We start from the raw sequence: 115,343 nt of genomic DNA, 5'->3' as shown, positions 1-115,343 counted from the left end.
GAGCGCGTCTTCGACGCGGTGGCCGATCACGAAAGCTTCCTTCGCTCCGAGGACGGCACCCGCACGACGCTCATCCGGCCGGGGCTCACCGAGCGCAACGGCCTCGGCGCCCTCCGCGAGGTGCGCGTCGGGAAGCGGATCCGCTACGTCGAGGAGATCACGGCCTTCGAGCGCCCCGCCTCGTTCGACTACCACATCCTCGAGAGCAGCCAGCCGCTCCGGCACCACGGCTCGCGTCTCCGCTTCACCTCGCGCGGCGACGGCACCGAGGTCGACTGGACATCGCGCTTCGAGGTCCCGCTGCCGCTCGTCGGCGACCTCCTCGGCTCGCTCGCCAGGCGCTTGTTCACCGCGGCGTTCACCGAGCTGCTCCTCGCCGAAAAGGCGCGCCTCGAGGCCTCGCAGCCCAAGCCCGCCGCATGACGCGCCCGCGGCCCCTCCGGCAAGCCGGGGAGCTCCAGACCTAGAGGCCCGCCGCCTTGCACGCCTCGGCGTACTGGGCCGTGCAGATCTGCTCCTGGGTCCAGAACGCGTCCGCGATCACCCAGTCCTTCAGGTTCTCCTTGGTGACCGCCAGCGGGACCAGCAGCACCGACGGGACGTCCTTCGTCCCGTTGCTGACCGTCTTGCCGCCCGTGATGTCCGTGGGCACGGGCTTGCCCGTGGCGAGGTGGTACGCGATCACCGCCGCGGCCTCCGCCTGCGGCTTGATGGCCTTGTACACCGTCATGTACTGCTCGCCGAGGAGGATCCGCTGGACGGCGGCGAGCTCGGCGTCCTGGCCCGTCACGGGCGGCAGGGGCTTGATGCCGGCCGCCTTCATCGCGGCGATCGCCCCGCCGGCGGTCCCGTCGTTGGCCGCGTACACGCCGTCCACCTGGTTGTTCAGCGCGGTGAGGGCCTGGGTCATCTGGTCCTGCGCCTTGTCGGGGCTCCAGTCCGGCGTGTCGTACTCCTTGACCACCCGGACCTTGCCGTCGAGCGCGCCGTGCGCCCCCTTCTTGAAGGTCAGCCCGTTGTCGTCGGTCGCCGCGCCGTTGATCATCACCACGCGGGCCGTCGGCTTGTTGTCGAGCGCCTTCAGCAGCGACTCGCCCTGGAGCCTGCCCACCGCCTCGTTGTCGAACGACACATAGTAATCGATCGCGTCCGTGCCCGGGACGAGGCGGTCGTAGGCGATGACAGGCACCTTCTGGGCCTTGGCCTTGTTCGCGATGACGGCCGCCGACGCGCTGTCGACCGCGTCGAGGACGAGCACGCTCGCGCTGTTCGTCAGCGCCGCTTCGGCCTGCGCCTGCTGCTGCGAGGCGTCCTGGTTCGCGTTGCTCGCGAGGATCTGGCAGTCAGGACAGAGGGCCTTCACCTTGGCCTCGAAGAACGGGCGGTCCTTCGACTCGTAGCGCGCCGTCTTCGACTCCGGCAGGAGCAGCGCAATCTTGGCCCCGCCCGCCTTACCCCCCTTGTCGCCCGCCGCCGCGCCCGTGGCCCCCGCCGCCGCGCCCGTGGCCCCCTCGGCGGCCCCCCCTTGCTGCCGAGAGCACGCGCTCAACGCGAGCGCACTCAGGGCCCACGCTGCCAGTCGACCGCTGAACGCTTTAGCCTTCATGAACTTTTCCCATGCACGTAAACTGCGGCAGCGCCGACGTATACCCTCACTGGAGAGTGCCGTCCATGGCCGCTGGCCCCCGGGGAGGGGCCGCGCTCGGCGAGGCCGATCCGGGTCTCGCCGAGCGCGTCGAGCGGGCGCCTCTGAGCGGGAAGTCTCCGAGCGGCCGCGCTACCGTGCGACGGCCCTCCGGGAGCGAGCTCCTCGGGGCAAGAAAGCGTGGATGACCCAATGCGAGAACCGAACTATCGACCTCACCATCTCCGGACCGTATCGCGCCTCGTCGAGCGGCTGAGCGCGGACCCGTGCTCCGTGGCCGTCATCGTCGGGGGTTCCCAGGCGAAGGGGCTGGCGAAGGAGACGTCCGACATCGATTTCTTCTGGGTGGTCACCGAGGAGGAGCAGAGGCGGCGTCACGCGACCGGCGAGCTCGTCTACGTCGCCTCGGACGAGGGCCTCGTGGACTATCCGGGCGGGTACGTCGACGGCAAGATCGTCAGCCTCGACCTGCTCCAGAAGACCCGCGAGCGCGGCAGCGAGCCGGCGCGCTCGGCGTTCCTGGGCGCGACGGTCGCCTGGTCGCGGCTCCCGGAGATCGACGGCCTGGTGCGCGCGATCTCGGCCTATCCCGAGCACGAGCGCGCGCACAAGATGCTTGGCTTCATCGCCCAGCTGGAGGCGATGCGGTATTACCTCGAGTCGGCGGAGCAGCACGACAACCGCTATCTCCTGACCTGGGCCGCGGCGCGCGCGGTGCTCTTCGGCTACCGGCTGATCCTGGCGCACAACCGCATCCTGTATCCATACCACAAGTGGGTGAGGGCCTTCGTGGCGGACGCGCCCGACAAGCCGGCGGATCTCCTGCGCCTCGCCGACGAGCTCATCGGCGCGCCGGGCAAGCGCACGGGCGAGGCGTTCTGCGGCGCGGTGCTCTCGTTTCGTGACTGGGAGAGACCCGCCCAGTGGCAGACGCGGTTCATGGCAGACTCCGAGCTCAACTGGCTCCATGCGCCGCCTCCGCTGGAGGACGCGTGAGGCAGCCCCGCGGGCCGGGCCACAGGCGGCGAGGACGCGAGGGCTCCCCCGGCATCGGCCCGTGTTGTTCGCCTACCTGTGCGCATATCTGTGCACAGGAAGACTCCGAAAACTCCAAAAAACGCCAAAAACGCCAAAGCTGGCTACGACATCAGCAGAAATGTACCGGGGTAGCCCTGTCCCTGCGCCCAAACTCCTTGCTGGAGACCAGGGGATCTGGTTAAACTCCCGAGCTCAACTTCCTTCCGTTCGACCTTCGGACATGGTTGGGCGCTCGCAGGGGTACTCAAGATGCGACCGACGGCAAGGTGTGCGTCGCTGCTCGGCCCGAAGGCGTCCGATGCAGCTTGTAGCCGAGGTTTTCCGATGAAGATGTCAACGAGGGCAGGAGCGCCGCTCCTGCCGGGCAGTTGCAGCCATCGAGTCGGAGAATCGCGCTCCTGGTTGAGGGACTCGAGGGCTCTCTCCGCCGCCTCCCTCCTGATGCTCGCGGCGTGCGCCGAAGGCTCCAGCCTGGGCGGCGACGGCGGAGGGGGCGGGGGCAGCCCGACCTCGACCTCGATCGGCGTGACCAGCTCGAGCAGCGTGGGCTCCTCGGTGTCGACCTCGGGCAGCACGACCAGCTCCGCGACGAGCGGCACGTCCGGCTCCGGCGGCGGTGTCGCGAGCACGACGGTGAGCAGCTCGGCAGGCGGGGACGGCGGAGCCGGCGGCATCGGCGGGGCCGGCGGCGAGGGCGGCGAGGGCGGCGCCGACGTGACGGCCACCACGGCGAGCAGCTCGGTCAGCACCACCGCGAGCAGCACCACCAGCGCCACCACGAGCAGCTCGGTCAGCACCACCGCGAGCAGCACCACCAGCGCCACGACGGGCGTCGGCGGCGGCAGCGCCACGAGCTCCACCACCGCGAGCTCCACCACCGGCGGGGCGACCACACCGGCGCTCGAGCTGCAGTACGCGGCGAGGGAGACCGGCGCCGAGGCCCAGCAGCTGTCGTTCAAGGTCCGGATCAGGAACACGGGCGCTGAGCGCATCGCGCTCAGCGATCTGACGATTCGCTACTGGTTCACGGCCGACGTCGAGATGGTGGATCTCAAAAGCGAATGCGACTTCTCCGAGGTCACCGGCGGGTGCGCCAACGTCACGAGGGCGTTCCGCGCGGCGTCGGGCACGGACGCGGATCACTACCTGGAGCTCGGCTTCAGCGCCGCCGCAGGCAACATCGATGCGGGCGCCACGTCCGGAGAGTCGCAGATCCGCATCTACAACAGAGAGGTCTACGACCGCATGACGCAGACCGACGACTACTCCTTCGAGGCGACGACGGCCTGGACACCCTCGATGCAGATCACCGTCTACCACGACGGCGAGCTCGCCTGGGGCGTAGAGCCCTAGTCAGCACGACACCTCCTCCCCGACGGCCGGCCCGGGCGAAACACCGCGCGAGCGCGCTCCACGCCCGGCGCGCCGGACACGGATCTCCTGGCAGATCCCTCGCCGCCGGACCACGACGGCCGTATTTCCAGACCATGTCCGCCTCGGGGACACCCCTGCACGCCCGTCGTTGCGCTGTGGCAGCCTGACACGCCGCGCGAGCACGCCACACCCAGCAACGCGCTCTCGCCTCTCCGGCGTTGCCGCGATGTAACCAAATTTCCAGGCAATTACGTCCTGCCGTGGGCCCCGAGGGTTTCTGCTCCGTCTGGAGACGGACAGCGCTGGCGGCATCATCCTTGAATAAGCAGCGTCCGGACTCTCAAATCTATGGACGCTACCGCGCTCGCCCCCCATCCGCCCCCGTCATCCCACATCCGGCCGTCGCAGGCCCCGAGCTCGCAAGATCCGCCGCGGAGCGGGCCGCGGCTCGGCCTCGGCCGGTTCGAGACGCTGAAGCGGCGCGCCGCAGGCACGCCGGGCCTCGTCAGCTTCGCGGGCGGGCTGCCGGCGCCGGGGGAGTTCCCGCGCACCAAGCTCGCGGCGTCGTTCGTCCGCGCGCTCCAGACCCCCAGCTGCCCGGCGCTCCAGTACGGCTGGCCCGAGGGCGACGAGGACCTCCGCTCCTGGATCGCCGGGCAGCTGCGGCGGCGCGGCGCCAGCGTCGCCGCCGACGACGTCATCGTGACGAGCGGCGCGCAGCAGGCCGTGTCGCTCGCCGCGCAGATGCTCCGCGGGCCGGGCGCCAGGATCGGCGTCGACCCCGAGAGCTACCCCGGGGCGCTCGAGCTGTTCCAGGCGCTCGGCGCGACGGTCGTCGACGACGGGCGCCACGTCGACGCCCACTACCTCATGCCCGCCGTCTCGAACCCGCGCGGCCGCAGGATGTCGCCCCGCGAGCGGGCCAAGGTCCTGTCGACCCTCCGGCCCGTCATCGAGGACGACGCCTACGCGGATCTCTGCTTCGACGGCCCCGCCCCGCGGCCGCTCCTGGCCGAGGCGCCCGATCGCGTGTTCCACGTCGGGACGTTCTCGAAGACGCTGTGCCCGGGGCTCCGCGTCGGCTGGCTCGTGCCCCCGCGCGCGCTCCGTGCCGACGTGCTCAAGCTCAAGCAAGCCGCCGATCTGCAGGCGGCCAGCTTGCCGCAGGCGATCCTGGAAGACTACCTCCGCAACGAGGACTTCGATCAGCGGCTCGTGCGCCTGCGCGAGTTCTACGCCCGCCGCGCCGCCCGCATGGAGCAAGCGCTCCGCCGGTACCTGCCCGGCTGGAGGTTCGAGCCGCCGGCGGGCGGCTTCGCGATCTGGGTCGAGCCCGACGCCGAGCCGAACGAGGCCTTCTTCCTGGCCGCCGCCATCGAGCACGGCGTCGCCTTCGATCCGGGGTCGCTGTTCCGCGCGAACGGCGCCGTGACCCCGTTCGCCCTCCGGCTGTGCTTCTCGTCCGTCGAGCGCGACGAGGACCTCGACGAGGGGATCCGCCGCCTCGCGCGGTGCTGGGCCGAGGTCGCGTAGCGCCGCACGCGCCCGCGATCGCGGCCAGCGCCGCGCATCGCCCTCGTCCTCCCCTTCCCGGGCTTTTCCGGCGTCTCCCCCGCGGCGGGCGATTTCCCGCCTCGCGGCGCGGCGCGTCCGGCGTCGACAGACCGATCTTCGGCCCCAGAGATCGCGTCGAGGACATGATCACCTGGACCCGCCGCGCGACGCTCCGCGGGCGCCTCGAGCGCCTCGCCCTCCTGGCCCTCACGCTGGCGGCCGTGCTCGCGTCCGCGCCCCCCGCGCGCGCACGCGAGATGTTCTTCGATTACGGAGATCACTCGAGCGCCGAGGAGGCGCTCGAGTTCTCCGGGCTCCACCTTTCCCGCATCGTCTATTCGGAGCTCGGATGTCCGAGCCGCCCGGTATGGCTGACGCTCGACGCCACGCAGGGAGAGACGCTGCGCGTGCAGCTCGGCGTGCCGGAGATGGACGCGCTCCGCCGCGAGCGCCCCTCCCTCGCGCTGCTCGGCCCCGGCCTGCCCCGGGCCGCGGCGCTGCCCTTCGAGGCGCCCGCGGGGCTCGGCGCGCGGCTCTTCTCGACCGGGAGCGCCCGCGCGCCGGAGGTGGTCCGCGAGCCCGTCACCGGCGCCCGCTCCTGGCTCCTGCTCGAGCTGCGGACGGAGGTGCCGGAGACCGGGAGCTACCACCTGGTCGCGTGGAGCCCGGAGGCGCGCCGCGTGCGGCTCTGGATCGCGCTCGGCGACGCGCCGAGCGAGGAGCTCAGCAACGTGGACGACCCCGAGGAGCGCGCGGTGGCGTTCCACCAGCCCTGGACGGCGCCCGATCTCGGGGCGACCTGCGCGCCCGGGCGCCCCGCGCGGCCCGGGGACGGCGCCTCGGCGGCGGCCTGCGCGCACGCGGCCGGCCCTGCGCGCGGCGCCCTGCCCGGCCTCGCGGCGGCGCTCGCCGTGGCCGCGGCGCGGCGCGCGCGCCGCCGCGACCGCGCGGGGCGCCGCGGCGGGCCGGAGCCGTGACCGGCGCCGCGGCCGGCGTCGCCGCGGGGCCGCTCACTGCTCCAGCGCGCCGCCCGGCTTGTGCGGGACGGGCGGACGACGCTCGAGCAGCTCCCGCGCCGCGGCGCGGACGACCGCGGGCACGTCCGCCGCCGCCGCGAGCTGCAGGAGCTCGGGCCGCAGGAGGAGGCGCACCATGGGCACCGCGATCTCCGGCGGCGCGCCCGGGTTCTGCACGATCGCCATGCGCACCCGCGCGCGCTGGGGCCACTCGGGGTGCCGCGCGATCTCCGTCATGACCTCCGGGCTCGCCGGGCGCCGCGCCGCGAGCCGGACGACGTCGTCCTCGGTCAGGCGCGGGTTCGCGAGCAGGTTGCGGATGACGAGCGGGTGCGGATCCCGCAGCAGGGCGTCGAAGGCGGCGCGCGTCGGCCGCCGCGCGAGCGCGCGCCGCTCGCCGAGCGTGAGCGCGCGGCCCGCGCCCGAGGTGGCCACCTGGCGCTCGTCGGGCGCCGGCGAGGCCGGCTGCGCCTCGCGCCGCCCCGCCTTGCGGCGCAAGAGCCGCGAGAGCGACAGGAGGGCGAGGGAGGCGGCGAGCTCCCGGAGCTGCGCGACGCGCTCGGAGAGCGCCGGATCCGCGAGGACCGGCACGACGGCGCCGAGCACGTCGCGCGCGGCGGGGTCGGCCTGCTCGGCGTCGCGGCACAGGTCGTCGAGCGCGCGGGCGACGGCGGCGGGCTCGGCGCGCAGCATCTCGCTCCGCAGGAACGCGACCCGCAGCCGGAGCTCTTTCACGGAAGAGACGGCCCGCCTCCATCGCTCCGCCAGCGGATCCACGCGCTCATGTTACTCCCCGCCGGCCCGGTGTGCAGCGCGTGCCCAGCATCTCGCGATGCGCGATGCGCGATGCGCACCACGCGAGGCGCGGTTATCCTGCGCCGCGCCCGAGGGGGCGGCGGAGGCCGTGCCCCGCTCGTTCACTGGGGCCGGCGAGGCCGCGCCCCGCCTTGAAAGGGAGGAGTCGCATGTCCGAGAAGGTTTCGTTCCCCGTGAAGGATGGGTCCTCGGCGACCGGCGAGATCGTCTGGCCGAAGCAGGGCGGCAAGGCGCCCGCCGTCGTGCTGATCCAGGAGTGGTGGGGCCTGAACGACCACGTCCGCTCGCTGCTCGATCGGCTCGCCGCCGCCGGGTTCGTCGCCCTCGCGCCCGACCTCTACCACGGCAAGGTCACCAAGGACGCCGCCGAGGCCAACCGGCTCATGACCGAGCTCGACAAGCCGCGCGCCCTCGAGGAGATCGCCGGCGCGGTCCGCTTCCTGTCGGCGCACGAGCGCTCGAACGGCAAGGTCGGCGTCATCGGGTTCTGCATGGGCGGCGCGCTCAGCTTCGCCGCCGCGGCGACGATCCCGGAGCTCGCGGCCGTGGTGCCCTTCTACGGCGTCCCGAGCCCCGCGCCCGACTACACGCGCGTCAAGGCGCCGATCCTCGCCCACTTCGCCGCGCGCGACGGGTGGGCGACGCCCGCCGCCGCCGAGGCGATCCGGAGAGAGCTCACCGCCCGCGGCCAGTCCATGGAGCTCCACGTCTACGACGCCGACCACGCGTTCGCGAACGACACGCGCCCCGAGGTCTACAACGCCGATGCGGCCAAGATCGCGTGGGAGCGGAGCATCGAGTTCCTGAAGCAGCACCTCGGCTGAGCGCTGCGCCCCGGCGCCGCCCCGGAGACGGCTCGCCGCGCTCCGCGCCCCGCGCTGGTCAGACACGGACCGCCGAGCCGCCGCGTTGCGACCGGGTCGGCCTTCTTTGCCGTCGCGCAACGAACCCTGATATAGACGCCTACATGGCCCTCCCCCCGGTGCTCCCGGGTTCGACCCACCAAGCGGAGTCGCCGATCGACCGAGCGCTGTCGCTCGCGCTCGCAGGAGAGCGCGACGCCGCGCTCCGTTGGGCCGCGGCGCTGGTCCGGCACGACCCGACCATGCCGTCCGCGCTCTGCCTCTGCGGCCGCCTCCTCGGCGAGCTGAACCGGCACGAGGCCGCGCGCGAGGCGTGCGCCACCGCGGTCGTCCGCGCGATCGATCTGGAGAACCTGCCGCTCGCCGTGGCCGCCGCGCGCGAGAGCGAGCGCTTCGGCGGCGATCCCGGCCCGGGCCTCGACCTCATCGCCGAGGCCTTTTGCCGGGACTCGCCGCGGCTCGGCGAGGGCGCGCCGCCGCCGCCGCCGCTGCCGACCGCCGAGGCGTTCCAGCCGCTCGCGTCCGTGCTCACCGGCGCGCTCCTGCTCAACAAGGCGACGGAGATCATCCACGACGCCACCCGCAGGCTCGCCGCCCAGACCGACCACCCCGGGATCGCGCCCCAGCCGGTCTTCTCGTCCGTCGGGCGCGACGCGCTCCGCGCCCTGTGCGCCGCGTTCACGCCCATCTGGGTGGCGGCGGGGACGACCGTCATCGAGCAGGGCGCCGCGCGCAGCGAGGCCTACTTCGTCGCGCGCGGCGAGCTCGAGGCCCGGCGCCGGCGCGGCAGCGAGGAGATCGTCCTCGCGCGGCTCACGAACGGCGCCATGTTCGGCGAGATGGCGCTGCTCTCGCGGGCGCCGCGCACCGGCAGCGTCGTCGCCACGCGGCCGTCCATCGTGCTCGAGGTGAAGCGCGACGCGATCGACGAGATCGCCCAGCGCGAGCCCGAGGTCGGCCTGGAGCTCGCCGCCTACTGCCGCGACCGCATGGTGGAGAACCTCGTCCGGATGAGCGACGTGCTCCGCGTCGTCCCCGACGCCGACCGGCCCGCGTTCGTGAAGCGGTTCCGCACCCGCACGTTCGAGAAGAACGAGCGGCTCCTCGTGCAGGACGAGCGGCCCCCCGGCCTGTTCCTCATCGCCTCCGGCGAGGTCGCCGTGGTCCGGCGCGACACCGCCGACGACGCCCACCTCGAGCCGCTCGTGCTCACCACGCTCGGCCCGGGCGACGTCGCGGGCGAGATCGCGATGGTCCTCCGCCGCGCGGCGAACGCCGACGTGATCGCCGTCCACCCCACCGTGGCGCTGTACCTGCCGGCCACCGAGTTCATGGGTCTGGTCGAGGATCACCCGGCCGTGCTGGCGCAACTCTACAAGCTCGCCGTCCAGCGCGACGAGGAGACCACGAGCATCATGGCCGAGGAGGTCTCCGTGGCCGAGGACTTCGTGCTGATCTAGGGCGCCGAACCGCTCGAGAGACGAAGAAATGCGCCATGGTTGGGCAGAGTTTTTGTTGTTGTTCCCTCTCTGCCTCTGTGGTTCAAACTCTCTGTTGCGCGGCGTTTCAACCTGTTCGGTGGTCTAGCAGCGTCCTGCGAGCCCGAGGTACGGGCGTCGATTGACGCTCCGCGCCATGGCCCGTAGACTTCCGGTCTATCCGTTGTTCTTGTTGATCAGCACTGAACAATTACCAGCGTAGGGTAGGCCACGCGCGCACGACAGGTCCTGCGACAATGACGACGAAGGCGTTCGGGCTGGAGGGACAGGTGCTGGTCGGCCGGTATCGGCTGATCCGCCCGCTCAGCTCGGGCAGCATGGGCACCGTCTGGCGCGCGGACGATCTCACGCTGGGCTCGCCGGTCGCGATCAAGATGCTCGGCCCGCTGTACGCGAAGGACGAGACGGTGCGCGCGCGCTTCTACCAGGAGGCGCAGGCGGCGGCGGCGCTCCGCAGCCCGCACGTCGTGCAGATCCTCGATCACGGCGTCGACAACGACGTCCCGTTCATCGCGATGGAGCTGCTCGAGGGCGAGGACCTCGCGCACCGGCTCCAGCGCGTCGGCCCGCTCTCGCCGGCCGAGACGGCGCGCATCTTCGCCGACGTCGCGCGCGCGGTCCGCAAGGCCCACGACGCCGGCATCGTCCACCGCGACCTCAAGCCCGACAACATCTTCCTCGCCCGCGACGACGACCGCGAGGTGGCCAAGGTCCTCGATTTCGGCGTCGCGAAGACGCGCCTGTACGGCAGCGAGGGCCTGGGGACGCAGGCCGGCGTGCTCATCGGGACGCTGCCGTACATGAGCCCTGAGCAGGCGCAGGGCGCGAACGTCGATTACCGATCGGACCTGTGGGCGCTCGGCGTCATCGCCTTCGAGTGCGTGTGCGGCCGGGCGGCGATCACGGCCGAGGCGCCCGGCGCGATGATCCTCGAGATATGCAGTGACCCGCTCCCCGTCCCCTCGAAGGTGGCGCGCGTGCCCGTGCCGCCGGCGTTCGACGACTGGTTCCTGCACGCGTGCAGCCGCGATCCGAGCGCGCGGTTCCCCTCGGCGACGGCGATGGTCGAGGCGCTGCGCGAGGCGCTCCTGCCGGGCGGCGAGGCGCAGGAGGCCGGGAGGGCGTCGCTGATCTCCGCCCCCGCCCCGGCCCCCGCCGCCGCGGGCGCCGCGCCGAGCTCCGTCCCGCCGGCGGACGCGGCGCCGGCATCCGCCGCGCCGGCATCTCCCGCGCCGGCGTCTGCCGCCCCAGCGTCCGCCGCACCGGCATCTGCCGCCCCGGCGTCCGCCGCGCCGGCGTCCGCCCCGCCGGTCTCCGTCTCGCCGGGCGGCGGCGCGGCCTCGCCGCCGGTCGTCGACGAGGGCGCGGAGGTCGACTGGCCGCCTCGCCGCGTCGCGCCCGTCACCGCCCTCGTGCTCGCCCTCGCGGCTGCGGTCCTCGGCGTGGCGCTCTTCGTGGGCTGGCGTGCGCTGGGCAGCGACCCGACCGCGCGCCAGCAGCCGTCCGGCGCGGCGTCGTCGAAGGCGCCCGCGCTCGAGGCGCAGGCGGCCGCTCCTCCGGCGAACGCGCCGCCGGCGGAGGCAGCTCCGGCCAGCGGAGCGCCCGAGATCGCGCCCTCCCGCGAGGCGACTGCGGCGGCCGCCGCGGCGCCCTCGGCCCCTGCCGCCGCGGCCGCCGCGGCGCCCTCGGCCGCTGCCGACGGCGCCGCCCCCGCGCGGGCCTCCCGAGCGCCCGCCGCGGCCGCATCGTGGGCCGCGTCGGCGCCCGATCGGCCGAGCAAGCCCGCCCCGTCCGCGCAGCGGACCAGGGCCGCGGCAGTGCCCTCGGCCTCCAGCGCGGCGCGGCCCTCGGCCTCCAGCACGGCGCGCCCCTCGGCCTCCAGCCCGCCGCGGACCAAGGCCGACCGCCTCGGCTTCTGAGGAGACGCATGCACCCGCGCTTGAGGGCCCTCGGCACTGCCACCGTCGCGTTCGCGCTCGCGCTCGCCGCCGCGCCCCCCGCGCGCGCGGCCGACGTCGACCCGGCCACCGTCAACGCTGCCCGGGCGCTCGCGGAGGAGGGCCTCGAGCTCTACGACCGGGGCGAGTACGCGGCGGCGCTCGACAAGCTCGGGCGCGCGGAACAGCTGATCCAGGCCCCCACGATCGGCCTGTACGCGGCGCGGTGCCTCGAGCAGCTCGGTCGCCTCATCGAGGCCTCCGAGCGCTACCTGCAGGTGAGCCGCACGGCGCTCGAGGCCTCGGCGAGCGACGTCTTCAAGGCGGCCGTCGCCGACGCCGAGAGGGCATATCGCGATCTCAAACCGCGCATCCCCAAGCTGGCAGTCGGGGTGCGCGGCGCCCCGGAGCGCGAGGTGCAGATCGCCGTCGACGGCAAGCCGATGCCGCCCGCGCTCGTGGGGGTGAGCCGGCCTGTCGATCCCGGCAAGCACCTCGTCGAGGGCGCGTGGGCGGGCCGGGTCGTCCGGCAGGAGGTCACGCTGGCGGAGCGCCAGGAGGCGTCGATCGCGCTCGCGTTCCCCGAGGTCCGCCGGCCCCCCGCCCCCGCGCCCGCCGGCCCCGCGTCGCAGGGCGTCGCGCAGCGCGTGCTCGGCTGGTCTGCGCTGGGCACGGGCGCGGCGGCGCTCGTCGTCGGCGGCGTCACGCTCGGCGTGACCCTCGCCCTGCGCGGCGATCTCATCGACCTCGGGTGCACCGAGAAGGTCGAGTGCCCGGACACGCCGAAGACGCGCGACAAGCTGGGCTCGTACAACAGCACGCGCCTCGTCCCCGCGCCGGCGTTCATCGTGGGCGGGGCGCTCGCCGCTGGCGGCGCGGCGCTGCTCCTCACGCTGCCGGCCGCGGCGAAGCCCAGGGACGCGGCGGTGCGTCCGTGGATATCGCCGTGGGGCGCTGGGATCACAGGGGTGTTCTGATGAGACGCAGCGGCTACTTGGTGCTCTTCGGCGCGCTCGGCGTGGCCGGCGCGCTCGGCGGATGCTTCGACAAGGGCGTGATCGCGATGAACGGCGGCGGCGCGGCCGGCGCCGGCGGGGCGGGCGGCCTGGGCGGCCTGGGCGGCCTGGGCGGCGACGGCGGCGCGGGCGGCGGCGTCGGCGGGGCGACGACGAGCGCCTCCACGGGCGACGAGCCCTGTGTGTCCTGTTATGACGGCCCCCCCCTCACCTTGAATGTCGGCGAGTGCAAGGACGGCTGTCTGCGCGACGGGGTGTGCGTCGATCAGGTGGTCCCCACGGCCGAGGGGTGCGCGACGGAGGCCATGGACGAGAGCTGCGACGGTGAGCCGACGTGCACCGGAAAGCTCGAGTGGAGCCGCAAGATCGGGGAGAACGGCGCGCAGTACGGCCATGACATCGCCTTCGACAGGGAGGGAAACCTCCTGGTCGCGGGGCGGTTCACGGGGGATGTGGGCTTCGCCACCGACCAGGGCTCGACCGACGCCTTCGTCGTCAAGCTCGACCCGACCGGGGCCAGGCTCTGGGGGAAGGCGTTCGGGGGGAACGGCTCGGATGCCTGCACCCGCCTGGCGCACACGAAGGACGGCGGCGTGATTGTGGCCGGGACCCACGACAACACCCTCCGTATCGACGGGACGCCGCTCGACAACGACTCCGGCACGGACGACGTGTTCGTGGCGAAGCTCGATGCGAACGGCGGCCTCGACTGGATGAATAGCATCAGCGGTTCCGCGGACGACACGGTCCAGGGGCTCGCCGTGGACGCCGAGGGCAACATCTTCGTCGCTGGCAGTTTTGTCGATCGGGCGACGGTGTTCGGCGCGAAGAACCTGGTCAGCTCCGGCGGAGAGGACATCTTCGTCGCCAAGATCGACGCGGGGGGGAACCACGTCTGGAGCGTCAACTTCGGCAATCGGAGCGAACAGGTCGTCCTCGACGCCGCGGCCACGCCCGACGGCGGCGTGGTCCTGGTCGGCAGCCTCGCGGGGGACATGAGCTTCGGGGACAAGCCCGTCAGCCCCCGCGGCTACGACGCCTTCCTGGTCAAGCTCGACAGGGACGGGGTGCCGCGCTTCGCCAAGAGCTTCGGCGATGACATGGCGCAGGCGTTCGTGTCGGTCGCGGTGGACGCCCAGGGAGGCATCGTCGTCGCGGGGGATACCCACGGAACGATGAACATCGATGGATCCACATCGCAGTATCGCGGAGGGGCCGACGCGGTGGTCGCTGCCTTCGACGCCGAGGGCAAGCCTCGCTGGAGCCGTCAATTCGGGAATCAGGAGGATCAGAAGGCGCTCGGGGTGGCGGTGGACCAGGCGGGCAACGTCATCGTGGTCGGAGAATTCGCGCGCTCGATCGATCTCGACTCTCGGCACCTCGAGTCCCGCGGCGACAGGGACGCTTTCCTGGCGAAGTTCACACCGGACGGCACGACGGTCTGGGCCATCTCGTTCGGCGATTCGATGACGCAGAGCGCAGCGGACGTCGCGGTCGGCGCGCTCGGCGTCATCGCGCTGACGGGCCATTTCGAAGGCAGCATCGATCTCGGGGGAGCCCCGCTGGCGAGCGTCGGGGGCTCCGACGCGTTCGTCGCCAAGCTGCAGCCCTGACGTCCGCCCCGCGGCGACGCGCGCTCCGCCCCCGCTGGCGCCCTTCCTGCATTCCTGCGCATCGAGGTCTGCTCGCCGCCGCATGCTCGTGCAGCCAAGCTCGAATCGCGGGAACCGTACGGGAACGCCCATGAAGTGATGGCGTGGCCCTGAGCATGCGCCGACCGGCATTCCAGTGAAGATGCGCCGGTACACATCCATTGACATCTCTCGGTCGTTGACCACACTTGCGCGAGGCCTCCTCGCGCTGCATTGAGCAAAGGCGGATCTCCGTACCCGCAAGCAGCACGAGCGTCCGACGCGCGGGGCAGGACGTCCGGTGGACCAGGGGGACACATGGAGGTCCGGTGAGAGCTCCATGTACCAGAACAACTGATCCACCGGATCGAGCGCGACCCGCCTCTGGATCCTCTCGAGATCTCCTGCGTCGCTCGCATTCGAGCGCTTTCCGGGGGGGCGCGCGGCGCGGTGGCGAGCTCCTCGCACCGGGCACCACATTTGCCTGCCGAGGAACCGCTCACGGAGGAGGAGGTCTCGCGCGATGATCAACACTCAAGAGAGGCCGGGGTCGCTGCCCTATACCCCCGTCACACCAGGGGCGCTGCCCTATACCCCCGCCACGCATGCTCAGGGGACGAGGACGGGCGTCCACGCGGCGGTCCAGGTCAGCCCCAGCATCGCGCCGGTGGGGGCCAGCCCCAGCATCGCGCCGGTGGCGGCCAGCGTGCCGCCCATGTCGTCCTCCTCGGGGGACCTGGACCGCGAGCTCGAGGCGCTCGCCCAGGGCGTGCGGCAGAAGCGGCGGAGCCGGCTCGCGGTCGGCATGGGCCTGATCATCGCGGCCGCGGCTGCGGTCGCGGTCACCACCTTCGCCGGCAAGGTGAAGGAGGCCGAGGCGGCCCAGGCCGAGGCGGTCGCCGCGCGCATCGCCGAGCAGGACAGGATCGCGCAGCTCAACCTGGAGCTCGAGGCGCGCAACAAGAAGATCTCCGAGCTGACCCTCGCGCTCGACACGGCCAAGAGCGACGCCGAGAAGGCGCAGAAGGCGTTCGCCGCGTACAAGGCCGCGGAGGAAGCGAAGGCTGCGGCCGAGGCCGAGGAAGACGAGGCCGACGCGAAGACGTCGAAGCTCTCGCCCAAGGCGGCCGCGGTCAAGGGCGGCCGGTCGGCGCCGGCCAAGGCCGCGCGAAGCGCCCGCGCGGGGGTGGCGAAGAAGGGCAAGTGCGTGTGCAAGCAGGGCGACCCGCTCTGCGGCTGCCTGTGAGCGGCAGCGCGCCGCCTGTCCCGTGAGCGGCAGCGCGCCGCCTGTCCCGTGAGCGGCAGCGCGCCGCCTGTTCCGTGAGCAAAAGCTCGCGGCCCCTCCCCCTCCAGACCCGCTGACAGGATGACGACACCGGCGGAGGCCGCGCGGCGCGGGCCGCGCGGCGGAACCGGGGTCATGGCGGCCGCCGAGGCGCGCTGCGCCGGAGAGCGCAGCGCCTCGGCCGAGGCTCGCTCACGGCACGTTCGCCGCGCCGGGCGTGATCGTCTCGGAGAACGCCCAGTCGGCGGCGGCCTGGTTCGTGTCCGTCCCGTCGGGCAGGCGGCAGAGCGAGCCCGGAGCATCGTTGACGTCCGCCACGGAGGCGGGCAGCGGCGCGCCCTCGACGAGGCTCACGCTGGCCTCCCCGATCGTGACCGCGGTGATGCTCCCCTCGTAGGAGAGGGCGTCGATCAAGGCGCCCGTCGTCGTGTTCACCAAGGCGATCCCGTCCGGCGCTCCGTTCTGCACCCGGTTGCTCTGCTCGTCGCCCGAGAACGCGATCTTCAGCGCGCCCTCCGGCACCACCCCCGGTTGGGTGTCGCTGCCGACCACCGCCGTGCTGCCAACCACGAGGTACTGGCCCACCGCGAGCGTCCCGGCAGGGCTCAGATCGAACGTCTCGTACACGGAGCCAGGCGCTCTCGCGCCGTTGATCAACACGATCGCGTGACCCGCGAGGTCCACCGGCGCGCCGGTGCCGTTGTAGATCTCGATGAACTCGGCACCATCGGTGTCCTCCTGATCGTAATCCACCTCGTTGATCACGAGCGCTCCCGCCACCGTCACCACCTCGACGGTCGCGGTGAGCGAGCTCTCCCCGAGCGTCGCCGTCACCGTGACGCCGGCGCTCGAGCCGCCGTCTACGTAGTCGAACGTGGCGCTCTGCTGCCCGGCCGGGATCGTGACCGACGCCGGCAGGGTGCCGGCGTCCGGCGAATCGAGCGCGAGCGCCACGACCGCGCCGTCCGGCGGCGCCGGGATGTCGAGCGCCACGGTGAACGACACCGTGCCGCCCGGCGCCGCCGTGGCCGACGACGGGTCGAGCGCCGCCAGCGCCGGCGCCTCGGCCGGGTCGAGGACGCGCACCGTCGCGGTGAGGCTCACGACGTCGAGGGCCGCGGTGAGCGTCACCGCCTCCGACGCGGCGACGGCGTCGAGCAGCACGGGGGCGCTCGTCGCGCCGGCGGGCACGGTCACGCCGCCGCCCACCACCGCGAGCGCCTCGTTATCCGAGGTCACGGCCACGAACATGTCGGCCGGCGCCGGCCTGGAGAGCGTCACCTCGAGCGGCGCCGGCACGGTCTGCGCCCCGGTCTGCCCCGCATAGACGAACGACGCCGCCGGCCCGAACGCCGCGAGCCGCGGCGGGCCCGGCACGAGGTCCTCCGCGCTGCGCGGCTCGATCTTCGAGTTGTCGTTCCGGAAATCGAGGATGCCGCGGATGCTCGCGAAGCGGTCGCCGACCACCGGGAACGGGTCGGCCAGGTACAGGAGGTCGTTCACGCGCAGATCGCCCGTGACGAAGAACTCTTTGTACATGGCCTCGAGCCCGGTCACCCGGACGTCCGCCACCTCGACGAGCACCCCCTCGAGCTCGGCGGCGCGCGGCCCGTTGGTGGCGATGTCGGCCGGCGCGACCAGCGCCGGCGCCGGCGCCGCCTCGCCGAGCGACGCGATCACCTCGACCACGGCGGATCCGAGCTGGATCTGGCCGTAGAAGTTCGTGACCGCCGCGCTCGCGATCCGCACGCGATCGCCCGCGACAACGGCGTTCTCCGGGCTGTAGACGTAGACGCCGGAGTACGCGGGCCCCGCATACTCCGGGTCCCCGGGCTTGACCTGCACGAAGAACCCGCTCGCGTGCTTCGCCGTCACGAGCACGTTCTCCAGGGCCACCACCATCCCCTCGGCAACGGTGCCGTCCTTGATGTCGTAGATCGACACAGGGCAGCCCTGCACTCCCCGGTTCGCGTCCGCCGGGCAGAGGTCGCACGGATCGCCCTTGCCGTCGCCATCCATGTCGGCCTGGTCGGGGTTCTCGAGGCTCGGGCAGTTGTCCGCGCCGCTCTCGACGCCGTCGCCGTCGCTGTCGTGCGGGTTCGGCGCCGAGCAGAGGGTGCTGCCCGCGTCGACCGGGCACGCGTCGCAGGCGTCGCCCTCGCCGTCGCCGTCGGCGTCGGCCTGCGCCCCGTCGTCGAGCGGCCGGATGGGGTTGAAGACGCTCGGGCAGTTGTCCGCGCCGTTCTCGATGCCGTCGCCGTCGAGGTCCTCGTCCGTCGGCTGCCCGGTGTAGACGGTCGAGCCGTTCACCGAGGCGTTCACGGGCGCGGTCGCCGCACGCGACGGGGTGCAGAGCGGCTCGCGCTCGGGCTCGTCGCAGAAGAAGGGCGGGTAGATCTCGCCCACCTCCCGCTCGAGCTGCTCCAGCCCCATCCCGATCTCGTCCTGCAGACAGACCTGCTTCGCGACGCCGCACACGTCGAGCTCGTCGCAGACCTCCGCGCCCCGGACCGCGGCCACCACGGCCGCGTCGCCGTAAAGGACCTTCCCGCCGCGCATCACGAGCACGACGTCCTCGGGATCGGCGGCGACGATCGCGCGGTGATCGGCGCGCTCCGCGCCGTTGAAGACGGCGATGTCCGCGACCTTCCCGAGCGACAGCGCGCCGATGACCTCGTCGGTGGCCGTGACCGAGGCGGCGCTCCCGGTCACCATCCTCCACAGCTCCTCGTCGGTGAAGAAGCCGTCGTAATACACCTCGTTGAGCGCCGCCGCGCACCGGAGCTCGCGCAGGAGGTTCATCGATCCGGTCGCGATCCAGTCCGTGCCGAGGGCGATCTGCACCCCGAGGCGGGCCGCGGCGGTGACCACGGCCGTGTCGCCGTAAAGGGTGATGTTGGAGCGCGGAGACCAGATGAGCGCCGTCCCGTTCTCCGCCATGGCCGCGTAGTCGGGCGCGGTGAGGCCGATCCCGTGGATGTACGCGCTCTGCGGCTTCAGCACGTCGTTCGGCGCCGTCTGCAGGCAGACGAACTCGTTGCGCGCCGACGCCTCGATCCCCTCGGCCACGTGCGGGCAATAGGCGGCCTCTCCCTCGATGTCCTCCCCTCTCACCATGTCGTTCGAGTAGCCGCAGCCGCTCACGAGCTCGCGGCCGCTCGAGTCGCGGAGCGGGAAGGTGTCGAAGAGGACCGAATCCTGCGCCAGGCCTTCCTGATCGCCCCGGTCCAGGTTCCGGAGGAGCCCGGTCGCGCTCCCCGAGCCGACGATCGACGTCGCGCCGCCCATCAGGAAGCGGAGCTCGCCCCACCGGATCTGCGCCTGCGTGGCCGAGCCCGGCGTGTCGATCCTCGTGTGGTCGTCACGGCCGGTGCGCCAGTCGTGCCGGTGCTCGTAGCGCTCCTCCGTCGGGGTATACGGGCTGTTCTGCGTGAACGTGAGGTGATCGTGCGTGTTGATCAGCGAAGGGGAGATGACGCCCCTCGGGCACGTGATCACCGTCGCGCCCGCCGCCTCGCAATCGCAGCCGACGCACGCGATCGTGCCCCGCTCGTCCACGAGCACCCGGCCGCCGCGGTACACCGCGCCCGGGGCGAGCACGACGCCCTGGATCAGCGTGGCGCCCGCGCCGGGGACCACCTCGCACGTCCCGTGCGCGACCGGCGGGAGCTCCCCGCAGGCGATCTCCAGGAGCTTCGACTTCGTGCAGTCGACCTCGCAGCCGTCGGCGGCCGCGACGTTCCCGTCGTCGCACTGCTCGCCCGGATCGACGACGCCGTCCCCGCAGCGCGGCGGCACCTCGATCTCGCACTCCGCCGAGCAGCCGTCGCCGCCGTCCGCGTTGCCGTCGTCGCACGCCTCGCCCGCGTCGAGCGCGCCGTCGCCGCAGCGGGGCCGCGGCGCCTCCTCGGGATGGCACGTCGGCGAACAGCCGTCGCCCTCCGCCGTGTTGCCGTCGTCGCACACCTCCCCCGCGTCGACCACGCCGTCGCCGCACACGCCGGCGGGGGTGTCGCCTCCGTCGTCGTCCCCGCAGCCGTTCCAGAACACGAGGCCCACGAGCACGGCCATCAGCCGCGCGAAGCGCATCGATCGGTGAGGCATGGCGCCAGTGTAGGCGATGCCCGCGCTCACCCGTATTGACTTCAGATGACGCGGCGGGAACGCGCCGCGATCGCCAATCCCGCGAGCAACGCGAGCCAGCCCACATCCGGCAGCGCGCCGCGGCCCTGGGGCGCGCCGGCGGCATAGCTGCAGGAGCTCTCGCGCCGCTTTCCGTCGATCGGCCGCCCTCCCTGGCCGCTCGTGCCGGGCAACGGGACGCCGCTCACGCCGCCGCTGCTCGAGCCGCTTCCGTCCCCGCCGCTCCCGGTCCCCCCGCCTTGCTCGGGCTCGCAGCCCGCGGCCTCGTCGCGGAGCGCGGCGAACGCGACCTTGGCGGCGCCGGCCTCGTCGACCAGGCCGTAGAGCCGCTCGGCGCCCGGCGCGTCCTGGAAGCTGGCCCAGACCACGCCGGCGACGTCCTCCCGCTGCGAGAGCAGCTCGAGCGAGGTGGTCAGGTTCGCCGCCTGGAGCTCCTCGCCCACGAGCGCCGACGACCACGCCATCCCGGTCACGAAGAACGGGCTCTCGTCCCCCGCCTGCTCGGCGAGCTCGCGCACCTCGTCGAGGGTGCCGCCGAACGCCACCCGGTCGACCTCGCTGAACTGGCTCACGAACAGCTGATGGCCGAGGTACGACCACGGGGTCCGCTCGCCGTAGCGCAGCGCGAGCTCCTCCAGCACGGGCTGCTCGTAGAGCTCGCGCAGGTAGTCGACCCCCGAGAACGGCGCCGCGGCGTCGTCCGAGGCGAGCAGGCCGCCCGCGATCAGCGACAGCTCGCCCACGTTGAAGAGCGCCTCGTTGCGGATGCGGATCTGGGCGAGGATCTGCGCGAGCACGCGCGGCAGGATGTAGGTGCAGCCGGCGTTCTCGGGATCGAGCGCGTAATCCGGGTCTTCGAAGCAGTTCGGCTGACTCCAGATCTCCCAGCGCACGACGTCCCCGGCGAACCTCGTCATCAGCGCTTCTGCCGTCGCGGCGAACGCCTCCACATAGGCGTTGTTGCCGTCCCCGTCCGGGTCGTCGTTCCAGCGTGCCTGTCCTTCTGCGAGCGTGCGGTGGGACAGCAGCCCGAGCGGCTCGAGGCCCGCGCCGCGCACGGCGTCGATGATGGCCTCGTACTCGTCGAGCTTGTCCTCGTCCCACGCCTCGGCGCCGTCGAGCAGGAACTCGACGCGCACGACGCCGGCGCCCGCGCGCGCCAGCTGCTCTGCCCGCTCCTCGTCGAGGATCACCCTCCCTGCGTCGACGGGCGCCCCCGGGTCGATTCCATAGAAGGAGCACGGCATGTCCCGCGCGGCCAGCGCGGGCGGCGCGAGGGAAAGCGCGGAGGAGGCGGCAAGAGCGACAATGACTGCACGCATGTTTCGAGCATAGCTGGGATGACCGCCCCGACCAAGAAACGACCCCTTCATGGACCATCCATGCTAGGGAGACGCATCACATGGCTTCCCTGGAACTGGACGAAGAGGTGCGCGGGCGCGTCGGGGACGCGGCGGCGGGCGGCGACGCCGGCGGCGAGGTGGACGACGCGGCCGAAGGCGAGCACGACGCGCCGCCTGCCCGGGGCTTGCGCGACTGGCTGCGCGGCGCGCCGCTCTCCGGTCGATTGCACCTCGCGCTCGGCCTCGTGCTGCCGGCGATCGTGCTCGTCGCGAACATGGTGCGGGTGCGCTCGTTCACGATCGACGACGCGTACATCTCCTACCGCTACGCGCGCAACTTCGCCCGCGGCCTCGGGCTCGTCTACAACGCCGGCGAGCGCATCGAGGGGTACACGAACTTCCTCTGGACGGTGCTGCTCGCGGCCTTCATCAAGGTCGGCCTCGACCCCGACGTCGTCGCCAAGGTGCTCGGCGGCCTCGCCGCCTGCGGCTCGCTCGGCGCGATCTACCTCCTCTCGGCGCGGCTGCGCCCGCACGGCGCGATCCCGTGCATCGCCACGTGGCTGTTCGCGACCTCGATCGTGCAGAGCGGATATGCCGTCTTCGGCCTGGAGACGCCGCTCTTCGTCCTGCTCGTCCTCGCCGGCACGGAGATGATGTTCCGCGAGCGCGACCGGGGGACGGGCTTCCCGTACTCGGGCCTCGTCTTCGGCCTGGCCGGCCTGACGCGCCCCGAAGCGCCGATGTTCCTCGGCATCCCCATGCTGTTCCTCGGCCTGCGCTTCTTCGGGCGGCAGAACCTCCTCCGCGGGGTCGTCTTCGCCGCGCCGATCGCGTGCCACATGCTCTGGCGGCACAGCTACTACGGCACGTGGCTGCCGAACACGCTGAGCGCCAAGACCGGGAGCCTCACCGACCAGCTCGCCGGCGGGCAGCGCTACCTCGCGGAGTACGCGGCGCACACCTCGCCGGTGCTCCTGCTCGCGCTCTTCGGCCTCTGCGTGGCGATCGTCGCGCGCCACCGCGACGCGCTGTGCGTCGCGGCCCTGGCGCTCGCGGTGGGCGGCTACGTGCTCCTCGTCGGCGGCGACTGGATGCCGTTCTACCGCTTCATGAGCCCGTTCGAGCCGTTCTGCTTCCTCCTCGCCGGCCTCGGCGCCCGCTCGCTGCTCGAGCCGCTGCTCACCGCGCTCTCGGCCCGCGCCGCGGCGTCGCGCGAGCGCGGCGCGGTCGCGCTCGCCGCGGGCGCCGGCGCGCTCGCCGTCGGCTGCATCGTCGCGCTGGGCGCCTTCCGGGCGCACAAGCTCGATCGCGCCCAGTTCCGGATCCTCGACGACGACAAGCGGTTCTGGGACACCGCCGCCGGCGGCACGGCCGCGTGGTTCCAGGAGCACAACAAGCCCGGCGAGGTCGCGGTGGGCGACATCGGGTACATCGGGTACGCGACCGACTATCCGGTGCTCGACCTCCTCGGCCTCGTCGATCCGGTGATCTCCAAGCTCCCGGGCGGCTACACGCGCAAGACGGGCCCCGGCTACGTGCAGCGCGTGTTCGACAAGTCGCCGCGGTACTTCGTGTTCGTCGGCGGCGCCGACACGTGCGACAAGCTCCCGTTCCCGGCGCAGGAGAAGCTCCGCAAGGACCGGCGCTTCCGCGGCATCTACGAGGTGGCGGGGATGATCCGCCACAGCAAGAACGGCTACTGGTGCATCTTCGAGCGGCGGGACGACGCGCCGCCGCCCGCGGCCGCCGCGCCCTGAGCGCCGCCGCCCGCGGGCGCGCGTCCCCGCGGCGAAGGCCCGCCCCCCCCCCCCACCTCGGATGCGCGCATCCCCACCTCGGACGCGCGCCCCCCTACCTCGGATGCGCGCAACCCCACCGCGGCTCCGCGAGGTTTGCTAGCATCGCCGCCCCATGCCCTGGCTCTGGTACGTAGGTCCCCTCGCGTTGCTCGTCGTCTGGTACCTGACCGGCTTGCGCGGCCGGCACGAGGCGCGGCGCGACGCCGAGCTCGTGCGCTGGCGCGTGCTGATGACCCCGAAGGCGGCCTCGCGCCGGTCCGGGGCGCAGCGCGACTCCCGGAAGACGGTCGCCGACATCGACGGCCCTCGCCCGGTGCGCTCGATGCCGGGCAGCCTCGAGCGGATGCTCGACGACGCGGGCGGCGGCGCGGTCGTCGCCCGCTACGAGCTCGTCCCGAAGCTCGCCTACGTCGCGGTCGCCGGGCCGGACGCGAAGAACGGCAGCGAGTACCAGGTGGTGGTCGCGAAGCTGGCCAAGCCAGCGCCCCGGCTCACCGTGTGCCCGCTGCCGATCATCGACGGCAGGCGCGCCCCCAACACCGGCGTCCAGTTCAAGAAGGACCCGGATTTCATGGAGCAGTTCCTGGTCGAGGGGCCGGAGGCGAAGTCGATCGGCCGGTGGCTCTCGGCGCGCGTCCGCGACGCCCTGCGCGACTTCCCCGACGCGTGGCTGTTCGTGCAGGACCGCGTCATGGCGATCGCCGTGTACGGCCCTGTGGACGCGGAGCGCCTTCAGGAGCTCGTGGTGGCCGCCGACGCGATCTTCGCGGAGCACGGCGCCGGCGGCGCCCCCTCGCTCCTCTTCGAGGACAGCGAGGCGGACGACGAGGACGAGGACGAGGACGACAGCGAGGCGGACGACGAGGACGACGAGGACGACAGCGACGACGAGGACGAGGACGAGGAGGCCGCGGGCGCCGAGCGCGCCGTTCGGTGATCACGGGCGAGCCGGACCGTGTTAGTCATCGCAGCTGGGACCGCTTGAACGCGAAACCGCTGCTCTCCGCCGCCGTCCTCCTCTCCCTCGCCCTGGCGGCCCGGACCGCCGCATCGGCGGAGAATACCAGCTGGATCCGATCCCAGGGCTCCCGCGCAGCGCTCGAGCTCGACGTCCTGAGCAAGTCGGCCGGATGGTCGATGGCCGACGTCGAGTCCGAGGTGAGCACGTTCGGCCTGAGCTTCGCCCTCGTCGGTCAGCTGGCGTGGCGCAAGCGGCTCCTCCTCGACGCGGAGCTCCCGCTCGCCTACGGCAGCATCTCCGCCACGTTCCGGTCGTCGCGGCTCGACGTCGACGAGAGCAGCAGCGCCGGCAGCTTCCTCTTCGGCAACCCCACGGTCGGCGCCCACTACGCGCGTACGATGTCCAAGAAGCTCGCCGTCTTCGGCGGCGGCGCGCTCTCGATCCCGGTCATCACCGATCCCAACGCGGACGCGCGCGCCGCGCTGCAGGCGACCCTGCCGGCGCGCGCCTACGCCGATCTGCACCGGCTCATCCCCGAGCACTTCCCCCTGCGGGCCCGCGGCGGCGTCGAGGCCGAGATCGCCACGCGGCTCGTCTACCGCGCCGACACCGCGGTGATGGTCGCCTTCCCGACCAGCGGGGGCGACGTCGACCTCGTGCTCGAGCAGGGGAGCGAGATCGAGCTGCGCGGCAAGGGCGCCTTCGGCGGCGGGCTCCGGCTCCAGGCCGCGCTGACGCTCGCGCACGAGGACCAGGCGCAGCTCGCGCTGGAGCCGTTCGTCGGCTACACGCCGGCAGAGCCCGGCTTCTACGGCCGGGCGGGGCTGCTCGTGGCGCTCGACGCGCCGCTCGGGTTCGGCCTCGCCGAGGACAAGGTCGCCACGCTGCGGCTCGCGGTCGGCCACAGGTTCTGACGTCCACCGGCGTGACGTCCGCCGGCGCGCCGCGGGAATGCTCCGCGCGCGCCGCCGCCCGTCGTAGGCTTCGGAGCGGGAGCGGACCGGGCGAAAGGGCGGGTGGATCACGATGGGCGAGCATCACGTCTCCGAGCGGGCGAACGAGGAGCAGCTCCAGGCCTTCATGCGGGCGCTGCTCGACGACGTCGCGGCGCTCGAGCGCCTCCTCGAGGAGGATCGCATCGAGTCGGGCGTGCGCCGGATCGGCGCCGAGCAGGAGATGTTCCTGGTCGACCGCGCGCTCCGGCCCGCGCCGGTCGCGCTGGAGGTGCTCGAGCGGGCCGCCGACGGCCGGCTCACGACCGAGCTCGCCCGCTTCAACCTCGAGGCGAACCTCACCCCCCTGCCGTTCGGCGGCGGCTGCCTGCGGCGCCTCGAGGCCGAGCTCGCCGACGTCGTCGGCCGGGCCGCCGAGGCCGCGCGCGCCGTCGGCGCCGACGTGCTGCTCGCGGGCATCCTCCCCACGCTGCGCGCCGGCGATCTCCGGCTGGAGAGCCTCACGCCGGTGCCGCGCTACCACGAGCTCAACCGCGCGCTCCGGGAGCTGCGCCAGGGCGACTTCCGCGTGTCGATCCACGGGCTCGACGAGCTCGAGATGACCCACGACAACATCCTGCTCGAGTCGTGCAACACGAGCTTCCAGGTCCACCTCCAGGTCGGGGCGCGGGAGTTCGCGCCGCTCTACAACCTGGCGCAGGCGGTGACCGCGCCGGTCCTCGCCGCCGCGGTCAACTCGCCGTTGCTCCTCGGGCAGCGGCTCTGGCACGAGACGCGGATCGCCCTGTTCGAGACCTCGGTCGACACCCGCCCGAGCGACCGCGAGGGCCGGCAGCACAAGCCCCGCGTCCACTTCGGCGACGGCTGGGTGCGCGAGGGCGCGCTCGAGCTCTTCCGCGAGGACATCGCGCGCTTCCGCGTGATCATGACCGCCGAGACCGGCGAGCCGCCGCTCGCGGCGCTCGCGCGCGGCGAGGCGCCGGATCTCCGGGCCTTGCGCGTCCACAACGGCACCGTCTACCGCTGGAACCGCCCCTGCTACGGCGTCGCGGACGGCGTCGCGCACCTGCGCATCGAGAGCCGCGCGCTGCCCGCGGGGCCCACCCTCCTCGACGAGGTCGCGAACGCCGCCTTCTTCTTCGGCCTCATGTCCGGCCTCGCCGAGCGGCACCCGCGCATCGACCTGGAGATGCCGTTCGAGGACGCCAAGGCGAACTTCTTCGCGGCGGCCCGCCACGGCCTCAAGGCGCAGCTCGCGTGGACCGGGGGGCGGAGCCTCCCCGCGCCGGAGCTCATCCTCACGGAGCTCCTCCCGGCGGCCCGGGAGGGCCTCGCGGCCGCGGGCATCGACGCCGCCGACATCGACCGTTACCTCGGCGTCGTCGAGGAGCGCGTGCGCCGCGGCCAGACCGGCGCCCAGTGGGCGCTCGGCTCGCTCGCGGCGATGGCCGGGCAGGGCACCCCGGAGCTGCAGTGCCGCGCGCTCTCGGCCGCGATGCTCGCCCGCCAGCAGGAGGAGTCCGAGAGCGGCGGGGCTGGCCGCCCGGTGCACACCTGGGAGCCCGCGGCGCTCGAGGCGGACCTGGATCTGCTGCGCGACAGCTACCGGACCGTGGGCCAGTTCATGTCGACCGATCTCTTCACGGTGCGGCCCACCGACATCGTCGACTTCGCCGCGAGCGTGATGGACTGGCGGCACGTGCGCCACGTGCCGGTCGAGGACGAGCGGGGCCGGCTGGTCGGCGTCGTCTCGCACCGCGCGCTGCTCCGGCTCGTCGCCCGCGGCGCCGCGGCGTCGAACGGGTCCGCGCCGCCCACGGTCGCGTCCGTCATGCACGCCGATCCCGTGACGATCACGCCGGAGACGCCGACCTTGGAGGCGATGCGGATCATGCGCGAGCAGCGCGTCGGCTGCCTGCCCGTGGTCGCGGGCGAGCGGCTCGTGGGCATCGTGACGGAGCGCGACCTCCTCGACGTGTCGGCGACCTTGCTCGAGGCGTTCCTGCGCGAGGCGTGAGCGGGCGTGGCTGCCTGCCGCGAGGGGGTGAAGAAGAAGAAAAAAACGCAAAGGCGCAAAGACGCAAAGACGCAAAAAAGAGACAGTAAAAAAATTCTCTCTCGTCTCTTCGCCTTTGCGCCTTTGCGCCTTTGCGCCTTTGCGCCTTTGCGCCTTTGCGCCTTTGCGCCTTTGCGTTCGTTCTTTCAGGCTTTCTTTGGCCGACCGCGATCTAGACACACCGCGCGGAGCAGCGCTCCCGGCGCCGAGCCGCTGGCAAACGTCGCACACCCCGCGAGCGCCGAAGCGCTGCAGAGCAAGGCGCTGAATCGAATGAGCTTCCGCATGGCCGATAACGCTGTCGAGAAGATCCGGTGTGGGCCCAATTTGCATTCAGGGCCGCTTCACCGATCTTCCACCCTCCTCGCCTCGCCGAGCGCGCGCTCCGCCTCGCCTCCACCGAGCGAGGTTGACACGCCGCGTTAGCGCACCTAAGGGATCCCTCCAACCGGCGAGCCGGGATCCGGGGGGGCTGCGCGGGGCGCGCGGGGCGGGCCCGCGGCGGGCCCTCCGGCAGCAGAGGAGTCGACATGGCTTCAGGCAAGAATGGGAAGGGCGGCAAGGACCGGGTGGCGGTCGTTGCCGGGCTGCGCACGCCGTTCACCAAGGCGGGGACGGCGCTCAAGGCGATGCGCACCGTCGATCTGGCCGCCACGGTGGTCAAGGAGCTCCTCCAGAGGAGCGAGGTGAGCCCGCGCGACGTCACGCTCGTCGTCTACGGCCAGGTGGTGCCGACGCTCGACTGGCTCAACGTCGCGCGCGAGGTGGTGCTGCGCACGGGCATGCCCAAGGACATCGACGCCTTCAGCGTCTCGCGCGCCTGCGCCACGTCGCTCCAGGCCATGACGAGCGCCGCCGAGGCGATGCTCGCCGGCCAGCACGACGTCGCCGTCGTCGGCGGCGCCGACAGCATGAGCGACGTGCCGCTCGGCGTCTCCCGCAAGCTCGCCTCCGCGCTGACCGACCTCCAGAAGGCCAAGACGCTCGGCGCCCGGCTGGAGATCCTCTCCCGCCTCTCGCTGAAGGACATCGTGCCCCCGATCCCGGGCTTCTCGCGCGAGCCGACCACGGGCGAGCAGATGGGCGAGGCCGCCGAGAAGATGGCGAAGCAGAACGGCATCTCGCGCGCCGAGCAGGACGCCATCGCCCACCGCTCGCACACGAACGCCGCGCGCGCCTGGCGCGACGGCACGTATGCGGCCGAGGTCATGCACGTGATCCCCCCGCCGTACGACAAGCCGGTCGAGCGCGACAACGTGGTCCGGGACGACTCGACCCTCGAGGCCTACGCCAAGCTGTCGCCCGCGTTCGATCGCCGCCACGGCACCATCACCGCGGGCAACGCCTCGCCGCTCACCGACGGCGCGAGCGCCCTGCTCCTGATGCGCGAGAGCAAGGCCAAGGCGCTCGGCTACCAGCCGCTCGGGTACGTGAAGTCGTGGGCCTACGCGGCGGTCGACCCGGGCTGGCAGCTCCTCATGGCCCCGGTGCTCGCCGCGCCGCGGGCGCTCGATCGCGCCGGCCTCTCGCTGGATCGCATGGACCTCGTCGACATGCACGAGGCCTTCGCCGCGCAGGTCGCGTCGAACCTGAAGGCGCTCGCGTCGCCGTCGTTCGCCGCGGACAAGCTCGGCCGGTCCGCCGCCGTCGGCGAGGTCGACCCCGAGAAGCTCAACGTGAACGGCGGCTCGATCGCACTCGGCCACCCGTTCGCGGCCACCGGGGGGCGCATGGTGCTCTCCACGCTCCGCGAGCTCAAGAAGCGCGGCGGCCAGCACGCGCTCCTCACCGTCTGCGCCGCGGGCGGCCTCGGCGCCGCCGTGGTCCTGGAGGCAGCATGACGACGACCGAGAGCGCCGCGACGCAGTCCCCCGCGGCCAAGAGCCCCGTCTCCCTCGAGGTGCGCCCCGACGGCGTCGCCGTCGTCACGTACGACGTCCCGGGCGAGGCGGTCAACACGCTGAAGCCCACGTTCGCCGGCGATTTCGAGCGGATCATGGGCCAGATCGCGAGCAACCCGCTCATCAAGGCCGCGATCCTCGTGTCCGGCAAGGCCGACACCTGGATCGCGGGCGCCGACATCGACATGCTGAAGAGCGTCACCACGGCGGCCCAGGCCGAGGCGATGTGCCGGGCCGGCCACGAGGCGGTCCTGCGGCTCGTGCGCTCGCCCAAGCCGATCGTGGCCGCGATCCACGGCGCCGCGCTCGGCGGCGGCCTCGAGGTGGCGCTCGCCTGCCACGCCCGGGTGCTGAGCGACGACAAGAAGACGGTGCTCGGCCTGCCCGAGGTGCAGCTCGGCCTGCTCCCCGGGATCAACGGGCTGCAGCGGCTCGCGGAGCGCGCCGGCCTGCAGGCGGCGCTCGACCACGGCCTCACTGGCAAGAACATGCGCCCCTCCAAGGCGCGGCAGCTCGGCGTCGCCGACGACGTGGTCCCCGCGCCCATCCTGAAGGAGACGGCCGCGGCGCTCGCGCTGAAGCTCGCTGCGGCCGGCCCGCCGTTCCGGCCGGCGCGCGCCGGCAAGAAGGGGCCGAAGCTCGACGCCGCCGCGCTCACCCGGGCCGCCCTCGAGCAGAACCCGATCGGCCGGGCCTTGCTCTTCCAGCAGGCCCAGAGGCAGACGCGCGAGAAGACCGGCGGGCACTATCCGGCGCCCGAGCGGATCATCGAGGTGCTGCGGACCTACGCGGAGCGGGGGTTCGACGCGTCGAGGGAGGTCGAGGCGCGGGCGTTCGGCGAGCTCGTCGTGTCGAGCACGGCGCACCGGCTGATGGAGCTCTTCTTCGCGACGAACGCGATGAAGAAGGACACCGGCGTCGACGACCCGTCGGTGCAGCCGAGGAAGGTCGAGAAGATCGCGATGGTCGGTGCCGGCCTGATGGGCGCGGGCATCGCCTACGTGAGCCTGAACGCCGGCATCGCCGTGCGCCTCCGGGATCGCGACGACGCGTCGCTCGGCCGCGGGCTCAAGTACGTGGCCGACATCCTCGGCGACCGGGTGAAGAAGAAGCAGCTCACGCCGCTCGAGCGGGACCAGAAGCTCGCGCTGCTCACGACGACGACGGACAGCTCGGGCCTGAAGAGCGCCGACCTCGTGATCGAGGCGGTGTTCGAGGATCTCGCGGTGAAGCACGCGGTCGTGCGGGACGTCGAGGCGAACGGCAAGGACGGCGTGATCTTCGCGTCGAACACGTCGTCGATCCCGATCTCCCGGATCGCGGCCGCGTCGAGGCGGCCGGAGAACGTGGTCGGGATGCATTACTTCAGCCCGGTGCACAAGATGCCGTTGCTCGAGGTCATCCGGACGGAGGCGACGTCTCCCGAGGTCGTCGCGACGGCGGTGGCGGTCGGCAAGCGGCAGGGCAAGACGGTGATCGTGGTGAACGATGGAGTCGGCTTCTACACGAGCCGGATCCTCGGGCCGTACATGAACGAGGCGAGCTGGCTCCTGGCCGAGGGGGTGTCGATCGAGCAGGTCGACCGGGCGCTCGTCGCGTGGGGCTGGCCGGTGGGCCCGCTGGCGCTGCTCGACGAGGTGGGCATCGACGTGGCGGCGCACATCGGCCCGATCATGATCGAGGCGTTCGGCGATCGCATGTCCCCGCCGCCCACGATGGCCAAGCTCGTCTCCGACGACCGCAAGGGCCGCAAGAACGAGCGCGGGATGTACCTGTACGGCGCGGCGGCGAAGAAGAAGGGCAAGGGGAAGCACCCGGACGAGAGCGTGTACGCCGTGCTCGGGCTGCCGGTGCCGAAGGCGAAGGACAAGCCGCCCGTGGCGGTCGAGGAGATCCAGATGCGGTGCTCGCTCCAGCTCGTGAACGAGGCGCTGCATTGCCTCGGCGAGGGCGTCCTGCGGAGCCCGCGCGACGGCGACATCGGCGCCATCTTCGGCCTCGGTTTCCCGCCCTTCCGCGGCGGTCCGTTCCGCTACGTCGACGCCCTCGGCCCCGCGGAGGTGCTCCGCCGCATCGAGATCTACGAGCGCCGCTTCGGCAAGCGCTGGACGCCCGCCCCGGCCCTCGTCGAGGCGGCGAGGACGGGCAAGCGCTTCTACGACTGACGCGCCGGGGCGCGGCGGCGGGCGGCGGCCTGACTCAAAAGCTGCCTCGCGCGCCGAGGACCGCGCCCGCCGGCCCCGCCTCCAGCACCCCCGCGCTGACCCACCTCGGGCGCGCGCCGGTCGCCGCGCCGGCCGGCGTCGGTTCGGTCCACAGCAGCACCGCCGCCGCTCCGAGCCCGGCCAGCCCCACCCCGAAGCCGAGGGTGCTCACCACGGCCATGGCGTTCGCGCCGTTCGCGGCGTCGAGCCCCGTGGCATCGCAGGCCTTCGGGTCGCTGGCCTGGATGGCGCTGCCGCAGTGCCGGTCGATGACGCCCTTCTTGCCGAGCACGAGCGCGCCCACGATCCCGCCCAGCGCGAGCCCCGCGACGCCGACCCCGCCCGCGACGTAGGCCGCCGTGCGACGGCCCGCCGGGGCCTCCGGCGCGCCGGAGGTCGGCGGCGGCGCTCCTTTCTTGATGTCCAGCACCAGCGCCTTCGACTCGCCTTCGGCGATCGTGATGCGCTGTTCCTGGACAGCCCCTCCCGGCATCTCGATCGCTATCCGGTGCTCTCCTGGATCCACCGGCAACGCGACGCCGAGCGAGGCGTCGCCCAGCTCGTGGCCGTCGCGCCGCACGACCGTTCCGGCCGGCGCGCCCGGCGGCAGGGAGAGCGCGAGCCGCGGGACACGCCGAGACAGCGCGTCGATCTCCTGGGCCGCGACCTGCGGTCGCCTGCCTTGCCGGGCCTTCTCGGCCCGCGTCATCCGATCGAACAGCGCCATGTAGTCCTTGAAGCGCGCCGCCGCGGTGGCGACCCGGCCCCACCTCGCCTCGCAGGAGGCCAGCGTGAACAGCGTGCCCGGCTGGGGGTCGAGGCGCTCGCTCTCGGCGAGGGCCTTGCAGCCCGTCTCGTAGCGACCTGCCTTCATGTCGGCGAGCCCTCGGTCGAAGAGCGCCTCGGCGGCCGCGATGTCCTGGGCCGCGGCGGGCGCGGAGAGCGAGACCAGGCCGAGGGCGGCGAGGAGCTGCGTGGGCCGGCGGAACCAACGAGTCATGATCTGGCGCTCAGCAGGCAAGGGAGCTCGGGACACGGGCCCCTGTGGGGGACGAGCGACGCGGAGCATGATGGCCGGAGGGCAGGCAGGCGAGATGAAAGATCACCCCTCCAGCGAGCCTCGCCGGGGCGCATCGGGCCGGTCACGGCGCGCGCGGGCGGCGCGGCGGCGGCGCGGCGGAGCTCCAGATCAATGCCGCCCATACAGGTCGGGGGTCGAGGCGGGCTCGCGCGGCGGTGGCTTCTTGTTGGCGGACGACGCCGAAGGCGCCTTGGACCTCGAGGGCGCAGACGTGCTGGTAGGCGCCGGCGGATGTGCGCTCGGGCGGCGGGAGGCCGCGGCGGGCGCCGAGGAGGCCGGCACCGAGGTCGCAGGCACCGCTGCGGCGCTGGACCCGGGCGGCGCGGCGCTGGGCTCGGGCGGCGCGACGCTGGGCTCGGGCGGCGCGGCGCTGGGCTCGGACGCTGCCGCGGGCGCTGCCGCGGCCCATCCGGGCGCTGCCGCGGTCGGCCCGGGCGCTGCCGACGCCTCGGAAACAGGGTCCGGAGCCGCCGCCTCCGGACCGCCTCCGCCGCGAGCGCCCAGCAGGAGCCAGCTCCCGGCGCCGAGGACCCCGAGCCCGAGCACCGCCAGTCCGGCGGCGATCGGCCCTCGCATCGGCCTCGCCGCCCTTGTCGGCCCGGCCGACACCGCCGCCTCGGTCTGGGTCCTCGCGAGCGTCAGCCCGTGGGAGCGCGAGTCGCGCTCCGGGTCCGGGATCGTCGCCGGCTCCGTCGTCTCGTGCGCCGGGGTCATCGCCGTGGCGGCGGCGACCATCCCGGGCCGGGACGGCGTCCCGGAGATCGACCACCGGTCACCGCTCACCGGGACGCCGAGCACCTCTCCCAGGGCCTGCACCGCCTCCACCGCCCGGCCGAACCGCGCCGCCGGCACGACGGCGGTGGCCCGCGCAAACCACGCATCGAAGCCCGGCGGCAACATCACACCTTGCGCGCGCGCGCGCTGCACCGGCGGCTCCTGGGGACCACGGACGGCCAGCAGCGCGAACGCGACCATGTCGCCCGCGCTCCTCGCCTCTTGCCGCCAGTACGGTATCCCCACGAGCAGCGTATAGGCGATCATGCCCAGAGCATAGATATCCGCGGCCCCCGTGAGCCTCGCGCCGACCTGGAACTGCTCGGGCGCCATGTAGATCGGCGTGCCGAGGTTGCGCGTGGCGCCGGCCGCGGCCGTGCTCTCGGCGATGAGCTTCGCGATGCCGAAGTCGAGGAGCTTCACGCGGACCGAGCCGTCCTCCCGCTCCGACAGGAAGATGTTTGCGGGCTTGAGGTCGCGGTGAACGATGGACGCGGCGTGGGTGCGGTCGAGCGCGAGCGCCGTCTGGTGGAGGTAGGTGATCGCCTCGGCGGGCGGCAGGCGGCCGGCGCGCTTCAGGCGCTGGCCGAGCTCCTCGCCGCGAAGCAGCTCCATGACCAGGAAGGGCGTCCCGGTCGCCTCGTCGACGCCCGCGTCGAAGACGTCGACGATGTACTCGCTCTCGACGTCCGCCGCGATGCGGGCCTCGAGCTTGAAGCGCTCGCGCATCTCCTCGTCGGCGAAGATGTGCGGGTGCATGGCCTTGAGGGCCCGGCGGCGCGCCGTCTCCAGGTGCACCACCTCGTGGATGCTCCCCATTCCACCGGTAGCGATGAGGCGCACCACGCGATAGCGCCGCGCGAAGACGGTCCCCTCCGCGAGTGTGGCCGACACGGCGGGAGGCTCTCTTACCGGGCTGGCGGCGTCAAGGATCCAGGGAGCCGGCGGACGGCCGCGAGCGAGCGCGGCGGCGGTCTCCCTCGATGCCCGCCGTCACGCATCGCCTCGCCTCGCCGCGCAGCCGCGCAGCATGTGGGGCCCGGCGCGCGGCGATCGCGCGGCTGGACGGCGGGGCGCCGGCATCGCGCTCGTCGAGGAGCTCCGGCGGCGCCGCTCTCCACTACAGGTCTCTCGCACAACGGACGCCGGCGTCATTGCCGCTGTTCGCCGGATCGTCCTTGATGCGGTAGTAAGTGAGCAGGTACGACGCATCGTTGATGAACGCCCCGCCGCGGACCACCCGGCCCGAGGCAGCGGCCATGTTGGCGCAATCCTCGCATTCTTCTTCCGGATAATTGGCGTGCCAGTCCAGGGCCCACTCCCACATGTTCCCCGCCAGGTCCGCCTGCCCCCATCGCCCGTCGCCCTTCGGCCGGGCCCCGACGGGCAAGATATCGCTGAACGCACAGTCGCTGGCCGGAGACCCATCTCCGGTACAGTCATACGCCGCGTAGCTCTCATCGATGGTCGCGTCCCGAGGCTCCGACCACGGGTATTCTCGCTGCTGTTCACCGCCGGCCGCGGCGTAGTTCCACTCCAGCTCCGTGGGCAGCCGGCCCCCGTCCCACGCGCAGAACGCGAACGCCAGGTACCAGGTCAGGCAGTTCACCGGTAGATGCTCGTGCGCTTCGGGCACGTCCGTCCATGTCGACAAGGTCGAATCGCACTTCAGCGCTTCCTTCAGCGCCGCCGCGTTCGCGGGCAGCCAGCTGTTGCTCCAGCCGTCATCCCACCCGCTCCTGTCGATGCGCGGGTGCTTCCCCGCGCCCGCCTTGGGCTTGCTGCCGGGATAGGCCTCCACGAACTTGCGAAACCGCCCCACCGTCACCTCGAACCGATCCAGCGAGAACCCGCTCACCGTGGCCGAATATCTCTCGTCGTTGTCTCGCTTGAAGCTCCCGCCGGCCACCTCCAGGGTCGCGCAGCAGCTCTCGTCGCCCCTCGGGCCGCATGTCTCGTCCAGCCCGGCGCAGCTCGGCGGAGCGGGGCACGCTCCTCCGCTGCAAGCCCCTCCAGCGCCGGTCCCGCTGGACGCTCCAGTGCCGGTCCCGCTGGCTTCTCCAGGACCGCTCCCGCCGGCCGCTCCTTCGTGCAGGTAATAGCCGTCGTCCAGCCCCACGAGCGTCCCGCACCCGCCGGTCATGACAGCCCACGCCGCCCACATCCATGCCGCGAGCTTGCCCTTCGCCATGCCCTCGTTCTACCGCCGCGGCGCGGAGGCTGTCCACCGCTGCGCATGGCCGGGATCACGCGGTGATGCGCCAGCCGGTCACGCGCTCGCCGCAGCGCGCCTCTACCGTCTGTCCCGCGGCGATGCCCGCCGCGCGCCGCTGGCCCACCGCCGCTACAGCGGCGGGCCCGACCCCTTTCCCTGACGCTTACAGCCCTCGTCGGTCCACGGCGACATCGCGATCCGAACCCGCGGATCGCGGCGGCCGTCTACAGACGACGGCTCCGGATGGGCCGGGCTCATGAACCACGTGGCTCTTCGGGGAACCGATGGATCGCCCTCGCGCCTGCCGCCATCATCAGGGCGTTCAACGCGCGGTGCTCGAACGGCCATCCAATGGATTCCACCTCGACAACGACGCGATTCGGCTCCGCCCGAATACACCGGATCGTCCACTTCCGCTCATCGCCAATGGCCCGACGGATCCATTTGTCGAAGGTCCACGGCTCCTCACCCTGCAGAGGGGCCCTGTCAATCGCCTCCGATAGCCAGCTGGGCATGGGGAAAGCTCGCCATCCAGCGCTGGAGCGTCCTGCCTCCTCGATCGCATTCCATGCTTCCTGGAGCTTGCCTGCCACGGCATGCTCCGTGCCCGGATCGCACTCGGCCACGAAGTGCGCGTTGCGGCGGACTCGATCCCGGAGCTCGGGGGGGAACTCGCGGTCCATCGGCGTCGCGTCGGTGATCAGCCGCGCCTTCCGCAGATCCAACGACACCGAGCCGCTGCACCAGACGGAAACGTCGCATATGGCCAGCGGCCATATGCACTCGCTCTGGAACTCGTACTTGCGACCGCCCATGAGCGGCTCGCGATGCCACTCCCGCCTGAGCGTGACGATCTCTCCGTCGCGATCCCTGATGAACTCGCCTCGCAAATCGTGGAGAGACAGGGCGATCTCGAGCCGTTCGACATTACAAAAGGTGAGCGGGGCGTAGTCCTTTACATAGCAATTCGCGCGCTTGTCGTCGATGTCCACCGAGCATCCCCACATCCAGAAGACGACATCTTCGGGCAGGCGGCGAGGAATATCGAAGGATATGTACGCCTCGTAAGGGTCGATTCGCTCGAAATCGTCTCCGGTCAGGGTGACCTGCTCATCCATGCGCATCGCTATTTCCCGCATTTGCCGGAAGACGGCGGGTTGCTCTGCTTCTTCTTGAAGACGTAAGACTGAAGCTTCGTCTTGTCGAGCGGCCCTCCGTCCGTCCTCTTCATTGTGCCGAAGTCGTGCTCGGGCTTGAGGGGAACCGGCCCCTCGACAAGCTCGAGCGCTTCGGAGATCGGCGCCTTTCTCTTCCCTGGCGTGTAGGGGTTCGCGCTTGAATTGACGGTGACGACGAGCTGGCCGCCTGGCTTCAGCACGCGAGCGACCTCGTCAGACACAGGATTGAACCCGTGGGGATTGATGGCGTGCACGCTATCGAAAGCGTCGTTGGCGTAGGGCATGATGTTCGCGTCGACCGAAGTGACGTCCGGATGCCGGGGGTTGAGATCGACGTTCACCGCGTCTCTCATGGGATTGTCGCCGGCACCCAGGTTCAGCTTCGACAGCCCGAGCGGGTCGACCTCCAGCGTGGCCGCGCCGTCGAACGCGTACAGCCGTGCTCCACCACGGATGCCGAGCGGATCGGCGCTGCACCATCGCCCCACTTCCGGATCGAAGTACCGGAATCGCGTATAGCACAACCCTGTCTCCTCGTCCGAATACTGCCCCAGCAGCCTGAACGGGCTCTCCACCGGCACCGCGCGCTGCGCCGCCGGATCCCTGAAGACCTCGACCACCCGCCCCCACGCCGAGTGCGCCGCCGACCAGGCCACCCGCCCGTCCGGATCCACGAGCTCCTTGGGCATCCCGAGGTGATCGTTTACCACCGCGAACACCTGCCCCTGCTCCGCTTGCAAGAGCGGCACGAACGTCCCTGGGTCGTGCACGAACACCCGAGCTCCGCGCGTCCGCTCCAGATCCGCCGCCAGCTCATTCCCGTCCCAGACGAACTCTACCGTACGGTCGGCCACCTCAGCGCCCGTCGGCACGATCTCCTTTCGGACTCGCCGCCCGAACGCGTCGTAGGAGAAACGCACCCGCGTCCCGTCCGGCCGCCGCACCTCGCGCAGCCGATCGCGACAGTCCCACGTGTACTCGGTCGCTGCGCCTTCGGCGCCGCCTGCGCGAGCGCTGAGGTCGAGCTTGACGACGCGCCGCCCCCGCTCGTCATACGTATATTTGGCTTTGCCCGTCTGTCGCAGAAGGTCTCCCGGGGCGATCTCCCATTCCGGCGACCCCGACTGAGCTTCGAGCCCTTCGAGCATCCTCTGCAGCGAGCCCGCCGCGTCGTACGCGAACACCTCGCGCAATGAGCCGCGCTGCGCCTCGAGGAGCTGGTCGATCCGGTCATAGCGGTACGTGGTCACGCCCCATCGACCGTCCTCGATCCGCGCCACGCGCCCGAGCGCGTCGTAGCTCCATTTCCGCTCGACGAGATCCTTGGTGATCTCCGCCCCGGGCGCCGACGCCGATACTCTCTGCTCGATGAGCCGATCCATCGCGTCGTACCGGCTCCGAATCGACACCTGCTCATCCGGACGACCGCGCCAGACCTCCCGTCCGAGCACGTCGCGCTCGATCTCCATCCGATAGCCGTCGTGCTCCACGGCGATCAGAGCATCCAGCGCGTCGTACACATAGCTCGTGGTCGCCCCGTTCGGCAGCACCCGCTTGGTCCGCCGCCCGAGCGCGTCGTACTCGAACCGAAGCGCCTTGTCTCCCTGCCGCTCCGTCACGATCCGCCCGAGCTTGTCTCGTTCGAACATCGTGACGACCTTGCGCTCCCCCTCCTCCACGACCGCGCCGAGCAGCCGCCCGAACGCGTCGCGCAAATACGTCGCTATCCCGTCGGTCGACCGCTCGAAGGCGACGTTGCCGAGCTTGTCGTGATTGAATGCTCGGAAGCTCCCGTCCGGATAGTCGATTCGAGACAGATTGCCGGCCTTCGAATAATCGTACTTCAACACCCTCCCGTCGAATGTTCGCTCCTCGACGACACGACCTGCGAGATCGCGCGCAAACGCATATCTCTCGCCGCGAGGGTTCTCGATCTCCCGGAGCCGCTCTTTTGGCGTATACCGGAACGACCACGTGTGCCCATCGGGCTGCGTGATACGCGTGAGCACGCCCGTGCCGGCATAGTCCATCGTCGTCACATGTCCGAGGGCATCCGTGATACGCGCGAGGTTGCCCTGCGCGTCGTAGGCGTGCCGAGCGATCGTTCCATCCGGACGCTGGATCTCGATCGGCCTGCCCAGCCGGTCGTACGTGAGCCGCGTCACCCTCCCGAGCGTGTCCGTCATCGACACGGGACGCCCAAGCGTGTCGTACTCGAACGTGGTCCGCGCTCCGCGCGCGTCCGTCTCGGCGATCACATTGTGCCGGGCGTCGTATTCATACCGCACGACGGGCCCCTCGGGCCCCTCGATCGAACACAGGCGCCCTCGGTCGTCGTGCGAGAGCTTGTACGTGACCCCCGTCGGATACTGAATCCCGATAAGGTCCCCGCGGGCGTCGTGCGTGTAAAGCGTCTCGAGCCCGTCGGGTCCGGTGCGTTTGACGGGAAGATCGCCCTCGTACGTCCATGCCGTCACGTTGCCCGCCGGATCCACCACCCGCACGACGTTTCCGCGCCCATCGCGCTCGAAGCGCGCGGCGTTCCCCGCGCCGTTGCGCTCCTCGACGACGTGGCCATCCTCATCGTACTCGCGCTCCGCCAAGACGACGCCCGTCGTCGTCTCTTCGCGCGTGACGAGTCCGTCGTCGTCCCACGTATAGATCTTCGGCTCCTCGCTCTCCGCCCTCGTCGTCCGCGTCCGCTCGTCGGCGTACAGCTCCACCTCGTGCAGGCCATCGGGTCCCCACGTCCGCACGCAACGCCCGCTCTCGTCGTCGTAGGTATACTGGAAGCGCGCGCCGTTCTTGAGCCGGGCGGAGATCATCCGATCTGCGCCGTCGTACTCGTACTCCTCGGCGTTCCCGAGCGCGTCGACCACGGCGGCGAGGTTTCGGGCGTTCGAATACCGGTAGCCCACCGATTGCTCGACGCGGCCGTCGACGCGCACGTCGAGCCGCGCGAGCCGGCCGCGGTCCCACGTGAAGAGGACCTCGCGCCCGGCCGTGTCTACCACGCGCGAGAGCAAGCCCTCCTGGTAGTCGAGCGTGATCGCGTTGCCGCTCGCGTCCTCGATCGAGCGGAGCAGCGCCTCGCGCCCCGGGCCGGCGAAGACGCGGGTGACACGGTTCTCTGGGCTGTAGACGCGATAGCTCCCGTCGAGGCCGACGCGGAGCTCGAGCCGCTCGCCGCGGTGAAACGATGCCTCGCCGGCGCCTACCTTGTCGAAGTAGATCCATCGACCTTCGCCGTCGTGCAGGTCGATCGTCTCCTCGCCCTCCTCGATCCACTCCTCGAGGCTGTGGACCCACCCCGGCCCCAGCGCCGCGTCGCGGTCGTCGTGGCGTGAAGAGGCATAGCGACGTTCGAAGACGAGCGGAATGACGCCGGGCAGCGAGAGATCCGTCGCCTCGTCGACGACCTCGCCCGTCGCCACGTCGACGGGATGCCCTTCGCGTTTCCGCTTGCGCGACGGCTGCCCGGACGAGCTCTTGCGTTTCCGGGGGCGCTTCGGGCGCCCTCTCCCGCCCCCCGCTTTGCTTCCCTTGCCGGGGGTCCCCTTGACCACGACCCCGTCTTTGCCCTTCTTCGGCTTCTTCGCACCTCCGCCGGCGGCGTCGTCAGCGCCCTTCTTGCCCGCCTTCTCGGCGCCTTCTTTCCCCGCCTTCTCGGCGCCTTCTTTCCCCGCCTTCTCGGCGCCTTCTTTCCCCGCCTTCTCGGCGCCCTCTTTCCCCGCCTTCTCGGCGCCCTGCTTCCCCAGCTGCTCCGCCCCCTGCTTCCCGAGCTGCTGCGCCGCCTCTTGCGCCCCCTCCTTGCCGACCGCTTCCGCGACGGCCTTGCCCGCCTTTGCGGCCAGCCTCCCCCCCGTGGCCGCCGCGCCCCCGAAGGGGATCATCCCCGCCGCGGAGATGGCCGCGTTCAGATAGTCGCCTTCCGCGAGGTAGATGGCCGCGTTGAGCCCGTCGGCGATCTCCCCGAGGCCCGGGATGAAGCCGACGATATCGAGCCCGGTGTGGACCCAGTCCGAGGCCTTCTCCCACCAGCTCTTCTCGGCCTCCTCGCGCATCTTGTTGAGATCCACGAGCGGCCCTGCATAAGGCGCCAACCCGTGGGCCATGAACACTGCCTTGCCGAACGTGTTCTCCGGCCCGTCCGGGCCCGCACAGTTCATCGCGTACAGCGATGTGTGATAGGTGACGTTGGCCCCTCCCGCGTGGACGGTCGTGCTGTGCGTGACCGGCCGGCAGTACCCCAGGTTCACGCCGCTCTTGACGCCGCCGCCCGTCCCCGGCTCGTCGCCCTGGACGGTGGTGATCCGGCTCGCCATCGTCGCGGTGTCGAACGTCCCGAGCCTCACCGTGGTCGCCTCGTCCACGCCGGCGGCCAGGCAGGCGCGGATCTGATACGGCACCGGCTTCATCTCGTCGCCGATGGGCGTCTTGCAGACATCCGGCTCGGTGCAGACGACCCACGCGTTCCCCGTCTTGCAAAGCGCTTCATTCTCGGCCACGAGTCGTCCCTCCCGGCGCCGCCATGCATGCCTCGAGCGCCTGGATCGGGCGCCTCTTGCTGTACGCACCGCGCCATGTCATGAACAGGCGCCCTTCCGGCACGTCGATCATCAGCGTGTCGAGGAGCATCGGCACCACCGCGCGCGAGCCCGTCTCGAGCAACGCCAGCAACCCGAGCTCGTAGCCCGGGAGCCGGAGTTCGAGCGCCCCGTCCGGGTGCAGGTTCTCGAGGACGATCTCCTCGTTGCCGCGGAGATAACCCGGATAGACGAGATCCGGATGAGCGCTGTTGTAGAACCGGTAATCGAAATCGAGCGGCGCGTGCGGCCAGCGCTCCGCCTGCCACGCCTCGTCGTAGGTCCCGGCGTACCCGCGCCGCGGCAGCCAGACGCCCGGGATCGGGCCGAGCCCCTCCGGCTTGTGGATCCGGCCGAGCTCGGTGACGGGGTCATCGGGCGACTCGATCTGCGGCGCCTCGAACGTGACGTCGCTCGGCGCCTTCCCCTCGGGGAGATAGCCCTTGCCGACGGGATTCTGCTCGAAGGCGTGGCGGGCCCCCCACGCGTCCTGGAAGGTCCCGCCGAACGCGTGCTCGTACCGGATAGGCACCTCGCGACAAGGCTCGGGGTCGGTGAGGCGGTAGTCGCCGCCCTCGCGCACCCAGCGCCGCGGCCCCGTCACGCGGAGCGTCTTGTCCACCTTGCCGACGCGCGCGCGGACGAACCACGCCGGCGCGGGCCAGCCCCCCGGCGCGTGCGCCGTCGCGTTGATGTGGATGTCGCTCCGCTGCTTGAACGGCGCGAGATCGCCCTCCATGCGCAGGCTCGACGAGCCCGCGTCCCCGTGGAACACGTCCCCTCCGGACACCTCGGGCTGCTCCGGATCGAGCTGCGCGACGCCTCCAGGGACGATGCGGAACGCCCCGCGCAGCACGAAGACGCCGAACTCGCGCCCCTGCGGATCGACGCTGTCGAAGAGGAAAGGCCAGAAACGAGTGTAGTTCCGTACGATCATGGCAGCGCCCGTCCAGCGGCGGATCAGTTGAGGTCGATGTACTCGCCGTCGATGTCCACCACCCCCGACGCCGCGATCAGGACCGTATCCCCGTTGACCTCCACCGCCGCGGCGTCCACGGTCGCGCGCTGGCCCGCCTTGACCTCCACGACGGCGCCCGCCGTGGTCGTGATCGTCACGCCCGCCGCGTTCGTGATCGTCACGCCCGCCGACGTCTGGATCGTCGAGCCGGCGGTGATCTGGATGTTCGCGCCCGCGCTCATGCTGATGTTCGCGCCCGCGCTGATCGACACGCTCCCCTCGGCCGTCAGGCTCACGTCCGGCCCTTTCATCGTGAGCGTGGACCGCCCCGTCGTCTGCGAGATGAACTGATCCGTCATCACCGTCCCGGTGGGCGGGATCTTCGGCGGCGGCTCGGCGGGTTGCTCGATCGTGACCGTATGCTTCTTACCCACGAGCGTCGAGTCCTGGACGCCGATCGCCGCGGCCCGATCCTTCCCGACCGTGATCGTCTGATTGTTCCCAACCGCGATCGTCTGGTCGTTCCCCACCGTGATCGCCTCGTCGTGCCCGACCGTACGCGTCCGATCGACGCCCGTCGTCTCCGTCTCGTTGTTCTTGACGAGCTTGTTCAGGTCCTTCTGCGCCTGGACATTGACGAGCTCCCTCCCCGCCGCGTCCTCGAACATGATCTCGTTGTAGCCGCCCGTCCCGCCCGTGGAGTTGCTCCTCCACCCGCTCTGCGTCTTGTTGTCAGGCAGCTTGTACGGCACCTTCTGCAGGTTCGTGTACACCCGTCCCACGATGACCGGCCGGTCCGGGTCCCCGCTCAGGAAGTCCACCAGGACCTCCTGCCCGACGCGCGGCAAGGTCACCCCGCCGTACCCGGCGCCTCCCCACGACTGGCTCACGTGGATCCAGCACGAGCTGCTGTCGTCCATCTGGCTCTCGCGGTCCCAGTGGAAATGCACCCGGACCCGCCCGAACTCGTCCGTGTGGATCTCCTCCCCGGGCGGCCCCACCACGGTCGCGCTCTCGACCCCGTTCACCTTCGGCTTCGGCGTCACGAGCTCCGGCCGGAAGGGGATGTCCGTCCCCCGCGCCTTGCACCGATGCGACCACTCGCCGTGATGGGTCCCGCTCATCGACGACTCGACGACGAGCAGCGTCCGGCTCTCGGCGAGCGCCTCGTGCGGATGCCCCGCGATGCTCACCACGCTCCCTGGCGCGAGGTCATGGGCGTTCGTCTCGAAGGTGCAGACCTTGGCGCTGCCGCGCTTCGCGTCGAGCCGCCGCTGCGCCAGGCTCGCCGCCTCCTTCTCGTCGGTGCGCGCCTTGCCCTTGTCGTCGGCGCTCGGCGTCGCGTCGCCCTGATCCGTGCCGAAGAGGAACGCGCCCGGCGTGTACTGGTAGCGCTCGAGCTTCGCCTCGAGCCCCTGCCCGCCCGACGCGCTGCCCACCAGCTTGTAGGCCGGCGGCCGGCGATAGTCGTGGTCCCGCAGGGTGTATTTCCCCGGCCGCACGCGCTTGCCCATCCGGACGTCGGTCACGAACGAGATGCCGTGGCTGCGTACGAGGCTCGCGTCGTCCAGGAACATCAGCGGAGCCCCGCGCTTCACGTTCGCGTGCGGCGCGTCCGACAGGACGAGCTTCGTCTCGTCCCCGATCTGCTCGAACGCGTACGCGATGCCCGCGTCCTCGAGCATCCGGCTCACGAAGGCGAAGTCCGACTCCGCGTATTGCACGCGGTATTTCCGCTTCTTGTAGGCGCCGCCGTCGATCCGCACCTCGGGCTCGATGCCCCACTCCTTGAGCACCTTGAGCGCGATGTCCGGCTCGGAGGTGTGCTGGAACATGCGGTAGTTCTTCCGCTGCGTGAGGAGCCACATCGTCGGCACGACGGTGAGCTGGTAGGTCGAGAGCCCGCCCGGCTCGACCCGCACCTGCTCGAGGTGGTTGCAGAGGCCCGACCAGGACCTGTCGTGCGCGCCCGCGCGCAGCGTGAAGCGCGCCGGCTGGCCCACGACGGCGTCGAAGTCGACGCTGGCGTTGTCCGAGACCGCGACCAGGTTGACCTCGAACAGGGACGAGAGCCGCTCTTGTACGGAGAAGTTGCGCACGTCGAGCGCGTCGCCCGAAGCGACCTCGACCTCGAGGTTCTTCCCGCCGATGCGGCTCGCGGCGGCGCCGGCCGCCTTGCCGACGCCCTTGGCCGAACCACCAGCGGTCGCCTGCGAGGGATCCTCACCATGGCTTTTTACGAACGTCATCCTCGCGCCCTCCTGCGCTCCGGCCCGCTCCGTCTGCTCGCGAGCGTCCAAGGCTCCTGTCGAACCAGGCAAGTCGAATCATGGCTGGGAATACGCCGGGGAGCGTCTCACGAGATCTGGTGTACTGTCCAGGGCCTGCTGTGCAGGCGAACGTCGCTGGATGGCCGTGCGCGGTCCGTTCGGCGTAGAGGGTCGGCGTCGAGGGTCGTTGGACGCGAGGCGATGCCAGGGTGTGCGCATTGCGCCGCTCCGTGGACGATGGCGGGGCGGAAGCAACACATCATCGAATCTGTAAAATTACACCATTGCACGCACAATGCTCGGCCGTGGCAGCGAGAATGGCGCCCTGCGGCCACGATGCCACACCCCTCGCGTCCCCTCCGGGGGACGACGCACGAGGAGGCGACGTGTAGAATTTCAAGTCTTAACGTTGCGGGTCGATCCTCGTACGCTCGCGTCCGATGGACGTGGTGTCGCTGTGCCCGCTGCCGGCGTCGGGGTTCGTCTGGCAGTCGCAGGACGGGAGAGCTGCGCAGACCGTCGTCGTGAAAGCGACGTTCGCGCTCGTGCCTGGGAGGTCGTATCTCGCGGCGGAGCAGCAAGCGCCGAACGAGGAGGACAAGCACTGGAACGACGATCCGGCGCGCAGCGTCGTCGCGCCGAGCGACAGGGTCCCCTACAAACCGCGCGCCGACGTGATGCTCGTCGGGCACGCGTACGCTCCGGGCAAGCGTCCCATGCGATCGATGATGGTCCGCGTGGCGGTGGGAGACATCGACAAGTCGATCGAGGTGTGGTGCGACCGGGCCTTCCGGGTGCGAGACGGCCAGCTCCTCGAAGGACAGGGCTTCACCAAGATGCCTCTCTGCTGGGAGCGCGCGGCCGGGGGCCCCGACACGAGCAACCCGGTCGGCGTGCGGTTCGACGCGCCCCCGGACATGTATGGCAGGGTCACGGTCCCGAACCTCCAGCCGCCCGGGATGCATGTGGTCAATCCCTCGGACACGTTCGCGCCGGTGTGCTTCGCCCCGATCGGGCGGAGCTGGCCAGGGCGAACATCGTGGCTCGGACACCTGGCCGGGAAGTTCCCGCAGCCCGGATGGGAGGAGCGGCCGCTGCCGGAGGGGCTCGATCCCGTGTACTTCCTGGCGGCGCCCCTGGACCAGCAGGTGGAGCAGATCCGACCCAACGAGCACATCATCCTCGAGAACCTGAGCCCCGATCACGCCCGCCTGGTGACGAACCTGCCGGGCGTCCGGCCGAGGGCGGTCGCGCACCGGGCCACGGGGGAGCACGAGGAGGTGGCGCTCGTCGCGGACACGCTGTGGATCGACGCCGATCGTGGGCTGTGCACGGTGGTCTGGCGGGGAAGGATCGGGCTCAGGCATCCGAGCGAGGCGGGGCGCATCGCGGTGACGCTCGAGGGCGACGCCGGCGGCCGCGTCTCCAGCGACGAGGCGAAGCCGTCCCCGCCGGAGGCCAGGGATGCGGCGGAGAAGCGCGGGGTGGAAGAGGACGCGGAGGGGACGCTCCAGCTGGGGGACAAGGTCAGCGCGGCGGTGGCGCCGGTGATGCCGTTCCAGGGCGGGGGCGAGCCGCGGCAGGCGCCCGCGCCGCCGACGTCGAGGCCGGGGGACGCCGCGTTGCCGTTCCGGCCGGGTGGTCGCCCGCCGCACACCGCCGAGCCGGCGCCGCCGCCTGCGCCGCTCGCCGTGAGCCCGCCGCCCCCGCCGCTCGTGGTGCTGCCGCCGCCGGCGGAGCCGATCGCCGGGCCTGCGACGGCGGGGCCGTGGAGCCGGCTGGAGGCGGGCGGGAGGCCTTCCATCGGTCAGTCCGTCGTGGAATCCATGGTGGGCTCGAGCCCTGCGCCGAGGAGCCCCGCGTCGCCGCCGGCGGAGCCGACCCCGGCGGCGGCCGCGCCCGCGCCCACGCCGAGGCGCGGCGGGCGTGAGATCGTCGATCTGCTCTGGTTCAGCCCCGCGGCGATGCCGAGGATCCGGAAGCACCCGGCGTGGAAGGAGATCCTCGCGGACGTGAAGCCGCGGCCCGACGACGAGGAGCTCGACGACGACATGCCGCCGGGCAAGCGGCCGTCGGCGAAGGATCGCCGGGACGTGCTGGCGATCCTCGCGCGCGGGCAGCCGATGCGGGTGGAGGACCTGGAGCAGGCGATGATGGAGGCCGTGGGCGAGGACGGGGCGTTCGTGCCGCCGCTCGTGCTGGTCGCCGGGGAGCTGGAGCTCCCGTTCGATGAGGTGGAGACGCTGAAGGCGCTGGTGGCCGCGGCGAGCCCGCTCGTGATGGCGGACAAGAAGCTGAAGGAAACGGTGGAGGCGATCCACGACGTCTTCAAGATGCCCTGGGTGCAGGGGGCGACGAGCGTGGTGGAGGGGCTGACGGGGCAGCTGCGCGAGGCGCTGGGTCAGAATCGCGTGGTCCCGGCGAGGACGATCGAGGCGCACGCGGAGAGGGCGCTGCTCGAGCACAGGCATTTCCAGAAAAGGCTGGTGATGGGGCAGATGAGATTGCGGGCGCTGCTCTCTTCCACCGGAGGTCACGTGAAGGTGCCTGTGTACTGGCCTGAGGCGGTGGGGAAGGAATTGCCGGGTCTCCAAAGAATGCAAGTGAGGATGATCGCCGCGCTCGGAATGCGCACCGAGCACCAGGAGAGCGCTGGCGTCGCGCTGCGGGCTTGCTCGGTCGCGCGGCGCGGAGCTCTTTGAGCCGCGCGCGTGGGCGGACCGGCGCGGCGCGCGTCCCGTTGCGGCGTTCCCGGCGCCGCGCGCCGCGCGCCGGCCCCGGAATCCCTGGACGCGCCCCGGGCCAGGGTGGCCCGCGGGTTGCTCCCCTCCCGGTGCGGGACAGACCGCGCGGGAGGGGTTCAGTCATGCGGAAGTGCGTGCGCGATTCGGTGGTCGTCATCACCGGGGCTTCGTCGGGGATCGGCAGGGCGGCGGCGCTCGCGTTCGCGCGGCGCGGCGCGCGGGTGGTCGTCGCCGCGCGGAACGCGTCGGCCCTCGAGGAGGTCGCCGCCGAGTGCGCCAGCGCCGGGGCGCGGGCGCTCGCCGTGCCGACGGACGTGCGGGACGAGTGCGCCGTCAGGGCCCTCGCCCGCGCCGCGGTCGAGGTGTTCGGCAGGATCGACGTCTGGGTGAACAACGCCGCGGTGTTCCTCTACGCGCGCGCCGACGAGGCGCCCTACGAGACCTACCGCCAGGTCATCGAGACGAACCTGCTCGGCTACGTGCACGGGGCGCGGGCCGCGCTGCCCTATTTCCGCGCGCAAGGCGCCGGCGTGCTCGTCAACAACGTCTCCGCGCTCGGCAAGTTCGGCGGGCCCACGATGAGCGCCTACGTGAGCGCCAAATTCGGGGTCCTCGGCCTCGCGTCCTGCCTGAGGCAGGAGCTCGTCAACACCCCGGACATCCACGTCTGCTCCCTCTTGCCCGCGGCGGTCGACACCCCGATCTACCAGCACGCCGGCAACTACACCGGCCGCGCCGTCCAGCCGATCCAGCCGGTCCTCGACCCCGAGCGGGTCGCGGCCGCGATGGTCTCCCTCGCCGAGCGGCCGCGGCGCGAGGTGCACGTCGGCGTCGGCGGCCGCGTCACCGCCGCGGCGTACACCGCCTTCCCGGGCCTCACCGAGCGCGTGCTGGCGGCGTACATCACGAGCGCGACCTTCCTGGATCGCGCCGCGCCGCACACCGACGGCAACATCTTCTCGCCCATGAAGCGCTGGACCGGCGTGACCGGCGGGTGGCGCGCGGCCTCGCGCCTCGCCGCGCTCCTCGACACGGCGAGGGCCGCCGCCCGGCTCGCGCTCGAGATCCCGTCCGCGGCGCTCGAGCGCCTCAAGCCACGGTGAGCTCGCCGATCTGGCACCCTCCGTACGCGATCTCCCATCGGTCCTGACGCGCCGTCGTCCCCGGGGTGCCTCCCAACCTCGGGGATTCTGTGACGCGTTCTCCACCGTCGGCCGGCATGCTGCGCGCCGACCAATCATTCAATGAGAATCAAGGAGGCGCAACGATGAGCCGTTATGTGGCGCGCACGCTCCGAAGCGATGACTTTTCGACGCTGATGGACCTCGAGGCGGCGCTCTTCGGAAGCGCGGGCGAGGGCGAGCTCGGGCGGTATTACATCCGTCTTTGCTGCGATTTCTTCAAGGACTCTTGCTTCATGGTCGAGGCCGCGGGCAAGCCCGCGGGCTACCTGCTCTCCTTCGCGCGCGGCAAGGAGGTCTATTGCACGACCCTCGCCGTCCTGCCCGAGTACCAGGGCTCCCGCGCCACGCACACGCTGCTCCGGGCGTTCGTCGGGTCGATCCTCGGCTGGGCGGAGTCGTGCTGGTTCACCGTCGAGGAGGACAACCACGCCGCGCGGGCGCTCCACGCCATGCTCGGCGCCAAGGAGATCGAGGTCCGCCCCGACTTCTACGGCACCGGACACCCGCGCATCATCTCGCGCATCGATCGCGACGCGTTCATGGCGCTCCGGGCCCGCTTCGAGCGGGTCGGGCTCGTCGATCGCGCCGCCGAGGCGAGGGAGCCGCGCGCGGCGGACGGCGGCATCGCCGCGGTGGCCTGAGGCGGACGGACCTCATGACGACCACCGCTCCGCTGGACGCCGCCCGCCGCCCCGGGGCGGCGGGCGACTGGCCGTGGACCGAGGCGCTCTCCGTCGTCAGCCGGGTCTCCGGCGTGATGGGGCTCGCGCTCGACACCGTGTTCCGGACCAGCCTCTTGCCCGAGCTGCCCGCCTCGCGCGACCGCGAGCGGGCGCGCCTCCTGCACGCGATCGCCGGGGAGCTCTGCGCGATGCACGCCCTGCGCGTCCGCGTGACCGGCGCGCTCCCCGCGCCGCCGTTCGTGCTCGTGGCCAACCACGTCAGCTACCTCGACCCGATCGCCCTCGCCTCGCTCACCCCCTGCACCGCCATCGCCAAGCAGGAGATCGGCGGCTGGCCGATCGTCGGCGAGCGCGCGCGCGATCTCGGCGTGCTGCTCGTCGACCGGCGGCGCCCGGCGAGCGGGGCGCGCGTGCTCCGGTCGGCGCTCCGCGCCCTCTGCCACGGCGTCCCGGTGCTGAATTTCCCGGAGGGCTCCACGACGCGCGGCGAGGAGGTCCTCCCCTTCCGCAAAGGCATCTTCGGCCTCGCCCGGATCGCGGGCGTCCCCATCGTGCCTGCGGCGATCACCTACGATGCCCCGGAGCTCTGCTGGGCGGGCGACGACACCTTCGTCCCCCATTATCTCCGCTTCTCCAGCCGCCGCGAGGCGAGCGCTCACATCACCTTCGGCCCCCCGCTCGGCGATCACGGCGGCGCGGCCGATCTCGCGGAGCGCGCCCGCGCCGTGATCCTGGACCTCTTGAGCCTTTAGGAGATCTCATGTCGCAACAACGAGCCGCCGCGTACCTGCGGCACGGGCAGACTCCCTTCTTCCGCCTCCCGACCGCGAGCTTCCAGGAAGCCGGCGCGTCGGCCTACGCCGGCGCCGACGCCGTGCTCCTCGGCGTCCCGTGGGACGGGAGCGTCACCTACCGCCCGGGCGCCCGGTTCGCGCCCTACGAGCTGCGCCGCGTGAGCGCCCTCGTGCAGTCCTATCACCCCGGCCACGGCGTCGACGTGTTCCGCGCGCTCCGCGTGCTCGACGGCGGCAACGTGCCGTTTCCCCCGTTCCACGCCGAGTCCGTGCGCGAGCTGGTCCAGGCCTCGGTCGACGAGGTGCTCGCCGCCGGCGCGGTGCCGTTCGTCGTCGGCGGCGACCACTCCATCGCGCTCCCGGTGCTCCGCGCGCTCGCGCGACGGCGCGGCCCCGTCACGGTCGTCCACGTGGACGCCCACCTCGACACGAGCACGGCGGAGGTGTGGGGCGAGCCGTTCCACCACGGCACGCCGTTCCGCAACGCCATCGACGAGGGGCTGATCGGCCGGGGCGCGCTCCACCAGATCGGCATCCGCGCGACCTGGGGCCACCCGGAGGAGGGCGCCTTCGCGGCGCACGCCGGGGCGACCCTGTACGGCATGGACCGGATCGACCGGGACGGCGCCTCCACGATCGCGGCCGCCATCCGCGCCGCCGCCGGCGACGCGCCCGTCTACATCTCGTTCGACATCGACGGCATCGACCCCGCCTACGCCCCGGGCACCGGCACGCCCGTGCCCGGCGGGCTCACCTCGCGCGACGCGATCCAGCTGCTCCGCGGCCTCGCGGGGATCAACCTCGTCGGCATGGATCTCGTCGAGGTGTGCCCCGCGCTCGACCACGCCGACATCACCCTGCACCTCGGCGCGCACCTCCTGTTCGAGGGCCTCGCCCTGCTCGCGACGAGGAAGGTCAACCGGCCGCTCGGGTGACGCACACCTGATCTCGGCGAGCGCGGACGCGGAAGCGGACGCAAAGACGACGAGAGAAATGCCGCCCCGCCGCGCCGCGCGGCGCCTCAATCCGCTGGCGCCCATCGCCATTCCGGTGTCACATAAGAGACACTGGGATGACACGCTCGCCCGATCTTTCCGGTCGTTACGCCGATCTCCCGCAGCTCGACGCCGCCTGGGCGCGCCTCGCGCGCGCGCACGGCGGACGTGAAATGACGGTGGGGACGTCCACCCAGGGACGACCGTTACGGCGGGTTGACTTCGGCAACCCGCTGGGCCCGACGTTCCTGCTGACGTCGCTCATGCACGGGGTCGAGGTGATCGGCGGGCTCGCGCTGCTCGACGCGGTCCGGTCGCTCCTCTCGGGCGGCCGGGGCAGCATTGCCGCGCACGCGCGGCTGGTCGTGATGCCGGTGGTCAACCCCGACGCGTTCGCCGACAACCTGGAGCGCCTCCGCGGCGAGAGATGGGCGTCGCAGCGGTGCAATGCCCGCGGCGTGGATCTGAACCGGAATTTCGCGCCGCTGTCCGCGTCGCGGCCGCTGCACCCGTTCGCGGGGTCGCGGCTCCGGTGGTCGCCGCATTACACCGGGCCGCACGCGTTCTCGGAGCCCGAGTCGCGCGCGCTGCGCGACGTCGCGCTGGAGACGCGGCCCGCGCTCGCGCTCGGCTTTCACAGCTGCGGCAACCTCCTGCTCTACCCCTGGGCGCACACCGGCGCGCCCAACCCGCGCGCCTCGCTGTACCGCGCGCTCGGCGACGCCTTCTGCCGCGCGCTGCCGCGCGAGCCGTACGAGATCCGGCAGGCGGCGCACTGGTACCCCACGGTCGGCGACATGGACGACTGGCTCGACGCCAACCTGGGGACGCTCGCCTTCACCGTGGAGGTCAGCCGCCCCGCGCGCTCGTTCCGCGATTTCCGCCGGCTGCTCAATCCGTTCTGGTGGCTCAACCCGCTCGAGGCCGACGCGGCGATCGAGAACGTCGTCCCCGGCGTGGGCGCGCTCCTCGGCGACGCGCTCGACCGCGGCGTGGGTCGGGCGGCCCCGCACGCGCCGCCGCGCCTCGAGGAGCCGCCGGCGGAGCTGTTCGCCGACGCCGCCGAGTGATGCGCCCGCGCGCGCGGCCGCCACCCGGCTGACCGCCGCCCACACCGGCCGGACGCCGGCGGACAAAAAGTGCCAGTCTTGCACGCGGCATCCACTATCCTTCGCGTGTGGACGCTGACTCGCCCCGCCTGCCGACGACCGTCAGGGTCAGCCTTAGCGCGGCGGAGCGCGCGGTCGGCGCGGACGAGTCCGACATCTGGCAGCACGAGGCCGACGAGATCGTCGACGGCAAGTACCGGCTGGTCCGGCCGCTCGGGCGCGGGGGCATGGCCGAGGTCTGGCTCGCGGTCCACGTCACGCTCAAGACCGAGCTCGCCATCAAGTTCCTCAGCGTCTCGCTGACCGGCGACCCCACGCGGAGCCGGACCGTCCTGGAGCGGTTCCGGTTCGAGGCCCAGATCTCGGCCCGCCTGGGCGCGCGCACGCGGCACATCGTCGCCGTCCACGACGCGGGCGTGCACGACGACATCCCGTATCTCGTGATGGAGTACATCCGGGGTCGGACGCTGTTCGCCGAGGTGCGCGAGAAGGGGCCGATCGAGCCGCGGCGCTTCGCGGACATGCTCGATCAGATCGCGGACGCGCTCACCGTCGCGCACGACATGGGCATCGTGCACCGCGACCTGAAGCCCTCCAACGTGATGATCCTCGACGATCCCGGCGCGGAGCTCACGGTGAAGGTCGCCGATTTCGGCATCGCCAAGGCGCTGCACGGCGATCTCGGCCTCGATCGGCCGCGCGAGACGGAGGCCGACGTCATGCTGGGCTCGCCGAACTACATGAGCCCGGAGCAGCTCTCCTCGCCGCTCGCGGTCGACGCGCGGGCCGACGTGTGGGCGCTCGGCGTCCTCGCCTATGAGGTGCTGACCGACTGGCCGCCGTTCCAGGGCAACACCATCGCCGAGCTCATCGTGGCGGTCAGCACCCGCGATTTCGAGCCGGCCACCGAGGTCCGGCGGTCGCTCCCCCGGGGGCTCGACGGCTGGTTCTCCCGCGCCCTCGCGAAGGAGCCGGCGCGCCGGTTCACCTCGATCCGCGAGATGGTCCGGGCCTACCGCGACGCGCTCGCGGCGCCGCCGCCCGCGCCCGCGAAGGCCTCGCCGGCGCGGCGGCCGGCGGCGCTCGTCGCCGTGGCGGTCGCCTCCCTGGGCACGCTCGCGGGCGCCACCGCGCTCGCGTGGCGCCTGCTCGGCGGCCCGCGCGCCGAGCCGGAGGCGGCGCGGCACCTGTCCCCCGGCGTGCGCGGCGCGCTCCAGGAGCTCGCGCTGCGCCCGCCGCCGCCCCCGCCGCCCGCCGCGACGGCGCCGCCGATCGCCGTCGCCCCGGCGGGCGAGCCCGCTCCCTCCGCCGCGGCGACCGCGTCCGCGCGGCCGCGCGGGGTCCAGCCGCGTCCTGGGGCGGAAGGCGGCGCTCCCCGCGCCACGGCCACCGCCAAGCCCGCGCCGCCCACCGTTCCCCGGCGCCGCAAGGAGATCGACAAGAGTGAGATCCTTTGAGCGACAGCTCATCACGCTGTGCGGCGCCGCCTTGCTCGCGGCCGCGCCGGCGCCGGCCCTCGCCATCGGCGCCGAGGAGGACGCGAAGACGCTGTTCGCGCGCGGGCGCGAGCTGCGGAGCGCCGGCCAGTGCGAGCAGGCGGTCATCGCCTTCCGGAGCGCGCTGGAGATCTACCCGGAGGGGCTCGGCGCGCTGCGGAACATCGCCGAGTGCGAGGAGGAGATGGGCCGCTACGCCTCGGCGCGGCGCGACTGGTGGGATCTCCGGCGCGCCGCGCTCCAGTCGAACGAAGCGAAGTACGCCGGGTGGAGCGAGGACGCCGAGCTCCGGTACCGGGCGCTCGGCAACAAGGTCGGGACGCTGACCGTCCGCCTGCACGGCGCCGAGGGGCGGTCGCCGGTGCAGGTGGTGCTGGACGGCAAGCCGCTCGATCCGAGGCTCCTCGGCGTCGCGCTCGAGCGCGATCTCGGCGCGCACACGGTCGAGCTCTTCTACGGCGGCGCCGCGCCGATCCTGGAGCGCGTCGAGCTCACGCCGGGCGCGAGCCGGGACGTGACGCTCACCGTGCCCGCGCCGCTCCCGGCGCGCGACGCGCGCCCCCCGGACGCCGCGCCCGCGCCGCCGTCGTCCAGCGGCGTCCGCACGGGCGGCTACATCGCGCTCGGCGTGGGCGGCGCGGGCGCGATCGCGACCGCGGTGGCGCTCGCCGTGCGCGCCAGCGCGCTGTCCAAGGTCGAGGACGGGTGCTCCCCAGCCGGCGGCGGGGGCTACGTGTGCCCGCGATCGCTGCAGGGGGACTACGACACGGGGAAGACCGCCACGACGCTCGCGGGCGTCTTCGCCGGCGTCGGGCTGGTCGGCATCGGCGCCGGCGTCACGCTGCTCCTGCTGAGCCCCTCCGAGGCCGCCTCGCCGGCGCCTGGCAAGCCTCCCGTGGCGGAGCTCTCCCTCACGCCGTCGCCGGTCGGCCTCGGCTCCCGCCTCCTCGTGCGCTTCTGATCGGGTCAGGCGCGCGCCTTGCCTGATCTCGCCGCGAACCCGGGCTGCGGCCCAGGTTGCGAGGAGGGGTGTCATGACGATGCTCGAACCGATCTCCGAGGTGCCGCCGCTGGTCGAGCGCGACCAGCCCGGGGCGGGCAGAACAGCGGGCAGGGCGGAGCGCCTGGTCTCCACGATCGGCGGCAGCGCCCTCGTGGCGTACGGGCTCGCCCGCCGCAGCGTGCCCGGCCTGGTCCTCGCGCTCGCGGGCGGGGCGCTGATCCAGCACGGCGTCTCGGGCCGCCGCGGCGCCGCGGGCGCGCCCGACGATCGCGCTCCACCCCGCGCGCGGCTCCTGCGCGCCGGCCAGCGCGTCGGCCGCCTGTTCGGCGCGCTGGCCCCGGCGGCCACGCGCGTCGCGCGCGCCGTGACCGTCGCGAAGCCCGCGGACGAGCTCTACAGATTCTGGCGCAATTTCGGGAACTTACCGCGCTTCATGGAGCACCTCGCCGAGGTCGAGGTCATCGACGATCGCCGCTCGCGGTGGGCGGCGAGGGCGCCCGGCGGCGGCTCGGTGTCGTGGCGGGCCGAGATCGTCGAGGACCGGGAGAACGAGCTCATCGCGTGGCGCTCCTGCGAGCCGGCGGACATCGAGAACGCGGGCTCGGTCCGGTTCGTCCCGGCGCCGGGCGGCCGCGGCACCGAGGTCCGCGTGACGCTCGACTACAAGGCGCCGGCCGGCGCGCTCGGCCGGGCGATCGCGAAGGTCTTCGGCGAGGAGCCGGATCAGCAGCTCAGGGACGACCTCCGCCACTTCAAGCAGCTGATGGAGGCCGGGGAGATACCGACGATCGACGGACAGCCCAGCGGCCGGAGATCGGCCGTGCTGGGCGGGGCCGTGCTGGGGAGGTGAGGCCATGCGCGCGCTCTGCTGGAACGGGGTGAACGATCTCCGCGTCGAGACGGTGCCGGATCCGCGGATCCTCGCCCCGCACGACGCCATCCTCCGCGTGCGGATGTCGTCCGTATGCGGCTCGGATCTGCACCTCATCGATGGCTATGTGCCCACGATGAAGAAGGGGGACATCCTCGGGCACGAGTTCGTCGGCGAGGTCGTCGAGGTCGGCCCGGACGTGAGCAAGCTGAAGAAGGGCGACCGCGTCGTCGTCTGCTCGATCGTCGGCTGCGGGCATTGCTTTTATTGCGAGCACGCGCTCTGGTCGCTCTGCGACAACTCGAACCCGAGCCACGCCGTGCTCGACGAGGCCTTTGGCGACACGACCGCCGCCATCTTCGGCTATAGCCACGCCTTTGGCGGCATCGCCGGCAGCCATGCCGAGTACGTGCGCGTCCCGTTCGCCGATCAGGGCGCCTTCCAGGTCCCCGAGGCGGTCCCGGACGACCGCGCGGTGTTCGCGGCCGACGCCTTGCCGACGGGCTACATGGCCGCGGACATGTGCGGTATCCGCCCCGGCGACGTGATCGCGGTGTGGGGGGCCGGCGGCGTGGGACAGATGGCGATCCTCAGCGCGTACCTGCTCGGCGCGGAGCGGGTCATCGCCATCGACCGGCTCCCCGAGCGCCTCCGGCTGGCCAGCGAGCGCGGCCGCGCCGAGGTGCTCAATTACGAGGAGGTGGACGTCCGCGAGGCGCTCCGCGACATGACGGGGGGCCGCGGCCCCGACGCGTGCATCGACGCGGTCGGCATGGAGGCGCACGGGCGAGGCCTCGAGTACGCCTACGACCGCGCCAAGCAGGCGATGCGGCTCGAGACCGATCGCCCGATCGCGCTGCGCCAGGCGATCATGGCGTGCCGCAAGGGCGGCACGGTGTCGATCGTCGGCGTCTACGGCGGGCACATCGACAAGTTCCCGATGGGCGCTGCGATGAACAAGGGCCTGGTCTTCCGGATGGGGCAGCAGCACGGCCAGCGCTACATCCCGCGCCTGCTCGAGCACCTCGAGCGCGGCGAGATCGATCCCTCGTTCCTCGTGACGCACCCGATGAGCCTCGAGGAGGGGCCGCGCGGATACCAGCTCTTCAAGAAGAAGCAGGATGGCTGCGTGCGCGCCGTCTTCACGCCGGCGGCGAGCGCCTGAGTCGGCGCCGCCGTCGCGCGGCGACGGCGCGATCGGCGCCGCGACGGTGGACCTGCGGGCCGGCGAGCGCGGCCTCTGCGCGGCGCCGGCCGAGCGCATCTGTGCAGGGGCGGCCGGGAACGGATCTCGCTCGTAGCGACGGAAGGAGCGCGCGGCGCTGAGCTTGTCTTTCCGCCCCAGGGCGCTACCCCTTGATGAGGCGGGGGCGCGCGCAGACGGCGAGGTCGAGATGAGCTCACGACGAAACAAGATCCTTGGTTCGGTGGCAGGGAGCGGCGCGGTCGCCGTCCGCGGGGCGGCCGAGGCGCTGTTCTCGGCGGCGGGCAAGGGGCTGCTCGACGAGGGCGCGCGGGAGGGCCTGCGGCGCGCGATGGTCGAGAACACCACGGCGGTCGTGGACGCGTTCGCGCCGGGGCTCTCGGTGGGGGCGCAGGCGACGGCGAAGATCATCGTGGATCACGGCGGGAAGCAGGCGGGGGCGCTCGTCGCTCAGGCGGCGGCGCGGCAGGCGGGCCAGGCGGCGCTCACCGACGGCGCGTCGGCCGCGGTGGCCAAGACGCTGACCCGCGAGGTGATGAAGACCGCGGGCCGGGAGATCCTGAAGGGCGCCGGCAAGGCGGCCGGGATCGGGTTCGTCATCGACGGCGCCTTCGGTGCGTACGAGGGGGTCACGGCCTTCCAGCGCGGCGAGATGACGAGGCAGGAGGCGATGGTGCACGCGGCCCAGGAGGCCTCGACGGGCGCGGTGGCGACCGGCGCCGGCGTGCTGCTCGCGGCGGGCCTCGTCGCGGTCACCGGCGGCGCTGCGGCGCCGCTCGTCTTCGCGGTGGGCGCCGGCGGCGCGATCGGCGCGAAGCAGGTCCTGCGGCGGCTCGTGGGCCGCGTTTCCTCGAAGATCCTGGTCCGCCCCGTTCCCGACGGAAGCCAAGCGGGGTGACGCCGCGCCGCGGCATGCGTGCCGGCGAGCTTGTCGCGGCCTCGAGGCGTCCACCCGCGCGGATCGGCATGGTTTCCGTGCATCGGCCGAGCGGCGGCCTCGCGGCGCTCGCCGCCGACGGCTTTCGAGCGGTGGCCGATCGACATAGATCATCGTCATGAAGCGACGCGTCCCGAGGCGATCGTTCCTGCGCGTCGGCGGGGCTGCGGCCGCGGCGCTGGCCCTGCCGTTCTCCCTGATCTTCGCGCGGAGGCCGAGGACGAAGAACGCGGCCGGCCGGTTCGGGCCGCTCCTCCCCGATCCCGCGGGCATCCTCGATCTCCCTGCTGGCTTCGCCTACCGGATCCTCGAGCGCGCCGGCGGCGACATGGACGACGGCTACCGGGTGCCCGGCCGGCCGGACGGGATGGGGTGCTTTCCTGGGCCGGACAACACGTGGATCTTGCTCAGGAATCATGAGAACGGGCCCGCCGACCGGAAGATCGGGCCTTACCGGGCCGGGCAGAGCGCGCCGGCGGAGGCGTACGACGCGGCGAGCATGGGCGGCGTCACGAGGCTCGTGCTCGACGCGGCGACGCTCGAGCGCCGCTCGAGCAACCTCGTGCTCGCCGGAACGAACCGGAACTGCGCCGGCGGCGCGAGCCCCTGGGGCTGGCTCACGTGCGAGGAGAACGTCGACCCCCGCCACGGCTACGTCTTCATGTGCGCGGCGAACGCATCGAGGGTGGCGCCGCCGCAGCGCCTCGCCGGATACGGCCGCTTCTTCCACGAAGCGGCGGTCGTCGATCCCGCCACGAACATCGCTTACCTGACCGAGGATCGGGCGGACGGCTGCTTCTACCGCTTCAAGCCTGCGGATCCTGCTGCGCCGTTCGAGGGCAAGCTGCAGGCGCTCGCCGTCGTCGGCGCCCGCAAGGCCGACACCTCGGGCTGGGCGCTGCGGGAGCCGCGCGAGATCGCGTGGGTCGACATCGACGATCCCGATCCGCGGGACGACACGGTCCGGAAGCAGGCGCAGGCCAAGGGGGCCGCGCTGTTCCGGCGCGGGGAGGGCGTCTGCCTCGCGCAGGGCGTGGTGTACGTCTCCGCGACGATCGGCGGCCCGGCCGGCGCCGGGCAGATCTTCCGGCTGGCCCCTGCCGGGGACGGCGGCGCGCTCGAGGTCCTCGCCCACGCGACGAGCACGGACGAGCTGGACGCGCCCGACAACATCACCGTCGCCCCCTGGGGCGAGCTCTTCATGGCGGAGGACGGCAGCCGGGGGAACTACCTGCGAGGCGTGACGAGGGACGGGCAGATCTTCGACTTCGCGCGCAACGCGCGGAGCCCGGGCGAGCTCGCCGGCGTGTGCTTCTCGCCCGACGGCAAGGCGCTCTTCGTGAACATGCAGGAAGACGGCCTCACGCTGGCCGTCACGGGCCCGTTCCCCGAGATCGCCGCGGGCGCCGGCAGCCCGACCCGGGCGGGGGCGCCGGGGTAGAGCGCCGGGGAGAGCGCCAGGTAGAGCGCCGACCGGCCCGAGCGGCCGCTCAGAACGGCGGCGGCGCCGTCTCGCCGGTCGGCAGCGGACCCGGCTCCGGCGCGTGCTCCGACTCGGCCGGCGCCGTCCCCGGCGCTGCCGTCCCCGGCTCCGCCGGCCGCGGGCCCTCGCCCGACGCCGGCACGACCCCTTGCAGCTCCTCCGGCGCTCCGCCGTCGGCCGCCTCCGCGCCCGCGTCCGCCTCGGGGACCGGCGCCTCCTCGGCCGGCTCCGTTCCGGCGACGAACACCTCCTCGACGGCGTCTTCCTGCCCCTCGCGCGCGAGGAGGCCCGTCTGCGGATCGATCTTCACGCGCACCACGCCGCTCGGCACCGGGAAGTCGGCCACCGGGCGCTTCGCGTGCGCCTGCTTCATGAAATCCACGAACGCCGGCAGCGCCGCCGTGGCGCCCGCCTCGCCCTTGCCGAGCGGCGCCGCGTCGTCGTAGCCGGTCCACACCGCGCAGGCGATGTCGGTCGAGTAGCCGACGAACCACGTGTCCTTCGACTGGTTCGTCGTCCCCGTCTTGCCCGCGATCGGCCGCCCGAGCGAGCGCGCCTGCTTGGCGGTCCCGGTCTGCACGACGGACGTCAGCAGGCTCGTGAGCACGTACGCCTCCGGCTCCTCCATCACGCGGCGCGCCGGGGGGCGCGGCGGCAGCGGGATCTCCGCCCCGCCCGGCCCGACGATCTTCGTGATCAGGACCGGCGGCTCGTAGACGCCGCCCGCGGCGATGCTCGCGTACGCGGCCGCCATCTCGCGCGGCGTGACCTCGTAGGCGCCGAGCGCGAGCGACAGGTCCGCGCCGAGCTTCGACTGGACGCCGAGCGCGCCGGCGAAGGCGACCACGTTCGAGGGGCCGACGCGCGACATCGCCGACACCGCGGCCACGTTCACGCTGTGCGCCAGCGCCTCGCGCAGCCGCGCGGGCGACTGCCCCTCGCTCTCGTCGTGGTTCTGCGGCTTGTACCCCGCGACGGCCTGCGGGTTCGTCTCGAGGATCGTCGACGGCGTCAGCGTGCGCGCGTGGATCCCGTAGCCGTAGACGAACGCCTTGAAGGTCGACCCCGGCTGCCGCCGCGCGAACGTCGCGCGGTCGAGCCCGCCGCGCACCGCCTCGTAGCCGCCGACCAGGGCGACGATCTCGCGCGTCCGCACGTCGATCGCGACGAGCGCGCCCTCGGGTCCGAGCTCGAGCCGCAGCGGCACCGGGGCCGCGGGCTTCGCCGGGCTGCCTGCGGGCGCGGCGCGCCTCGCCTCTGCGTCGGCGGCGTCCTCGTCCTCGTCCTGCCCCGTCGCGGCCGCCTCGACGACCGGCTCCGGCGCGGGGCCGATCAGGCTGACGCGCACCACCTTGTCGACGTCGGCGAACTTGCTCGGCGCGAGCCCGTTCGGGTTGTACCGCTGCGCGCCGCGGAGCGCGACCGTGCCGTCCAGCGTGCCCACGCGCACCGAGAGCGTGCCTCGGGCGTCGTCGGCGCCGGTCACGACCCCCCGGAAGACCTTGTGGCCGGCCGGCGTCCCCTCGAAGGGCGGCGGCTCCTTCTTGGTCCGCGCGAGCGGGCCGAACAGCTTGTGCCGCTTCGCGTAGGCGTCGAGGTTCTTGCGGACGGCCGCGCGCGCCGCCGCCTGCAGCGCCGGATCGATCGTGGTCGTGATCGTGTATCCGCCCTGCTGCGCGGCGGGCCCGACGACCTCGCGCAGCACGCGCTGCGCCTCGCTGACGACCTCGGGCGCGAGCTCGGCGAGCGACTCGGTCTCGATGGCGAGCACCACCGGCTCCCGCTTCGCCTGCTCGACCTGGACCTCGTCCGCGAAGCCCTTCCTGTGCATCTGGTCGAGCACGAAGTCGCGCCGCGCCACGGCGCGCTCGAGGTTCGCGCGGGGCGAGTACACCGACGGCCCCTTCACGACGGCGACGAGCAGCGCCGCCTCGGCGAGCGTCACGTCGCGCACGCTCTTGCCGAAGTAGTAGCGGCTCGCCTCCTCGACCCCGTAGCGGCCGTGGCCGAAGTAGATCTTGTTGAGGTAGAGCTCCAGGATCTCGTCCTTCGTGAGCTCCTGCTCGATCCTGCGGGCCAGGATGATCTCGCGCGCCTTGCGCTTGTAGGTCCGGTCCGGCGTGAGCAGGACGTTCTTCACGACCTGCTGCGTGATCGTGCTCGCCCCCTGCCTGGTCTGGGTCGAGCGGAGGTTCACCGCGAGGGCGCGGAGCATGCCGAGGTAGTTCAGCCCCGCGTGCTCGTAGAAGCCCGCGTCCTCGGCGGCGAGCGTGGCGAGCTTCACCTGGTTCGGGATCTCGCCGATGCGCACGACGGTGCGCCGCTCGGTGAAGAGCTCGCCGAGGCGCGTCCCGTCGCGCGCGAGGATGCGCGTCACCTGCGGGGGCCGGTAATCCTTGAGCTCGCGGGTCGAGGGGAGATCCGCCTCGTAGTGCCGGACGACGAGCACGACGCTCGCGGCGGCGAGGACGAGCAGCGCCGCGAGCGCGATCCCGATGCGCTTCGCCCAGGTGGCGATCCTGGCGCCCCGGTCCTGTCCGGCCGCGTCGTCCGGCGGCGCCGGCGGCGGGCCCTCGAGGCGCGGCGCGCTCGCCGTGCGCGCCGCCGAGCTGATCCGCTGCGGCGGTTCGCTCCCTCGCACCGGCGCGCTGGATCTCCGCGCGGGCGGCTCCGAAGCCTGCCGCGGCGGCTCCGACGCACGCCACTGCGGCTCCGACACCTGCTGCGGCGGCTCCGACGCACGCCACTGCGGCTCCGACACCTGCCGCGGCGGCTCCGACACCTGCCGCGGCGGCCCCGACGCACGCCACTGCGGCTCCGACACCTGCCGCGGCGGCTCCGACACCTGCCGCGGCGGCTCCGACGCACGCCGCGGCGGCTCCGACGCATGCCGCGGCGGATCGGCCCTCCTGGCCGGATCGTTGTCGTTTCCCCCTGGGTTCCCTGATTGCTCCGAGGCCATGACGTCGTCCCCGTGAACGCTGGCGCATGCGATCCGCATCCAGAGCGCCCGGCGCGCCGGAGCGGCGACGCTAGCACGCCCGCGGTGGCACGCCTCGTTTCAGGGCGCGGCCGCGGGGGCTCAGCCCTGGAACAGCCGCATCGCCACGATGGTGATCAGGATGCCGGCGATCAGGCACCCCGCTGCGATGCCGACGAGGAGCAGCGGCTTGGCCTCCGCCTTGGCCGGCGCCTTGGCGAGCGGCGCGGGCGCGGGCGCCGGCCTCACGGCGGGCGCCGGCGGCTGCTGGACCATCTTCACCGTCTTCGCCGGCGACTTGAACGGCGACGACGCGGGCGACTTGCTCGCCTGGAGCGCGGCGGCGTGCTGTTTCGCCGCCTGCTCGAGCACCGCGTTGGCGCTCTTCGGCATCATCGCCGTGTAGCCCTTGCCCGCGCCGCCCGCGAACGGCTTGAGCGCGTCGGCGAACTCCGCGGCCGACTCGAACCGATCCTCGGGCCGCTTCTCGAGCGCCTTGGCGAGCACCACCCCGAGCCCCGGCGGGAACTGCTTGCCGGGCACGCGCTCGTCGAGCGGGATCGGGTTCCGGGTCACGTGGTGCTGGATGTACTCCATGGGCGTCCGCGCCTCGAACGGCAGCTTGCCCGTGAGCACCTCGTACAGGATGGTCGCGAGCGAGTAGATGTCGCTGCGCGCGTCGAGCACCTTGCCCTGCGCCTGCTCGGGCGACATGAACTCCGGCGTCCCGAAGACCATGCCCTCCTGCGTGAGCATCACCGACCCCGGCCGGAGCTCGCGCTCCGTCACCTTCGCGAGGCCGAAGTCGAGCACCTTCGGGTAGTCCTTCAGCCCGCCGTTGGTCGACAGGAAGATGTTCTCGGGCTTGAGATCGCGGTGGACGATCCCCTGGATGTGCGCCTCCTGCAGGGCGCCGCAGACCTGGATCAGGATCGGGATCGCGCGCTCGACGGGCAGCGGCCCTTCCTTGCGGACCACCTGGTTCAGGTTCTTGCCCTCCAGGTACTCCATCACGATGTACAGCGAGCCGTCCTCGAGCTCGCCGTAGAGCAGCACCTTCACCGTGTTCGGGTGGGTGAGGTGGCTCATCGCCCGCGCCTCGCGGCGGAAGCGAGAGACGAGATCCTTTCGGTTCGCGAGCTTGGGGTGGAGGATCTTCACCGCCACCATCCGGTTCATCGCCGGCTGGGCGGCCTTGTAGACCGACCCCATGCCGCCGGAGCCGATCTTCTGAAGAATCTGGAACTGCCCCCCGAGCAGATCTCGACCGATGTTCGGGTCCGGACCGGCGGCCATGCGTGGAGCCGGAAAATACCACGCAACCCACCCGTATCGTCTATGACCGAAGCAGCGGACGCATCGGATCCGTCGTGGCACCGAAAATGACCGTAAAAACCGACGCCCCCGGGGCGGCCGAGGCGCTCGAGAGCCCCCTCCTCGCCGCCGCCGGCTTCTCGCACGCCTTTTTCACCCGGCGCGGCGGCGTCAGCGCCCCCCCCTGGGACACGCTGAGCTTCGCCGTCGCGCTCGGCGACGACCCCGCCGCCGTCCGCGAGAACCTGGAGCGCGCCGCGCGGCGCCTCGGCATCCCGGCGGCGCGGCTCTACTACCTCAGCCAGGTCCACGGCGTGGCGGCGCGCGTCCTCACCGGCGACGAGGATCGCGACGAGGTCGTCCGCGAGGTCGGCGACGTGACCCTCTCGCGCGTGCCCGGGGTCGGCTGCGGCGTCCGCAGCGCCGACTGCGCCCCGATCCTCCTCGCCGATCGTCGGAGCGGCGCCGTCGCCGCGGTCCACAGCGGCTGGCGCGGCACCGCGCTCCGGGTCGTGGTCGAGGCGGCCCGCGCGCTCAGGTCGCTCGCCGGCCCCGGCGCCGATCTCGTCGCCGCGATCGGCCCGCACATCGAGGCCTGCTGCTTCGAGATCGGCGACGACGTCGCCGCCGAACTCGCCGCCTGCTCCAGCGCCGGCGACGCCGCCATCGTCCGCGGCGCCCCCGGCGCGCGCCCGCACGCCGACGTCCGCCGCATCCTCAAGGCCCAGCTCGCCGAGTCCGGCCTCGACGCAACGTCGGTCGATGACGTCCGGGGGTGCACCGCGTGTGACCCCGCCCGCTTCTTCTCGTACCGGCGCGACGGACAGCGGAGCGGCCGGCTGCTCTCCGTCATCGTCGCCGGCGGTACCGTCATCGGCTAGAACGCTCTCATGGTCTCGCTCGCGCGCGACTCGTCGCCGATCGTCCTCGCCATGGTGGGCCTGCCCGCGCGGGGGAAGACATCCATCGCCCGCAAGATCGCGCGGTACCTCTCGTGGCTCGGCCACCCCACGCGGCTCTTCAACGTCGGCAACTACCGCCGCGCGCACCTCGGCACCGCGCAGCCGCACCAGTTCTTCGACCCCGACAACACCCAGGGCCGCCAGGCGCTGCTCGGCATGGCGATGACGGCGCTCGACGACCTCATCGGCTGGCTCAGCTCCGGCGGCGAGGTGGCGATCTACGACGCCACCAACAGCACCCGCGCCCGCCGGAACCTCGTCACCGAGCGCTGCCAGGCGCACGGCTTCCCGGTCGTCTTCATCGAGTCGATCTGCAACGACGAGTCGATCATCGAGACGAACGTCCGCGAGACCAAGCTCCGCTCGCCCGACTACCAGGGCGTCGATCCCGAGGCGGCGCTGCGCGACTTCCGCGCGCGCATCGCGCACTACGCCCGCGCGTACGAGCCGCTCGGCGAGCCCGAGAAGAGCTACATCAAGATCATCGACGTCGGCCGCCAGGTCGTGCTGAACCGCATCCACGGCTACCTGCCGGCGCGGCTCGTCCCGCTGTTGATGAACATGCACCTCACGCCGCACCCGATCTGGCTGACCCGCCACGGCGAGAGCGTGTTCAACGAGAAGGGGCTGCTCGGCGGCGACTCGGACCTCAGCGCGCGCGGCGAGGAGTACGCGAAGAACCTCGGCGTCTTCATCCGCGAGCGGGCCGGCGACGAGCACGTCAACGTCTGGACGAGCACCCTGCGCCGCACCATCCAGACCGCGCGCCCGATGACGCAGAACCACGTCGCGTGGCGCGCCCTCGACGAGATCGACGCGGGCGTCTGCGAGGGCATGACCTACGAGGAGATCCGCCAGCAGATGCCCGAGGTCTTCCACGCGCGCGCGGCCGACAAGTTCCGCTACCGCTACCCGCGCGGCGAGTCGTACGAGGACGTCATCCAGCGCCTCGACCCGCTGATCATCCAGCTCGAGCGCCAGCGCTCGCCCGTGCTCGTGATCGGCCACCAGGCGGTGCTGCGCGCGCTCTACGCCTACCTCGTGGATCGCCCCGCGCCCTCGTGCCCGACGCTGCCGATCCCGCTGCACACCGTCATCGAGCTGACCCCCACCGCGTACGCGTGCGAGGAGCGGCGCTTCCAGCTCGCGCCCGCGGTCCAGGGCGGCGACTCGAGCACCGCGCACCCCTGATCCTCCCGGCGCGGCGATGCGCGCGCCGCGCCGGGTCAGCGATCCCGGCTGATGAGCTTGCGGAGCAGCTCCAGCGGGTGGAACGGCAGCATCGCGGCCATCTCGCTGTCGGTGCCGGCCCGCTCGAGCACCGCCCGCATCGCGGGCGCCACGATCCCCATCGGATCGATCCGCTCCGCGATCGCGCGGAGGGCGCTGAGCGCCGCGCGCCCCGCGTCGATCCCGAGCGGGATGGCGAGCGCCGCCGGCACCGGCGCGAGGATCACGTCGCGCACCGCGACCGCGCGCGCCCAGGCGCCCGGGCTCGGGTCGACCTCGAGCTTCCGGATCGTCTCCGCCTCGGCGAAGCAGCCGAGCGACAGCTCCCCTGCCCGCTCCTCGATGGCGCGCGAGAGGTGCCGGTAGTCGCGCCGCCAGTCGCCGGCGAGCAGCCCCATGTCCTCCCGCACCTCGTCCGGCCCGAGGATCAGGTTGATCCCGCGCGCGTCGCGGCGGAGCGCGACGCTCGTCCAGAGCTCCCCGCCCTCGAACAGGCCGATCACCATCGTCTTGCCGGCCCCGGCGAGCGACTCCAGCGTGCCCCGCACGACGCCCGGCGACGGCATCGGCACGCCGCGCAGCCGCGCCGGCCAGAGATCGATCCTCCCGGCGAGGAGCTCCTCGCGCGCGAGCTGCAGCAAGAGGAGCGTCTGCGCGACGAGGTCGTCGCCGCGCCGCACCCGCGCCCCGAACCGCTCCACGATGGCCTCGAGGGCGCCCGCCTCGATCACCGCGGCCCAGCTCGCGTGGTGGCCCGCGGCGAGCTCCTCGGCGGAGAGCCGGGCGGCGCGCTGCGCGTCGTCGATCCGGAGCCGGCCGGCGTCCGTGTGCACGAGCTTCCTGAGCCTGCCGCCCGCGCGGACCGCGACGACGCCGCCGCGCGGCCGATCGACCTCGCGCTCGTCGATGCCCGTGCGTCTGGGCCGGAACAACGACAGCACGCGGACCCAGTCGGTCGCGGTGAACCCCTCGAAGCGGACGTCGGGCGAGAGCACGGGGCGAGCCTACTCCTGGCGCGCTCCGTGCGCGAGCGAGGCCGGCTACGCCCCCCACCAGAGCATCTCGTGCGCCTGGGTCTCGCCGCGGACCGGCACGATCACCCGGATCTTCTGGCCCTCGATCTGGACCACGTGGGCGGGGAAGCTGTCGGCCGGGTAGTACACGGATTTCACGAACCCGCTCGCGTCGAGCCAGAACAGGTGCACCCCCTCCGCGGTCGCCCCGTGCATGAGGAGCATCCGCCCGCCGCCGAGCAGCGCGAACTCCAGGCTCTTGAAGGCCATCTCCTCGAAGCGCTCCGGGGACGGGAAATCCTCCCCCACCGACCTGAGCTCCGGCAGGTGCGCGCGGAGGTGCTTGTAGAGCGTGTCGTAACGCACCTTCGCGAGCCTCGGGATCCGCCGGTCGCCCGCCGCGATCACGGGCAGCCGCTCCGCGTCGAAGGTCGGCACCTCCACGTGGGTGCGGTAGCGGTCCGCGAGCCTGCCGCGGCCGATCTCCTCGTCGCTGAGCGCCTTGAGCCACCACTGGAAGATCGCGAGATCGCCGGTCCCCGCGCGCGACTCGAGCCGGACCAGCGACTCCCACAGCGGCCTCCGGACCTGCCATTTTCCCCCGTGGTTCCTGGTCACGCACGCGCCGACGTAGAGCGCCCCGTGCGTCACGAGGGTGACCAGCATGGGCGGCGCCCCGCCCCCGCCCTCCGCTGAGATACCGCGCGCGCCGGCGGCGCCCTCGGCCGGCGAGAGCCAGGCGTCGCGCCGCTCGCGCGTCAGCGCCGCGCCCAGCCGGTGGACCGACGCGTCGGAGAAATCGAGCCCGAGGTCGGGCGCGCCGAACGCCCCGGGCGCGAGCCGGGCGAACACCTCCGCCGCGTGGTCGATCTGGGCCAGGATCGACGGGTTTCCGGCCGGGTTCGCGTCCGTGGAGCGCGCGGCCGCGAGGTCGGCGAGCGCGTCGGGCGGGTAGTGCGGCGCGAAGGTGCGCTCGAAGAGCTGGGCGGCCGTGATCGGTTCGGCGGGCATGGCGTTGGGCCGGCAAAGAGGCCGGGGATGGAGGTCGGGCGGGCGCGTCCGGCGCCGCTCAGAACATCTTCTTGCGCTTCGACGAGCTCAGGATGCCGAGCATCTCGCGGTACTTGGCCACGGTGCGGCGGGCGATCTTGATGCCGTCCGTCTCCTCGAGGATCTTGACGATCGCCTGGTCGCTGTAGGGATTCGACTTGTCCTCGGCCAGGATGATCTTCTTGATCGCCTGCTTGACGCTCTCCGAGGCGATGTCCTCGTCAGCCACCCTGTGGATCGACGAGTTGAAGAAGTACTTGAGCTCGAAGAGCCCCTGGGGCGTGTGCACGTACTTGTTCGACGTCACGCGGGAGATGGTCGACTCGTGCATGCCCACCGACTCGGCGACGTCCCGCAGGATCATGGGCTTCAGGTAGCCCACGCCGCGCTCCAGGAACTCGCGCTGCTTCTCGACGATGCACTCGGTCACCTTGATGATCGTGCGCCGCCGCTGCTCGATGGCCCGGATCAGCCACTGCGCGCTCCGGAGCTTCTCGCTGATGAACTCCTTCGCCTTCGGGTCCTTGAGCATCCGCTGGGCGAGGTTCTCGTTGATGTACAGCCGCTGGAGTCCCTTGTCGTTGTCGGTGACGACGAACTGGTTGCCGTCCTTGATGACGTACACGTCCGGGGTGATGGCGATGGTCTTCTCGTCGACCTCGGCGAAATTGCGCGCCGGCACGCTCTCCAGCTTCTGGATCTCCTGGACCGCGTCGTAGACGTCCTCCAGCGAGATCTTCAGCGCCTTCGCGATCGCGGGGAAGTTGCGCCGCTCCACGTTGTGGAGGTGGTCCTTGATGATCGCCATCTCGATCTCGTCGAAGCCGAGCACCTCGGCCTGGACCCGCAGGCACTCGGACAGGTCGCGCGCCGCGACCCCGACCGGGTCGAAGCGCTGGATCATCGCCAGCACCTCCTCGGCGTCCTCGGGGTGCAGCTCCGCCTCCCGCGCCAGATCGGCGAGGCACAGATCCGGCCCCTTCGTGCCGTCCGGACGTTCTCCCCCCTTGAGGTCGAGGTACCCCTTCTCGTCGAGGTTGCCGATGACGAGCAGGGCGAACTGCCGCTCGTTCTCGACGAAATCGCTCATCTGGAGCTGCCAGAGCAGGTGGTCGCGCAGGTTCGACGGCTTCGTCAGGTTCTGGTCGATCGGCGGCAGCTCCTCGAAGCCGCCCCGGTGCGCGGGCATCGCCTGCTGCAGCTGGCGGTTTTCCAGGAATTGCTCCCAGTCCACCTCCTTGACCCGCTTTTCCGTCTCGCGCGCCGCGATGTCGGTGTCTCGGTCGAACCGCTCGCCGTTCTCCAGCCGCTGCTCCGTCGGCAGATCGGCGTTCCTCCCCCTCTGATCCCCCTTCTCCCCGTCCCGCGCCTTCGGGTCGGTCATGTCGTCCGCGAGGACCGGGTTGCCGTCCAGCTCCTTCCTGATCTCGTCGACCAGCTCGAGCCGCGAGAGCTGCAGCAGCCGGATGGCCTGCACCAGCTGCGGGGTCATCACAAGCTGCTGGGACAGCTTGAACTGGAGCTTCATCTCCATGCCCATGAGGAGCTCCTTCTCTCAGTTCGCCGCCTGCGCCACCCGCCGAACGGGGGCCGGGGCATTGCGCGAGGTTCGTGCCATCGAGTGTTTCATTGGTGGCCTCACCCCCAACGTAGCATCGAACGGGGCAGCGGCCCGGGTCTTGCTTTCACGTCTGTACCAAAAAATAGCGCAGGCCCTGCGTCCTGCGCCGCTGAACGCGTTATCAGGCGCCGCCATGGCGGGATTTCTCCGCCCTCTGCGGAGCGCTGTCCTCGGCCTGTTCGGCGTGGCCCCCGTCAACGGATCGTTGCACCATCGGCTCCCGATCGGGAGGCTTGAAATCCCGAAAGATTGGGCGAGGCCGCGATGGGACAGCCGAAGGTGCGCGGACCTGCGCTGGGGAACGAGGGCGTGCGCGACGACGCCTCGCAGGATCTCGAGAAGGAGCGGATCCTGTCTTGCTCGCCCCTGGCGCAGCTGACCTCACCGAGCCGGCGCGCGCTGCTCGATCTCGGCAGGATCGAGCGGCTCCCGCGCCGGCAGTGCCTCTGCCAGCAGGGCGCGCCGCCGCGGCACCTGATCCTGCTCGGGGCGGGCCGCGTGAAGGTCGAGCGCACGGCCGAGGGGCGGGTCGTCCCGCTGGGCCACCGCGGGCCCGGCGACCTCGTCGGCGAGAGCGCGCTCGCGGGCGCGCCGGTCGCGTCCGAGAGCGCGATCGTGCTCGACGAGGGGAGCGGGCTCGTGGTGCCGCTCTCCGGGCTCACGCGGCTGCTCGCCGCCGACGCCGCGCTCCGCGAGGCGCTCGCCGCGGCGCTCGTCTCGCGCAAGCTCGAGACCGAGGCGCGCCTCGGCTCCTTGCTGCTCTGCACGGTGGAGGTGCGCCTGCTCGACTTTCTCCGCGCCGCTGCCCGGCGGTGGGGGCGGCCGCACGCGTCGGGTCAGCTGGTGTCCGCCCCCTTCACGCACGCCGACATCGCGCTGTTGATCGGCTCCACCCGCGAGACGGTCACCCTGCTGCTCGGCAAGCTGAAGCGCGCCGGCCTGATCGCCTTCGACCGGCGGCGGATCGTCATCCGGGATGGCGCGCACCTCGCGGCGCGCGTCGCGTCGACCTGATCGTCCGCCCGGAGGCGCCGGTGCGGGCCCTGCGCTGGAGCCGGACGACGGCGGCGCCGCTCGCCCCCGCGACGGCGCCCTCGCGCGGCTCCGCCGGCCGGGCCGCCGTATCGAGCTGCGCGGCTCCGGAGGCGCGCGCGCCTCGATCGCCCGGCGCGCCGCGCTCCGGGCTGGCGAGGCCGCCGCGGACCAGCCGGAGGCGAGGGAAGACCCCGGACCTCGTCGACGGCCGGGGGCTCTGCTCGACGAAGATCGTGCTGAGCAGCCGGCCGAAGGCGTACGGCTTGAGCAGGACCTCGCTCACGTCGTCCGCGCCGTCGCACGAGACCGGCTCCTCGGCGCAGAAGACGATCCGCCGCGGCAGCGCGCCCTCGCGCCGCAGGCGGCCCAGGATCTCCCGGGCGCCTTTCGTCCCGGGGGCGAGATCGATGAGCGCGACGTCGTAGACGCGCTCGCGGGAGAGGGAGATCGCCTCCTCCAGGGTCGCGGCCGGGCTGACGAGGGCGCCGCGGTTGCCAAGGAGGAGCGCCGTGGCCCTCCGGAGGACAGGGTCCTGATCGAAGAGGAGAACGTTCGGTTGGTACGTCATCGGGGTTCCCTGCGGCTTGCAGTCGAAGTGCGCCGCATCGACGGGGACGGCGACGCGCGCGCGTCCCACCGCTCGGCGGCAGCATCCGCGTCCGCGGACGGCCCCCGTCTTCGCAACGCACGTGCCGAGGGCGCGGCGGCGGCGCCGCCCGGCCCCCGTCGGCCGCGGTTCTCGGCGTCAACGCGGCCCTTTCGCGCGTCGCCGCCGGTGAGGCCGGCTCGTCGGCGCCCGGGCCGCCGCTGTGCCCATTTCGCGCTCCCTTCGCGGCGCCCCTCCGCCCCGACGACGAGCGCGCCCCCATGCTGTCGGCTCGCCTACCCCGCCCACGAGCGCCGGTGCGCGGTTCGTGCGCACGGGCCAGCCCAGGTTTGCGGCCCCTCCAGGGCGGCGCGCTCCGCCGATCCGCCCGTTGCTCCCGGCTCCGCGTCCAGTGCGGGTGCCAACGTCCGGGCCGCTCGTGCACCGCGCCCTGACGCGATCGGCGCACCGCGGCAAACTGAATTTCCCGCTTGATGAGGCTGGCGTAGGGTGCCACAAGCGTCCGCGCGCACGAGTGGCGGAACTGGTATACGCACCGGTTTTAGGTTCCGGCGCCGCGAGGCTTGGGGGTTCGAGTCCCCCCTCGTGCACCATGGCTTGAATCCTGGACGACCCGACCGCCCTGCGGCGCGATGCGCCCCGTCGCTTCAGAGGGGGCGGCTCTCCGGGGCGGCTCGGTCCGGGCGTGGTCGCCGGTGCGCGGGCGTGGTCCGCTGGCGCGCGGGGGGGAAGCGCGCGTCGACGGCGGAGGAGGCCGGCGCCATCCGGGCCGCGGAGGGCTCGCCTCGGCGGCGTCGTCGACGGAGCGCGCGGTCCCGGAATTGCGCGACGCCCGCGGCGCGACTACGTTCGCGTTCCTCGGCCGGACCCTTTCCTCCCACCTGACCGCCGCGGAGCCAAGGCACGTAAAGATGTTCACTTGGGCGATGAAGAAGATTTTCGGCACCTCGCACGAGCGCGCCATCCGCCGCATGCGACCGCGGGTCGAGGCGATCGGCAGGATGGAGCCGGAGCTGCAGAAGCTCTCGGACGCCGAGCTTCGGGCGAAGACCGCGGAGTTCAAGGAGAAGCTCTCCAACGGGGCGACGCTGGACGACATCCTGGTCCCGGCGTTCGCGGTCTGCCGCGAGGCGTCGAGGCGCGCGCTCAAGATGCGCCATTACGACGTGCAGCTCATCGGCGGCATGGTGCTCCACAACGGCTGCATCGCCGAGATGCGCACCGGCGAGGGCAAGACCCTGGTCGCGACGCTCCCCTGCTATCTGAACGCCCTCGAGGGCAAGGGCGTCCACGTCGTCACGGTGAACGACTACCTGGCGCGGCGCGACGCCGAGTGGATGGGCAAGCTCTACGGCTTCCTCGGCCTGTCGACCGGCGTGGTCGTCAACCAGCAGGGCGACGCGGAGAAGCGCGACGCGTACCGCTGCGACATCACGTACGGCCAGAACAACGAGTTCGGCTTCGATTACCTGCGCGACAACATGAAGTTCTCGGCGCTCGAGTACGCGCAGCGCCCGCTGCATTACGCGATCGTCGACGAGGTCGACTCCATCCTCATCGACGAGGCGCGGACTCCGCTCATCATCAGCGGCCAGGGCGAGCGCTCGAGCGACAAGTACCGCACGATCAACGAGGTCATCCCCCAGCTCCGGAACGAGGAGCATTTCGCCGTCGACGAGAAGGGTCACTCGGTGACGCTGACCGACGAGGGCGTGGAGACGGCGGAGCGGCTGCTCGCGGCGCTCAAGGTGCTCAAGGGCACGAACCTCTATGACCCGGTCAACCTCGAGACGCTGCACATCCTGAACCAGTGCCTGCGCGCGCACACGCTCTACAAGCGCGACGTCAACTACATGGTGCGCGAGGGCAAGGTGCTCATCATCGACGAGTTCACCGGCCGCGTCCTCGCGGGCCGGAGGTGGTCGGACGGCCTGCACCAGGCCGTCGAGGCGAAGGAGAACGTCCGGATCCAGGAGGAGAGCCGGACGATGGCGACGATCACCTTCCAGAACCTCTTCCGGCTGTACAAGAAGCTCTCCGGGATGACCGGCACCGCGGACACCGAAGCGGCGGAGTTCCACAGCACGTACAAGCTCGACGTCGTCATCGTCCCCACGAACAAGCCGGTGATCCGCGTCGACTACGAGGATCTCGTCTACAAGACCGAGAAGGAGAAGTTCACGGCGGTCATCAACGAGATCCTCGAGAAGCACGAGCTCGGCCAGCCGATCCTGGTGGGCACGACGAGCGTCGAGAAGAGCACCGCGATCAGCCGGATCCTGACCAAGCGCGGCGTGAAGCACAACGTGCTGAACGCGAAGCACCACGAGAACGAGGCGTACGTGGTCGCGCAGGCGGGCCGCAAAGGGGCCATCACGGTGTCGACCAACATGGCCGGGCGCGGGACGGACATCATCCTGGGCGGCAACGCGGAGATGCTCGCGAAGCTCAAGTTCAAGGAGCAGAACCGCCAGCCCGAGGCGGAGCCCGAGGCGTTCGAGGCCCTGGTCGAGGAGCTCAAGAAGGAGTGCACCGCGGAGGGCAACGAGATCCGCGAGCTCGGCGGGCTGTACATCCTGGGCACCGAGCGGCACGAGTCGCGCCGCATCGACAACCAGCTGCGCGGCCGCGCCGGCCGCCAGGGCGACCCCGGCACGTCGAAGTTCTACCTGTCCCTCGAGGACGACCTCATGCGCATCTTCGCCGGCGATCGGGTGAAGAACCTGATGGAGCGGATGGGCATGCCGGACGACGAGCCCATCGAGCACCCGTGGGTGACGAAGAGCGTCGAGAACGCGCAGAAGAAGGTCGAGGAGCGCAACTTCGACATCCGCAAGAACCTGCTCGAGTACGACGACGTGATGAGCGCGCAGCGCAAGACGATCTACGACATGCGCCAGTCGCTGCTCCTCGGCCGCTACTCCCCCGAGATCCTCGACGAGGAGGGGAAGCCGACGGGCGAGAAGCGGACGATCAAGCCGCTCGCGTCGATCGTGGAGCTGGTCCGGCCGGACGTCGGCTACCTGCTCGGGATGTTCGCGAACGATCCGGTGATGCCGCTCGACGAGGACGGCAACCGCCGCGAGATCGTGCGGAAGGACTTCGAGAAGACGGATCGGTTCGTCGAGCTCGAGAACCTGCAGCGCGAGCTCTACACGCGCTGGGGCGTGAAGGTCGAGCTCGAGTCGCGCCCCGACAAGGTCCTCGCGATCTACGACGAGTGCGCCGAGCTCGTGCCCCAGGCGCTCACGGAGCAGCGCGAGCGGCTGCTCGATCTGATGGACCGGATCATCGGCGCGATGGTCGAGGAGTCGTGCCCGGCGCGCAAGCCGCCCGAGGACTGGGACTGGGGCGGCATCTTCCAGGGCTTCCGCGAGCACTTCGGCGTCGAGCTGCCGGACGACGTCGCGCACATCGGCGATCAGGAGACGCTGGCGCGCGAGCTCTACGAGCGCGCCGAGAAGGCGTACGAGAAGCGCGAGGAGGAGATCGGGGTCGAGCTGTCGCTCCGCATCTTCCGGCACCTCTACCTGGAGGAGCTCGACAAGGCCTGGGTCGACCACCTGACCGACATGGACCACCTCCGCGACGGCATCGGCCTGCGCGGCTACGGGCAGAAGGACCCGAAGCAGGAGTACAAGAAGGAGGGCTACAACATGTTCGTCAACATGGTGGCCCGCGTCTCCTCGAACGTGGTCACGAAGCTCTTCAGCGTGAACGTCAGGCGCGCCGAGCAGGAAGAGGCGCAGATCGAGGCGGCGGATCGCCAGCGCCACGCGGCGGCGCTGCTCGACGCGGTCGCGCAGCACGACGAGTCGCTCCCGATCGGCGCGAACCCGGCGGCGGCGCTGCCGCAGCCCGCCGTCACCCAGGAGCAGGAGTGCCCCTGCGGCAGCGGCAAGCCGTTCAACACGTGCCACGGCGCCGAGGACGAGGCGACGGTCTGAGCCGGCGCGCCCTGCACGCTCGCCACGCTCGCCCCGCTCGCCACGCTCGCAAGGCGCCTGCGGCGCGCTGGCGAGGGCCCGCGCCGGGCCCTTGCTCCGGCGCCTGATCCCAGCATGGACACTGCCTGAGGGCCGACGCGTCGGCTCGGGGAGGCAGGACCATGAAGGTGTTCATCGACTCAGGGGACATCGCGGAAATCAGGGAGGCGCAGTCGATGGGGGTCATCGACGGCGTGACCACGAACCCGTCGCTCCTCGCCAAGGGGGGCAGGCCGACGAGGCAGGTGATCGCCGAGATCTGCGAGGTGGTCGACGGCCCCGTCTCGGCCGAGGTGGTGGCGGTCGAGCGGGACGCGATCCTCCGCGAGGGGCGCGAGCTCGCCAAGATCCACCCGAACGTGGTGGTCAAGGTCCCGCTCATCGACGAGGGGCTCAAGGCGGTGCGGATCTTCGCCGCCGAGGGCGTCCGGACGAACGTCACCCTCTGCTTCTCGGCTGCCCAGGCGCTGCTCGCGGCCAAGGCTGGGGCCACGTACATCTCGCCGTTCGTCGGCCGGGTCGACGACGCCGCGGGGGACGGGATGGACCTGGTCCTGCAGGTCGTGACGATCTACAGGAACTACGGCTTCCCGACGCAGGTGCTCACCGCGAGCGTGCGGCACCCCGTCCACTTCGTGCAGGCCGCCATGATCGGCTCGCACGCCGCGACGATGCCGCTCAAGGTCATCAAGCAGCTGACCAAGCACCCGCTGACCGACGTCGGCCTCGCGCAGTTCTTGGCGGATGCGAAGAAGATCCCGGAGCTGGTATAGCGAACCTCGTGGCCGAGAAGGACAAGGGAAGCCCGGGAACGAAGCGACGCGGGAGCCGCCCGGCGGCCCCCGCGGTCGTGTCCATCACGACCCAAGGCGGGCCGTTCAAGGGGGTGTCGACGGCGGTCGTGCGCCGGCGCGCGAGCAAGATGCTCGCCCACCTCGCCCTGCAGGGCGTGGAGCTCTCCGTCGCGCTGGTGAACGACGAGGCCATCCACGAGCTGAACCGCACGTACCGGCGCAAGGACAAGCCGACCGACGTGCTCGCCTTCCCCATGCTGGAGCAGAACGGCGCGACGTCGCGTAAGCGCGGCCGGCGAGGTCCTGTGGATCCGTCGGCGTGGCACGGCCTGCTCGGCGACGTGATCGTCTCGATCGACACGGCCGCCCGGCAAGCAGCCGAACGAGACCGTCCGCTGCTCGACGAGATCACGATGCTGCTCGGGCACGGCCTGCTCCACCTGCTCGGTTACGACCACAAAACCGACGCGGAGGAGCGAGAGATGACGGCGTTGACCCGAGAGCTCGAGGCCGCCGCGGCGTCGCGGGGCAGCAGTCCCACTGGAATCCGGCCTCGCAGCGGCGTCGCGAGACCGAATAAGACGGGGGCGCAATGACTTATCCCTTGCGATGCGAAACCTCGCTTGTTAAACGGACGCCCCCTTTCGACTTGGAGGAAACATGCCCGGTTCGAACAAGCTGACCAAGGCGCAGATGATCGTCGGTCTTGCCGAGGCCACCAACCTCGACAAGAAGTCCGTGGCCAGCGTGCTCGATGCGCTCAGCGAGCTGGTGAAGAAGGAGCTCGGTCCGGAGGGGCCGGGCGAGGTCACGGTCCCGGGCCTCGTGAAGATCAAGGCGAAGGAGATCCCGGCGACGCAGGACCGGGAAGGCATCAATCCGTTCACGAAGCAGCCGATGACCATCAAGGGCAAGCCGGCGAGCCGCAAGCTCCGCGCGGCGCCCGTCAAGGCGCTCAAGGACGGCTGAGCGGCGCGTCGGTGGCCGCGGCTTGCGCGGCCGCATCCGGCGACGCGAGCTCCGGAGGTCCAGCGGCTGGGCGCACCCCCGCGGCGACGTCCGGAGCTCCGGGCGATGCTTTCGCCGTGGAGCGTCGCGCCCTGAGCGCGCACGCGACGATCGCGAGGGCGAGCAGCGTCGCCAGCGGGGCGTCGCCCAGGCGGGTGTAGAGCGTCAGCGGCGTATCCCTGACCGCCGGGGTCGCGAAGGTCACCCCCGGCGCAGCGCTCTCGTCCCGGCTGCGCACCACGCCGCGGGCGTCGATCCACGACACGACACCGAGGTTCACGGCGCGCACGAGGTCGCGGCGCAGCTCGACGGCGCGCATGACCGCGAGCCGCGCGTGCAGCTCGGGCTCGGCGCTTCCGGTGAACCAGGCGTCGTTCGTGATGTTGACGAGGAGGTTCGGGGCGAGCGTGCCGGTGATCCGCCGCGCCACCCCGGTGAGCGTGTCCTCGTAGCAGTTGAGCACCCCGATCCGGAGCGCGGGCCCCTGCTCCCGGGGAAGCGTGAGCGCGCGCGGCTCCGCGCCCGGGACGAGCCCGCCGCTCTTCTGGAAGATGCGCCGCAGCCAGGGCAGGTAGGCGCCGCCCGGCACCGTCTCGCCGAACCAGAGCAGCTGCAGCTTGTCCTGGGTCGGCTGCATGCTCCCGTCGGGGAGCACGAGGGTCGCGGAGTTGTAGCTGTTCCGTTCCTCCATGCCGTCGTCGGCCTTCGCGGGCGGGGCCTGGGTGATGAGCCCGGCGAGGACCGGACCGCGGACGCCGGGGCCGAGGATCGCTCGACCGCCGCGCGGCGCCTGCCGGGCGCTGTGCGGGAGCGGGTACGGATACGCCGCCTCGGGCCAGAGGGTGAGCTCGGCGCTGCCGGCCTCGGCCTTCCGCGTGAGCTCGTGCAAGGAGCGCAGGATCCGCGGGTGGTTCTTCGGCTGCCAGCGCTCGTGAGGCCCCACGGCCTGGTTGACGAGCGCCACGCGCGCCGTCGGCAGGCCCGCGCTGGCGCGCTCCACGGCGGCCATCCGGAGCGCGCCGTGCGCCGCGAGCCCCCCGAACAGCGCGGCGCTCGCGAGCGCCGGGGAGAGGATCGCGCGGGGCGGCCGACGGCGGGCGGACCGCGGCTCCGGCGCGGGCGCGAGCGGGCGCCCGCCGGGCGCCACCCCGATCGCGGCGAGGCCCGCGCGGGCGAGCAGGGCGGCCCCCACGGCGAACAGGACCGAGACGCCGCGCTCGCCGACGAGGTCGGCGAGCTGCACGAGCGCCGGCCATGGGCTCATGAGGCCCGCCGGCGTCCAGCCGAAGACCGTCGGGAGGACCACGGCGGCGAACACGCCCGTCGCGAAGGCGAGCTCGAGCGGGGCGCGCACGCGCCGGAGGAGCACGCTCGTGACGCCGCCGCAGACCGCCCAGACCAGCGACTGGGCGGCCGCGAGCAGGATCAGCGCGAGGTAGGAGGCCGCCGTGCCGAGCGACGTGAAGCGCAGGATGACCTCCGGCACGAAGCGCAGGCCCACGATGCCCGCCGCCGTTCCCCAGGCGGCGCCGCGCCCGAAGGCGCGCCAGAACGTCGGGGCGTCGTGCACGGCGGCCGCCAGCAGGGCGAGGCCGGCGATGACGGCGGGATAGAGATCCGTAGGGGGGGCCGTGAGGGCGAACGTCGCACCGCCGACGACGGAGAGGAGCAGCGGGGCGCAGCCGCGGAGCGCGCGTCGGGTCGAGGCCTGGAGCACGATGCGGCGTTATACCGCGCGGGAGCCGCCGGGAGCCCGGCGGCTGCCCGAGGAGATCGACGCCGCCGCGAGCCTCGCACGGTCAGGGCGGACAGGAGGCGAGGCCCTGTCAAACGAGCTGCTGCACGGCTCGACACGCCGGTCGAGTTCGCTCGTGGACCAGCAGCAGTCCCCGCTCGCTCTGTCTACGCTCGGGCCCGCTCGCGACGTTCGCCAGGGAGGGCCTGGAGCGATACGCTCACCAGTAAACGGTGAGCCCACCGCGGAAGAGCCCACCGCCCGACGTATCGGTCGTGCGTCCGGTCTCGGGATCCCTGAACTCGGGGACGACGCCGTCGTCCGTGCGGCTGCGCACGAACCCGAGCGCATCGATGTTCAGGGCGAGGCGGGGGGAGAGCCGGAACTCGAGGCCGATGCCGCCGTGCGCGCCGAAGTAGTCGTACTCGGTGTTCGGAACGAACTCGTCGCCGCTGGCCGCGGCCTCGCCCCAGGGCCGCTCGACCTCGGCGTGCGACATGTTCAGGCCGCCCATGAAGTAGAACTGCGTGCGGCTGCGCGGGTTGACGAACAGCATCCCGCTCAGCGAGAGCGGCACTTCCGTCCGCTCGTAGCCGTTGTAGTCGGTGCCCGCGAGGAGGTCGGCGCCGAGGTCGAGCGCGAACGCGGGGACGGGCCGGTACCGCAGGCTGACCCCGACGCCGCCCATGCCGGCCTCCTCCGCGCCGCCGTGCTCGCGGCCCATCATGAGACCCTGGACGCGGAAGTTGACGCCCCACTGCCGGCGCCAGCGCAGCTTCGGCGGCGGAGGCGGAACGGGCGGGGTCATGCGGCGCACGATCACGCGCGGCGGGGGAGCGGACCCGGGCGTCACGACGATGACCTGCGGCGGCGGGCCGGAAGGCGAGGTCTGGTACACGACGACCGGGGGCGGGGCGGGACGGGTCGCGCGCCTGCCCCGCGGCGGGGGTGGGGCCGGCGGTGGGGGGGGCAGCGCCTCGGCCGGGGGGGGCTCGGCAGCGGCTGCGGGCGGCGGCTCAGCGGCGGGGTCGCCGGGCGGCTCCACTTCCTCACAGAACCACGCGCCGGGAGGACAGTTGTTGTTCTCCTGCGCGAGCGCGCTCATCGGCGCGGTCATCGCCACGGCAACAAGGACATGGGTCAAGCAACGGCGCATCGGGCGACTCCTCTTCGGTGCAGGGAAGTTAGCAACCGGGATGCCATCGACCATCTCGCTGGATTGTCGTCACCATGGCCATGAAGCACGCCGGCGTGCATCGGCCGCCACGGCGCGCTGTGGCGGAAGGTTCACACGCGCGCCGTCCCGCAGGGTACTAGCTCCCACGGCAAACGTCACGGCGCGGCCGCCCCGCCGGCAGCCCCGCCACCATCGAGAGCAATCGGGTTCATCATGCCTACGGTTACGTTGAAGCAGGGTCATGTTCGGCCGGTGTGGTCGGGGCATCCCTGGGTGTTCGCTCAGGCGATCGCGCGCATCGAGGGCGGCGCGGTCGCCGGCGACGAGGTCGTGGTCACCGACCCGTACGGCAGCGTGCTCGGCCGCGGGCTCTACACCCCCCGCTCGGCCATCCCGGTGCGCATGTACACGCGCGAGGACAGGCCGATCGACGCGGCCCTGTTCCGGCACCGGATCGAGCGCGCCATCGCGCACCGCCGCGAGCTCGGCCTGCCCGCGCGGGCGCCCGGCCACGAGACCGACGCCTTCCGGCTGATCCACGCGGAGGGGGACGGGCTGCCCGGGCTCATCGTCGACCTGTTCGGCGACACGGCGGTCGTGCAGCTCGGGACGATCGGGATCAAGCGCCGCGAGGGCGTGATCTTCGACGCCCTCCAGGCGGCGCTCTCGCCGCGCGCGATCGTGGACAGGACGCCGGAGTCGCTCGCGAAGCTCGAGGGGTTCACCGCCGACGCCGGCGTGGTGCGCGGCGACTTCGGGCTCGATCAGCTGCGGTTCGTCGAGCGAGGGCTGCGGTACACGATCCCGCTCGCGCTCGGCCACAAGACCGGGTTCTACCTGGACCAGCGAACGCTGCGGACCCGCGTGGAGCAGCTCGCCCACAACCGGCGCGTGCTCGACGCGTTCTGCTTCGTCGGCACCTTCGCCATGGCGGCGGCCCGCGGCGGGGCGAGCGAGGTCCTCGCGATCGACGAGAGCGCGACGGCGCTCGAGGTCGGGGCGGAGTGCGCGCGGGAGAACGGGCTGCTCGACCGGATCAAGTTCACGCGCGACGACGCCCGCAAGGCGCTGCAGAACGCGTCGAGGCAGGGGGGCTTCGACCTCGTCATCTGCGACCCGCCCAAGCTCGCGGGCACGCGCGCCTCCAAGGACGCCGCGCTCACCGCCTACCGGCGCCTCGCGTCCGGGGCGTGCCGCGCCACGCGGCCGGGCGGCATCGTCGTGCTCTGCTCCTGCTCCAGCGCCGTGAGCCTCGACGACCTGACCCGGGTGCTCGCCCTCGGCGCGCGCGACGCCCGCATGCAGGCGGCGGTGTTCGACCGGCATTTCCAGGGGGGCGACCACCCCGTCCCCGCGGCCTTCCCCGAAGGGCTCTACCTGAAGAGCCTCATCGCGCGCATCGACGCGCTCTGAAGATCGCCCGATGGACCCGCTCTCCCTGCTGACCCCCGACGCCGCGCGCGGCCTCGCCGGGGTGATCTTCGACCTCGACGACACCGTGCTGGATCACGGCGCCCTGACCGAGTCCGCCTACGGCGCGCTCTTCCGTCTGCGCGAGACCGGGCTCGCGTTGATCGCCTGCACCGGCAGGCCCGCCGGATGGGGCGAGGTGATCCAGCGGCAATGGCCGATCGACGCGACGATCGTCGAGAACGGCGCCGTCGCGCTGGTCCGCGAGCAGGCCGGCCCCGGAGAAGGGCTCGCCCCGAGCGCCGGCGCGAGCCGCGTCGTCACGCTCGACGCGCTCGACCGCGGCACGCGGCGGGCCCGTCGGGCCGAGCTCGTCGCGCTCGCCGATGACATGGTGCGTCGTTTTCCCGCGGCGGCGCTCGCAGACGACAACGACCAGAGGGTGACCGATGTCACCATCGACATCGGCGAGCACCGGCGTGTCCCGCCGGAGGACGTGCAGAGGATGCGCGCCGAGCTGCGCGAGCGGGGGGTGAGGACGCTCGTCTCGAGCGTCCACCTCCACCTCACCCGCGACCCGTCCGACAAGGCGACGGGCGCCGTGCGCCTGCTCTCGAGCCGGTTCGGCGAGGATCCGACCCGCGCGCGGTACCGCTACGCCTTCGTGGGCGACAGCGGCAACGACGGCGTCGCCTTCGCTGCATTTGCGTTGACCTTCGGCGTAGCCAACGTGCGCGCCCACCTCGGCAAGCTCTCCGTGCCGCCGCGGTTCGTGGCCTCCCTGCCCATGGGCCGCGGGTTCGCGGAGATCGCCGGCCGGATCGCCGAACTGCGGAAGAATGCACCTGAACCGTGATCTGCCCGCGCGCAAGGGCCTCGCGTGCGATCCGCCCCACACCTGGAGCAGGTAGCCTAGCCGCGACGCAACCCGAAGGAATAGGATCGAGCTTTCGGGAGGGGCGTGCCTCCCAACCCTTTACAGGGGCGCGTGTTCTCGGGGACCATGACCTTGGTCCCTCGCCCGCCAGCGGCAGCAGATGGCGTTTCGACCCCCGACCCCCGGCCTCCTCGTCGACAACAAGTACCGCCTCGCGGAGCGCATCGGCGGGGGCGGCATGGGCGACGTGTTCCGGGCGGAGCACGTGCTCGCAGGTCGCGCCGTTGCGATCAAATTCCTCCACCCCGAGCTGGCGGACAACTCGGAGCTCTCGCACCGGTTCTTCCAGGAAGCGCAGGCGGTCAACCGGATCCGCCACCCGAACATCGTCGACGTGATCGACGCGGGCGTCGGCGAGCTCGGTCCGTACATCGTGATGGAGCACCTCGACGGCGAGTCGCTGGGCATGGCGCTCGCGCGCTTCGGCCGCCTCGACATGGAAGCCGCCGTCGGGGTCGCGATCCCGGTGCTGGAGGCGCTCGACGCCGCGCACCGCGCCGGGATCATCCACCGCGATCTCAAGCCCGAGAACATCTTCATCGCCTTCGATCCGAGCCGCGGCTCGGCCGTCGTCCGGCTGCTCGACTTCGGCATCGCCAAGGTGCTCGACTCCGACGGCCCCTCGCCGCGGACGCGCACGGGCGTCGTCTTCGGGACGCCGGACTACCTGTCGCCGGAGCAGGCCACGGGGGAGTCGCCGCTCGACGGGCGGAGCGATCTCTTCTCGGTGGGCGTCCTGCTGTACGAGGTGCTCACGGGCACGCGGCCGTTCCGCGCGCCGACCGCCGTGGCGACGGCGTTCCGCGTCGTGCACGCGGAGGTGCCGACGCTCGCCTCGGCGGGCGTGACCGTCGACCCGCGGCTCGAGGCGATCGTGCAGCGGCTCTTGCAGAAGGATCCCGCGAAGCGCTTCCAGACGGCCGGCGACGTCGTCCGCGAGCTCGAGCGCGTCGCGCCCGAGCCGCCGCGGCGGACGGCGGCGCTCGGCCGGCTCATCAACGTGCAGCGGCGGATGGCGCTGAGCCTCGGGAACGCGCCGGAGAACGAGCGCGATCGGCTCTCGTCCTCGCGCGACCGCTCGCGCGCGGGCACGTCGTTCGACGTGAGCCCCGCGCCGCCGATGCGCATCTCGCCGCCGCTCGTGTCGGGCAGCCGCGTCACCGAGGCGCCGCCCATGATGCGGCCGTCGTCCGAGCCGGCGAAGCCCGCGCCCGGCGCGACGCTCTCGAACGCGCTGCGGAGCCGCGGGTCGGAGCCCACCCTGCTCTCGCAGCGCGGCGAGTCGCTCCCCACGGTGCGCAGCGCCGACCTCGGCCTCCGGGCCGAGCCGACCGTGCGCAGCGCCGACTTCGGCGCCCTCATCAACCGGCAGCGCGACACGCGGCGGCCCAACATCACCCCGGTCCGGCCGCTGCCGGCGCGCTTCGCGGGGGGGCAGTACCAGGTGCGCGGCCCCGTCCTGCGGAGCGTCGACCGCACCATCGTCGACGAGTACGGGAGGAGCGCGCGCGACGAGGTCGTCGCGCAGATGCCGCTCCGCTACGCCGACGACTTCAAGCACGACTCGATCAACGCGCTCGTCGGATACGATCTCGAGGCGCTCGACGCTTACATGGAGCTCGCGACGTCGCTGGTCCTGCGCGATCTCGAGCGCTGGCGCGACATCGGGAGGCTCGGCGTGGGCGGCGAGCTGCACAGCCTCGTGCGCACGTTGTTCGCCCGGCCGCTGACCGACATCGCTTCGCTCATGCGCCGCGGGACCTCGATTTGGTCGCGGCTCTTCACGTTCGGCTCGTGGCGCGTGGCCACCGGACCGACCGGGCGGGTGACGCTCCACATCGGCGACTTCGACCCCGCCTCGCTGCCGCTCCGGCTGTGGGTCGTGGGGATGGTCGAGGAGACGGCGCGGCGCGCGTCGGGCGGCGGCGTGAAGGTCACGATCACGCTCGGCGAGCTCGGCTTCACCTCCGAGCTCGCCTGCGAGATCAGCCTCTAGCTAGGTGCGGGGCTGCTCCGCCCGAGAGAGCCCGGCCTGGGCGGCCGGGCTGCTGCGCGCTCGCGGCTGCGCTGGCGGGGTCTTCAGGCAGGCTTGCGCGCGCGGTAGCACGCCTGACAGAACACGTCGCGGCCCTCGACCGGCTTGAACGGGACCTCGCCCTCGGAGCCGCACGACTTGCAGGTGATCGAGAACGTCGGACGGTTGCGCGGCGCGCGCGGCGGCTGCGCCGCGGCGCGGCCCTGCGCGGGAGCACGTCGCTCGCCGGCGAACGACGGCGCGCGGTAGTTGCCGTCGTCGCGGGCGGGCGGGCCGCCGCGCGGACGGCGCGGGTACTGGCTCGGCACCGTCCACGCGGGCGCGAGCCCCGAGTACGCGTCCTGCATCGGGCTGCGGTACTCGTTCACGTCGCCCGTGTAGTGGGGCTTCCGAGGCCGACCGTCGCCGCGCGCCGCGCCGCGGTACCCGCCGCCGGCGCTCCGGGCCGGCCCAGGGCGCTGGTGCTGCGCCGCGCGGGCGGTCGACGCGCTCTCGTGCTCCCCTCGGTTGTCCTTGCGCGCGCGGCGGCAGGTCCGGCACCGCTTCGGCGGGGCCGCGAGCCGCCGTTCGGCGTAGACGGCGGCTTCCGCGGCCGAGAATAGGAACGACGTGCCGCAGCTCGCGCAGACAATGTGCTCGTCTCGATGCTGTTCCATGATTCCTCTTTCGTCAGGCCGACGGGCCTCGCAGGCTCACGGGCTCGGGTGCTCGGGTGACTGAGGTAGACGGGAGCGCCCGGGAGCGGCCCCGCTGCGCTGGAGATGCGCAATTTACGCGGGGATCTCGATGAACTGGGTGGGATCGCCCTCTTGAGGGGGCACGGGAGTGCCTACGGTGACATGCTTGTCATGGCGGTCAAGCGTGCCGCCTCCACGCATCGCCGGGATCGATCGCGCGGCGTGGAGGCTTTGATTTCGAAGCTCCTCACGATACCATCCGCGCGACTTTCACGAGGAGCTCAGCTGCTCCCGTGACCGACCGCGGGCTGCGCCCGTCCACGCCACGCCACGCCGCGCCTCGCACCCAGTCGAAGCAATGAGCCATCCCTCCCTGCACCTCACCGCTCGTGACTTCGACGCGTACGCCGCCGAAAAGGCGACCTCGAAGGCTTACTCGCGCCCCCGCCTCGAGGTGAAGCAGCGCGCGCTCGCCTGGGCGCGCGGCGTCGTCGCCCGGCTGAGCGAGCTCGGCATCTCGGTCGACGTCCATGGCTCGGACGAGCACCCGTCGATCCGCAACAAGCACCGGGCCGACTGCCAGTGGGTCTTCTTCTGGCGCGATCAGGCCGCGCGCGACGAGCTCGATCGCCTGCTCGATCGCGGCCGCTCGATCTCCGATGCGATCGACGATCCGAGCCCCTACACGCGGCACGCGTTCCTCGCGCTGCGCATCTCGGAGGGCGAGGTGCAGGTGTGCTTCGCCGTCCACCCGGACGCGAAGGTCGACGTCGACAACCTCCGGGCCCGCCTCTCGACGACCGAGGAGGCGACCGGCGAGCCGGCTTCGCCGCTCGCGGCCGAGCTCACGAGCGCGCTCCACGCGCTGCCGGAGCAGTTCTCCTTCGGCGCCGGCGGCGGCGATCGCGTGGCCTGCAGCGCGGCCACGCGCGACGCGATCACGGAGATGCTCCGCCGCGCCGCCGACGGTCAGGTGCCGCTCTGGATCGGCTGGTCGGTCCCGCGCGAGACCGCGATCGAGCACGCCGACATCCTCGACGAGCAGCTCGAGGACGCGCTCGTCGCGCTGGCCCCCATCTACCGGCTCGTCGCGTGGTCGCGCGAGAACGATCGCATCGCGCTCGACCACAAGCTCGAGGGCATCGAGCAGGAGCGGGCGCGCGCCCACGCCGAGCTCGAGGCCGAGAACGAGCGGTGGCGCTCCGAGCAGGCCCGGGCGCGCGAGCGATCGATGGAGCAGGCCCGGGCCCGCGGCGACGAGCGCGTCGAGGCCGCCCTCCCCGCCCGCCGGCCGACCCTGGCGACGCTGTTCAAATCGACGAGCGGCGCCGGTCGCGGAGGAGAGCCGCGGCCCGCGCCGAGGCACGGCGCAGAGGGCGGCGCCCCGGCCCGGCGAGCGCCGCACGGCGAGGCGGAGCCGCAGGCGAAGGCCGAAGCTCCGCAGAGGCCGCCGGCCGAGCCCGCGCCGCGGGCGCAGCGCGCCCCGTCCGGCGAGCCGGACGCCGCGGCGAAGCCCGCGCCGGAGCCCGCCAAGGGCGGCGCGCTCGAGAAGGGGAGCCGCGTCCGCGTGCGCCGAGGGCCGTTCGGCGACAAGATCGGCGTGGTGAGCGAGCTCGATGGCCGCGGAGGCGCGCGCGTCCTCCTCGGCCTGCTCGCGACCAGGCTCGAGCTCGACGATCTCGAGCTCGTGGTCGACGGGCGGGATCGACCCGCGCTCTCGACATCGCACCGCAAGCCGCTCGCGCCGACGCCGCGCAAGGCGCGCTGAGCGTCGCCGCGCGGCACTCCCCCTCAATGGTCAAGCGCGATCCTTCAACCTACCCCGTGGGCCTCGGCGCCCAGTTCCGCAGCAAGCTCCCGCTCTACCTGACCGGCTCGGCGCTGCTCGCGACGCAGCAGCTGCTCATGGCCAAGCGCGACTTCCTCGTCAAGGACGCCGTCGACGCCGCCGTGCAGCTCCAGTCGGGCGCGGCCTCGCGGGCGGCGCTCGTCATGCTCGCGGTGAGCGTCGGCGCCGCGGTCATGCGCGTGTTCTCGCGGGTCACCATCTTCACGGCGGGCCGCAACGTCGAGTACGAGCTCCGGGCGATCCTGCTCGCGCGCCTGCACAAGCTCGGGCCGGCCTTCTTCCGCAAGATGCCGACCGGCGACATCATGAGCCGGGCGACGAACGACCTGACGCAGGTCCGCCTCCTCCTCGGCTTCGGCCTGCTGAACGTCGTCGGCTCGCTCTTCGCGTTCGCGAGCGCCCTGTACGTGATGCTCAACATCTCGAAGCGGCTCACGCTCGCGGCGCTCCTGACGATGCCGGCGCTGATGCTCGTCACCCGGTCGTTCTCGACCAAGCTCTTCATCCGCACCCGCGACAACCAGGAGGCGATCGGCGCCATGAGCGACCGCGTCCTCGCGAGCCTCGCGGGCGTCCGGGTCGTCCGTTCGTTCGCGCTCGAGGCGTCCGAGATGGCCGCGTTCTCGAGCACGAACCAGGCGTACCTCGAGAAGAGCCTCTCGCTCGCCAAGCTGCGCGGCTCCATGGGGCCGCTCATGGGGGCCATCAGCTCGGTCGGCGTGCTCATCGTCTTCTGGTACGGCGGGCGGCTCGTGCTGGAGCAGCAGATGACGAGGGGGGACTTCGTCTCCTTCTGGCTCGCGCTGCTGCGGCTCACGTGGCCGGTGCTCGCCCTCGGCTTCGTCGCCGCGATCGTCCAGCGCGGCCGCGCCGGCTACGTGCGGCTCAAGGCCATCTTCGACGCCATCCCCGAGGTCGTGAGCGGCCCGACGCCCGCCCCCGAGGTCGTCCGCGGCGCCATCTCCGTCAAGGAGCTGAGCTTCTCCCACGGCGCGAGGAAGGTGGTCGACGGGGTGAGCTTCGACGTCGAGGCGGGCGGCTCGCTCGCGATCGTGGGGCGCACGGGCTCGGGCAAGAGCACCATCGCCACGCTGCTCGCCCGGCTCATGCCCACGCCGCGCGGCACGGTGTTCCTGGACGGCGTCGACATCTGCGATCTGCCCCTGGAGACCGTGCGCGCGAGCATCGGCTACGCGCAGCAGGACGCGTTCCTCTTCTCGACCACGGTGGCGCGCAACATCGGCTACTCGCTGGACGATCCGGACTCGCCCGCCGCGCTCGAGACGATCCGCGCCGCCGCCGCCGAGGCCGAGGTGCTGAACGAGGTCCTCTCGCTGCCGGACGGCTTCGACACGGTGGTCGGCGAGCGGGGCGTGCAGCTGTCCGGCGGGCAGCGCCAGCGCGTCGCGCTCGCGCGCGCGCTCGTGCGCGAGCCGAGCGTCCTCGTCCTCGACGATCCGCTCTCCGCCATCGACGCGAAGACCGAGCAGGCGATCCTCGCGGCGATCGAGCGACAGGCCGCGCGGCGGACCGTCATCCTGATCACGCACCGGGTGGCGGCCGCGCGGCGGTGCGACGCGATCATCGTGCTGGAGCAGGGCCAGGTCATCGAGCGCGGCACGCACGACGAGCTCGTCCGCGCTGGCGGGCTGTACGCGTCGTTCGCCGAGGAGCAGCAGCTCGAAGAGGATCTCGCGACCCTCGAGGCGACGCCGTCCTCGCGGCCGGTGGAGCTCTCGTGACGCAGCCAGGCTCAGGAGAAAGCGCGACGATGCAGGCGAAACCGAGCGGCGCCACGGCCGCTGGAGAGGCGGGCGCGGGCCCGCGGCGCCCGGCGCCGTCCTCGGCGAGCAGGGGCCGCGCGGCGAAGAAGGCGAGCCGCACCGAGGACGTGCTGAGCCGCTTCCACGAGGAGGCGCAGCTCGGCGAGGCGTACGACGCGCGCATGCTGCTGCGGCTGTGGCCGTTCGTGCGCCCGCAGGGCAAGCACCTCGCGCTCTCGCTCTCGCTGCTCATCGTCACCGCCCTCTTGGCGCTCTTGCGCCCGCTCATCATGCGCGACGCGCTCGACGCCTTCGACGCGCCCGGCGGGCTCGATCGCCTCACGCGCAACGGCTTCTTGCTCACGGGCGTCATGCTCGCGGAGCAGTCGCTCGCGTTCCCGCAGCTCTACCTGATGCAGCTCGCCGGCGCGCGCGCCATGGCCGACCTGCGCGCGCGCGTCTTCGGGTTCTTGCACACGCGGCGCCTCGGGTTCTTCGATCGTACGCCGGTCGGCCGGCTCGTCACGCGGGTGACGAACGACGTGGACGCCATCGGCGAGATGTTCGCGTCGGGCGCGCTCAACGCGTTCGGCGACCTGCTCCGCCTCGCCGTCATCGTCGCGGTGATGGTGTCGCTCGACTGGCGCATGTCGCTGCTCGCCTTCGCGGCGGTGCCGCCCGTCGCGCTCGGCGTCAACTGGACGCGGCGCCGGATCCGCGACGCCTTCCGGGAGGTGCGGGCGAAGACGGCCCGGATGAACGCGTACCTCAACGAGCAGGTCTCCGGCATGGCCGTCGTGCAGGCCTACGCCAGGGAGGAGCGCTCGGCCGAGGAGTTCGACGAGATCAACGCCGCCTACCGCAACGCGAACAACCGCTCCATCGTGCTCGACGCGACGCTCGACGCCGCCATCGAGATGGTCTCGAGCGTCTGCATCGCCGCGGTGCTCTGGTACGCGGGCGTGAAGAGCTTCAAGGAGGAGATCTCGTTCGGGACGCTGTTCGCCTTCGTCGCCTACATCGACATGTTCTTCGTCCCGATCCGCGATCTCTCGGCCCGGTACACGCTGCTGCAGTCCGCGATGGCCGGCGCGGAGCGCATCTTCGAGCTGCTCGACAACAAGGACGAGGACGCGACGGCCACGGCGAGCTGTACCGACGCGGCGATGGCCGCGGACGAGAGCGTCGCGTTCGAGCTCGACAACGTCGTGTTCGGCTACAAGCCGGGCGCGCCCGTGCTGCGGCAGGTCTCGATCGCCGCGAGGAGCGGCGAGAAGGTCGCGCTGGTCGGCGCGACCGGCGCCGGCAAGAGCACCGTGGCGTCGCTGCTGCTCCGCCTCTACGACGTGGAGGAGGGCACCGTGCGGGTCTTTGGCCGCGACGTCCGCGCGTACGCGCGCGACGAGCTGCGCCGCAAGTTCGCCGTCGTCCCGCAGGACGTGTTCCTGTTCCCCGGCACGGTGCTCACGAACATCGCGGCCGGCGACGCGATCCCGGACCGCGCGAAGGTGGTGAACGCGCTGAACCGCATCGGCGCGCTCGATCTCTTCGAGCGCCGCGAGGGCGGCCTCGACGCCCCGGTGCTCGAGCGCGGCAGCAATTTCAGCGCCGGCGAGCGCCAGCTGATCGCCTTCGCCCGCGCCCTCTACCGCGATCCGCCGCTCCTCATCCTGGACGAGGCCACGGCCAACGTCGACAGCGACACCGAGGCGCGCCTGCAGCGCGCGCTCGAGGGCGCCATGGAGGGGCGCACCGCGCTGATCATCGCGCACCGCCTCTCGACGATCCGCGCCGTCGATCGCATCGTCGTCTTCCACAAGGGCTGCGTCGTCGAGCAGGGCACGCACGAGGACCTGCTCGCCGCCGGCGGCGTCTACAGCAAGCTGTACAGGCTCCAGTTCGCCCGGCAGGCGGCGGCGCACGCCTAGGGATCGGCGGGCGCCGGATCGTCGTCGCCGTAGCACTTGCCGGCGGCGCTCGCCGCGCCCTCGTCGGCGCCGGACGCGCCCTCGTCGTCGACGTCCGCGCCTCCGGCGACCACCCGCAGCCAGTACTCGGAGCAGCTGTCGTTCATCACGATCAGGTGCTGGTCGTCCACGCACGTCACCTCGGCCTGGTTGCCCGCCGCGTGCGCCAGCGTGCCGCCGCGCCTCGTGCCGTCGCTCTCGAACGACAGGTACACCTGATGCCATCGCGGCCGCGCGCCGAGGCCGTGCCTGAGCGCGTACCGCATGCCGCCCGGAAAATAGAGGAGCTCACCGTCCGGCGCCGACGTCTCGTAGACGCCCCCCGCCGGCGTGGCCTCGGTGAACTCGACGGGCGGGTTCGCGCTCTCGGACCGGTCGCACCGGCTCGGCGCGCAGCCCGCGGCGAGGGCGGCCGCCGCCCCCACCGCGCAGGCGGCCCACCCCGCGCGCCGCGCAGCCCCCCTGCCCGCTCCCTGGCTCCGCATGGCTCAGCCGAGCCAGCGCGCGGCGTCGAGCGCGTGGTAGGTGAGGATGAAATCGGCCCCGGCGCGCCGGATCGACGTGAGCAGCTCGAGCACCGCCCGCTTCTCGTCGATCATGCCGCGCTCGGCCGCCGCCTTGATCATCGCGTACTCGCCGCTGACGTTGTAGGCGCCGAGCGGCAGCGTCGTCGCCTCGCGCACGCGCGCGATGACGTCGAGGTACGCGAGCGCGGGCTTCACCATCAGCATGTCGGCCCCCTCCTCCTCGTCGAGCGCCGCCTCGCGCAGGCCCTCGCGCGCGTTGCCGGGATCCATCTGGTAGCCCGCTCGGTCGCCGAACTTGGGCGCGCAGTCCGCCGCCTCGCGGAACGGCCCGTAGAAGCCGGACGCATACTTCACGGCGTAGGAGAGGAGCGCCGTCCCCGTCAGCGACTCGGCGTCGAGCGCGCGCCGGATGGCGGCGACGCGGCCGTCCATCATGTCGCTCGGCGCGACCACGTCGGCCCCCGCCTTGGCGTGGACCACCGCCGCCCGCGCGAGCACCTCCAGCGTCGCGTCGTTGTCGACGTCCATCGCGCCGGACGCGTCCTGCCGGAGCAGGCCGCAGTGGCCGTGGTCGGTGTACTCGTCGACGCACACGTCGGTGATCACGAGCAGCTCCGGCACCGCGTCCTTCATCGCCTTCACGGCGCGCGGGACCGGGCCGTCGGGGTCGTAGGCGCTCGAGCCCGACGCGTCCTTGGTGCGCGGCAGCCCGAACAGGATCGTCCCGCCGATGCCGTGCTCCTTGCAGAGCCGCGCCTGCGCCGCCGCGGCGCTCACGGGCAGCTGCGAGACGCCCGGCATCGTCCCGACCGGGCGCGGCGCGTCGAGCGCCTCGTTGAAGAAGAGGGGGAGGATGAAATCCCCCGGGTTCAGGGACGTCTCCCGCACCAGGGCGCGGAGGGCGGGCGTGCGGCGGAGCCGGCGCGGTCGCTTCGTGGGGAACACGGCGGCGAAGCATAGCAGCCCTTCGCCCGCGGGGACCGCTCCGGTCTCGCCGCGCGCGATCCGTGGATCGCCCGAGCGCTGGAATCGGCTAGTGTTCGCCCGAAACCGCCCGCATGAGACCGGCCCTCCACTTTCCTTCTGCCGGCCGCGCCCGCCCCGCCGCGCGCGCGGACATGGCTCAACGCTGGACCGCTCCAGGGCGCACGGTCTGGCGCGCCGCCGACGCCGGACGCGGCGGGGTCACCGGAGAGGGCGTCTGCTGGGACGACAGCGGCACCGTATCGTCGTCGCCCGCGTCCAGCGCCAAGGCCTCGTCCGGCTGTTCTGCAGGCGTCTCCGTGGCGGCGACCGTGACCATTGCAATGTCGGACAGCGGGCACCACACGGTCCATGCTTCATTGCGGACGAAGCTATCGAGCGGGACGACTCCGTTCTCGATGCCGCGCGCGAGCTGGTCGAGCCTGACCGGGCCGACCGATCGCTCCCCGTTGGTGACGTACCATCGGTCCGTAAAGCCGCGCTCCGAGCTCCGCAGCTCCTGGGACAGTTTCACAGATCTCATTGAATGGACTCCAGAAACCGCCGGACGTTGAATCGAGCCGGTGCGATTCTATCCCCTTAACGCACCGAGTCAACATCACTGCAGATTCGCTATGACAATCAACGTCTGCCATGAGTGAACGACAGAACGACGGGAGTTTGACGGCGCTTCCAAGGCGCGACGACCCCTCCGACGAGGGTCACGGCGCGGCGTCGCCGCGGGCCGCGGGCGGGGGGCCGGGCGCTGCCAGGCCGGGCGTCGTGTACCTGGTCGGCGCGGGCCCGGGCGACCCGGGGCTCTTCACGCTGCGCGGCGCGGAGCTCCTCGCCACGGCCGACGTCGTGCTGCACGACGAGCTGGTCCACCCGGCGCTCCTGGACGGCGTGCGGGAGGGCGCCGAGGTGCGCTCGGTCGGCAAGCGCGGGGGCGATCGGGTCGTGAAGGACGCGAAGCAGGCGGAGATCGACGCGGAGCTGGTCGCGCTCGGGCTCGCGGGCCGCAGCGTCGTCCGCCTGAAGGGCGGCGATCCGTTCCTCTTCGGGCGCGGCTCGGAGGAAGCGGAGGCGCTCGCGCGGGCCGGGGTGCCGTTCGAGGTGGTGCCGGGCGTCTGCTCTCCGCTCGGCGCGACGGCCTACGCCGGCATCTCGCTGACGCACCGGCACATCGCCTCCAGCGTGATGATCGTCAGCGGCGTCACCCGGGCGGGCAAGGGGTTCGACTGGAGCGAGCTCGCCTCGGTCCGCGGGACCATCTGCGTCCTGATGGGCATGCAGGCCCTCGACGCGGTGGTCGCGGGGCTGATGGGGCCGGGTCGCCGCGATCCTGCGACGCCGGCGGCGGCCATCCAGTGGGGCACGCGGGCCGACCAGCGCGTCGTCTCGAGCCGCCTCGACGAGCTGCCCCGCCGCGCCCGGGAGGCGGGGCTCCAGAGCCCCGCGGTCATCGTCGTCGGCGCCGTCACCGGCCTCAGGGACGCGCTGCGCTGGTTCGACCGGAAGCCGCTGTTCGGCAAGCGCGTGCTCGTGACCCGCCCGCGGCACCAGGCGCGCTCGACGTCGCGGCTCATCCGCCTCCGCGGCGGCGAGGCGGTGGAGCTCGCGACCATCGAGATCCACCCGCCGCCCGACCCTGCGCGCGTCACCGCGGCGGTCCGCGGGCTCTCCGGGTACCACGCCGTCGTGTTCACGAGCGAGAACGGGGTCTCGCGCTTCTTCGAGGAGCTGGATCGGCTCGGCCTCGACGCGCGCGCCTTCGGCTCGGCCCGCCTCGCCGCGATCGGGGTCGGGACGGCCGCCGCGCTCGCCGCGCGCGGCGTCCGCGCCGACATCGTCCCGAAGGAGTTCCGCGGCGAGGAGCTCGCGGAGGCCATCCTCGCCGATCCCGCGCTGGCCGAGCGCAGGGCGGCGCGCTCCCCGGTCCGCGTCCTGCTCGCGCGCGCGCTCGTCGCCCGCGAGGTGCTCCCCGAGCGGCTCCGCGCCGCCGGCTGCGAGGTGGACGTCGTGCCCGTCTACGAGACCCGCCCCGCCTCGAGCGATCGCCGCGAGCAGCTGCTCCGGGCGCTCTCGGCGGGCGAGATCGACGTCGTGCTGCTCACGTCGAGCAGCACCGTCGACAGCCTGTGCGATCTCCTCGGCGAGGGCGCCGCGGCGCGCCTCGAGCGCGTGCTCCTGGCGAGCATCGGCCCGATCACGACCGCGACCGCCGAGAAGCGGGGGCTCCGGGTCGGCGTTACTGCGGAGGTGAGCACCACAGCAGGTCTCCTGGACGCGCTGGATCGATATTTCGCTGCGTTGCAACCTGCACCGACGAGCGCCGCCGACTGAGGAGCCGATCGCACGGCGTGCGGCGAGCTCCGCGCTCGACGGCGCAAAGAAAGAGCGCCGCGGCGGACCTGGGGGGGGGAAGGTCTCCGCCGCGACGCTCGGGTCCGGATAGAGCAGGAGACGTGCCTGCGCCTTCCTGGAGTGAATTCGGACACTTAGAGCGTCCGGGCAGGACCTGTCTTGCGCCCTTGCGTTACCGCATGGACATAGCTGCAAGGGATTCGCGACGTCCGCGTGCTGTCGTCAATCGACAACCGCGTTCCGCGGATGGGAGCGGGCGTACAGCCTCACATCCGGACAGCGGTGGTGAGATAAAGACCTTCGGTCGCTGTTCGGTCACTCGAAGGTCGCTCGGACGACGAGGAACTTGTTGTTGAGCTCGATGGTCGTGAGCCGCTCGAAGATGCGGGGGCTGCCTAGCTCGTTCGACAGGGAGTTGATGCGCCCGTGCTCGGTGACGAAGTAGAAGGTCTTCACGCCCTTCTTCTTCTGCTCGTTGATGTAGTCCTGAAACTTCTTCCCGCTCGAGACGAAGGCGGCCAGCTTGTTGCCGGCATAGAAGTTCTCGCCCTTCCAGTTCATCTGGTAGGCGACGAGCGGCCCTGGGATCTCCTGGCTCGCGCGCGCGTAGGCGAGCAAGGTCTCGCGCTGGCCCCAGTGGGGCGACGTCCGCACGAAGTACACGTCGAGCCCCCACGCCGTGAACGCGATCGCGAGCGAGGCGAGCGCGTAGAGGGCGAGGCGGCGGAGGCGCGCGACCACCAGCAGCAAGCACAGGAGGGCCGCCGCGGCGGTGAAGGCCCACAGGGTCGCGGAGAAGTCGAGCGACTGCGGCCAGGGGCGCTTGTAGTTGTACGTGAACAGGTGCAGCAGCCTGGCCTGGCTCGGCTGCCCCTCGCGCGCCATCGCGAGATCGCGCCCGACGAAGAAGACGAGGAGCGCGGCGCCGATCGCGACGGCGCCGAGCATCGCGCGCTCGTAGACGACCGTCGCCAGCGCGCGCGAAGGCGGCGCCGGCGCGGAGGCCGCGCCCGAGCCCAGCGCGCCCGCGCGGGCCTCCAGGCGCAGCATGTCGTCGAGCAGGATCCCCGTGAGCATCGCCGCCGGCGGGACGGCCGGCAGGATGTAGTGGTGGAACTTCGTCAGCATCAGCGAGAAGAGCGCGAAGCCGAAGAGGAACCACATCGCCAGGAACACCGAGGCGTCGCTCTTCCGGACCTCGGCCGAGCCGGGCTCGTCCGGGGCTCCGCCCTCGCGCCGCCGGAGCCACCACACGAGCGAGGCGGGCACGAGCCCCGTCCACGGGAACGTCGCGTAGCCGAGCTGCCACACGTAGTAGCGGAAGCTCACGTCGTCGCCCTCGTTCGTGTCGTGCACGTGGGTGAAGGCGCGCTTGAACATGTCGTGGAACAGGAGCCGGTCGGTGAACGGCTGGCCGTGCCGCGCGTACATGGCGACGAACCAGGGGAGCGCGACGCACGCGAGCACGAGCAGCCCGACGGGGATCTCCATCTTGAGCAGGTCGCGGTACCGGCGCGAGACGACGACGTAGCCGAGGGCGCAGAGCACCGGGAGCCCGAAGCCGGCCGGCCCCTTGGCCATCGTGGAGAGGGCGGCGAAGAACCACGCGGCGAGGAAGAGGAGCCGCTGGACGCGCCGCTCGCCCCAGCTGGCGTACAGGACGATCCCGAGCGTCTGCGCCCAGATGATCGCCTGGAGCGCCGGCTGCAGTCCGGGGAGCACGGGCAGCACCGACCGGCAGGCCTCGTTGCCGGGGAGCCCGCAGTTGCCCGGCGAGCCGGAGCTGAAGACGTCGCCGTGGAGGCGCAGGCCGAAGGGCGCCGTGTGGATCTCGACGTGGCGCGACAGCAGGTAGAGCAGCTGCGGCAGCGCGCAGGCGACGATCGCGCCGAGCACGAGGTGGTAGAGCGAGAGGCCGACCTTGAGCGCTCCGAGATCGACCTCGTAGACGCGCGCCTCCTCCGCGTCGTCGGTGTGGATGCCGAGCAGGAGGAGCGCCATCGCCGCGGCCATCGTCGCGACGAAGGGCATGTCGGTCATGGTCTGGTGGGAGACCATGAACCACTGCGGCATGGTGGTGAGGACGACGCCCGCGAGCAGCCCCGCGCGGCGGCTGAAGATCCGCGAGACGGCCTTGTAGAGGAGGTAAACGGCGATGAGCGTCAGCGCGAAGATGGGCAGCCGGACCGCCCACTCGGGCCACGGCGTGCGTCCCTCGGCCACGGCCGAGAGCATCTCGCCCGACCGGTAGCGGACGCCGAAGGCCGCCATGGCGAGCGCCTGCATCCAGAAGTCGAGCACCGGCTTCGACCAGAACCATCCGTCCTGTGCCCACCAGAGGGAGATCCAGTCGTTCCTGGCGAGGATCTCGCGCGCGACCTCGCCGTAGTGCGTCTCCCACGGGTCGGTGAGCGCGTGGCTCCCGAGCATGGGGAGGTAGAGCAGCGTGACGAGGGCGACGAGCCAGAAGCCGTGCCGCCGGAGGAGGGGGCGCGGAGCGCCGGTCTCGTCGGCGCGGCAGGGGCCGAGGCGCTCGCCGAGCCGGAACGCGCCGATCACGGCCGTGAGGAAGGCAGCAGGGACGGCGACGGCGGGCACCGCCAGCGAGAGCAGCGTGGGCGCGCCGCCCCGCGCGAGGGAGCTCGGCGAGAGGTAGCCCGCGACGCTGAGCGTGACGAGGACGAAGAACGCGGCGAGCCCGGACCCGAGCAGGGCGAGCGGGCCGAGCAGATCCCGGATCCCGACGCGCGCGGCGACGCGCTCCGGCGGATCGTCGAACGTGCCGAGCAGGTCGAGCAGGCCGAGCGTCGCGACGGCGATCCCGAGCGCGCCGAGCGGGACGCCCCAGCGAAGCTGAGGCGCGAGCGCCATCACGACGAACGCGAGCAGGGCGCCCGCGGCGGACACGGCAGCGCCGCGCCAGCGGAGCGGGTTGCCCTGCGGCACGAGGCGCACCTCGTCGGTGTCGGGCGCGGCGTCGTCCGCGCCGGCCGCGCCGTCGCGCGCTGCCGCCTCGCCCTCCGGCGTGGCGGCGCGTGGCGCCACGCCGCCCTCGGTCGTCTCCTCCGCCGCGGCCGTCCCGTCGCGGGCGTCCGCGGGCGCGCCGCTGCTCTTGTCGTGCGTGTCGTTCATGGCTGCGCCGAACGCGGAACGAGGCGCGGCCCTGACGTAGCAACTCTGCGTCGCCGGGCAAAGCAGCGGTCGCGCGCGCTCGCGCAGCGCACGCGCTCGCGCAGCGCACGCGCTCGCGCAGCGCACGCCGATCGATCGACGCATGCGCGCGCGGGCGTTCCTCGAGGTCTGCACGGGCTCAACCCGAGAGCGGCCGCTCATGAGGGCGCGCCGCCCGGGATCGCGCGCCGCGCCGGGACGGCCGGCGCGGCGCGATGACCGCGGCCGCGCGGAGGGCGCGGCGCGCGGCTACTTCGTCAGGCGCGCGATCTCTTCCTTGATGATCGTCTCGGCGAGGACCGGCACGACCTCCCAGACGACGCGCTCCACGACGTCGCGGGACAGCGCCATCACGGCCTCGACCTGCTCGGCGCTGAGCCCGAGGCCCTCGAGCTTGCTCGCCATCTGGCCGTTCACCTGCGCGGAGGCGGTGGCCGCAACCGCCGCAGGACCGGACGCCGTCTTCGGCACGCCGGACACCGGCGTCGGCGAGAAGGCCATCGTCGTCGTGACCGGCACGTTCGCCGCGCCGCCGGGCGCTGTCTTGACCGAGGCCTGGGCCGGCGCAGCGGTGGTGGTGGCGGGCGCGTTCGGCGTGTAGATGAGGGTCTTCGCGCGCTGGAGCGGGCTCGCGCCCGCGGCGGCGGGCTGCGCCGCGGCGGCCGGCTGCGCTGCGGCGGCGGGCTGCGCCGCGGCGGGAGCCCGCGCGGGCGCAGGCGTCGCAGCAGCAGCGGCGGGAGCCGCGGCGGCGGCCGGCTTCGCCTCGCCGCGCGACGCCAGCAGCTTCTTGACCTTGTCGATCATCTGCTGGGTGTCGAACGGCTTGTCCATGTGGTCGTCGGCTTGCGCGCTCGAGCCCTTCGCGGGATCGAACGGGTTCTGCTTGGACGACAGGATCAGGACAGGCGTCGCCGGTGAGGCCTGCTTGATCGCCTTGCACAGCTCGTAGCCGTTCTTCGGCTCGAGCGTGACGTCGGCGATCACCAGGTCGGGTTTATCGCTCTTGAGCTTCTGCAGCGCAGCGTCGGCGCTGCTCGCCGTCACGACGCGGAAATCCTGACCCGCAAAGGTGATTTCGAGCACTTTGCGCATGGTCACGCTGTCGTCTACGGCGAGAAGGGTGCTGGCCACGAACGGGTCTCCTCTCAGATGGCGAGAAAGCGATGACGGCTCTGGATATCTTCGGCTCCGGTCGCGCGATGTGTCAACATTCGCGGTGTATTTCGCCCCCGCGGGCCCCGCGGATGTGCGTTTTCCGCGCCGGTAGAGCCCGGTCCCACGCCTGTGGGCGGAGCCGAGGCGCCCCCCACGACCCCTCATGCGCCCGCGCCGCCCCGCCGCCCCGCCCCCCAACCCCCACCCCCGCGACGCCGCCGATCCGATCGACGAAGGCCCGGCCGCCCCGGTGCGCCCCCCGCAGGATGGCCGCTGGACCGTGCCGGCCGCGCTGGACCGGCGGCCGCTCGACGGGGCCGTCCGGGCGCTCTCGTCGGTCTCGTGGTCCGACGCGCGCCGGCTGATCGAGACCGGCAAGGTGCTCGTCGGGAGCGCGGTGGCGACGAGCGCCCGGCGGCGGGTGCTCAGCGGGGAGCAGATCGAGGTCCGCCTGCACGCGCCGCGGCCCGAGACGGTGCGGCGGCGCAAGCTCGAGGGCGAGCTCGTGGTCTACGTGGACGCGAGCGTCGTGGTGGTGAACAAGCCCGCCGGGGTGAGCACCATCCCCTACGGCGACGAGGACCCCGCGGAGCAGGCCGCGACGCTCGACGCGCTGGTGCGGGAGGTGCTGGCCCGGCGCGACCGCCTGCGCGGGCGGGCGCCGCTCGGCGTCGTGCAGCGCCTCGACAAGGGGACGAGCGGGCTGCTCGTCTTCGCGCGGACGCTCGCCGCGAAGAAACACCTCGCCCAGCAGCTCCGCGTCCGCGCGATGCACCGGCAGTACCTGGCGGTCGCGCACGGCGCCGTCGCGCGCGGCACGTACCGCAGCTACCTCGTCGAGGATCGGGGCGACGGGCTGCGCGGCTCGGCCAGAGACGGCCGGCGCGAGGGGCAGCTCGCGGTGACGCACGTCGAGCCGATCGAGGCGCTCCGCGGGCCCGAGGAGGCGGCCGGCGCCGCGGGCGCGACGCTGGTCGCCTGCCGCCTCGAGACCGGGCGCACGCACCAGATCCGCATCCACCTCGCCGAGGCCGGGCACCCGCTCGTCGGCGAGGCGGTCTACGTGCGGGACTACCGCGGGCCGAAGATCCCCGCCCCGCGGCTGATGCTCCACGCCGTCGAGCTCGGCTTCGACCACCCCGCCGACGGCCGGCCGATGCGCTTCCAGGCGCCGCCGCCCCCCGACTTCGACGAGGTGCTCGAGCGGCTCCGCGAGCCGCGGCGGAAGGACGCTACCTGACCTTGCCGCGCGCCTCGCTCATCGCCGCGGCGGTCGCGTCGACGAGCGGCATCACCTTCGCGTAGTCCATCCGCGTCGGGCCGAGCACGCCCACGGTGCCGGCGACGCGCCCGTTCTCCATGTACGGCGCGGCGACGAGGCTGAGCTGGCCGCCGCCGAGGTCGCCCGCCTCGCTGCCCACGAAGACGGTGACCTCGCCCGCGCCAGCGGCGAGGGTGCGGTCGAGCAGATCGACGAGCTCCTCGCGCTCCTCGAGCGCCTTCATCAGCTTCCTGAGCCGGTCGACGTCGGCGTACTCGGGCAGATCGATGAGGCGGTTCTGCCCCTCGATGACCACCTCGCTCCGCCGCGTCACGTCGGCCGTCGCCTTGCTGCCGAGCTCGAAGGCGCGGCGCCTCAGCGCGTCGATCTGGAGGCGCTCGTCGGCGAGGCGGCGGGCGAAGAGATCCCGGATCTCGCCCAGCGTGCGCCCCTCGATGACGTCGGCGAGCAGGTTGTGGATCCGGGTGAGCTCCCCTTCGTTGATCGTCTCGTCGATCGAGATGAAGCGGTTCTCGACCGAGCCGTCGGCGAAGACGAGCACCGCGAGCAGCTGCCCGGGCTTCGTCGGGATGAAGCGCAGCTGGCCGAGGGCGCGGATCTCCGCCCGCGGCGCCGCGACGACCGCCGCGGCGCCCGACAGCTCCGACAGGTAGCGCCCCGTCTCGCGGAGCGGGTCGCTCGCCACGGTGTAGATCTCGGCGAACCTGGCGCTGAGCTCGGCCTGCTGCTCGGGGGAGAGCGACCGGATCTCCACGAGCGCGTCGATGAACAACCGGAGCGCGCGGTCGGTCGGGATCCGGCCCGCGGAGGTGTGCGGCTGGTGGAGGTAGCCGGCCTCCTCGAGGTCGGCGAGCACGTTGCGGATCGAGGCAGCCGAGAGATCCAGCCCGTACTTGCGCGCGAGCGTCCTGCTGCCTACGGGGTCGCCCGTCGCGATGAACTCGGTGACCGCGGCGAAAAGGATCTTTCGAGCGCGATTGGAAACATCTCCCATGTCGACTGCAGGCGGGTGCGCGCCGCTGTGGCTACCTGGACCAGGGACCGCCCGGACCGGGAAGCCATGCGGGCCGGACCTTCGCTCCCATACGTCAAGACGCGCGTGCGGGCGCTGGGCCCACGGATGCGCATGAGACCTATTTTGAGGCGATCGCGCGGCCCGGTCAAATGGCACGGTAGGATGGACGCGACCGCCGCGCCCGAGGGTCCAGCATCGCCGCTGCCGGTGGCTGGCCCTCCGGCGCTTCGCCTCCGGCCCTCCGGCCCTCCTCCTTCTTCATTTCTTCAGCTCCAGCGGGCACCACGCCGCGCCGGAGGCCGTCCCTGCCAACGATGCCGTCCTTACGCCACGCCGCCGCCGCCGCCGCCCTCGCCCTCGCGCTCGGCCCGCTCGCCGCCGCGCCGAGCGCGCAGGGCAAGCCGAAGGTGCGGTTCGACCAGGACTGGGCCAAGCGCCCGTCGGCGCGCTACGCGGCCATGAGCGCGGAGCAGTGCCGCGCGGCGCTCGCGCGGCGGAAGATCGCGTTCGAGCCGGTGCCGCGCGCGCCGGGCGTGCTCGCGCCGGTGCGGCTGATGCAGGGGGTGGGCGGGGTCCTCTACCGGACGGCGCTGCCGGCTCACCAGCGCGCGGACAACCCGTACGACGTCTTCGACTGCCGCCTCGCGCTCGCGCTCTCGGACTTCAGCCGGATCCTGCGCGTGCACGACGTCGTCGAGGTGCTGATGTTCTCGGCCTGGCGCCCTCCGTCGAAGATGTGGCCCGAGGGCAAGCTGGCCACGAGGCACCCGGGCGGGCTCGCCATCGATCCTTACAGGTTCGTCAAGGAGCGCGCCGGCGACGGGTTCGCGGAGGAGTGGCTCGACGTCGAGCGCGACTTCGTCGGCAGGCGCGGCGCGCCGGTGTGCGGCGAGGGCGCCAAGGCGACCGGGCGCCCCAGGGCGGCCGGCAAGGGCGCGAGCGGCGGCCCGCCCGCGGACGCGGCGGCGCGCGAGCTGCGCTCCATCGTGTGCGAGGCCGCGGATCAGCACATCTTCACGTCGATCCTCACGCCCAACTACGACCGGGCGCACAAAAACCACCTGCATCTGGAGGTGACCCCCGGCGTCCAATGGCGTCTCGTGCGCTGATCCGGGAGGGGCGGCCCTCCCGGGCGCAAACCCGCTCTCGCCCCGAGGTCGACCCGCTATGTTACCCCGCGTGCCCGCACGAAGCTCCCCGCGCCCCCGCGCCTCCGCCGCATCGGCGGCGCTGACGCTCGCCGCCGTCGCGCTGTCGTTCACGTTCGTCGGCTGCCCCTGCGTCAGCGGCCCCGTGAACGCGAGCCCCGGCCTCCGCTGGTTTCTGTTCTCGAACTTCGGCGCCAGCAAGATCTGCCCCGAGATGCTGAAGAGCGGCGTCTCGCTGCGGCTCCAGGACCGATCGTCGAGCATCGGGCGGTTCTTCCCGATGCAGTGCTCGTACGACGTCAACGACTCCGCCCAGACGGTCACCGTGCACATCGCCGGCACCGGGTACGGCTACATGCAGCCGGCCAAGCGGGTGGGCTTCTCCCTCACCACCTCCGTCGAGTACCGGCCCGACTTCCAGATCGCGGGCGACGACATCTACGTGTGGGGGCGGCTGAACCGGATCGTGCAAGGCCCGAGCTTCCAGCTCGGCTACGTCGAGAACCCCGTCATCGACGTGATGGCGAACGTCGCGCCGTTCGGCGGGATCGCCAACCTGATCGGCAACCAGCTCGTCGCGGGCGAGATGACCCGCGGGTTCACCGTCCTCTACAACGAGGAGACCGGGAAGGACTTCACGCTGGGGATCCTCATGCCGCCGCAGCGGCCGCACCACCCGTTCGAGGTGGAGGACGACGAGCGGTACACGTTCGCGAACGAGGTCGTCGAGGTGCACGCGCACCAGCGCGACTACCTCGGGCCGTTCGAGGTCGCCGACGTGGACCAGGCGCTCTACCTCAAGGTGAGCGTGCAGGGCGCGCCGGTGGACATCATGATCGTCGACAAGCTGACGGGCGACGCGTGGCGCGAGGCGTACCAGACCGGCAAGCCGCTCGGCCCCCCGCCCGGCCCGGTGCAGGCGGGCGGCCCGCTGCAGCCCGGGATCGTCGAGACGCGCCGCTACAAGCTGCGCCCGGGCCTCTACTACGTCGTCATCGACAACACGGCGGCGGCCGGGCTCGTGGCGCCGCCCGTCACGCTGCTGAGCCCCCTGGGAGGCTCGGCCGCGCAGGTCAGCTACATGGCGCAGGTCGGCGAGTGACGAGCGCATAGCGACGGGGAACGGCGGCAACGGGCGGGTCACGTCGAGCAGGCGCGGTCGCCGGCCTTGACGCGGTTCGCCGCGAACGGGATAAACTCGCCATGGCCGTCGTTGCGAGAGAGGGGGACAACGTGACCCACGTCGACAAAGTTGCCCTCGACCGGCTGCGCGCCCGCCTCCAGGCGTACATGGCCAAGAAGGGGCTGAGGTCGACGGCGCAGCGCCGGCTGATCGTCGACACGTTCTTCTCGGGCGCGCCGCACATGACCATCGAGGACCTGCTCACGGAAGTGCGCGCGCACGATCGCGGCATCGGGTACGCGACGGTGTACCGGACGCTCAAGCTGCTCGCGGAGTGCGGCGTGGCCTCCGAGCGCCGGTTCGGCGACGGCCTCAGCCGTTACGAGCTCGCCGACGACGCCAGCGCGCACCACGACCACCTCATCTGCGTGAGCTGCGGCAAGATCATCGAGTTCGAGGAGCCGCGCATCGAGGCGCTCCAGGAAGAGATCGCCGCGAAGTACGGCTTCGAGGTGACCTGGCACAAGCACGAGATGTACGGCGTCTGCCTGGACTGCCGCGACTCCAAGGACGCGGCGTCCGGCGTCTCGTAGCCCGAGGCGCGGCGCCGTCGGCGGCGCGCGCTCAGCTCTTCGCGTCGAGCGCGCGGGCGTGGACGACGGCCATGACGCCGCCGAGCAGCGAGGCGATGGGGGCGTAGGCCGGCGGGAGCACGAACGCGGAGATCACCGCGGCGCCGACGAGCGCCGGGGCGACGCTCAGCGCGAGCCCGACGCGCGCCTCGAGGCGCGTGCGGTGCGCGAGCGCGAGGGAGAGCGCGGCGTCGCGGACGTCGTCCGAGGCGAGGACGACGGAGAAGTCGGCGGGGGCAGCGCCGGCCGCGCCGAGGGCCACGGAGACGTCCGCGGCGCCGAGCGCGGCGTCGTCGACGCCCGCGTGGCCGAGGACGGCGACGCTCGTGCCCGCGTCGATCAGGCGCCGCACCTCGGCGCCGCGATCCGCGGGGAGCACCTCGGGGCGGATGTGGTCGATGTCGAGCGAGCGGCCGATCGCCTCGCACGTCTCGCGCGCGTCGCCCGACATCAGCACGGGCTCGACCTGCGCGTCGAGCAGGTGCTGGATGGCGGCCCGCGCCCCGGGGCGCAGCCCGTCCTGCAGGCCGATGAGGCCGACGAGCCGCGCGCCCACCGCGACGAGGACCACCGTGCGCCCCAGCGCCTCGAGCTCGGCGACGCGGCTCTCGGCCGCGGCGATCGAGATCCGCTGCTCGAGCATGAGCGCGCGGTTGCCGACGCAGAGCTCCTCGCCGGACGAGGTGACGGCCGTCACGCCGAGGCCCGGGTGGAAGTTGGGGTTGCGCACCCCGTCGGGCCGCAGGCCGCGGGCGCGGGCGGCGCGCACGATCGCCGTGGCGACCGGGTGCTCCTCGGTGCGCTCGGCCCCGGCCGCGAGCGCGAGCACGTCGCCCGGCGTGAGCTTCTGCCCGGTCGCCTCCAGCTCCGCGAGCTCGGGCTCGCCGAGCAGCAGCGTGCCGCGGGCGCAGAACACGGCGACCGAGACCTTGCCCGCGCGATCCCAGGCGTCGGCGCTCTTGTAGACGATGCCCCGGCGGAGCCCGAGCAGGATGCCCCGCGCGACGTGCACCGAGGCGATGGAGGCCGTGATCGCCGTGGCGAGCGCGGCGAGCACGGCGGCCGCGGTCATCGCGATCTCGACGGGCGTCCGGCCGGCGACGAAGGCGGAGAGCGCGCCGATCACCGCGGCGCCGATCGCCCAGCGCTCGGTCAGGGCGCGGGAGGCCTGCGCGATGGGCGCGAGGGCGTCCGCGCGCCGGCGGGCGTCGAGCAGCACGCGCGCGACCGCGCGATCGCCGCCGGAGAAGGTGCACGCGCCGACGAGGCGACCCCGGACCACGGTGGCCCCGGCGATGACCGGGTCGCCGTCGCGGCGGCGCGCCGGCGTGGTCGCGCCGATCCAGGGGAGCACCTCGACGTCGCCGCCCGTGACCACGAGATCGACGGGGACGACGTCCCCCGCGTCGACCTGGGCGCTCTCGCCCGGCCGCAGCTCGTAGAGCTCGCCCTCGGCCGCGCCGTCGTCGCCGCGCGGCAGGGCTCGGTCGGCGGGCGCCGGGCTCGGCGCCCACGCGCCCGGCGGCCGGCGCGCCGGCGTGGAGAGCACGGACGCGATCCAGCCCCGCTCCGCGAACACGCGGTGGCGGGCGCTCTCGATGAGCCACGCGCTGATCGCGCTGGCGGTGGCGATGACGCCCGCGAGCGAGGCGGCCTCGGCCGCCAGCGCGCGATCTTCGCCGAAGAGGGCCCAGACCGCAGCCACGAGCCCGCCGAGGACGGGGGCGAGCATCGGCGCCGGGTGCGGATCCGTGGCGTCGCGCGCGGTCGTGGCGGCGCGGCCGAGGAGCATCCCCGCGCTCACCGTGGCGAGCACGATGCGCGCGCCGATGACGAGCTTCGCGTCGCCGGCGAGCGTGAGCGCGACCGCGAGCGTCCCCGCGATGATCGCGAGCACGAGCAGGAGCGCGCCGATGTCCCGCGCCTCGACCGCCTCGTAGCGCTGCGGCTCCTCGCTCAGGATGGTGTTCCCGATGGGCTCGAGCAGCGCGCGGTCGTCGTCGAGGACGGGCAGGTCCGGGAGCCGCTCGTCGAGCGACACGGGCGGGAACGCGTCGACGATCGGCGCGTCGAGCTCGGCGAGGCGCGCGGCGCCGTCGTCCGCGCCCGCCCGCGCGGGCTCGGCGCGCGGCGCGGAGGCGTGCGGTCCGGCGGCCACCGGCGGCGCGACCGGCGAGATCCCGCGCGCGGGGGCGCCGAGGGACGGCGCGCCGTGCGCGGCGAGGCCAGCCGGCCGGGCGTCGCCCGGCGCTGGCGAGGCCTCGCCGAGGAAGACGTGGCGGCACCGGGCGTTGCAGAAGTAATGGAAGCGCTGATCGAAGATCGCGACGTGCCCTGCGCGGAGCGGATCGATCAGCTTGCTGCAGCCCGAGCACGGGAGGGGCGCGACGGCGGGCCCGGCTGCGCGCGAGGCGACCACCTCAACCCGCAGCCGGCGTCTCGGCGAGCGCGGCCTCGACCTCCGCCAGGGCCTCGTCGATCTGCGCCTCGCTCACGATGAGGGGCGGCGTGAACCGGAGCACGTTGCTGCCCGCGATCGTGAGCAGCACGCCCCGGTCGCGCGCGCGGCCGAGCGCGGCGCGCGCGTCGACGCCCGGCGCGAGGATGAGCCCGCGGAGCAGGCCGCGCCCGCGCTCGCCGGCGCACACGCCCGGGAGCCGCGCGGCGATCGCGGCGAGGCCGCGGCCGAGCTGCTCGCCGCGCTTCTGGGCGGCCTCGCAGAGCTTCTCTTCCTCGACGACCGCGAGCACCGTGCGCGCCGTGGCGGAGGCGAGCGCGTTGCCGCCGTAGGTCGAGCCGTGCGATCCCGGGGGCAGCGCGCCGTTGAGCCGCTCCCGCAGCACCAGCGCGCCGATGGGGAAGCCGCCGCCGAGCCCCTTCGCGAGCGCCGCCGCGTCGCCCTGGACGCCGTCGTACGTCGCCCCGAGCCAGTGCCCCGTGCGCCCGATGCCGGTCTGCACCTCGTCGAGGAGCAGCAGGGCGCCGTGCTCGTCCGCGATGCGCCGCAGCTCGGCGAGAAACCCGGGAGGGGCCGGCAGGACGCCGCCCTCCCCCTGCACCGGCTCCACGAGGATCCCCGCGACGTCCGGGCCCATGGCGGCGCGCACCGCGGCCACGTCCCCGTAGGGCACGTGGGTGACGCCCGCGAGCGAGGGGCCGAAGCCCTCGCGGTACTTCGGCGTCCCGGTCAGGGCGACCGCGCCGAGGGTGCGGCCGTGGAAGGCGTTCTCGAACGCGATGATCCGGTAGCGCTCGGTCTCGCCGCGGTTGAAGAAGTGGCGGCGCGCCAGCTTGAGCATCGCCTCGTTCGCCTCCGTGCCCGAGTTGCAGAAGAAGGCGCGGTCGAAGCCGGTCTTCGCGCAGAGCTCCTCGGCGAGGCGGAGGTTCTCCGCGTTGAAGAAATAGTTGGAGACGTGCATGAGCCGGCCCGCCTGCTCGGCGATGGTCGCCACGAGCCGCGGGTGCGCGTGTCCGAGCGAGGCCACCGCCACCCCCGCGCACATGTCGAGGTACCTGCGCCCATCCGTGTCGAAGAGCTCGCACCCCCGGCCGCGGTCGAGGACGAACGCGGGCTGGCGGTAGTTGCCGAGGAGGTGCTTCTGCGCCGCGAGGAGCGGCGAGCTGGCGGGCGTCGAGGCGTTCGCCGGGGTTGGTGCGCCGGCGGGGCTGGGGGCGATGCTCATGGGGCCGATCTAACGCCGGGCAGGGGGTCGGAGCAAACGGTGGATGCACGCCGGCCGCGGATTGCTGCGACCCGGGCAAAACGTGCGTCCGGAGCGCGTCCGGAGCGCGCCCGGAGCGCGTCCGGAGCGACCGCCCGCGAGCGCCCGCGGCCGGCCCCAAGGCGCCCGGGGCCGGTCCCGAAGCGCCTCTGGCCGGCCCCGGTGAGGCGCGGCCGTCGGGGCGCGCCGGCGCTCGCCCGCCACGGACCGGCCTTCGCCCTGGCGATGGACCGACCTTCGGCCTGGCGATTGCCAGCGGATCGCGGCTGGTTATAGTGCCGGCCGTCCTATGAGCGATTCGGAACAAAATGGGTCGAGCCAGAACACCGGGGAGACGGCGGAGGCGCAGGCGGAACGCGCAGAGCCGGCGGAGCAGCGAGCCCCCACCCCCGAAGACAAGCTCGGCGAAGCGCAGGCCGAGGCCGCGCGGTTGCGCGAGCAGCTGCTGCGCACCGCCGCCGATTTCGACAACTTCCGGAAGCGCTCCCGGCGCGAGGTCGAAGAGGCGCAGCGCCGCGGGCGCGAGTCGATCCTGAAGGACCTGCTCCCGGTCTTCGACAACCTCGAGCGCGCCGCCACCCACGCGGAGAGCGCGCCCGACGTGAAGTCGGTCGCCGAGGGCGTGCGCATCGTGGCCAAGCAGTTCGTCGACACGCTCGATCGCACGGGCATCAAGCGCATCGCCGCCGTCGGCAAGCCCTTCGATCCCAGCGTGCACGAGGCCATCCAGCAGATCGAGTCGACCGAGCACCCGGCCGGCGTCGTCATCGCGGAGGTCCAGCCGGGATACATGCTGGGCGACTACCTGATCCGCGCGGCGATGGTCGTCGTCTCGAAGGGCCCGCCCGGCGAGGCCGCCCCCGCGGCGAACTGAGCTTCACCGCCGCTCCGCGCGCCGGCTCCCTCCGGCGCACATCGCCTGCCTCATGCGCATCATGGCGGTGGCCCACTCTGCTGTGCCCCGCCACCTCGCCGCACGATCTCCCCAAATATCGCGGACGCCACGGTCGTCTCCCCACCCAGCGAGCATTCAGGCCTGTAGTATCTTTCGCCGCATATGGGGAAGGTGATCGGCATCGATCTCGGGACGACGAACTCGTGCGTGGCGGTCGTCGAAGGGGCAGGGGTCGCCTCGGCCAACGACGTGCGGGTGATCCCGAACGCCGAAGGCGCGCGCACGACCCCCTCCGTGGTCGGCTTCCCCGCGAGCGGTGAGCGCCTGGTCGGGCAGGTGGCGCGGCGCCAGGCGGTCACGAACCCGCAGAACACCATCTACGCGGTGAAGCGGCTGATGGGCCGCAAGTTCAGCGCGCCCGAGGTCAGCAAGCAGATCTTGCTCGCCCCCTACAAGATCGTCGAGGCGCCGAACAGCGACGCCTGGGTCGAGGTCAAGGGGCGCAGCTACTCGCCCCCCGAGATCTCGGCGATGATCCTCGGCCAGATGAAGCAGGTCGCCGAGCGGTTCCTCGGCGAGCCGGTGACCGAAGCGGTGGTGACCGTCCCGGCCTACTTCGACGACGCGCAGCGGCAGGCGACGAAGGACGCGGGGCGGATCGCCGGGCTCGAGGTGCGCCGGATCATCAACGAGCCGACCGCCGCGGCGCTCGCCTACGGCCTCGACAAGGTGAAGGCCGAGACGATCGCGGTCTACGACCTCGGCGGCGGGACGTTCGACATCTCGATCCTCGAGATCGCGAACGGGGTCTTCAGCGTCAAGGCGACCGGCGGCGACACGCACCTCGGCGGCGAGGATTTCGACCAGCGGATCATCGACCTGCTCGCCGACGACTTCGAGGCCAAGCACCGGATCGATCTGCGCCGCGACCGCATGGCGCTGCAGCGGCTCAAGGAGGCGGCGGAGAAGGCGAAGCACGAGCTCTCGTCGTCGCTCGAGACCGAGATCAACATCCCCTTCATCGCCGTCGGCCCCGGCGGCGGGCCGCTCCACCTCGAGCGGTCGATGCGGCGCAACGAGCTCGAGATGCTCTGCGAGAGCCTCATCCGGCGGACCATCGACGTCTGCCGGGCGACGCTCGGGGACGCCAAGCTCCCCGTCTCCGCCGTCAACACGGTGGTCCTCGTCGGCGGCATGACGCGGATGCCCGCGGTGCAGGCCGCGGTGCGCGAGTTCTTCGGCCGGGAGCCGAACAAGGGCGTGAACCCCGACGAGGTCGTCGCGGTCGGGGCGGCGCTGCAGGGCGCCGCGCTCTCGGGGCACGTCGACGAGGTGCTGCTCCTCGACGTGACGCCGCTGTCGCTCGGCGTCGAGACCGGCGGCGGCGTGATGTTCAAGCTCATCCCGCGGAACACCACGATCCCGACCGAGCGGAGCGAGATCTTCACGACGAGCGTCGACAACCAGAGCTTCGTCCCCGTGCACGTGCTCCAGGGCGAGCGCGAGATGGCCGCCGACTGCCGGAGCCTCGCCCGCTTCGAGCTCACCGGCATCCCGCCCGCGCCCCGCGGGCTGCCCAAGATCCAGGTCACCTTCCGCATCGACGAGAACGGGATCGTCCGCGTCGAGGCGCGCGATCTCGGGACCGGGAGGGTGCAGGAGGTCCGGGTGACCCCGACGAGCGGCCTCACGCCGGACGAGGTCGACCGGCTCGTCTCGGAGGGCGAGCGGTTCAAGCAGACCGACGCGCTCCGGCGCGAGCTCGCCGAGCTCCGCAACCAGGCCGAGACCCTCGTCTACACGACCGAGCAGGCCCTCGAAGGCTACAGCGATCTGCTCGACGCCGAGCTCCTCGGCGAGGTCCAGGCCGAGTGCTCCGCGCTGCGCAAGCTGCTCGACGGCGGCGGCGATCTCGACGCGCTCCGGGCGGCGTACGCGCGCCTCGAGGGGGCGGCGTTCCGGATCGCGGAGTCGATGTATGGAGGGGACGATGACGCCGGCGCGAACAAGGCGGTCGAGACGTGACGCGCGGCCTGGCGGCGGGGCCGGCGAGCGAGCGCCGGCGCGCGCGCCGCGCCGAGGCCGTCCCCTCCGGCGCGCCGCGCGCGCTCTAGACGCAGGGCTGCGCGGGGCTTCGACGCGACGATGCTGAACGAGACCTTCGGACGCTATCGCTTGCTCGAGCGCCTCGGCGAAGGCGGCATGGCCGAGGTCTTCAAGGCCAAGAGCTTCGGCGTCGAGGGGTTCGAGAAGGTCCTCGTCATCAAGCGCATCCTCCCCAAGCTCGCCGAGCAGGGGCGCTTCGTCGACATGTTCGTGCACGAGGCGAAGCTCGCCGTCCGCCTCTCGCACGCGAACATCGTGCAGGTGTTCGACCTCGGCCGCGTCGACCACCCGAACGGCGATCCGACGAGCTACTTCATCGCGATGGAGTACGTCCCCGGGCTCGACCTGGCGACGCTGCTCGCCCGCTGCCGGAGGTCGAAGCGGCCGATCCCCCTCGCCATGGCCGTCTTCATGACCGCCGAGATCGCCAAGGCGCTCGACCACGCCCATAGGCGGCGCGACGAGCAGTCGCGCCCCCTCGGCATCGTCCACCGCGACATCTCGCCCCAGAACATCCTGCTCTCCTGGGAGGGAGAGGTGAAGGTCACCGACTTCGGCATCGCCAAGGCGACGCAGTCGATGACCGAGGAGGAGGTCGGCGAGAAGCGCGCCGGCAGGATCCGCGGGAAGCTCGCCTACATGAGCCCCGAGCAGTCGCGCGCCGGCGCCATCGACGGCAGGAGCGACCTCTTCTCGCTCGGGACGGTGCTCTACGAGATGATCGCCGGCTCGAACCCGTTCGCGGCGCCGACGGCGTTCGAGGTCATGCGGCGGCTGCAGGCGAGCGAGTACCCGCCGCTCGCGCTCGTGCGCCCCGACGTGCCGAGGCCGCTCGTCGACATCGTGAGCACGATGCTCGCGAAGAACGTCGAGGATCGGTTCCCCGACGCCGGGCGGCTGCACGAGGCGCTCCTCGGCTTCTTCTACGCGACCGGCGAGCGGTTCGGGGCGAACGACCTCGCCGAGTTCCTCGAGCCCTTCCACGAGGAGAAGGCGGGCGCCGAGCGCGAGGCGAGCGCCGCGCTCGAGGAGGAGCCGCTCGGCGCCAACGACCGCACGCCGGTCGAGGTGCCGCACACGACGAGCACGCGCAGCCGCATCACGGCGTCGGGGCTCCTCCAGCTGCTCGAGAAGGCCGACAGCAGCCCGGCCGCGCGCGGCCTCGGCGAGCGGCGCGAGGTCACGGCGCTCGTGCTCATCTTCACGGGGCCCGAGGCCGACGCGGCGAAGCGCATCGCGCGGGCGCGCGAGGTGCTGGCGCGCTACGGCGCGCTGCTGCTCGAGCAGGAGGCGTCGCAGCTCGTCGCCGTCTTCGGGCTCGGCGACGCCGACGGCCGCGACACCGAGGCCGCGGTGCGCGCCGCCCTCGTCATCCTCCGCTCGCGCGGCGGGGGCGCGGCGGCCTCGGCCGGCATCCACCTCGCCCGCATCCTCGTCGACGGCGCCGGCGCCCCGATCCGCGACGAGCGCCTCGCCTCGCTCATCGCCTCGGCCCAGGCGCTCGCCCGCGCGACCGAGTCCCAGGTCGCCGTGTCACACCTCACCTGGCGCGTCCTCCGCAACGCCTTCACGACCGAGGAGCTGCCCGGCGCGGGCCGGACCGCGCCCGAGGGGGGGCGCGTGGTCACCTCGGCGGAGCCCCCGGACGGCGCGTACGGGCGCTTCGTCGGCCGCCGCGACGAGCTCAAGCAGCTCGGGGACATCCTCGCCGCCGGCACGAGGAAGCGCGCGCAGATCGCGGTCATCCAGGGCGAGCGCGGCATCGGCAAGACGCGGCTGCTCGCCGAGATGGAGCGGCGGCTCTCGAAGGGCGACTACAACGTCGGCGTCTACGTCGCGTCGTGCCCGCACAACGGCGCCGACGTCCCGTGGAGCGGCCTCACCGCGATGCTGCAGGTGCTCTGCGGCATCCAGGAGGGCGACGACGAGGAGCGCATCCGCGCCGTGCTGCCGCGGCTGCGCGCGCTCGGCCTGCGCGAGGACGAGTCCGCGGCCGTGCTCGGCCAGCTCGGCGCGGCGCTCGTCGACCCGCGGGCGCCGCAGGGGACGACCGCGATCCTGCGCACCGCGTTCCCTCGGATGGTGCAGAGCCTCTGCGAGGATCGGCTCCACTGCTTCGCCTGGGACGACGCGCAGGCGATGGACCAGCTCACCGCCGAGACCCTCCTCGCCACGGCCGGCCGCGCCGGCGGGCTCCGCGCCGCGCTGATCCTGGCGACGCGCAGCGACCCGCCGCCGCTGCTCGAGGCGCACCCCCACTTCTATCGGATCCGGGTCGGGGAGCTCTCGGACAGCGACAGCGCGCGCCTCATGTCGGCGCGCATCGGCGCGACGTTCCTGCCGCCCGACGTGGTCGGCTTCTGCCGCGAGCGCGCCGGCGGCCACCCGCTCTTCCTCGAGGAGCTCATCAAGGAGCTCAGCGACTCCGGCGCGCTCACCGTCGTGAGCGGCGCCGTGAAGGCCCGGCTCGACGGCGCGTCGGCGGTGCCGCGCTCGCTGCGCACGCTCATCGCCACCCGGGTGCGGCGGCTCGACCCGAGCGACCGCGCCGTGCTCCAGGCCGCGGCGATCCTCGGCGATCCGGTGCCGACCGAGGTCCTCGCGGCGCTGCTCCAGCAGAAGCTCTCGCTCGTGAACCGCGCGATCTCCGGGCTCGCGACCCGCGATCTCCTGCGGCTCAAGGGCCCCGCGCAGGCGGGCTTCGCGTCGCCCATGCACGGCGAGATCGTCCTCGACGCGATCCCGCCAGAGGTGCGCCGGGAGCTGCACGCGGCGGCGGCGGCGGCGTACGTCGCGGTCGTCGGCGAGGACAGCGCCGAGCACGCCGAGCGCATCGGGCAGCACTTCTACCAGGCCGGCGACCGCGACCGCGCCGCGACGTTCTACGCGCGGGCGGCGCTCCACAAGATCCGCGCGAGCCAGCTCGACCCCGCGCTCCGGCTCATCTTCCAGGCGCTCGACCTCGGCGACCACGCCAACCGCCCGCCGGCGGAGCTCGCCGCGTGGCTCCGCGCGCTCGCGGACGTCGTGGTGCGCGTGCGCTCCGCGCCCGATCTCGGCGACATCGCCGCCCGCGCGCTCCGGCGCATCGACGAGGCCGGCGCCCCGGAGCAGAAGCTCTCGGCGCGCGTCGACGTGGCGCGCGCGCTCGGCGCGGTGGACCTCTTCTCCGACGCGTACGCGCGCCTGGAGGAGGCGTACGCCCTCGCCGGCGACCGCGAGGACCTCCGCCGGAAGGCACTCGCGTGCGAGACGGAGATCGGCGTGAGGACGGGCGATTTCACCCGCGCGGTCCGCGCGGTCGAGCAGCTCGAGGCGATGGGCGACATCGACGACGAGCGGCTCTTGCTCGCCATCTCCCAGACCCGCGCGGCGACGGGCGACCTCGAGGCGGCGCTCCGCGCGCTCGATCGGGCGGAGGCGCTCGGCCATCCGGGCGACCTCGCGGCGGCGAGCGAGCGCGAGAAGCAGCGCGTCCTCGTGCATTTCTTCCTCCGCGATTTCGCCGCGGCGGTGAAGAGCTCGGCCCGGGCCGTCGACCTCGCCCGGTCGGCGGGCCTGCGCTTCGAGACCGCCGCCGCGCTGCACAACCTCGGCGACGCGAGCCGGCGGCTCGGCGATCTACCGCGCGCCTACGCGTCGTTCGCCGAGTCGAGGGAGCTCGCCGAGGAGAGCGGCCACGAGCGCCTCGCCGCGATCAACCGCGCGCACCTCGCCTACCTCGACGGCCTGAACGGCGCGGCCTCCGCCGGCGATCTGCTGCGCGAGCTCGCGCGCTACGCCGAGGCGCGCTCCTACCGGACGGACGCGCTGGAGAGCCGGTACCTGCTCGGCGCGCTCCTGAAGCAGCGGGGCCAGGTCGACGAGGCGCGGCGCGAGCTCGCGGAGGTGCTCGAGCTCGCCTCCGCCTACGGCAACAAGCTCGTCGCCGACGACGCGCGCGCCGCGCTGTCCGAGCGCTGATCGCCCGCGGCGCTGACCGCCGCCGCGACGGCTCGCCCCCGCGGCGCCGACCGCGCCGCGGGGATGGCCGCCCTGGGCGGGAGCCCCGCCGCGCGGCGCGCGCGGCTCACTCGTCGGCGAGCTTCTTCTCGAGCGCCTCGAGGTGGGCGCGCACCTGCGGATCGGAGTCCCGCTGCGCCTCGATCTTGCGGACGGCGCTCATCACGGTCGTGTGATCGCGGTTGCCGAAGGCCCGCCCGATCTCCGGGAAGCTGCACTTCAGCCGCTGCTTGCAGAGATACATCGCGACGTGGCGCGCGAAGGCCACGCTCTTGTGGCGGTCCTTCGACGTGAGGTCGATCGAGCGCAGGTGGAAGTGGTGGCACACCGCGCGCTGGATGTCCTCGACGCTCATCATCTGCGCCCGCGGCGGCGACGTGGCCGTGATCTCGGCGCGCGCGAACGGGAGGTCCACGGGGCGGCCCGTGAGCGAGCTCTTGGCCGCCAGCCGGATCAGCGTCCCCTCGAGCTCGCGGACGTTGGAGCGGACCATCTGCGCGAGGTAGAGCGCGACGTCGTCGGTGAGCGCGATGCCCTCGAGCGCCGCCTTGTTCCGGACGATCGCGACGCGCGTCTCCAGCTCCGGCACCTGGATGTCGGCGACGAGCCCCCAGGAGAACCGCGAGACGAGCCGCTCTTCCATGCGCTCGAGGTTCTGGGGATACTTGTCGCTCGTCACCACGATCTGCCGGTCGAGCGTGTGGAGCGCGTTGAAGGTGTGGAAGAACTCCTCCTGCGTCTGCTCGCGCCCGGCCAGGAACTGGATGTCGTCGACCAGCAGCACGTCGCAGCTCGACCGGTACCGCGCGCGGAACTCGTCCATGCGGTGGTGCTGGATGGCCGTGATGAAGTCGTTCGTGAACTTCTCGGCCGAGACGTAGATGATGCGCGCCTCCGGCCTGCCCTCGAAGACGCGGTGGGCGATCGCGTGCATGAGGTGCGTCTTGCCGAGCCCCGTGCCGCCGCAGATGAAGAGCGGGTTGTACCGGCGGCCCCCGCCGCCCGCGGCCGCGATCGCGGCCGCGTGCGCCAGCTGGTTCGACGGGCCGACGACGAAGCTCGCGAAGGTGTGCTTCGGGTTGAGGTCGTCCGGCATCGACGGGACGCGCCGGAGCGACGGCTCGGGGCGCGGCGCCGGCGCCGGCGCCGCGCTCGTCGGGCGCACCACGAGCGCCCGCGGACGCACCGGGGTGAGCTCCACGCGCTGGGCGATCGGCGAGTCGAGGTTCTGATCGATCGTCCACGCCACCTGGACCGACCAGCCGGTGAGCTCTCGGATCTTGTCCGTCAGCGCCGGCAGGAAGTTGTCCCTGACCCACTCGAGGACGAACTCGTTCTGGACGCGCAGCGTGAGGACGCCGTCGGTCAGATCATCGAACTGAACTCCCCCGAACCACTGGTCGAAAGTCGCGGGGGAAAGCGTCCGCGTATGCTCGATCGCCCGATCGAAGACTTCGCGCGGCTCGTGTTTCGGAATCGTCAT

81 protein-coding genes and 1 tRNA gene (1 of these 82 running past the window's edge) are annotated in these 115,343 nt (G+C 72.5%); 53 read left to right on the top strand and 29 right to left on the bottom strand.

Going from position 1 to position 115,343, the window contains the following annotated elements; all coding sequences use genetic code 11:
- Nucleotides 1-423, top strand: partial view of an SRPBCC family protein gene (locus WMF26_RS00410; RefSeq protein WP_437335266.1) — the 3' portion only. The gene continues 42 nt to the left of window position 1, outside the view; 423 of the gene's 465 nt are visible here — the last part of the coding sequence; its start codon lies beyond the left edge, outside the window; it ends in the stop codon at nt 421-423.
- A gap of 40 nt (nt 424-463) precedes the next feature.
- Here WMF26_RS00410 and WMF26_RS00405 read toward each other — a convergent pair whose 3' ends face one another.
- Nucleotides 464-1,606 carry a sugar ABC transporter substrate-binding protein gene (locus WMF26_RS00405; protein WP_437998673.1) on the bottom strand — a complete coding sequence of 381 codons (1,143 nt, stop codon included), beginning with the start codon at nt 1,604-1,606 and terminating at the stop codon, nt 464-466.
- 231 nt (nt 1,607-1,837) lie between these two features.
- On the opposite strand from WMF26_RS00405, the gene WMF26_RS00400 reads away from it, so the two are divergent.
- From WMF26_RS00400 to WMF26_RS00385, 4 genes are all read left to right on the top strand, one after another.
- Nucleotides 1,838-2,641, top strand: a complete 804-nt coding sequence (locus WMF26_RS00400) for a nucleotidyltransferase domain-containing protein (RefSeq protein ID WP_437998672.1) — start codon at nt 1,838-1,840, stop codon at nt 2,639-2,641.
- Between the two features lie 444 nt (nt 2,642-3,085).
- Nucleotides 3,086-4,036 (top strand): cellulose binding domain-containing protein, encoded by a 951-nt coding sequence (locus WMF26_RS00395; RefSeq protein WP_437998671.1) that lies wholly within the window; start codon nt 3,086-3,088, stop codon nt 4,034-4,036.
- A gap of 369 nt (nt 4,037-4,405) precedes the next feature.
- Nucleotides 4,406-5,590: a PLP-dependent aminotransferase family protein gene (locus WMF26_RS00390; protein ID WP_437335265.1), complete on the top strand. Its 1,185-nt coding sequence runs from the start codon at nt 4,406-4,408 to the stop codon at nt 5,588-5,590.
- A gap of 164 nt (nt 5,591-5,754) precedes the next feature.
- Nucleotides 5,755-6,588, top strand: a complete 834-nt coding sequence (locus tag WMF26_RS00385; RefSeq protein ID WP_437998670.1) for a hypothetical protein — start codon at nt 5,755-5,757, stop codon at nt 6,586-6,588.
- 33 nt (nt 6,589-6,621) lie between these two features.
- Here WMF26_RS00385 and WMF26_RS00380 read toward each other — a convergent pair whose 3' ends face one another.
- Complete coding sequence (locus WMF26_RS00380) at nt 6,622-7,362, bottom strand: hypothetical protein (protein WP_437335263.1); 741 nt, start codon at nt 7,360-7,362, stop codon at nt 6,622-6,624.
- 230 nt (nt 7,363-7,592) lie between these two features.
- Here WMF26_RS00380 and WMF26_RS00375 point away from each other — a divergent pair, with 230 nt between their 5' ends.
- The 6 genes from WMF26_RS00375 to WMF26_RS00350 all read left to right on the top strand — a co-directional run bounded on the left by WMF26_RS00375 (nt 7,593) and on the right by WMF26_RS00350 (nt 15,635).
- Nucleotides 7,593-8,267 carry a dienelactone hydrolase family protein gene (locus WMF26_RS00375; RefSeq protein WP_437953332.1) on the top strand — a complete coding sequence of 225 codons (675 nt, stop codon included), beginning with the start codon at nt 7,593-7,595 and terminating at the stop codon, nt 8,265-8,267.
- Nucleotides 8,268-8,410: 143 nt separating this feature from the next.
- Nucleotides 8,411-9,766, top strand: a complete 1,356-nt coding sequence (locus tag WMF26_RS00370) for a cyclic nucleotide-binding domain-containing protein (protein ID WP_061622979.1) — start codon at nt 8,411-8,413, stop codon at nt 9,764-9,766.
- 275 nt (nt 9,767-10,041) lie between these two features.
- A complete protein-coding gene (locus WMF26_RS00365; RefSeq protein WP_437998669.1) occupies nt 10,042-11,724 on the top strand; it encodes a serine/threonine-protein kinase in 1,683 nt (560 codons plus the stop codon).
- An 8-nt stretch (nt 11,725-11,732) separates the two neighbouring features.
- On the top strand, nt 11,733-12,719 hold the full coding sequence (locus WMF26_RS00360; protein ID WP_437998668.1) for a tetratricopeptide repeat protein: 987 nt from the start codon (nt 11,733-11,735) through the stop codon (nt 12,717-12,719).
- Nucleotides 12,719-14,371, top strand: coding sequence for an SBBP repeat-containing protein (locus WMF26_RS00355; protein WP_437998667.1), 1,653 nt, complete (start codon nt 12,719-12,721; stop codon nt 14,369-14,371). Before WMF26_RS00360 ends, WMF26_RS00355 begins: the two co-directional genes overlap by 1 nt.
- A gap of 541 nt (nt 14,372-14,912) precedes the next feature.
- The gene (locus WMF26_RS00350) at nt 14,913-15,635 is read left to right on the top strand and encodes a hypothetical protein (protein WP_437998666.1); all 723 of its coding nucleotides are present in this window, start codon (nt 14,913-14,915) and stop codon (nt 15,633-15,635) included.
- 231 nt (nt 15,636-15,866) lie between these two features.
- Here the strand turns inward: WMF26_RS00350 and WMF26_RS00345 are convergent, their stop codons facing one another.
- Nucleotides 15,867-19,778, bottom strand: a complete 3,912-nt coding sequence (locus tag WMF26_RS00345; protein WP_437998665.1) for a lamin tail domain-containing protein — start codon at nt 19,776-19,778, stop codon at nt 15,867-15,869.
- 41 nt (nt 19,779-19,819) lie between these two features.
- Nucleotides 19,820-21,139 (bottom strand): hypothetical protein, encoded by a 1,320-nt coding sequence (locus WMF26_RS00340; RefSeq protein ID WP_437998664.1) that lies wholly within the window; start codon nt 21,137-21,139, stop codon nt 19,820-19,822.
- A gap of 80 nt (nt 21,140-21,219) precedes the next feature.
- On the opposite strand from WMF26_RS00340, the gene WMF26_RS00335 reads away from it, so the two are divergent.
- From WMF26_RS00335 to fadJ, 7 genes are all read left to right on the top strand, one after another.
- On the top strand, nt 21,220-22,920 hold the full coding sequence (locus WMF26_RS00335; protein WP_437998663.1) for a hypothetical protein: 1,701 nt from the start codon (nt 21,220-21,222) through the stop codon (nt 22,918-22,920).
- Between the two features lie 154 nt (nt 22,921-23,074).
- Nucleotides 23,075-23,899: a hypothetical protein gene (locus WMF26_RS00330; protein ID WP_437998662.1), complete on the top strand. Its 825-nt coding sequence runs from the start codon at nt 23,075-23,077 to the stop codon at nt 23,897-23,899.
- A gap of 44 nt (nt 23,900-23,943) precedes the next feature.
- Entirely contained in the window at nt 23,944-24,837 is an 894-nt protein-coding gene (locus WMF26_RS00325; RefSeq protein WP_437998661.1) for a hypothetical protein, read from the top strand.
- A gap of 112 nt (nt 24,838-24,949) precedes the next feature.
- Nucleotides 24,950-26,893, top strand: a complete 1,944-nt coding sequence (locus tag WMF26_RS00320) for a CBS domain-containing protein (RefSeq protein WP_437998660.1) — start codon at nt 24,950-24,952, stop codon at nt 26,891-26,893.
- 27 nt (nt 26,894-26,920) lie between these two features.
- Nucleotides 26,921-27,358 (top strand): hypothetical protein, encoded by a 438-nt coding sequence (locus WMF26_RS00315; protein WP_437998659.1) that lies wholly within the window; start codon nt 26,921-26,923, stop codon nt 27,356-27,358.
- 104 nt (nt 27,359-27,462) lie between these two features.
- On the top strand, nt 27,463-28,773 hold the full coding sequence (fadI, locus tag WMF26_RS00310) for an acetyl-CoA C-acyltransferase FadI (RefSeq protein ID WP_061625164.1): 1,311 nt from the start codon (nt 27,463-27,465) through the stop codon (nt 28,771-28,773).
- Nucleotides 28,770-30,998 carry a fatty acid oxidation complex subunit alpha FadJ gene (gene fadJ, locus WMF26_RS00305; protein WP_437998658.1) on the top strand — a complete coding sequence of 743 codons (2,229 nt, stop codon included), beginning with the start codon at nt 28,770-28,772 and terminating at the stop codon, nt 30,996-30,998. Before fadI ends, fadJ begins: the two co-directional genes overlap by 4 nt.
- A gap of 34 nt (nt 30,999-31,032) precedes the next feature.
- Here the strand turns inward: fadJ and WMF26_RS00300 are convergent, their stop codons facing one another.
- The 7 genes from WMF26_RS00300 to WMF26_RS00270 form a co-directional block, all read right to left on the bottom strand.
- A complete protein-coding gene (locus tag WMF26_RS00300; protein WP_437998657.1) occupies nt 31,033-32,037 on the bottom strand; it encodes a hypothetical protein in 1,005 nt (334 codons plus the stop codon).
- A gap of 189 nt (nt 32,038-32,226) precedes the next feature.
- On the bottom strand, nt 32,227-33,786 hold the full coding sequence (locus tag WMF26_RS00295) for a protein kinase domain-containing protein (protein ID WP_437998656.1): 1,560 nt from the start codon (nt 33,784-33,786) through the stop codon (nt 32,227-32,229).
- Between the two features lie 226 nt (nt 33,787-34,012).
- On the bottom strand, nt 34,013-35,083 hold the full coding sequence (locus WMF26_RS00290) for a formylglycine-generating enzyme family protein (protein WP_437998655.1): 1,071 nt from the start codon (nt 35,081-35,083) through the stop codon (nt 34,013-34,015).
- 278 nt (nt 35,084-35,361) lie between these two features.
- Nucleotides 35,362-36,225: a hypothetical protein gene (locus WMF26_RS00285; RefSeq protein WP_437998654.1), complete on the bottom strand. Its 864-nt coding sequence runs from the start codon at nt 36,223-36,225 to the stop codon at nt 35,362-35,364.
- A gap of 8 nt (nt 36,226-36,233) precedes the next feature.
- A complete protein-coding gene (locus tag WMF26_RS00280) occupies nt 36,234-40,793 on the bottom strand; it encodes a PAAR-like domain-containing protein (RefSeq protein ID WP_437998653.1) in 4,560 nt (1,519 codons plus the stop codon).
- Nucleotides 40,780-41,808, bottom strand: coding sequence for a DUF2169 family type VI secretion system accessory protein (locus WMF26_RS00275; RefSeq protein ID WP_437998652.1), 1,029 nt, complete (start codon nt 41,806-41,808; stop codon nt 40,780-40,782). Before WMF26_RS00275 ends, WMF26_RS00280 begins: the two co-directional genes overlap by 14 nt.
- 23 nt (nt 41,809-41,831) lie before the next feature.
- The gene (locus WMF26_RS00270) at nt 41,832-44,078 is read right to left on the bottom strand and encodes a type VI secretion system Vgr family protein (protein WP_437998651.1); all 2,247 of its coding nucleotides are present in this window, start codon (nt 44,076-44,078) and stop codon (nt 41,832-41,834) included.
- A gap of 461 nt (nt 44,079-44,539) precedes the next feature.
- Between WMF26_RS00270 and WMF26_RS00265 the strand changes: the two genes are divergently transcribed.
- The 12 genes from WMF26_RS00265 to WMF26_RS00210 all read left to right on the top strand — a co-directional run bounded on the left by WMF26_RS00265 (nt 44,540) and on the right by WMF26_RS00210 (nt 58,560).
- A complete protein-coding gene (locus tag WMF26_RS00265; protein WP_437998650.1) occupies nt 44,540-46,801 on the top strand; it encodes a DUF2169 family type VI secretion system accessory protein in 2,262 nt (753 codons plus the stop codon).
- 164 nt (nt 46,802-46,965) lie between these two features.
- Nucleotides 46,966-47,946: an SDR family oxidoreductase gene (locus tag WMF26_RS00260; RefSeq protein ID WP_061622094.1), complete on the top strand. Its 981-nt coding sequence runs from the start codon at nt 46,966-46,968 to the stop codon at nt 47,944-47,946.
- 164 nt (nt 47,947-48,110) lie between these two features.
- Nucleotides 48,111-48,668 carry a GNAT family N-acetyltransferase gene (locus WMF26_RS00255; protein WP_061622093.1) on the top strand — a complete coding sequence of 186 codons (558 nt, stop codon included), beginning with the start codon at nt 48,111-48,113 and terminating at the stop codon, nt 48,666-48,668.
- A 14-nt stretch (nt 48,669-48,682) separates the two neighbouring features.
- A complete protein-coding gene (locus WMF26_RS00250) occupies nt 48,683-49,462 on the top strand; it encodes a lysophospholipid acyltransferase family protein (protein WP_437998649.1) in 780 nt (259 codons plus the stop codon).
- Nucleotides 49,463-49,470: 8 nt separating this feature from the next.
- On the top strand, nt 49,471-50,439 hold the full coding sequence (gene speB, locus WMF26_RS00245; protein ID WP_437998648.1) for an agmatinase: 969 nt from the start codon (nt 49,471-49,473) through the stop codon (nt 50,437-50,439).
- A 137-nt stretch (nt 50,440-50,576) separates the two neighbouring features.
- Nucleotides 50,577-51,569, top strand: a complete 993-nt coding sequence (locus WMF26_RS00240) for a M14 family metallopeptidase (protein WP_437998647.1) — start codon at nt 50,577-50,579, stop codon at nt 51,567-51,569.
- Between the two features lie 107 nt (nt 51,570-51,676).
- Nucleotides 51,677-53,065, top strand: coding sequence for a serine/threonine-protein kinase (locus WMF26_RS00235; protein ID WP_437998646.1), 1,389 nt, complete (start codon nt 51,677-51,679; stop codon nt 53,063-53,065).
- Complete coding sequence (locus WMF26_RS00230; RefSeq protein WP_437998645.1) at nt 53,052-54,065, top strand: tetratricopeptide repeat protein; 1,014 nt, start codon at nt 53,052-53,054, stop codon at nt 54,063-54,065. The genes WMF26_RS00235 and WMF26_RS00230 overlap by 14 nt, the downstream gene beginning before the upstream one ends.
- 73 nt (nt 54,066-54,138) lie before the next feature.
- Complete coding sequence (locus tag WMF26_RS00225; protein ID WP_437998644.1) at nt 54,139-54,957, top strand: SRPBCC family protein; 819 nt, start codon at nt 54,139-54,141, stop codon at nt 54,955-54,957.
- Between the two features lie 4 nt (nt 54,958-54,961).
- Nucleotides 54,962-56,143 (top strand): zinc-dependent alcohol dehydrogenase, encoded by a 1,182-nt coding sequence (locus tag WMF26_RS00220; protein ID WP_437998643.1) that lies wholly within the window; start codon nt 54,962-54,964, stop codon nt 56,141-56,143.
- A gap of 229 nt (nt 56,144-56,372) precedes the next feature.
- Complete coding sequence (locus WMF26_RS00215) at nt 56,373-57,080, top strand: hypothetical protein (RefSeq protein ID WP_437335234.1); 708 nt, start codon at nt 56,373-56,375, stop codon at nt 57,078-57,080.
- 157 nt (nt 57,081-57,237) lie between these two features.
- On the top strand, nt 57,238-58,560 hold the full coding sequence (locus WMF26_RS00210) for an alkaline phosphatase PhoX (protein WP_437998642.1): 1,323 nt from the start codon (nt 57,238-57,240) through the stop codon (nt 58,558-58,560).
- Nucleotides 58,561-58,609: 49 nt separating this feature from the next.
- Here WMF26_RS00210 and WMF26_RS00205 read toward each other — a convergent pair whose 3' ends face one another.
- Entirely contained in the window at nt 58,610-61,243 is a 2,634-nt protein-coding gene (locus tag WMF26_RS00205; protein WP_437998641.1) for a penicillin-binding protein 1A, read from the bottom strand.
- Nucleotides 61,244-61,254: 11 nt separating this feature from the next.
- Between WMF26_RS00205 and WMF26_RS00200 the strand changes: the two genes are divergently transcribed.
- Nucleotides 61,255-61,566 carry a hypothetical protein gene (locus WMF26_RS00200; protein WP_438002501.1) on the top strand — a complete coding sequence of 104 codons (312 nt, stop codon included), beginning with the start codon at nt 61,255-61,257 and terminating at the stop codon, nt 61,564-61,566.
- Between the two features lie 118 nt (nt 61,567-61,684).
- On the opposite strand, the gene WMF26_RS00195 is transcribed toward WMF26_RS00200, so the two are convergent.
- Nucleotides 61,685-62,878, bottom strand: a complete 1,194-nt coding sequence (locus tag WMF26_RS00195; RefSeq protein WP_437998640.1) for a serine/threonine-protein kinase — start codon at nt 62,876-62,878, stop codon at nt 61,685-61,687.
- Nucleotides 62,879-62,964: 86 nt separating this feature from the next.
- On the opposite strand from WMF26_RS00195, the gene pgeF reads away from it, so the two are divergent.
- Together pgeF and WMF26_RS00185 are read left to right on the top strand one after the other, a co-directional pair.
- Nucleotides 62,965-63,777: a peptidoglycan editing factor PgeF gene (gene pgeF, locus WMF26_RS00190; protein ID WP_437998639.1), complete on the top strand. Its 813-nt coding sequence runs from the start codon at nt 62,965-62,967 to the stop codon at nt 63,775-63,777.
- 9 nt (nt 63,778-63,786) lie between these two features.
- On the top strand, nt 63,787-65,049 hold the full coding sequence (locus WMF26_RS00185) for a bifunctional nucleoside/nucleotide kinase/histidine phosphatase family protein (RefSeq protein ID WP_437998638.1): 1,263 nt from the start codon (nt 63,787-63,789) through the stop codon (nt 65,047-65,049).
- Between the two features lie 35 nt (nt 65,050-65,084).
- Here the strand turns inward: WMF26_RS00185 and WMF26_RS00180 are convergent, their stop codons facing one another.
- Genes WMF26_RS00180 through rpoN form a run of 3 tightly spaced genes read right to left on the bottom strand, consistent with a single transcriptional unit; the run spans nt 65,085 to nt 68,691 of the window.
- Nucleotides 65,085-66,083 (bottom strand): hypothetical protein, encoded by a 999-nt coding sequence (locus WMF26_RS00180; RefSeq protein WP_061628982.1) that lies wholly within the window; start codon nt 66,081-66,083, stop codon nt 65,085-65,087.
- Between the two features lie 45 nt (nt 66,084-66,128).
- On the bottom strand, nt 66,129-67,112 hold the full coding sequence (locus WMF26_RS00175; RefSeq protein WP_437998637.1) for a hypothetical protein: 984 nt from the start codon (nt 67,110-67,112) through the stop codon (nt 66,129-66,131).
- Between the two features lie 58 nt (nt 67,113-67,170).
- Complete coding sequence (gene rpoN / locus WMF26_RS00170) at nt 67,171-68,691, bottom strand: RNA polymerase factor sigma-54 (RefSeq protein ID WP_437998636.1); 1,521 nt, start codon at nt 68,689-68,691, stop codon at nt 67,171-67,173.
- 345 nt (nt 68,692-69,036) lie between these two features.
- Here rpoN and WMF26_RS00165 point away from each other — a divergent pair, with 345 nt between their 5' ends.
- A complete protein-coding gene (locus WMF26_RS00165) occupies nt 69,037-69,786 on the top strand; it encodes a Crp/Fnr family transcriptional regulator (protein ID WP_437998635.1) in 750 nt (249 codons plus the stop codon).
- Here WMF26_RS00165 and WMF26_RS00160 read toward each other — a convergent pair.
- Nucleotides 69,740-70,375 (bottom strand): response regulator, encoded by a 636-nt coding sequence (locus tag WMF26_RS00160; RefSeq protein ID WP_437998634.1) that lies wholly within the window; start codon nt 70,373-70,375, stop codon nt 69,740-69,742. The two genes, WMF26_RS00165 and WMF26_RS00160, sit on opposite strands and share 47 nt — an antisense overlap.
- Nucleotides 70,376-70,922: 547 nt before the next feature.
- Between WMF26_RS00160 and WMF26_RS00155 the strand changes: the two genes are divergently transcribed.
- The 5 genes from WMF26_RS00155 to WMF26_RS00135 all read left to right on the top strand — a co-directional run bounded on the left by WMF26_RS00155 (nt 70,923) and on the right by WMF26_RS00135 (nt 76,163).
- Nucleotides 70,923-71,007 (top strand) — tRNA-Leu (locus tag WMF26_RS00155).
- Nucleotides 71,008-71,325: 318 nt separating this feature from the next.
- On the top strand, nt 71,326-74,361 hold the full coding sequence (gene secA, locus WMF26_RS00150; RefSeq protein WP_437998633.1) for a preprotein translocase subunit SecA: 3,036 nt from the start codon (nt 71,326-71,328) through the stop codon (nt 74,359-74,361).
- Between the two features lie 161 nt (nt 74,362-74,522).
- The gene (gene fsa / locus WMF26_RS00145; protein ID WP_437998632.1) at nt 74,523-75,173 is read left to right on the top strand and encodes a fructose-6-phosphate aldolase; all 651 of its coding nucleotides are present in this window, start codon (nt 74,523-74,525) and stop codon (nt 75,171-75,173) included.
- A gap of 77 nt (nt 75,174-75,250) precedes the next feature.
- The gene (ybeY, locus tag WMF26_RS00140) at nt 75,251-75,790 is read left to right on the top strand and encodes an rRNA maturation RNase YbeY (RefSeq protein WP_437953291.1); all 540 of its coding nucleotides are present in this window, start codon (nt 75,251-75,253) and stop codon (nt 75,788-75,790) included.
- 64 nt (nt 75,791-75,854) lie between these two features.
- Complete coding sequence (locus WMF26_RS00135) at nt 75,855-76,163, top strand: HU family DNA-binding protein (protein WP_020464737.1); 309 nt, start codon at nt 75,855-75,857, stop codon at nt 76,161-76,163.
- Here the strand turns inward: WMF26_RS00135 and lnt are convergent.
- Both lnt and WMF26_RS00125 read right to left on the bottom strand, forming a co-directional pair.
- A complete protein-coding gene (lnt, locus tag WMF26_RS00130; RefSeq protein ID WP_437998631.1) occupies nt 76,150-77,919 on the bottom strand; it encodes an apolipoprotein N-acyltransferase in 1,770 nt (589 codons plus the stop codon). The genes WMF26_RS00135 and lnt overlap by 14 nt on opposite strands.
- Nucleotides 77,920-78,157: 238 nt before the next feature.
- A complete protein-coding gene (locus tag WMF26_RS00125; protein ID WP_437335221.1) occupies nt 78,158-79,093 on the bottom strand; it encodes a hypothetical protein in 936 nt (311 codons plus the stop codon).
- 234 nt (nt 79,094-79,327) lie between these two features.
- On the opposite strand from WMF26_RS00125, the gene WMF26_RS00120 reads away from it, so the two are divergent.
- The 3 genes from WMF26_RS00120 (at nt 79,328) to WMF26_RS00110 (ending at nt 83,457) form a co-directional block, all read left to right on the top strand.
- The gene (locus tag WMF26_RS00120) at nt 79,328-80,527 is read left to right on the top strand and encodes a class I SAM-dependent rRNA methyltransferase (protein ID WP_187345835.1); all 1,200 of its coding nucleotides are present in this window, start codon (nt 79,328-79,330) and stop codon (nt 80,525-80,527) included.
- Between the two features lie 10 nt (nt 80,528-80,537).
- Nucleotides 80,538-81,380 carry an HAD hydrolase family protein gene (locus WMF26_RS00115; protein ID WP_437953289.1) on the top strand — a complete coding sequence of 281 codons (843 nt, stop codon included), beginning with the start codon at nt 80,538-80,540 and terminating at the stop codon, nt 81,378-81,380.
- Nucleotides 81,381-81,561: 181 nt separating this feature from the next.
- A complete protein-coding gene (locus tag WMF26_RS00110) occupies nt 81,562-83,457 on the top strand; it encodes a serine/threonine-protein kinase (protein WP_437998630.1) in 1,896 nt (631 codons plus the stop codon).
- An 83-nt stretch (nt 83,458-83,540) separates the two neighbouring features.
- Here WMF26_RS00110 and WMF26_RS00105 read toward each other — a convergent pair whose 3' ends face one another.
- The gene (locus WMF26_RS00105; protein ID WP_437998629.1) at nt 83,541-84,152 is read right to left on the bottom strand and encodes a zinc-ribbon domain containing protein; all 612 of its coding nucleotides are present in this window, start codon (nt 84,150-84,152) and stop codon (nt 83,541-83,543) included.
- A 379-nt stretch (nt 84,153-84,531) separates the two neighbouring features.
- Here WMF26_RS00105 and WMF26_RS00100 point away from each other — a divergent pair, with 379 nt between their 5' ends.
- From WMF26_RS00100 to WMF26_RS00090, 3 genes are read left to right on the top strand one after another with little or no spacing between them, the layout of a single operon-like run.
- Nucleotides 84,532-85,941, top strand: a complete 1,410-nt coding sequence (locus WMF26_RS00100) for a hypothetical protein (protein ID WP_437335218.1) — start codon at nt 84,532-84,534, stop codon at nt 85,939-85,941.
- 26 nt (nt 85,942-85,967) lie between these two features.
- Nucleotides 85,968-87,764 (top strand): ABC transporter ATP-binding protein, encoded by a 1,797-nt coding sequence (locus tag WMF26_RS00095; protein WP_437998628.1) that lies wholly within the window; start codon nt 85,968-85,970, stop codon nt 87,762-87,764.
- Nucleotides 87,765-87,793: 29 nt separating this feature from the next.
- Entirely contained in the window at nt 87,794-89,713 is a 1,920-nt protein-coding gene (locus WMF26_RS00090; RefSeq protein ID WP_437998627.1) for an ABC transporter ATP-binding protein, read from the top strand.
- On the opposite strand, the gene WMF26_RS00085 is transcribed toward WMF26_RS00090, so the two are convergent.
- From WMF26_RS00085 to WMF26_RS00075, 3 genes are all read right to left on the bottom strand, one after another.
- Entirely contained in the window at nt 89,710-90,237 is a 528-nt protein-coding gene (locus tag WMF26_RS00085; protein ID WP_437998626.1) for a hypothetical protein, read from the bottom strand. The two genes, WMF26_RS00090 and WMF26_RS00085, sit on opposite strands and share 4 nt — an antisense overlap.
- A gap of 3 nt (nt 90,238-90,240) precedes the next feature.
- Nucleotides 90,241-91,224: a porphobilinogen synthase gene (gene hemB / locus WMF26_RS00080; RefSeq protein ID WP_061624961.1), complete on the bottom strand. Its 984-nt coding sequence runs from the start codon at nt 91,222-91,224 to the stop codon at nt 90,241-90,243.
- Between the two features lie 178 nt (nt 91,225-91,402).
- Nucleotides 91,403-91,786 carry a DUF4339 domain-containing protein gene (locus WMF26_RS00075; protein WP_437998625.1) on the bottom strand — a complete coding sequence of 128 codons (384 nt, stop codon included), beginning with the start codon at nt 91,784-91,786 and terminating at the stop codon, nt 91,403-91,405.
- 110 nt (nt 91,787-91,896) lie between these two features.
- Here WMF26_RS00075 and cobA point away from each other — a divergent pair, with 110 nt between their 5' ends.
- A complete protein-coding gene (gene cobA / locus WMF26_RS00070) occupies nt 91,897-93,588 on the top strand; it encodes a uroporphyrinogen-III C-methyltransferase (protein WP_437998624.1) in 1,692 nt (563 codons plus the stop codon).
- Nucleotides 93,589-93,924: 336 nt separating this feature from the next.
- Here the strand turns inward: cobA and WMF26_RS00065 are convergent, their stop codons facing one another.
- Both WMF26_RS00065 and WMF26_RS00060 read right to left on the bottom strand, forming a co-directional pair.
- Complete coding sequence (locus tag WMF26_RS00065) at nt 93,925-96,741, bottom strand: ArnT family glycosyltransferase (RefSeq protein WP_437998623.1); 2,817 nt, start codon at nt 96,739-96,741, stop codon at nt 93,925-93,927.
- A gap of 288 nt (nt 96,742-97,029) precedes the next feature.
- Nucleotides 97,030-97,911 (bottom strand): response regulator transcription factor, encoded by an 882-nt coding sequence (locus tag WMF26_RS00060; protein ID WP_437335211.1) that lies wholly within the window; start codon nt 97,909-97,911, stop codon nt 97,030-97,032.
- A 187-nt stretch (nt 97,912-98,098) separates the two neighbouring features.
- On the opposite strand from WMF26_RS00060, the gene WMF26_RS00055 reads away from it, so the two are divergent.
- The gene (locus tag WMF26_RS00055) at nt 98,099-99,175 is read left to right on the top strand and encodes an RluA family pseudouridine synthase (protein ID WP_437998622.1); all 1,077 of its coding nucleotides are present in this window, start codon (nt 98,099-98,101) and stop codon (nt 99,173-99,175) included.
- Here the strand turns inward: WMF26_RS00055 and hrcA are convergent.
- On the bottom strand, nt 99,168-100,211 hold the full coding sequence (gene hrcA / locus WMF26_RS00050) for a heat-inducible transcriptional repressor HrcA (RefSeq protein ID WP_061629660.1): 1,044 nt from the start codon (nt 100,209-100,211) through the stop codon (nt 99,168-99,170). The genes WMF26_RS00055 and hrcA overlap by 8 nt on opposite strands.
- A gap of 335 nt (nt 100,212-100,546) precedes the next feature.
- Here hrcA and WMF26_RS00045 point away from each other — a divergent pair, with 335 nt between their 5' ends.
- The 3 genes from WMF26_RS00045 (at nt 100,547) to WMF26_RS00035 (ending at nt 103,096) form a co-directional block, all read left to right on the top strand.
- Entirely contained in the window at nt 100,547-101,341 is a 795-nt protein-coding gene (locus WMF26_RS00045; RefSeq protein WP_437998621.1) for an extensin family protein, read from the top strand.
- 70 nt (nt 101,342-101,411) lie between these two features.
- A complete protein-coding gene (locus tag WMF26_RS00040; RefSeq protein WP_437335207.1) occupies nt 101,412-102,482 on the top strand; it encodes a hypothetical protein in 1,071 nt (356 codons plus the stop codon).
- A 101-nt stretch (nt 102,483-102,583) separates the two neighbouring features.
- Nucleotides 102,584-103,096 carry a Fur family transcriptional regulator gene (locus tag WMF26_RS00035; RefSeq protein WP_437335206.1) on the top strand — a complete coding sequence of 171 codons (513 nt, stop codon included), beginning with the start codon at nt 102,584-102,586 and terminating at the stop codon, nt 103,094-103,096.
- A gap of 31 nt (nt 103,097-103,127) precedes the next feature.
- Here WMF26_RS00035 and WMF26_RS00030 read toward each other — a convergent pair whose 3' ends face one another.
- Entirely contained in the window at nt 103,128-105,554 is a 2,427-nt protein-coding gene (locus tag WMF26_RS00030; protein WP_437998620.1) for an HAD-IC family P-type ATPase, read from the bottom strand.
- A 1-nt stretch (nt 105,555) separates the two neighbouring features.
- The gene (locus WMF26_RS00025; protein WP_437998619.1) at nt 105,556-106,818 is read right to left on the bottom strand and encodes an aspartate aminotransferase family protein; all 1,263 of its coding nucleotides are present in this window, start codon (nt 106,816-106,818) and stop codon (nt 105,556-105,558) included.
- 328 nt (nt 106,819-107,146) lie between these two features.
- Between WMF26_RS00025 and grpE the strand changes: the two genes are divergently transcribed.
- The 3 genes from grpE (at nt 107,147) to WMF26_RS00010 (ending at nt 113,821) form a co-directional block, all read left to right on the top strand.
- On the top strand, nt 107,147-107,731 hold the full coding sequence (gene grpE / locus WMF26_RS00020; protein ID WP_020464718.1) for a nucleotide exchange factor GrpE: 585 nt from the start codon (nt 107,147-107,149) through the stop codon (nt 107,729-107,731).
- A 183-nt stretch (nt 107,732-107,914) separates the two neighbouring features.
- A complete protein-coding gene (dnaK, locus tag WMF26_RS00015) occupies nt 107,915-109,777 on the top strand; it encodes a molecular chaperone DnaK (protein ID WP_437335202.1) in 1,863 nt (620 codons plus the stop codon).
- Nucleotides 109,778-109,897: 120 nt separating this feature from the next.
- The gene (locus WMF26_RS00010; RefSeq protein ID WP_437998618.1) at nt 109,898-113,821 is read left to right on the top strand and encodes a serine/threonine-protein kinase; all 3,924 of its coding nucleotides are present in this window, start codon (nt 109,898-109,900) and stop codon (nt 113,819-113,821) included.
- 106 nt (nt 113,822-113,927) lie between these two features.
- Here the strand turns inward: WMF26_RS00010 and dnaA are convergent, their stop codons facing one another.
- On the bottom strand, nt 113,928-115,343 hold the full coding sequence (gene dnaA / locus WMF26_RS00005) for a chromosomal replication initiator protein DnaA (RefSeq protein WP_020464715.1): 1,416 nt from the start codon (nt 115,341-115,343) through the stop codon (nt 113,928-113,930).

Origin of the sequence: Sorangium sp. So ce185 (genome assembly GCF_051526825.1) — a bacterium.
Lineage (GTDB): Bacteria > Myxococcota_A > Polyangia > Polyangiales > Polyangiaceae > Sorangium > Sorangium cellulosum_D.
The sequence above is the reverse complement of the archived record's forward strand: the minus strand, read 5'-3'. Positions and strand labels throughout refer to the sequence as shown.

Bases quoted from the DNA above. Each gene is read 5' to 3' on its own strand.
- WMF26_RS00320 (WP_437998660.1), top strand. From the start codon at position 24,950: ATGGGCGAGCATCACGTCTCCGAGCGGGCGAACGAGGAGCAGCTCCAG.
- WMF26_RS00345 (WP_437998665.1), bottom strand. From the start codon at position 19,778: ATGCCTCACCGATCGATGCGCTTCGCGCGGCTGATGGCCGTGCTCGTG.
- WMF26_RS00010 (WP_437998618.1), top strand. From the start codon at position 109,898: ATGCTGAACGAGACCTTCGGACGCTATCGCTTGCTCGAGCGCCTCGGC.
- WMF26_RS00100 (WP_437335218.1), top strand. From the start codon at position 84,532: ATGAGCCATCCCTCCCTGCACCTCACCGCTCGTGACTTCGACGCGTAC.
- hrcA (WP_061629660.1), bottom strand. From the start codon at position 100,211: ATGGGAGATGTTTCCAATCGCGCTCGAAAGATCCTTTTCGCCGCGGTC.
- WMF26_RS00240 (WP_437998647.1), top strand. From the start codon at position 50,577: ATGACACGCTCGCCCGATCTTTCCGGTCGTTACGCCGATCTCCCGCAG.
- WMF26_RS00090 (WP_437998627.1), top strand. From the start codon at position 87,794: ATGCAGGCGAAACCGAGCGGCGCCACGGCCGCTGGAGAGGCGGGCGCG.
- WMF26_RS00355 (WP_437998667.1), top strand. From the start codon at position 12,719: ATGAGACGCAGCGGCTACTTGGTGCTCTTCGGCGCGCTCGGCGTGGCC.
- WMF26_RS00340 (WP_437998664.1), bottom strand. From the start codon at position 21,139: ATGCGTGCAGTCATTGTCGCTCTTGCCGCCTCCTCCGCGCTTTCCCTC.
- WMF26_RS00385 (WP_437998670.1), top strand. From the start codon at position 5,755: ATGATCACCTGGACCCGCCGCGCGACGCTCCGCGGGCGCCTCGAGCGC.
- WMF26_RS00225 (WP_437998644.1), top strand. From the start codon at position 54,139: ATGACGATGCTCGAACCGATCTCCGAGGTGCCGCCGCTGGTCGAGCGC.
- WMF26_RS00220 (WP_437998643.1), top strand. From the start codon at position 54,962: ATGCGCGCGCTCTGCTGGAACGGGGTGAACGATCTCCGCGTCGAGACG.
- WMF26_RS00215 (WP_437335234.1), top strand. From the start codon at position 56,373: ATGAGCTCACGACGAAACAAGATCCTTGGTTCGGTGGCAGGGAGCGGC.
- rpoN (WP_437998636.1), bottom strand. From the start codon at position 68,691: ATGGGCATGGAGATGAAGCTCCAGTTCAAGCTGTCCCAGCAGCTTGTG.
- WMF26_RS00265 (WP_437998650.1), top strand. From the start codon at position 44,540: ATGGACGTGGTGTCGCTGTGCCCGCTGCCGGCGTCGGGGTTCGTCTGG.
- WMF26_RS00370 (WP_061622979.1), top strand. From the start codon at position 8,411: ATGGCCCTCCCCCCGGTGCTCCCGGGTTCGACCCACCAAGCGGAGTCG.
- WMF26_RS00210 (WP_437998642.1), top strand. From the start codon at position 57,238: ATGAAGCGACGCGTCCCGAGGCGATCGTTCCTGCGCGTCGGCGGGGCT.
- speB (WP_437998648.1), top strand. From the start codon at position 49,471: ATGTCGCAACAACGAGCCGCCGCGTACCTGCGGCACGGGCAGACTCCC.
- WMF26_RS00120 (WP_187345835.1), top strand. From the start codon at position 79,328: ATGCCTACGGTTACGTTGAAGCAGGGTCATGTTCGGCCGGTGTGGTCG.
- WMF26_RS00375 (WP_437953332.1), top strand. From the start codon at position 7,593: ATGTCCGAGAAGGTTTCGTTCCCCGTGAAGGATGGGTCCTCGGCGACC.
- WMF26_RS00055 (WP_437998622.1), top strand. From the start codon at position 98,099: ATGCGCCCGCGCCGCCCCGCCGCCCCGCCCCCCAACCCCCACCCCCGC.
- WMF26_RS00400 (WP_437998672.1), top strand. From the start codon at position 1,838: ATGCGAGAACCGAACTATCGACCTCACCATCTCCGGACCGTATCGCGC.
- WMF26_RS00185 (WP_437998638.1), top strand. From the start codon at position 63,787: ATGGTCTCGCTCGCGCGCGACTCGTCGCCGATCGTCCTCGCCATGGTG.
- WMF26_RS00195 (WP_437998640.1), bottom strand. From the start codon at position 62,878: ATGGCCGCCGGTCCGGACCCGAACATCGGTCGAGATCTGCTCGGGGGG.
- WMF26_RS00285 (WP_437998654.1), bottom strand. From the start codon at position 36,225: ATGGATGAGCAGGTCACCCTGACCGGAGACGATTTCGAGCGAATCGAC.
- secA (WP_437998633.1), top strand. From the start codon at position 71,326: ATGTTCACTTGGGCGATGAAGAAGATTTTCGGCACCTCGCACGAGCGC.
- WMF26_RS00300 (WP_437998657.1), bottom strand. From the start codon at position 32,037: ATGACTCGTTGGTTCCGCCGGCCCACGCAGCTCCTCGCCGCCCTCGGC.
- fadI (WP_061625164.1), top strand. From the start codon at position 27,463: ATGGCTTCAGGCAAGAATGGGAAGGGCGGCAAGGACCGGGTGGCGGTC.
- WMF26_RS00360 (WP_437998668.1), top strand. From the start codon at position 11,733: ATGCACCCGCGCTTGAGGGCCCTCGGCACTGCCACCGTCGCGTTCGCG.
- dnaA (WP_020464715.1), bottom strand. From the start codon at position 115,343: ATGACGATTCCGAAACACGAGCCGCGCGAAGTCTTCGATCGGGCGATC.
- WMF26_RS00290 (WP_437998655.1), bottom strand. From the start codon at position 35,083: ATGGCGAAGGGCAAGCTCGCGGCATGGATGTGGGCGGCGTGGGCTGTC.
- WMF26_RS00085 (WP_437998626.1), bottom strand. From the start codon at position 90,237: ATGCGGAGCCAGGGAGCGGGCAGGGGGGCTGCGCGGCGCGCGGGGTGG.
- WMF26_RS00250 (WP_437998649.1), top strand. From the start codon at position 48,683: ATGACGACCACCGCTCCGCTGGACGCCGCCCGCCGCCCCGGGGCGGCG.
- WMF26_RS00035 (WP_437335206.1), top strand. From the start codon at position 102,584: ATGGCCGTCGTTGCGAGAGAGGGGGACAACGTGACCCACGTCGACAAA.
- WMF26_RS00175 (WP_437998637.1), bottom strand. From the start codon at position 67,112: ATGCCCGCCGAACCGATCACGGCCGCCCAGCTCTTCGAGCGCACCTTC.
- WMF26_RS00330 (WP_437998662.1), top strand. From the start codon at position 23,075: ATGCCCTGGCTCTGGTACGTAGGTCCCCTCGCGTTGCTCGTCGTCTGG.
- WMF26_RS00165 (WP_437998635.1), top strand. From the start codon at position 69,037: ATGGGACAGCCGAAGGTGCGCGGACCTGCGCTGGGGAACGAGGGCGTG.
- WMF26_RS00350 (WP_437998666.1), top strand. From the start codon at position 14,913: ATGATCAACACTCAAGAGAGGCCGGGGTCGCTGCCCTATACCCCCGTC.
- WMF26_RS00045 (WP_437998621.1), top strand. From the start codon at position 100,547: ATGCCGTCCTTACGCCACGCCGCCGCCGCCGCCGCCCTCGCCCTCGCG.
- WMF26_RS00065 (WP_437998623.1), bottom strand. From the start codon at position 96,741: ATGAACGACACGCACGACAAGAGCAGCGGCGCGCCCGCGGACGCCCGC.
- WMF26_RS00255 (WP_061622093.1), top strand. From the start codon at position 48,111: ATGAGCCGTTATGTGGCGCGCACGCTCCGAAGCGATGACTTTTCGACG.
- WMF26_RS00125 (WP_437335221.1), bottom strand. From the start codon at position 79,093: ATGCGCCGTTGCTTGACCCATGTCCTTGTTGCCGTGGCGATGACCGCG.
- fsa (WP_437998632.1), top strand. From the start codon at position 74,523: ATGAAGGTGTTCATCGACTCAGGGGACATCGCGGAAATCAGGGAGGCG.
- WMF26_RS00365 (WP_437998669.1), top strand. From the start codon at position 10,042: ATGACGACGAAGGCGTTCGGGCTGGAGGGACAGGTGCTGGTCGGCCGG.
- WMF26_RS00270 (WP_437998651.1), bottom strand. From the start codon at position 44,078: ATGACGTTCGTAAAAAGCCATGGTGAGGATCCCTCGCAGGCGACCGCT.
- fadJ (WP_437998658.1), top strand. From the start codon at position 28,770: ATGACGACGACCGAGAGCGCCGCGACGCAGTCCCCCGCGGCCAAGAGC.
- WMF26_RS00105 (WP_437998629.1), bottom strand. From the start codon at position 84,152: ATGGAACAGCATCGAGACGAGCACATTGTCTGCGCGAGCTGCGGCACG.
- WMF26_RS00025 (WP_437998619.1), bottom strand. From the start codon at position 106,818: ATGAGCATCGCCCCCAGCCCCGCCGGCGCACCAACCCCGGCGAACGCC.
- cobA (WP_437998624.1), top strand. From the start codon at position 91,897: ATGAGTGAACGACAGAACGACGGGAGTTTGACGGCGCTTCCAAGGCGC.
- WMF26_RS00260 (WP_061622094.1), top strand. From the start codon at position 46,966: ATGCGGAAGTGCGTGCGCGATTCGGTGGTCGTCATCACCGGGGCTTCG.
- grpE (WP_020464718.1), top strand. From the start codon at position 107,147: ATGAGCGATTCGGAACAAAATGGGTCGAGCCAGAACACCGGGGAGACG.
- WMF26_RS00095 (WP_437998628.1), top strand. From the start codon at position 85,968: ATGGTCAAGCGCGATCCTTCAACCTACCCCGTGGGCCTCGGCGCCCAG.
- WMF26_RS00335 (WP_437998663.1), top strand. From the start codon at position 21,220: ATGGCTTCCCTGGAACTGGACGAAGAGGTGCGCGGGCGCGTCGGGGAC.
- dnaK (WP_437335202.1), top strand. From the start codon at position 107,915: ATGGGGAAGGTGATCGGCATCGATCTCGGGACGACGAACTCGTGCGTG.
- WMF26_RS00160 (WP_437998634.1), bottom strand. From the start codon at position 70,375: ATGACGTACCAACCGAACGTTCTCCTCTTCGATCAGGACCCTGTCCTC.
- WMF26_RS00390 (WP_437335265.1), top strand. From the start codon at position 4,406: ATGGACGCTACCGCGCTCGCCCCCCATCCGCCCCCGTCATCCCACATC.
- pgeF (WP_437998639.1), top strand. From the start codon at position 62,965: ATGACCGTAAAAACCGACGCCCCCGGGGCGGCCGAGGCGCTCGAGAGC.
- WMF26_RS00135 (WP_020464737.1), top strand. From the start codon at position 75,855: ATGCCCGGTTCGAACAAGCTGACCAAGGCGCAGATGATCGTCGGTCTT.
- WMF26_RS00110 (WP_437998630.1), top strand. From the start codon at position 81,562: ATGGCGTTTCGACCCCCGACCCCCGGCCTCCTCGTCGACAACAAGTAC.
- WMF26_RS00075 (WP_437998625.1), bottom strand. From the start codon at position 91,786: ATGAGATCTGTGAAACTGTCCCAGGAGCTGCGGAGCTCGGAGCGCGGC.
- WMF26_RS00275 (WP_437998652.1), bottom strand. From the start codon at position 41,808: ATGATCGTACGGAACTACACTCGTTTCTGGCCTTTCCTCTTCGACAGC.
- WMF26_RS00115 (WP_437953289.1), top strand. From the start codon at position 80,538: ATGGACCCGCTCTCCCTGCTGACCCCCGACGCCGCGCGCGGCCTCGCC.
- WMF26_RS00405 (WP_437998673.1), bottom strand. From the start codon at position 1,606: ATGAAGGCTAAAGCGTTCAGCGGTCGACTGGCAGCGTGGGCCCTGAGT.